The organism is Corynebacterium sp. KPL2825 (assembly GCF_037908445.1).
GTDB classification, from domain to species: domain Bacteria; phylum Actinomycetota; class Actinomycetes; order Mycobacteriales; family Mycobacteriaceae; genus Corynebacterium; species Corynebacterium kefirresidentii.
In genome coordinates, this window is the sequence record NZ_JBBMGI010000004.1 from 112,984 (window position 1) to 201,562 (window position 88,579).

The window sequence follows — 88,579 nt, forward strand, 5'->3', positions numbered from 1 at the left end:
CCATGCAAGCGGAATTTTCCAGCGTGGTCCAGGAAATCACCGACTCCGAAGGCGGCGAGGTCAATTCCAAAAACATGTGGGATATCTTTGCCACCGAGTTCCTGGACCGCGAGGATCCGCTGACCCTGGAGTCTTTCCATATGGACAATGCCCCAACAGAAGATGGGGATGCATCGGTGACCGCCACCGTGGCTTTCCACGGGGAAAAGTCCACCGTCTCAGGCAGCGGTAACGGACCCATTGCGGCTTATGCCAACGCCCTGGAATCCCTGGGCATCGACTTCGAGGTCATGGAATACTCCCAGCAGTCCCGTTCCGCCGGCGACGACGCCGAGGCCGCCTGTTATATCGCCGCCGACGTCAACCAGAACAAGGTCTGGGGAGCGGGCATCGCCGGGTCCACCACGCGGGCTTCCATCAACGCGATTAACTCCGCCGTCAACCGCGCCCTGGCCTAGGCCTGCTCGCCGGCGCCGCGGCCCGGCGTGGTAGAAGGGTGGGTATGCCTTCTTCTACCTACCTCATACCGCACCGTGGCTTGGGCGCCGTGCAGGCCCTGCCCATCTATGATGCGCAGACGAAGGAAAACCGAGAGTTCACCGTCACCTTGGCACCCCGCCCGGACGGCGGGTTGGAGGTGCGTACCGACTCCACCATCGGGCACATCACCAGCGCCGACCGCGCGGAGTATCCCGAAATAGATCTACTACTTCGCGCCGGGCTGACCCCTGCAGCCACCGCCGCGCCGCAGCCCGATGGCTCTCTCTCGCTGCTGCTGCCCCGGCCGGGCCTTTGCCTGCCGGCGAATAATCCGCCAGCGGGCCCGTGGACAATGCTGGGCTATGCCCCACCCATCGACATCGCCGATCTTCCCGCGGATCTGGACATTCCCGCCCACGCCCGCATGCACGTATTGGTTACGCTCTCGCCCAGCACCACCGGTTCCGGCACCGATGCTTATTTGGGCCCGCAGTTTGTGGGGCGGTTGGAAGGGGTGGACGTCGCCAAGCAGGGCATAACCCTGGCCCATGCCTACCATGCGCCGCGCAACACCGGCCGTGTGCTCAGCATCTACGCGGGGGCGCCGCTGCCGGATTCGAAGGAAGCCTCGCTTGCCGACGCCGCCCCTACCTCCCCCGCCGCCACCGAAACCTTCGAAACCACGAGCTTCCGCGCCATAAGCACCGATGACCCCGCACCCCGCCGCCGGTGGTGGCCCGCCGTCATGGCCCTACTGGTGATTGCAGCGCTCATCGCCGTGCTCATTTTTATTCTGTAAAACTTTCGGGCAGGGTAACACCCTTGTTCACCAGCCGGGGAAATTGGAAATGGCCCACGGCAGTGCCTAACATACAGTGTTACTATTACCCCCTATCGAAAGGCCCCAATGACTTCCCTGGATTCCGCCACCTACGTGGTCCCTGACCACGGTTTTGGCGTGATCCATAATCTGCCCATCGAGGATGTTTCGCCAGAAGTTTTCAGCGAACTGCTCGAGTCCACCGCCGCAGAAGGCGGTTACCTCTCTGCGGAGCTCGGCCCCCGCACCGCCCAGGACGGCTTCGCGGTGTGGATCGGCGATTCTCTCCTTGGCCGTCTCAGCGCCGCCGATTCCCAGGCCTACGCACTCTTTGACTGGGTTCTCAGCGCCGGCCTACGCCCACACGTGAGCATGACAGATGCCTCCGGCGAAGAGTGGCCCACGCTCAACCTGCTCCTGCCGGCACCGCACCTGTGCATCCCCGCCAATAACCCGCCGGCGCAGCGCTGGACCATGCTGCCGGGCGAGGCTGCCGCCACATTGACGGAGTTTTCCAAAGACGTCACTGGCTTTCCGCACACCGACGAGCACTACCTCGTCTCCTTGCGCACCCGTGGTTTCCTGCGGCGAAATACCGTTGATGTCTATGTCAATAGCATCTTCTTAGGCTCCCTCCCGCGCGATGCCGCCCGCGAGATTGCCCCCGCCGTGCTCGACTGCACCAAATCCGGCCGCCTCGCCATTGCCCACGGCTACTTCCACTACGACGCCGATGACCGCCCCGCGCTGACCATCTACGCGCACAACGCTGCCAATAGGCACCACGCCGGCCTAGTTCTGGGCGTTGTCGCCGGTGGCGCCGCCGTCATGTCCGCGGCCACCGCAGCCCGCGCACAGGCCGCAACCAGCGTTCCCGGCGGCCCCACTGCCGGAATCTCTGCCGCTGGCACCTCCTCCGCAAGTGGTTTTGGCATCACCTCTGCCGCCAATGCCGCCGGCGCTTCTGGGGCCGTGACCTCGAATCTGCTGGCCGCAGCCGGTGTCGCCGTGCTAGTTGGTGGCGGCACCACCGTGGCTACCCACATGCTTAGTGAGGACGAAGCTCTTTCGGACACCCACTCGCATTCCACCGCGCCTGCTCCGAAAAGCAATCATTCCACCGACGATTCTTCCCATTTCGATGGCATTGGTCCCAAGCGCCCCGCGCACCCCGCCACGCCCCGCATCCACGATGCTGGCCCCACCAGCGGTGTCGCCGCGCCATCCCGCGCGGATTCCCCGACCCAGCACCCGCTTGCCGACGCCCCCTCTGAGACACCACCGCAGCACCGCCACGCCCCCGCGCCCCAACCGTCTAAGCAGGCGCGGCCGACGCACACCCCTCAGACTGACCGTGCCACGACCCCTGCCGCCGGCCACCACGACAAGCACCGTGGCGAGCACCAGGGCCATGATTCCCAGGCAATTTCCCGCGCCGCCTCCGCCGCAGCCGCTGCCGCCGCCGCTACGGCTAATAACGTCGAATCGACCCCGGCTTCGACTCCGGCCGCGGCGCCATCTTCCAGCTCTGAGCCGGCGCCGCAGCTAGCGGCGAAGGAACCGACTGCAACCTCCACGTCTTCGTCATCGGCCGAGCCTTCCCAGACAACGCAGACCACGGAGCCCGCGCAGACCACGGCATCTACGGATTCTGCAACTTCGACGTCACCATCGAAGGCCACGACGTCGACGGAGGCTACCGCACCTGCCGAGCCGTCCGACCTACCTACTTCAAATACGCCTACTTCGGAAAAGACTTCGGCTGAAACGACCACAACTGAAGCCGGCGCCACCACCTCGACGGATAAGCAGACGCCACTGCCCGCACCAGAGTCCTCAGAGCCAACGCCTGCGGAGCCGACTGCGCCTACAACGACATCTTCGTTATTGACCTCGGAGCCCCAGGCTGAGCCGGCACCGGATACCACCGTGCCAAGCACCACTATCCCAGGTTCCGAACTCGAGCCAACGCCAGAGCCGGAAACTACTGTCCCAACGACGACCATCCCTGGCTCGGAAATCGTGCCCACCCCGGAGCCAGAACCAGAGGTCGAACCGGAACTGCCCACGGCAGACCGCGGCGCGCCGGACGGCTCGGATGACCCCCTCGTACCGCTCGAACCAGAAGAACCGACAGAGCCGAAAGAGCCGAAAGAGCCGGCTGAACCGCAGCAGCCAGAGACACCGGGGCACCCTGAAGAACCTGAGGAACAAACAACCCCGCCGAAGGTCATTGTCGTCGTTGTAGAAGATTAAGCGGCGCGCCCTGTCCCCCTGCACGAAATGCGGGATACTACACTGAGTTTAATGAACAACACACCTGGCCCCTCCCCGCAGCACCCGTCGGCGTCGGCCCCAGCGCCGTCGCCCGCGACGGTAGCTTCGCGCCACGCGGCCAGGTCCACAGCGCCCAAACCAGGCATGGAACAGCGCCGCACTAAGCCCCGCCGCGCGATCCGTGCCTCCGGAGAGCCAGACGCCCCGAAACCCAAGCCGAAACCGAAACCGCACCCACCGGCCCAGCAACAGCCACAGCAGGCCGACTCGCCCAATGAGGAAGCGGACTTTCCCTATGTGGCGCTGACCATCCAGACCACCGGCATCCATCCCAGCACCGGGCGCATCGTTACTATCGACGCCATTACGTTCAACGACGCCAGCGAGCAGGGCCAGCAATTCCACGCCGTCCTCAAGCCCGATATCGATGCCGGGCCGCGCCACCTCCACGGGCTGAGCACCACCGATATTGAGCAGGCGCCAGCTTTTGGCAAGATCCTCAAATCGCTGGACAAGCTTATTGACGGCCGCACACTCATCGTCCACGACCTCCCCTATACCTGGGGTTTTCTCGTCGCCGAGGCCCGCCGTGCCATGATGGCCGCCGCCCGCCAAAATCGCGCGCGCAACCGCGGCCGCAACAAGGGCCGCCGGCGCCGCCAGAAGGTCGGACACGTACCCACCCCCGTCCGCATCATCGATACTTTGGGCACCTCCTATGCGCAGCAGGTGCGGTCGAATGATGTGCGCTTAGGGGGTGTCGCTAAGCAGAGCGGCTTGGACGCTTCGCCACAGGCCTCGGTGGAGCGCGCCAAGCGGCCCGAACCCGAGACTTCGCGCGAACAAACCGAACTGCTCATCGCGCTCTACCGCAAGCAACGAGGTGGCACGGTGCGCAGCTATGCGCCCGAGGACGTGCGCGCCGACCGCTTCGGCCTGCAACGCTCCCACGTGCGAGTCGACGCTGCCGAAGCCCCCGCCCAACACCACAACCCCGGCAAATACGAGCCGGGCAAGGAACTGCGCCGCGGCATGGAAATCGTGGTCGCTCCGGAAATCCTCGAGGACCCGGACACCATCATCACCGCGCTCATGCGTGAGGAGCTCAATTATTCCGAAAAGCTCACCCGCGAATCCTCGCTAGTCGTGTGCAACGTGACCACTGACCTGGTGGGAAAGCCCATGCACGCCCACCGCAAGGGCATTCCGCTGATGTCCGATACCGCGTTTCTCGACGCCCTCACGCGCATCGAAGACGCCGTCCCTGAACCCGAATCCGGCAAACCCACCCCCCGGCCCCAACGCTCATCCCACAACAACAAAAAAGGCGGCGCTAAGAACCAAAAGCGCCGCCGTCGCCGGGGCGGCCGCGGTGGTCGCGGCAGGGGCCGACGAAATTCTGGCGGCTCGGCGGGGAAAAAGAACGACTAAGCCACCCGCGCGACTACCCTAGGGGACATGAGTTTTAGAGTCCCGGGTGCGCTGAGGAAGTTGCGCACCACCACCGCCACTACCGCCGCGAAGCTGGCTACCACCGCTTCCCGCGCCACCGGCCGTGGCGCCGGCGGAATGATCGGTGGTCTAATCGCCAATGCCATTGACCCTTCCATCATGACCAACCTGGGTGATGGGCGCCCGGCCGTGCTGGTGACCGGCACCAACGGCAAGTCCACCACCACCCGCATGCTGGCCGCTGCAGTCCGCGCCGAGCACACCGTAGCCACCAACGACGGCGGTGACAATATGGATGCCGGCATCATCTCCGCACTCATGGCCGGCAAGGACGCCTCCCACCTGGTACTCGAGGTGGACGAGCTCCACGTGCCCCACGTAGCCGATAACCTGAACCCGCAGGCGCTGGTTCTGCTCAACCTCACCCGCGACCAGCTCGACCGCGTGGGCGAGATTAATAAGATCGAGCGGGCTCTGCGCGGCGCTGTGGAAGCCCACCCGGACATGCTCGTCATCGCCAACTGCGATGACGTTCTGATGACCTCCGTGGCCTATGACGCCAAGAATGTCATCTGGGTTTCGGCCGGCGCCGGCTGGCTCGGCGATTCCGTTACCTGCCCGCGCACCGGCGGGCACGTCGTGCGCACCGAGGATGACTGGTACGCCGTCAAGCCGCTTGCCGACGGCCGCGAATTCCGCCGGCCGCAGCCAACGTGGGGCGTCGATAAGCATGGCATTATCACCCCCACCGCTAAACGCCCCCTGAACCTGGCGCTGCCTGGCCGTGCTAACCGGGGCAACGCGGCCCAAGCCATCGCTGCCGCCGTCGCAGGCTTCGGCGTGGACCTCGACAAAGCCATTGCGGCCGCCGAAAGCATCGATGATGTGGCCGGTCGCTACTCCACCATTCACTGGCGCGGCCGCGAGATTCGCTTGCTGCTGGCCAAGAACCCGGCCGGCTGGCAAGAAGCGCTGTCCATGGTGGACCGCAGCGCCGATGGCTTGATCATCGCCACCAACGGCCAGGTGGCCGATGGCATTGACATGTCCTGGCTGTGGGACGTGAAATTCGAAGGCTTCAATGGCCTCAGCGTGAAGGCCGCCGGCGAGCGCGGCACCGACCTGGCGGTGCGCCTGGTCTACGCCGATATCTCCCACGAGCTCATCCCGGATCCGCTCGATGCGCTCGCCGCCTGCCCGGAGGGTCGCATCGAGGTCCTCGCCAACTACACCGCCTTCCGCGATTTGAAGAAGGCGCTTTCCAAGGAGGCCACCAATGCTTAATATCGGCCTAGTGCTTCCCGACGTCCTCGGTACCTACGGCGACGACGGCAATGCCCTCGTCCTGCGTCAGCGCGCCCGCATGCGCGGCTTCGAAGCAGAGATTCACCCGATCCGCTTGGGTGAGCCCGTGCCTGAGACACTGGATATCTACACCCTCGGCGGCGGCGAAGATACCGCGCAGATCCTGGCCGCGGACCACCTGATTTCCGATGGTGGCCTGAGCCGCGCCGCCAACGCCGGCCGCCCGGTCTTTGCCATTTGTGCTGGCTTGCAGGTCCTGGGCGAGTCCTTCCGCGCCTCCGGCCGCATCATCGACGGTGTAGGCCTGCTCGATGCCACCACGGCCGGCATGCAGGACCGTGCCATCGGCGAGGTGGCTTCCGAACCCACCCACGCTGGAGTTACCGCGGGCCTCACCGAGCCGCTGACCGGTTTTGAAAACCACCTGGGCGCCACAATCCTTGGCCCCTCCGCGCAGCCCCTCGGCACGCTCACGCGTGGCAACGGCAATGCAGACCAGGCCGCCACCGCCGACCTTGCCGATGGCTCCACCCAGCGCACCTACGAAGGCGCCGTCCAAGACAGCGTCATCGCCACCTATATGCACGGCCCGGCGCTGGCCCGAAACCCGCAGCTGGCCGATCTCCTCCTCGCCCAAGCGATGGGCGTGGCCCTCGCGGATCTTGAACCGCTTGAGATCCCGGCCGTTGACCGCCTGCGTGTCGAACGTTTCAACGCCTCCGAGCCCCCGCGCTCCCAAAGATAGGCCCATAACTGTGGATAACTGCGCCCGACGGCCCTGAAACCCCGAGTTATCCACAGGCCCGGCCGCTGCCCCTTGTAGCCGCGCATCCCACGCCAATAGGCTGCGGGGTATGACGTTATTGGAGCAGCTGGGCGACATCGCTAAGCGCGGCGTGGATCTTCTCGAAGAGGCCCACGCCGCCTCCAGCCTGCCCCTGCCCGCGGACCAAGCGCGCACCCTGCGCCGGACCGCCGCGGCCTTTCTCTCGCCCACCAGCCATTCGCGCTACCAAGCCCGCGCGCTGGCCGCCGCGCGCCGCAATCACCACTGCCTAGAGACCCTCGCGCTCATCGCCCGTCGCTCGCGCAGCATTAGCGACCCCACCAAGCGCTGGCAATTCCGCGAGCAGCTCTGCGCCACCGCCGGCACCACCGCGCACGTCTCGCGCGCGGCTACCCGTCTGCTGCGCGAACTCAACCCTCCGCCCGAGCGCGAAGACGGCGGACGCCGGATAATGCACGGGGAGAAAACCACCCTGAGTTTCACCGGCCCCGCCGCACAAATGGCCGATATCTGGGCCGCCGCTAAATCCGACCCGCTAGCCTGGCTTAACGGCTCCCGCGTCACCGCGCCCGCTACCGTGACCACCAATGTCATCATCGAGCTGCCGGATTATCTGAAAATTCTCGCTGGAAACGGCGATGATATCCGCCTCGCTATGACCAACGGTGCCACCATCACCGGCGCCGAACTAGTCCGCCGCACCCTAGCCAGCGCCGGGCTCTTCACGCTCATCCATCCCGAGCGCGGCCCGGTCAACCTCTACCGCACCCGGCAGGCCTCCGCCAAGCAGCGCCGCATGCTCGAGGCCGAAGGCGCCCGCTGCGCCTGGCCCGCTTGCCGACGCCCCGCCTCCGAATGCCAAGCCCACCACCTCATCGAATACTCCCGCGGCGGCCACACCCATCCTGAGAACATGACGCTATTGTGCCCGTACCACAACTCCATCAACGGGCTGCCGGGCCGCGGCCGGATGGCGCGCATTCGGGGCCGGATCGCCTGGCTCCCGCCCGCTAGCCAGGACAGGCATACACGCATAGGGAACAGCAACGAACCCGACAACAGGCGCAGCGGGCGCAGCAGCAGATGCAGCACGACGACAAAGGAGGCGCATGGCCCGCCGGTATTTACCGGTCGCGCGCGCACCGGGCCTACGGCCGCCGTTCCCTAGCCGCTGTAGCTCCGCATTCGCCCAGTACTGGCCGGGGCGCTCAACGTGCTATATGGTCAGGCGGCCGGAAAGCGCGCGAGACAAGGTGAGCTCGTCCACAAACTCCAAATCGCCTCCGAGCGGCATGCCGGAGGCCAACCTGGTGATCTTCAAATCAGGGAAGTCGCGCAGCAAGCGCACCAGGTATGCGGCGGTCGCCTCGCCCTCCGTATTGGGGTCGGTGGCGAGGATGACTTCGTGGATGGTGGGGGTGGCGTCGTAAAGCGGGGTTTCGGGGGTGGAGTCTGCAAGCTCTCGGTCCGGCAACACGCCGCCTAGGCGCTGCAGCAGTGTGGAGATATTCAAATCACGCGGACCCACATTCGCCAGCGGGTCCAACGCGCCGCCCAAAACGTGATAGCGGCCCTCATACTCGCCGGTGCGCTCAATAACCTGGATATCCTTAGGCTCCTCGACCACGCAGATAGTAGAGGCGTCGCGCTGCGAGTTAATGCAGATGCGGCAGACATCCTCACGCGAAATATTGCAGCAAATGCGGCAGAAGGTCACGCCGTCGCGCACCGCGCCCAGCGCGTTTTGCAGCCGCTCGATGTCCTCGGGTTCCATGTGCAAAACGTGAAACGCGATGCGCTGCGCCGACTTCGGGCCGATTCCCGGCAGGCGCGAAAACTCGTCGATGAGGTCTTGCAGAGGTCCTTCAAACATCAATTACTCCCAAAATCGGCAAAAGCCGCCGCCCCACCCCGGGGCAACGGCCTTATATCGTATCGCGCGGGCTACTGGTTGCCGCCGAAGACATCCTCAAAAGACGGGCCGCCCTGGCCACCCATGCCCTGGGACAGCGGGCCAATCTTTTCCTGTGCCAGGCGTCCGGCCGCAGCGTGGGCCTCCTTGAACGCACCCATAACCAGGTCCTGCAGCGTATCGACGTCCTCTGGATCCACGATGGACTTATCAATCTGCAAGTCCACGAGCTCGGCGCCGCCAGTCATGGTCACCTTGACCAGGCCATTGCCTGCCTGGCCCTCGACGTTGGTAGCGAGGATTTCTTCTTGCGCCTTCTGCAAATCCGCCTGCACCTGCGCGGCCTGCGCGATGAGGTCGTTCATGTCATTTGCCTGCTGCATTGGGTCTTGGTCAGCCATGGTGTTTCCTTTCTAAATCAACTTTAAATTTCGCTACCGCCCGAGTGTACCGTGCTCGCCGCCTAGGCACGCCGCGCGCCTAGTTCCCGCTCCAACAATTCCATAGCTACCTCGGTAGCGCTGCGATGATCCATTTCACCGGTGGACTGCGCGGCCTCCATCATGTCGCGTTCTTCGTCATCGCGGGTATAGGCCGGCGGTTCCTCGGGCGGTACCTCATCGGGCTCCGGCTCGGGTTCGGGCGGCAGCGGCACGCCGTTGCTGAACTGCGATTCATCGCGCTGCTTGGCGGCCTGCGTCGCCCGTGCGATGCGCGAGCGCCAGCCCGGCGTGTTTTCCTGCTTACTCTCCGCCTCCTGGTCGTCGGCAGGCTCGCGCGCGGGCTGATTCGGTGTCCACGCCTCCTTGCGCTGCGCCGGCCGTGGGGCATTGAAACCGGCGGTCTTCGGGTCAGTGCCTACCACGCAGGTCACGGCCACATCGCGCTGGAACTCCTCCTTGAGTACCTCCACGATAACGGCGTTATTGGCGGGCGCATTGATTCGCTCGGCAAGGGCACCGGTGGTGTGTCCCAGCGTTAGCGTGCCATCGCGGAAGCCAAGCACGCGGGCTTCGGCAAGCATAATTTCCGCTACCTTATTCCGCTTTCCGACGCTCCCCCTCAACGCCACCCATTTCTCCCTCACGGCTTCCGCAAAGTCGCCTTCCGGCTCTTGCGTTGCCTGCGGTTGCGCCGTTTCCGACACTCTTTCCGACGCCGTCTCCGCAGCGGGCTGGCCCCCAGATCGCGCCGTTGCTTCCTGGGCGGATTCCTCCGCGCGGGCCGGTACGGGTTTCTCCAATGGCTCGCGCTGCTCCTGCCGCTCCTGCTGGGCCGGCGCCGACTGCGGTATGCGCCGTTCGCGCTGCCACGGATCCTGGGACTCTTGCGGCTCCGGCTCCGGCTCCGGCTCCGACTGCGGCTCTACCTGCGGCTGCTGTTGTTGCTGCGGGGTTTGCTGCTCGGCGGACGATTGCGCGGTCTTAGCCGGGGGCTGGGTTTGCGTTTGCGGCTGAGGGGCGGGCTCAGAGCCAGCGGAGTGCTGCTCCTGGGACTTGGCGCGACGGCGCGCGATAATGGCGGCCGCAGCGGACTGGGGGTCTTGGGCACCTGCGACAGCTGAGGTTGCCGCGGCGGCACCGCCCGGGGTCGCTGAGCCGGCAGGCACGGGCGTTCCGGGCGCGGCCGCGGGGACGGTGGCGCCGGTGGCCGCGGGGCCGGTGGACCCGATAAGCAGGTGCGCGCACATGATTTCCAGCAGCAGGCGCGGCGACGTCGCGCCGGTGAGATCGCTGATGCGGTCGTTGACCGTGGAAGCCAAGTAGGTCAGCTGCGGGCCGGAAAAACGCTGCGCCTGGGCGGTAAGCACAGAAGCGCGGTCGGTGGGCGCGGAGACGAGGCCGGCCTCGATAGCGCCGGGCACAGCCTGCAGGATCATCAGATCGCGCAGGCGGTCGAGCAAATCGATAGCGAAGCGACGCGGGTCGTGGCCGGCCTCGATGACATGGTCCACCATCGCGAAGAGGCCGGGTTTGTCTTGGTTGGCGAGGGTGTCGATGGCGTCGTCAAGCAGCGAAACATCGGTGACACCCAAAAGCGGCCGGGCGAGGTCATAGGTCAGGCCATCGGGCCCGGCACCGGCCAGCAGCTGGTCCAGCAAGGACAACGTATCGCGCGGGGAACCACCGCCCGCCTCAATGACCATGGGGTATACGGCGTCCTCGACATGCACGCCCTCGGCCGCGACGGTGCGCTGCAGCAAGCCCTTCATGGCCGGCGGGGTCAGCAAGCGGAAGGGATAGTGGTGGGTACGCGAGCGAATGGTGCCGATAATTTTCTCCGGCTCCGTGGTCGCGAAGATGAAAATGACGTGCTCCGGCGGCTCCTCCACTACCTTGAGCAGCGCGTTAGCGCCGGAGGGCGAAATCATATGCGCCTCGTCGATGATGAAGATGCGGTAGCGCGATTCGGCCGGCGCGTAGTAGGCGCGATCGCGCAGCTCCCGCATGTCTTCCACGCCATTATGCGAGGCGGCGTCAAGCTCCGTCACGTCCAAGTTTCCGGGGCCGCCGGGGGCCAGGGAGACGCAGGAATCGCACTTGCCACACGGCGTCGAGGTCGGCCCGTGCTCGCAGTTGAGCGAACGGGCCATAATTCGCGCCGAGGAGGTCTTGCCGCAGCCGCGCGGGCCGGAAAAGAGATAGGCGTGGTTGATGCGCCCCGCATCGAGGGCGGCGGATAGCGGCGTGGTGACCTGCTCTTGGCCCACGACCTCCGCAAACGTTGCTGGACGGTATTTCCGGTATAAAGCCACGGTTAGCCAGTTTACCGGCTAACCCTCGCGCGACCAGTCCAGCAGGTCAATGCCCTGCTCGGCCACTGCCCCCTGCAGCTTGCCGACGCCCTCTTCTACCCCAAACGCATATTCCGAATCTGTCAGCATGACCAGCTGCAGGATGAGGGTCAGGCGGCCCTCTTCGCGAAACTGCGGGGTCTGCCCGCCCCACAGGTACGGCGCGATGAAGAGTCCGTGGTGCACGGTAATTCCCGGCGCGTCGAGGATGGACGGCAGCATCACGCCCGGCTGCGCCGGAAGCAGACCGTCGGCCTTCTCGAAAGTATCGGCCGCGGCGTTTACGGCGGCAGCCACCTCGGGCTGCCCGGTACGCGCCACCGTCAACAGCTCGCAGCGCACATCGGTGCCGTCGTCCTGGCTCTGCAGGCCGGTGTCGGTGTTATTGAAGGTGGTGGTGAGGGCGAGCGATTGGGCGTCGGCAAGCGCGGCGAGGCCTAGCCGGCGCTCATCGACGTAGCGGAACTCCAGCGGCGCCGGGATAATCTCGCTCAGCCACAGGGCAGACTCGTCGGCGTTGATTTTAGGCCCCCAGCTTCTCCACGGCGGCAAGCAGCACACAGGTAGCGACGCCGTCCATCGCGGCCTCAACCTCTTCCTGCGGCGGCAGGGTTGGGGCGAGGCGGATATTGCGGTCATTGTCGTCCTGGCCATAAGGGAAGGCCGAGCCCGCCTGGGTAAGCAGGATGCCGGCGTCGCGCGCAAGCTCCCAGACGCGGTTGGCGGTGCCGTCGACAACGTCGAGGGAGATGAAGTAGCCACCCTTCGGGTTGGTCCACTGCGCCACCTCGTACTCGCCCAGGCGCTTTTCCAGGATGCGCAGCACCGCATCGAACTTCGGCTTAATCAGCGCGGCGTGGCGGCGCATTACCGCGCGCACCCCTTCTGCGGAGCCGAAGAACTCGTGGTGCGCGAGCTGGTTGATCTTATTCGGGCCGATGCCGCGAATGCCGGCATGCTCTAGGTACCACTCGAGGTTATCCTCCGAGGTGCCGAAGAAACCCACTCCCGCGCCCGCGAAGGTGATCTTCGAGGTGGAAGACATGGCCCAGAAGCGGTTCGGGTTGCCTTCTTCCGCGGCGATATCCAGAATCGGCAGGATTTCCGGGAATTCTTCCGTCAAGGTATGCACGGCGTAGGCGTTATCCCACACGATGCGGAAATCCGGTGCGCCGGCCTGCATGCGGGCGAGGCGGCGGGCCTTGTCCTCAGAAATCACGGCGCCGGTGGGGTTGGCGAACATCGGCACCACCCACATGCCCTTGACTGTCGGGTCCGCCACCAGCTTTTCGACGGCCTCTACATCCGGCCCGTCTTCTTCCATCGGCACCGTCACCAGCTCGAAGCCAAATTGCTCCGTGATGGCAAAGTGGCGGTCATAGCCCGGCACTGGGCAGATCCACTTGAGTTTTTCTTCCTTGCTCCACGGCTGCGCGGAATCATTGGTGCCGAAGAGGAACGCCCACGAAATCAGGTCAAACATGATGTTCAGGGAGGAAGAATCTGCGGCCACGAGCAGCTCGGGGTCCATGTTGGTCAGCTTGCCCCAGATGTCGCGCAGTTCCTTGATGCCCTTTTGGTTGCCGTAGTTACGCAGGTCGTTTCCGGCCGCGTCGGTGTAATGGCCCAGGCCTGGCAGGGCGAGGAGATCGTTGGAGAGGTCTAGCTGCGCCTTCGCTGGCTTGCCGCGGGTCAAATCCAGTTTCAGGCCCTTAGCTTTAAGGTCCTCGTAGTCCTTACGGACCTGAGCGGCGAGCTCAGTTAGTTCGGACGATTCCAAAGTAAGAAGCGACATGCGTATGTCTACCTTCCATGTATAGGGCGACTTTTAGCCCCCAATAGTAACGCACGCCATACAAAAAGGGGACCCCGCGCACCCGTCAGAGCCTCCTGACCCTTGCTGCATTCCTGCCCTGGGGGAGTTCAGAGGATGGACGCCACGCGGAATCCTGCCCCATACTTTAACGCCCGAGCGCCGGTTTAGCCAAATGGGACTCCGGCCGCGCAGCCCTCCGCCGCTCGCGGGTACCGCTCTCGATACCTAGCCACCACACAACGGTTAAAATTCCCCGAAAACACGACCTGACCTGGCGATTGGTAAAATAATTGCCACGGCTGCTAATGTTTCTTCTCGGAGGATTCGACTAGCGGCCTATGTCACACGCCTGGAACGCGTGCGGGGTTCACGCCCCTCGTGGGTTCAAATCCCACATCCTCCGCCACAGGTAATCCCGGCTCCTGCTGCATAGCAACGGAGCCGGGATTTTTGTTATACCTGCGCTCGGCCGCGCTAGCCGACGCCGCGCTAGCCGCTAATCGATGACCGGCGGTTCGTAGCCGTCTTCTTTTAGCCACGCAATATGCGGCGGGGTGTTCATGCCCCACTCAGTGCGCGCCCAGAGGAAGGCCTGGGCGACCTCGGCCTCGGGATAGCCTCCGTCGCGCAGGTACTGCCGGAAGCCGTTCGGGCCTGAGTCTTTGATCCACAGCCAGACGTAGTCGTCGAGGGAGTCGTCGGCAAGCAAGCCTTCCATCCCTTCTGGAACGTATTCACGCTCGGTGCGCACGCGGTCCGCTAGGTCCTGGTCAAGGAAGTCGTAGAGGTAATCCAGCGCGTCCTCAAGCTGCGCATAGTCGAAGGCATTCATGCCGCCCAGCCTAGTGGCGCTTGGTGCCTAGGACCATGCGGTCGATTTCTTCCAGCACCTCGTCCACGATGGCCGGGTTATAGGCGCGGTAGCCGCGCATGCGCAGCAGCTCCTCCTGTGCCGCCGTCAGAGCGGTCCGGCGGGCCTCCAGAGCTACGTGGCGGAACTGCCAGGCGCGTTGCTTGCGGGAGTCTTCGGAAACATCCTCGCCATCACCAATCCGGTCTTCCAGCCATTGGATAACGTTGGCGGAAATTTCCGGATCCACCTTTTCGGCGTCGGGCGCGATATGCCCATCCGGCCGGAAGTTCGACAGTGCCTCGATGCTGGCCGCACGCGCACGGCCAACCACGGCAGCGCGCATCTTATCGCTGGCAATCTGGGAGGCTTCCGTGAGGTCGAGTCGCTCCATCAACCACGGCAAGAGCAGGCCGGGCACCACCATCGTGGCCAGCAAGACCGTCAACGCGATGACGGCGAGCTCATGGTGGAAACTAAACACGCCCGCCGGGATGGACAAAACCAGCGCCAAAGTGACAAGTCCACGCATGCCGGACCACGTCATCAGCAGTACCTCTTGCAGGCGCAGCGGCGCAACCCGTGGGCGGCCGCGGGAGACGTTGATGCGGTAATAGGCATACATCCACACCAAACGGACAACAAAGGCCACGAGGGACAAGATGACGCCCACGACCACCGAATGCCACAGGTCCGAGCCCACTTCGCCGATGGCGGTATTGACCGTCAGGCCAATGAGTCCGAAGGCCACGCCAGTAAAGAGCAGTTCGATGGTCTCCCAGAAGGACTGACCGGATAGGCGGTCCTCGGCCTGGATATCGGCCCGGGAATTAAGTTCTACGGCCGCGATGACCACGGCGATAACGCCGGAGGCACCGAGTTCCTCCGCGATGAGGTAGACGGCAAACGGCGTCACCCAGGTCAGCGCGTTGCGCGCGGTGACGTCGTGGACGTGGGTGATAAACAGTGCCACCAGCCGGCCGACGATCCACCCCAGGCCGCCCGCGACGAATGCAGAGTAGAAGAAGTTCAGCACGCCGCCGCCAAAGGAGAGCTCATCGCCTTGGGTTACGGCCGTCAAGGCAAGATTGAAGGCGACGATAGAGGCGGCATCGTTAAACAGGCCTTCGGTCTGCAAGGTGGTGATGATGCGCCGCGGGATGCCGGCGGGCTCGGCCACGGCGTCAACGGCGACGGGGTCCGGCGGGGCGATGGCTGCACCGATGAGGATGGCCGCAGCCAGGCTGATACCGGGCAGGAAGGCATAGGCCGTGAAGCCAACGGCCAACGTGGTGGCGACCACCAAAAGCACGGATAGGCTCAAGATAGTCACCCATTGTTCACGGATAACGCCCCACGAGGTGCGCCGGGCCAGCGCCCACAGCAGCGGCGGCAGGAAAATCGGCAGGATGAGCTCGGTGGGCGGCTCAAACCTGGGTAGCCCCGGCACGAAGACGGCGCAGGCAGTAATGATCGTCAGCAACGCCGGCCACGGCAGCCCAATCTTGTCACCGATGGCGACGACGAACACGGTCAGCAGCATGAGCCCAATGAGCACCAGAAGAACGTCCATGGGCCCAGATTTTACCCGCGCCAGATATAGGGATCAGGGCTTAAGCGGTCGGGCGCGAATTGCGCGAGCAGCTCTGCGGCGCTGCCGGCTTCATACCCCAGCGAGGCCGCCAGCTGCTTGACGACGTCCCCCACGTCCCCCATTTCCCGCATGGTCACCGCACCATCGCGCTTGGCTAGGCGTTCACCGGATTCATTGAGCACGAGCGGGACGTGGATATATTCCGGCGGCTCGATACCGAGCAATGAGGCGAGGTAGGCCTGGCGCGGCGCCGAGGAGAGCAAGTCATCGCCGCGGACTACCTGGTCGATGCCCTGGAAGGCATCGTCGACGACGACGGCCAAGTTATACGCCCAACCGGTGTCCTGGCCGCCGCGGCGCAGGATGAAGTCATCGACGTCGCCGGTATAGGTGCCGTGGAGGGCGTCGTGGATGGTGAAAGTGGGGACGTCGGCAAGCAGGCGAAGGGCGGGCTGGCGATTCTGGGCCGCCAGCTCGGCGCGCTTGGCCGCGCGCTGGTCTTCGGTGAGGTTGCGGCAGGTGCCCGGGTACTGGCCGGGGATGGCGTGCGGGGCCCGGGAGGCCTCGCGAATGTCCTTACGCGAGCAATAGCATTCGTAGGTGGGCAGCTGGGCCAAGGCTTGCTCATAGGCAGCGTCGCGATCGTGCTGGTAGATGACCTCGCCGTCCCAGTCCAGTCCGAGCGCGCGCAGGTCCGCCAGCTGGCGCTCGGCCGATTCCTGGGAGGAGCGCTGCTTATCGATGTCCTCCACGCGCACCACAAAGCGCCGCCCCGTCGAGCGGGCAAAAAGCCACGCCAGAAGCGCCGTGCGGAGGTTGCCGAAGTGCAGATCCCCCGAGGGGCTCGGCGCGTAGCGGCCGGCGCCGGTGGTCGCAGAATTCATGCCCACAGTCTACGGGCTGGCACAATGGCGGGCATGGAAAAAACGAACGGCGCTGAAGTGCGCTTCATTCCCGTCCGCTCTACTCTCTACCCTTGGCTGGTCACCGTGTTTGTGGTGACCTTCCTGATTTCCAATATCAACGCCACCAAGGGCGTCCAGCTCGGCCCGCTGGTGACCGACGGTGCCTTCTTTCTATTCCCGCTGGCCTATATCGTCGGCGACGTGCTCTCCGAGTGCTATGGCTTTAAATCCACGCGCCGCGCGGTCTATATCGGCTTCGCGATGGCCATCTTGGCGGCCGTGTGCTTCTATATCGCCATTTGGCTGCCGGCGGCCGATTTCTATGAGGGCCAGGAGGCCTTCGCGGCCACGCTTGGCCTGATGCCGCAGATTCTGGCCGCCTCGCTAGCCGGCTATCTCGTGGGCCAGCTACTCAATGCCTGGACGCTGACTGCGATGAAGAAGCGCTCGGGCGAAAAGGGGCTTTTCGCGCGCCTTATCGCCTCTACCGTGGTGGGCGAATTCGGCGATACGCTGCTGTTTTGCGCCATCGCCGCGCCGGTAATCGGCGTGGATACGGTGGGTGGTTTCATCAACTACGTCATCGTGGGGTTCGTGTGGAAGACCCTGATGGAGGCCGTCATGCTGCCGGTGACGGCCATGGTTATCTCGTGGGTTAAAAAGCGCGAGGACTACTTGCCGGCGTAGTAGCGGCCGAGGAATTCATCGCGGTAGGCCTCGTAGTAGCCGCCGTCGATGGCGGCGCGGATATTATCCACCAGGCGAATCATGAACTCCACGTTGTGGATGGTGCACAGCGTGCCTGCGAGGAATTCCTTCGCCTTGAGCAAGTGGTGCAGGTAGGCGCGGGAGTAATTCTCAGATACGTAGCCGCCGAATTCCTCGTCGACCCCAGCGAAATCGCGCTTAAAGCGCGCATTGGTGAGGTTCATGCGGCCGTCGAGGGTGTAAACGCCGCCGCGACGCGCCAAGCGGGTCGGCGCCACGCAGTCGAAGGTATCGGCACCGGCCTCGACGGCGGTGAAAATATCGTCCGGCTCGGAGATGCCGAGCAGGTGGCGCGGCTTGTCCTCGGGTAGCTCATCGCAGACCCAGCCAACGATGGTGCCCAGGTTTTCCTTCTCTAGCGCACCGCCGATGCCAAAACCGCCAAAGCCGCGCTTGCCTTCCTCGCGGGCGGCGTAGTCGAGGTCGAGCAGGCCACGGGTGGCCTGGCGGCGCAGGTCCTCATACTGCGCGCCCTGAACGACGCCCCACAAGGACTGCTTCGGCCGATGGGTGCGCTCGCGAGTGAGGCGATCGTGCTCATCCAGGCAGCGCTTAGCCCAGCGGTGCGTGCGCGCGACGGATTCTTCCTGGTAGGTGCGCGTATCAACGAGCGTGGTCAGCTCATCGAAGGCGAACATGATGTCTGCGCCCAGCCCGTGCTGAATCTGCATGGACTTCTCGGGGGTGAAGCGGTGCTTGGAGCCGTCGATAACGGATTTGAAATCCACGCCGTCCTCGTCCACCTGCGCCATGCGCTCCTTCTTTGCCGCGCGGATGTCCTTATCGCTAAGTTCCGCGATATCCATCGCGAGGACCTTCTTGAAACCTACGCCCAGCGACATCACCTGGAAGCCGCCGGAGTCGGTGTAGGTCGGGCCGTGCCAGTTTTCAAACTCGGCCACTCCGCCGGCCTCGTCCACGATGTCGTGGCCTGGCTGCAGGTAAAGGTGGTACGCATTCGACAAAATGGCTTGCGCGCCGGTGGAGCGAATCTGCTCCGGAGTCAGGGTCTTTACCGTGGCTTTAGTGGCCACCGGGATGAAGGCCGGGGTCTGAATATCGCCGTGTGGGGTGTGGATGACACCGCTGCGGCCGTGCTTGCCGGGACCTTCGGGCAGGCGCTTGCCGATGTCGAAGCTCAAGTCCATTTCTATTCTTCTTCCTTGTCTGCAGGGATAGGGGCTGGGGTGGCGTGTTTAGCTTCCCATTCTTCTTCCAGGGCGGTGCCTTCGATGTCCAGGGTGGGCAGAATCTTGGCCAGCCACTTTGGCATCCACCACGTCGCGCGGCCCATAAGGAACATGGTGGCGGGGACGAGGGTCATGCGGATAAAGAAGGCGTCGAAAAGCACGCCGGCGGCCAAGGCAAAGCCGAAGATCTGGATAAATGGCAGCGGCTGGTTAATAAACGCCACGAAGACCGAAATCATAATGATGGCTGCGGCCGTTACCACGCGGGCGCCTTGGGTAAAGCCGGTGATGGTGGCCTCGTCGACGGCGCTATAACGCCCGCCGGTGCCCTCCGGGTGGCGAGAAATGTGCTCGCGCATGCGGGTGACCAGGAAGACCTGGTAGTCCATCGCGAGGCCAAAGGTCACGCCGATGAGGAAGATGGGCATGAAGGAAATCAGCGGGCCCGGCGCGGGCACCAGGTTCCACAGGCCTTCCTGCCAGACCAGGACGGTCAGGCCGAAGGCGCCGCCGACGGACAACAGGAAGCCCAAGCCCGCAACCAGCGGCACCAAGATGGAGCGGAAGACCAACAGCAGCAGCACAATGGCCAGACCCACGACGATGGCCAGGTACGGCACCATGGCTTCCTCGAGGCGCTCGGTGATATCGAGCTGCACGGCCGTTAGGCCAGTCAGGCCAATGTCGGTACCGGTGGCGTCCTCGATCTCGCCGGTGGCCGAGCGCAGCGCGTGCGCGACGTTCACCGTTGCAGCGTCCGTGGGCGCGGTTTCAGGGGTAACCATGATCTGTGCGGCGCGCTTGTCCTGGCTCAGGCCGACAATCTGCGCGTGCTTCACCCCGCCCAAGCCCTTGAGCTGATCCGCGGTGTAGAGGAAGGACGCAAGCGCGGCCTTGTCCTCTGGGGAGGCAGCGTCGGCCGCATCTGCGGAGGTGTCTACCACCTCAGCGGCCGGGGCGATCTCCGGCTCGGCTGCGGGCTGGTCCCCCTGCGGCTGCTCAGGCATCTCCTCTTCGGGGGCAGCATTCTCGGCCGCATCCTGCTCGGGAGCGGGGGCTGGTTCGGGTTGGGACTGGGCGTCGACAAGCGGGGCCAAGGCGCCGGATTCCGCGTTGACCGTGTGGGCATCGACCACGGCGAGGAAAGGACCGTTGACGCCGGGGCCAAAGCCCTCGGACATGATGTCGGCGGCCTTGCGCTGGGTGGTATCGGGGTTCGACGTGGTATCGGCCGGAAGGGCAAGCTCCATCTGGAGTACCGGCGCGGTCATAGCCCCCAAGGAGAGCACGACCAGCGCCATAGCCAGGCCGGGCACCTTCTGGACTAAACGCACCCACCGGTTGCCCATGGTGGGCCCGCGGCGGCGCTTGCCCTTGCGGGTCGGGTTGCCGGCCACGCCGGGGATTCGGCCATGGAAGGCCTTATCGCCCAGCAAGCCCAGCATCGCAGGGATGAGCGTGAGCGAGACCAAGACGGCGATCGCGACGGTGCCGGCGGCGGCCAAGCCCATGGCTGTGAGGAAGCCAATGCGCGCAATGATGAGCGCGAAGAGCGCGGTAAAGACCGTCGCGCCGGCAAAGACCACGGAGGAGCCGGCCGTACCCACCGCCATGCCTGCGGCATCGGGCCCATCCATGCGGCGGCGCTCGGCGCGGTAGCGCGAAAGAATAAACAGCGCATAGTCGATGCCCACAGCCAGGCCGATCATGATGGCCAGAACCGGGGTCATATTATTGAGCTCAATCCAGTGGGTGGCAATAAACATGCCCAGCGCGCCGAGTCCCACGCCAATGACGGCGGAAACCAATGGCATCCCCGAGGCCACCAGCGAGCCGAAGGTAAAAATGAGCACGAGGAAAGCGACGCCCAGCCCGATGATCTCGGAGGTGGAGTTGACCGCGATCTCATCGCCAAAGCCGGCGCCATTGCCTTCGACGGTAAGGCCGCGGTCGCGGGCGATATTCATCGCCTCCGTGACGGTGTCTTTATCTGCTTGCTCCACGCTATAAGGCGACTCGGCGTCAAAATTGAAGGTGGTATACGCAATGGTCTCGTCATCGTTGACCATGGCGAGGTTATCCGCATCAGCGCGGGCAGATGCTTCCGGCAGCCCCATATCCGTGAATTGGTGGATGACCTGATCTTGCAGACGGGGCGAGACCTCAAGCGGGTTGCCAAAGCGCGTGGTATCGCCCATCTTCAGGTTGTCTTCGAGGTAGGAGATGGTGGCGTCGATGGCCTCGCGGTTTGCTGGATCAGAAAGCTTCTGGCCATCTGGGGCCTTGAAGACCACGTTGACCGAGGGTGAATTGGCAGGGTTGCCGCCCTCTGGGAAGAGGTCCATGGTCTTATAGGTGGCGTCGATAGACGGGGTTCCCTTGATGGAGAACTCGCTCGTCATCGGTTTCATCAGCAAAGCGGCGGCACCGCCAACGGCGGCGAGCAGCAGCAGCCATGCCACGATGACCTTCCACTTATGGAGGAAAGACCAGCGCCCAAGACGATAAAGCAATGTAGCCACGGGTAGATGTACCTTCGCATTCACGTGGGGGACGGGGTGAACTTCGCCCTAGTGTAGTGGCCGCACCCTATAATCCCCTATCGCGAAGCCACCTGCGTCCCAGTTTTCACAGCTGGCGGCCAGCCAGTCCCCCTCCCCCGGATCCCGGATCGATCGGGCGAAAGAAATCCCGGCCTGCGCAAACAGACCGGGATCTCGGTGCGGTGGCGGCGGTGTCCGAAGTCGCGACATTGTTAACAAATGAATAGCGCCAACGGGCCTGACCCCCGGAAAGTAAACACGTCGGGGGTCAGGCCCGGTCGCTGTTAACGAGCTCATCAACACGCTGCGTTCGCATCGTTCGCTGCTGTTGGATCGCCGGATTGCGGTTCTCGAGCACGTGTACGGACGCGAGCTCAACACCAACGACTTGTGATCGCCCATTTCGCTTGACGAGTTACAAGAGGCGCTCGAGCACAAGATCGGGTTCCCGCAGTGGAACCATGTGTTCGACGTTAGGTGAGGCAACAATTTCGTACGCTCTCGTTGGCCGTCCTCCATGGAGCGGGACGTGGGCCTGGAGAAATGCGGCCTAGAAGTACTCGTTCATGTAGTCGCGAGAACCCAGGCCGATCGCGTCAAAGCACTCTGCCATCCTGACTTCTTCTTCAAAGTACTCAAGTTCGTCACCTTCGGCGCCCCCAGCTCGCGCTTCCTCGAGTTCCTCGCGAGCATCGGCAAGCGCGTACGGTTGCCATACGGTAAGCCCCAGTTTCTCGAAAGCATAAGCCTCTGGAGCTCGATCATCGTCAAGCCGAGCCCCGTCGTTGAGCCCCTTCAACAGCTCGGCGCACTCGATCGCGTTCATGTGGGAGAGGTTATGGCCTTCCCATTCCACCGTGACACCGTCTTTTTCAGGGTTGGTGGCAGTCTCAATGAATTCGACACCGTTGTCACCGAAATGAACCTGAATATTTGATTGGGAGTAGTACAAGGTGCTTTCGCTCCGGTGGTTCTCCGGTTCCCCGAGAACCGCTACCACCTGCTCAGGACTGTCACCGAAACGAATCATGCCTTCGCCATACGGTGAAGCGAACTGAGCACCTTCATGCGAGATCAACGTTATTGCAGAAGTCATCAGTACCTCCAAGAATTGCCAACTAGGCTCCACGAGCCTGAACTAATTGGTTTGCTAAGAATAAAGGCGAGTTGGGTGAAGCGCAACACATAGTTTTTGACCGCAAACAGCCGGCAAGCCAACACGTGCGGATGCACCTTCACCAGCTCCGAGTACAGAAACGCGTCGCCCGGGTCATACATGTCCACCAGCGTCGAGTACGACTTGGACATGCTTTACGCCGCCCCCGCCACCACCGTGCCCGCTGTCTGAGTTCATGACATATTTGACAGTCTGTGCCTGGGGGATTCGTCGTGATGCTTGACAGATCAGCCGCGACATATTTGGCGCTTAGGGATACCTTACCGTGTCGGGTGATGTTTGACTGGTGAGTCGGGACATGTTTGACACTACGAATAGTCCCAACCGCAATATGGCCATCGTCAAAGCTGTACGCCATCAATACTGCAGCCCGGTGGCGTCGATACAAAGCGAGGCCACGCAGCACCTAAGGCACCTTTTAGAGTCTGAGAGGGGTGGGCTCCGGCCGCCAATCGTAAGTGCTCGTTGCGGCGACTTGGCGCTGCTGCTCGGAACGATGAGTCCTTGAAAGGTTCGTCTGATCGAAGAAACCGGCACCCCAGAACAAAAAGCAACTGAGATGCCGGTTTGTCAACGATGTCGCGACTCATCTGTCAAACATGTCGCGACTCATGGCAAGTGCGGTGGCGGCGGGATTTGAACCCGCGGTTGGGGGTTACCCAACAATCGCTTTCGAGGCGATCACCTTCGGCCGCTCGGACACGCCACCGCGTTCCAGATTACGGGAGTGCGCCCGAGCGACAAAATCGCTGCGCCAGCGGGGTGCCAGCGCAGCGATATGCAGAAATACGGATGAGGATTAGTCGTCCTTCAGGCCGCCGATAACCTCGTTAGCCTTGTCCTTGATACCCTCGGCAGCGTCGGACAGCTTGTCCTTAGCCTCGGAGGTGACCTGGTCGGCCTTGCCCTCGTTAGCTACGTCCTTGTTATCGGTAGCTTCGCCGTAGGCTTCCTTTGCCTTGCCTACGAGGCCATCCTTCTTGTTTTCCAAATCGCCCATAATCACTCCTTTGAGTAGACGGATAATGTATGAGCACCAGTGTACGCACTTTCAGCGCAGGTCGCCGAAGAAGTTTCTGAGCAACATCGCGCATTCCTCTTCCAGAACGCCGCCGCGAACCTGCGGGGCAAAGGGGGCGGTGGGGGCACGCAGGACATCGATAAGCGAGCCGCACGCGCCGGTCTTGGGTTCAAAAGCGCCGAAGACTACGGAAGAAACGCGCGCAGCCTGCAAAGCACCGGCGCACATGGCGCAGGGCTCTAGGGTGACGACAAGTTCGCAGCCGGAAAGGCGCCAGCCGTCTCCATAGACGCGCACTGCTTGGCGGATGGCCTCTACCTCGGCGTGGGCAGTGGGATCGGCGCGTTGCTCGCGGCGGTTTACTCCGGTGGCGAGTTCGGCTCCGGTGGCGTCAAAAAGCACCGCACCCACCGGTACATCGCCTGCCGGGGTGCACTTGGCGACGTCCAGGGCGCGGCGCATGCGGGCCTCTGCGCGCTGGAGGGGCTCAGGCGTTATCAATGACGTCTTCCAGTTCATCGCCGAAGCCGAGCTCGCCGGCGATGCGCAGCAACATATCAGAAGGCCAGTCTTCGTCATTGTCGATGATGTAGCCCACCTGATCCTCGGATAGGCCGAGATCGGCGAAGATATCGAAATCGCCCTCGCCATAAGGGTCGGCCTCTTCAGGGTCCACATCCGGGATTTCATGGTCGTTGATATCCATGAAATCGGCCGCAAAGTCATCATCAACGCCATAGGTGGCATCCGAAATGAGCATCTTCACCCCGCCCGGCACGGGGCGCACGGCGATGAAATAGGCATCCTCCACGCACAGCAGCGCGAACGCAGCGCCCTCAGAGCGCAGGCTGCGCACCGCATTGATGGAGGTCTGCGGATCCTCGAAGTCATCGTTGAAGCTGCGCACCAGCCACTGGCCCGCAGTGCGGGCGACGGTTACCGCGAAGGAGTAATTTTCGTTGCTCATACCTCGTGAGATTAGTCGTGTTGTGCCACAATTGTCACCGTGAGTTCTCAAGATGTTCAACGCCCTATCTGCATTATTGGCCTCGGCCTCATCGGCGGCTCTCTGCTGCGCGATCTAGCCGGATATAAACACCCCGTTTTTGGATATAACCACTCCACTTCTGGCGCCCGCACTGCAGTAAAGCAGGGCTTTGACGTCACCGATGATCTTCCCGCTATTTTGACCCGCGCGGAAGCGGAAAACGCGCTCATTGTGATTGCTGTTCCCATGACCGCAGTGGGCGAGGTCCTCGATGCCATCCAGGAGCACGCGCCTAGCTGCGGCATTACAGATGTGGTTTCCGTAAAGACCGCGGTGCGCCAGCAGGTCCTCGAACGCGGCATGGAATCGCGCTACGTGGGCGGGCACCCGATGGCGGGCACCTCCAAATCCGGTTGGGATAACTCCCAGCGGGATCTCTTCCGCCGTGCGGCGTGGGGCATCACTTATGACTATGCCGCCGAGTGCGAGGCGCGTGGGGAAAAGATTCCTAAGCAGTGGATTGAGACCTTTACCGAGGTTGTACGCATGACGCAGATGGTGCACGCGGAGGCGGTTCCTATCCGCGTGGCTAACCACGATGCAGCGGTGGCGCGCATTTCCCACCTGCCGCATGTCTTCGCCGAAATTCTCGCTGTAGTGGGCGATAACGGCGGAATCTTGGCGCAGTCCCTGTCTGCCGGTTCTTTCAAGGACGCGACGCGCGTGGCCGGTACGCAGCCGGAGCTAGTGCAGCAGATGTGCGAAACCAATGCCCCGGCGTTGGTGGAGGCTTTGGACGAGGCCTTGGATCTGCTTCGCGACGCCCGCGAGAAGCTCGACTCCCCCGAGCCTTCCATCGCCGAGCTTTCCGACGCCGGTTATCGCGCCCGCACCCGTATCGATGCCCGTTCTGGCGCGCGCAAGGAATCGGTCTCCCCGGTCAAGATTTCTTCCCGCCCGGTGCTGCGCCTACACCCAGGCGGCCCGAATTGGGTGGCGCAGCTGCGCCAGTCCGAGTCCCTGGGTGGGCGCATCGAGATTTTCTAGCGCTTGCGACCCCGTAGGCCGGGAATGCGGGATACTACCGCGGCGGCAATAAGACCTAGCACTGCTATTTCGGCATAAAGCCAAGCGTGGTCGGCGCTGGTCTGCGGGGTTTTCGGCGGTTCGGGAGTGGTTTCCGCGGTGAGAATCGCTTCCTTATCGCGTCCGCTTACCACTCCCTCGATCCAGTCCTTGGTGCCGGCCAGCGTGGTAATAGCCGCGCTAGGTGAAGGCAGGTCTGGGTCCCCGTTCGCGGTGCCCGCCGTGGCGAGTCCGGCGAGTTTACCGTCGACAAAGAAGGGGCCGCCGGAGTCACCGCCTTGCATACCGGCTCGGCCGGTGGAGTGAACATCAAGGATGGCGCTTTCGATAAGCGGCATCGGGCCATCGGGCGCCCCGCTCGGCATCGCCCCACCCGGCATCGCCTCGCCGGCTGGCACGCTTTCTGTACCCTCCGGTGCTTTAAGCCCCGGCATAGCCTCGGCCGCGGGAACGCTTTCTCCGCCATCGGTATCCTCACCGGTGCTCGCGGCAGCGTCCGCGCCGGCAGGTCCGGCGGGGCTACCGCCGAGGAGCTCGGCCACCTCCATTTCCGCTTGGGGCAGCTGACCGCGGCGCGCCATAGAAGAACTACTGCTCCAGCCGTAGAGTGTGCCGCGTTTGCCCGGTTCCGGAACTTGGGTGGAAATCTCTGCGGGCTTTGTATCGGTGACAGGGGCGGTGAGGTGGAGAAGGGCGGCGTCGGAAAGCGGGGACAGTGCCCAGGAATCAGTGTCGTAGGTGGTTCCGTTAATGCGGGCCTGGGTGCCCGTGTTATTCACAGACTCGAGGCAGTGACGTGCGGTGAGCACCCATTGGACGGCCACGAGAGTACCGGTACAATCACCGAAACTACCCACGCGTCCTATCTTGAGTTGAGCGACGGTGCGGGCCTCCGGGGAGTCCGTTGCTGGATCACCGTGTTCGAGCGCAGTGGCCGGGGCGGCAGTCAGTGCAACGATGCTGGCGGCGAGCAAGGCGGGGAAAATTTTGTGCTGCATGATTAGTCCTTCTTTCCGGCAGGAACGGCGATGGCAATAGCTTTGGCGACGGCCCATTCGGCCGGCCCCTTCCCTATCAGGCGGCGCCACAGGGTTGCGATAACGAGGAAGAGGGCAATGAAGGCACAGGCCCAGGCGGTGTTGTGCAGGGCGATGTGGCTTTGCCAGTAGTAGGCGGTGAGCACGTGCAAGATGTAGATGCTCAGCGACATCGCACCCAGCGCAGCAAAGGGATAGACCAGCTTGGGCGCAGCTCGACCAGCAAGCAGGCAGAGGTGTAGGACGACTGCAGCGACGGCAATGGACAGCATGATCTCACCCACGACGCCGGTGTGGCCGGTAAAACGTAGCCAGCCAGGAATGTCCGTAGTAAAGCGGAAGTAAAAACCGATAGCGGCAACGATGCCGGCTATCGCAGTGGAAACCCACTGCGCAGCTGCGCGTTGCTTGCGAATATAGATTTCATAGAGCAGCATGCCGGCGAGGAAATATGCGATATAGGCCAGCAGTGGGTAGACCTGCGGTAGGGTCAGCGGAGCGTATTTCACGGTCGCGGCTACGGTGGCGGCAGCGAATAGGATTAGCTTCCAGGCCCAGTGCAACGGGGGAACCCAGCACAGCAACATCATGGTGATGCCAATTACTACTAGGACGACCTGAATCTCACCTCCAAGGGGCAGTAGAGCGAGGCCGATGAGTGTAATTATGCAGCTGCGGGCGAGGATGCGCAGAAGCGTCGTCACCGTGAAATTGCGGGCAATAATCATCAATGTGATGCCCGCCAAAATGGCAAAAAGCGCAGCGGGCAGGCCGTTGAGAATGACTTTGGTATGCCACACGAGGGAGGCCATGTGCAGGACTACCATGCCAATAATGGCAAGTGAACGGGCTATATCAAGCCCAACGATGCGCGAAGATGCGGACACCGAGCGTTCTCCTTCAAGACAGAGGGGAGCGCGTTGCCGCAGTCCCCTTATTAATAAAGACTTTCTTTTTCTACTAAACCTGTTTGGAAGGTTGCTGTGAACGTTTTATACGTGTCCTGCATTTTATAAAGGGGTTACTTAAGACTTTTTACTGCAGCGAAAATCCGCCTAATCGCGGAAGTTATCATCGCGATATTTGCGCGACCGAGAGGGATCAGCAGCAAGCTTGAGAAGCGGGGCGCATATTAGACTAAGCACAACTCCGCCCAGAAGGAGCCACAAGCTCCCAGAACCGAGCCATAGTGCGAGGCCAAGAACAATGCCAGCAATGAGCCCCGGCAGCAATGAGGAAGACTTCATAGATGGGCACCTGTGAAATAGATTAGATACAAGAAAAGCCGCCCGAAGGCGGCTCATTTTGTGCGCCCGGAGGGATTCGAACCCCCAACCTTCTGATCCGTAGTCAGATGCTCTATCCGTTGAGCTACGGGCGCAGACCGTTGGTAAGCAGTGCGTGTGCTCTGCTATGCAACGAGAAATAACTATACCCACGGTCTGGGAAACTACCAAATCCCCAGTTCACTTAGTGTTTACCCACGAGAAGCAGGAAGGCTTTAGGAAGGAATGAGGGCGGCAACTTCGGCGTCGGAAAGCAGGGCGTCCCGGAAAGCTTGCAGGGTGGCCTCGTGGTCGAAGTCAATGCCGATGAGAACAATTTCAGCACCAGGGGTCACGCCATTGGCCGCCCAGAGGGACGCGGGCATGATCTGGAGGTTCGGGCCGGCTTGCTGCCAGGCGTGCGCGACGCGCAGATCGGTATCGATCCAGCAATAACCCTTGGAACGCACCAGACCGGTACTGGCCCGCAGGGCGGCAAGTAAGCGCTCGCGATTAAAGGGCCGATCCGCACGAAAGACCACCGAGGAGATGCCATATTCCTCGGTCTCGGGAGTATGTGGGTTGGCCAGTTCTTCGGCGTAGCCGTGATAGGCGGCAGCGGTAGCTGTGTCATACAAGTGGGCATCGAGGACGAGTCGCGGGTCGATGACACCGTTGGTAACAATCACGACGCGGGCACGGGGGTTCATGGCGCGCACGGTAGCGATGACCCGTTCGGTTTCGGCAGCATCAACCAAATCAGTCTTGGTGATGAGGATAAGGTCAGCAAACTCAACTTGGTCCACTAGGAGGTCAGCCACGGTGCGGTCGTCGTCAGGCGTGGCTTCGATGTTCTGGGATGCGAGACTCTTGCCGCGGCGTAAGTGCGTCAGGAAGGTCGAGGCGTCAACGAGGGAAACCATGGTGTCGATAGACGCGGCTTCGGCAAGCGTCGTGCCATCCTCAAACTCCCACTCAAAGGTGGCCGCAACGGGCATGGGTTCGGAAATGCCAGTGGATTCGATGACAATCTGATCGAAGCAGCCGGAGCGGGCGAGTTTGCCCACGGATTCGATGAGATCCTCGCGCAAGGTGCAGCAGATGCAGCCATTGGATAGCTCGACAAAGCGATCCTCGCCGCGCTCAAGGTGGCCCTCGCCGGCAACGAGGGCGGCGTCAATATTGACCTCGGAGAAGTCATTGACAATGACGGCCAGCTTGCGCCCCTCGCGGTTAGCAAGCAGGTGGTTTAAAAGCGTGGTTTTTCCGCTGCCTAAAAATCCGGACAGCACGGTAACGGGTGTAGCCATTCCCTAATGATAACGTTTTTCATTAGGGAATGGCTACGTCCCTAGATGGAGAGGCCGAAGATAGGCACTGCCAGCAGATACACTGTAAGGGTAATGAGGAAGATGCCGATGATATTGAGTCCGAGACCGCCCTTGATCATCTCGCCAATCTTGACGTAGCCAGAGCCATAGGCAATGGCGTTCGGCGGGGTAGCCACGGGGAGCATAAATGCACAGGTTGCCGCGAGCGCCACCGGAATGGTGAGCAGAAGGACGTTGATATCTCCCTCCGCGGTCAGGCCAACACCCACGGCAACGCCGCCCATAATTGGAATGAAGGTGGCAGCCGTTGCGGTATTAGAGGTGATCTCAGTCAGGAAGAGCACTAGTGCGGCTACGGCGGCGACGATAAGGACAACTGGGAGGACGCTCAGCCCCTTGGCCATCTCACCAATCCACAGGGACAGTCCGGAAGAATTAAAGACCGAGGACAGCGATAGGCCACCACCGAAGAGCAAGAGAACGTCCCACGGCATCTCATTGGCAGTCTTCCAGTCGAGCAGTCGAGTGCGACGCTGATTATCCGCCGGGAGAATAAAGAGCACGATGCCGGCAGCGATACCCACGATGGCATCGTCATAGTTCTCAAATTCCTTAAGCACCAGCGGCAGGATTACCCACGCTGCGGCGGCCAGAACAAAGATGATGCCGGTCATAATCTGAGGGCGGGTCCAAGGGCCGAGGGCCTTAATTTCATCGTCGATAAGCTCGCGGCCGCCCGGAATATCCTTCATCTCTGGCTTGAAAATGGTGATAAGTAGTGCCCAAGCAATCAGCAAGAAGATCACGGCGAGCGGCACACCGACCGCCATCCATCGACCAAAGCCAAGGGTAACGCCCCAGGTATCGGCCATATACGCGTTCAGGAAGGCATTCGGCGGGGTGCCAATGAGCGTACCCAGCGAACCAATGGACGCGGAATAGGCAATGCCCAGCATGAGGGCCGTGGCAAATTTCTTTTGCTTCTCCCAGCCACCTACGGTCTCTGCGGTCAGCGCGAGCACCGAGGTACCAATAGGCAACATGACCACGGCCGTAGCCGTATTAGAAACCCACATGGACAAAAATCCGGTGGCCAGCATAAAGCCCAAGATAAGGCGCTTGGGAGAGGTACCAATCACCTTCACCACATAAAGGGCCAAGCGGCGGTGCAGGTTCCAGCGCTGCAGGGACAGCGCGATGAGGAAGCCACCCATGAACAAGAAAATGGTGGCGGAGGCATACGGGGCGCCTACTTCCTTGATTGATCCGACGCCAGCTAGAGGGAAAATAACCAACGGAAGCAGCGCGGTGGCAGCGAGCGGAATAGCTTCAGTCATCCACCACACGCCCATAAGGATCGTCACCGCTGCAACAGCGCGGATGGCACCAAGCGTGTACTCGGCTTCCGGATCTGCGCCAGAGGAGCCTTGGACTGTCTCAATGGCATTGGAGGGGAAAATAAAGAAGACAAGTACCGCCAATGCCAAGCCCGCGAAGAGGCCAATAAACTGCCGGCGCCATTCGCCGCGTGGGACTTTAGGGGCTTCGTCACCTTCGGTGTGGGCGGTGGATTCGTGAGTATGCGGGGTGGTCATACCGCGCGCTCCTTCACTAAGAGAGGACTGTGCTGAGGGATATGCTCCGTACTTCCCAGGTTATTAGCTGGCCTAGACAGCAAATAGAAAGTTATCTAATTCACTGCGAAGCATGCACTGACCATACAAAACATGTGACGCAGAAACCATATCCCGTCACAATAAACCACCCCCGCACCCCCGAATAGCACACACCACACCTGCCTAAAACCAGAAATGGTTCCACCACTCCTCCACCCCCGATCGATGAAGGATGGGTTAAATGCCCAGGACGGTCTTAGCAATGAGGAAGTAAATAATGAGGCCCGTAGCATCACAGAAGGTAGAGATAAACGGGTTAGAAAAGACCGCCGGATCGGCACCGATGGTCTTAGCCACGATGGGCATCAGCCCGCCTACGGTCGCAGAAATCGAGCAAATCAAAAACAGCGTCGAACCGATGACCAAGCCGATGCTCATGCCATAGACCAGCGTAGCCAGGCCCAGTCCCGCCAAGCCGAGCACGGCGCCTAACAACATGCCGACGCGTAGCTCGCGCCACAAAACGGCAACGAGGTCGCGGGTGCGGACATCGCCCAGCGCCAAAGCACGAGTCACAGTGGTGGCAGCCTGATTGCCGGTATTGCCACCGGTGCCGGTCAGCAGCGGGATAAATAGTGAGAGAACCACGGCCTTGGCCAGCGTGCCTTCAAAGGAGTCCAATACTTGCACAGTCAACAGCGCAGAAACTGCCAGCACGAGCAGCCATACGATGCGCGAGCGCACCAGCTTGAGCAAAGGCGTGGATAGGTACGGCTGTTGAAGGGCCTCGGTACCGCCAGCACGAGCGGAGTCCTCGCTATCTTCTTCCTCCACAATGTCCGTAGCATCGTCCCACGTCAGCAGACCAACCAAGCGGTGCGAATCATCCACGATTGGCAGCGCAAGAATGTCCAATGGGAGGAACCAACGCGCGGTTTCTTCCGCATCAGCACTAGCACGGGCAAAAATGGGGTCGTGCATAATATCGGCCATGGTCAGCGCGGCATCAGCGGTGAAGATTTCGCGCAGGCTCACCACCCCCACAAGACGCCTATCCTCGCGGGTAATGGGCACGGTGTAGATAGTTTCCAGCTCATGTGCGGTCTCCCGCAGTTTAAACAGCGCGTCCCTAACGCTCATGTCCGGGTGGATTCCAGGCACCTCGGGTGACATTCGGCGCCCCACCGAACCCTTGACATAGCCCAACACCACGCCCGTGACATCGCGCTTGGATTGAGTCAGTGAGCGCAGCAGCCGGTCCGCAATCTCCGCGGGCAGCTCATCCAGCAAAGCCACGCGGTCTTCCGGGTCAAGCTCGTCGAAGAACTCATAGACATCAGCATTGCCCAGCTCATCGATGATATCGGCCTGATGCTTTGCATCGAGGGCATCAAAGACGACGATTGATTTCTGGCGCGGCAGCAAGCGCAGGGCCAAGGCCGACCGGACGGCATTTTGCCGCTCGACGACGGCGATGAGTTCCTGCAGGGGCACCCTCTCCAGGAGTTCCTGGAGGCGCGGGGCCTTGGTGGGGTCAATGGCGTCTTCTTGTTTGAGCCATGCCTCGACAATATCGCTAGCCCGCTCGGTGGTCTCCGCCATGGCCTACCCGCCTTTCCAGCCCCAGGTTATTGACTTCAGCCTTCTTAGACTACGTCATTTGCCCAGAAAATCCGCCAGAGATCCTCCCTGGCCGCATGACGACGCCCAGAAGCCACCTCAATGACGACACCGGGATGACTACAGGAATAGACCCCACAGGGCGAAGGCTGCCAGCAAAGACACCAGACCGGCGGTACTGGCCAAAATGATTGCATGCGGAAGGGGAGCCTGGGAAGACAGGGCGACGTCGACAAGCGAGGCACGTTGCCACACCGCCAAAACCAGCGCCAGCACCCCGGCGGCAAGGAGGACGAGCGGCAAGAAGACGTGCACACTCACCGCCCGCATCACGCCTAGCAACACTAAGGAAAGCGCCAAAAGGGTGCGCTGCCAAGACAGGCGCGTGCGCTCTGGTTGCAGACCAGGATCAAAGGGCTGGTTAGACAAGGAACTCGCCTACCAAAAGCGCACCAGCCACCACCACGATTACAGCAACAAGGACCGGAAGGCCGAAACTAAATGGTAGCGATCGATTCTCTCGCATTGCGCGCTCTGATTGCTTCCAATGCCCCCACGCCACCACGGGCAAGATTATGGCGACTATCAGCATGAAGACCGATACCGCGGCACGCAGGGTGCCTGGCAGCGGAACGTCAAAGGCCTCAAGTGCTACTCCGCCAGCAATCAACGCCAGGGAAGTGCGAATCCACGCCAGGAACGTGCGCTCATTAGCGAGCGTGAAACGCGGATCAGGGTCGGCGCCAACTGCAAACACCGAACGGGGAAACCTCGAGTCACTCATGGACACCACTTTATATTCATTTGTCTCTTGCGTCGCGACAAGCCCACGCAACGCTTCGCCTTTCCGTAGCCTCATAGGCACAGGCCAGCCCCCTGAGCAAAGGAGCATCCATCCCCTATGAACCTGCGCTTGTGCAACTACGTGCCATCCTCCCCGAACGAGGACGAGTTTTTCAGCAAAGAGAACATCAAGCGCGTTAGCACCCCAAATACCCGCCCCGATGCCACCGGCTTGCGCGAGGCCGTTATTAATAACGGCCCTTGCCCCTCCAAGAACCATACGAAATTCGACTTCCTCTTCCAGCTCTTCCATATGGGTAGCATCGTAATTCTCGGACTCTTCCCCTTTGCTCTTACGGGACTCGATTTCCGCATCGCCTTGCTCATCAGCCTGCCCATCATCGCATTCGGCATTTCCAAGCCCGTTCGCTGGCTGGCCTCGACCCACAATGAGCGCACTCTGCTCCGCACAGCGTGGGCCAATAACTGGCTCGAGTTTTATCCCGTACTGGTGGGAAACTTCTACCACTTTGATACCAAGGAAGAAAAGAACCCTGTAGGCGATGACCACTATTACTTCCACCAGGCGCGCATCATGGTGTTCTTTCCTGATGGCTCCACGGAAGTACTACCAGAGCTCGCAACCGTGAAAGCTGTCGACTATCCGCCTGAATTGATGAGGTCAGATGGCACTGCCATTGCGGAAAACCCCGACGATCTGCGTGTGAGCCCCAGCGTTAATAATGGCTGGACACTACTTGCCGTGCTCGCCGGTGACCCGGTATCCACAGGCACTCCCAATATCGGCTTGAAAGAGCAACAAATAGAAGCAGCGCTTGCCCAAGTGGAGCGCGAGTGGGCACCCGGCATTCTGAATTAAGCCGTCGCGGCGAGTTATAGTCGGGCCCATGATTGAAGTTGCCGCCGTAGTTTTCCGAAATTCCTTTGGCCATGTCCTCACCGTGCGCAAAGATTCGTCCACCAAGTTCCAGTTACCTGGCGGCAAGCTTGAGGCTGGCGAAACCCCCGCACAGGCCGCAGCCCGCGAGGTCGCAGAGGAAATCGGTGTGGAGGTCCGCCTCCCGGAGCTTTCCCCGCTCGGCACCTTCGACGCGCCGGCCGCCAACGAGCCCGGCGAAACCGTGCGCGGCCACATCTTTACCTATCCGCGCCCAATCCTTACCCGCGCAGCCGCAGAGATTGCGGAAGTCGCATGGGTAGACCCCACCAACCCAAATCGCGAGCTCGCCCACCTGCTGCGCGACGAGGTCTTTCCTGCCCTAGAATTCTAAGGCCCTGCTTGATCCCTTAAGAATTTCCTATTGCAGCTCCTGGGAGGGCAACCTAGAGTTATTTTCATCAGATTTGAGTGATGAAAGGACTGACCTCCATGCCGCAGCAATCCACACCGGGACCTATCGTGACGATTACTTTCCTCGTCCTAGGAGTCATTAGCTCTGTTATCGCCATTCTCATGGTGCCTGCCCTCTTCCACGAGGTCACTTCCCTGCGCGCTGCGGCTTTTACCGGAAGCTTCATCTTCGGCGTTGGCATGCTCACGCTCTTCCGCCGCTGCGCCAAGTACCAGCGCAAATAGCAGATTTCTCCGCTTTACGGAGCCGACGAGAATAGAAAACGCGAATTAAAAAATCCCGAGCGTGCGCGCTCGGGATTAGATGGCGGAGATGAGAGGATTCGAACCTCCGGACCCCAGAAGGGTCAACTCCTTAGCAGGGAGCCCCATTCGGCCGCTCTGGCACATCTCCACGGTTCACAAGGAACCTCGTTTGAGAATACCTGCCTGCCCCGCCGCTGCCAAACTAGCCCCCTGCTTTCGCTCCCGCAACAAAGGCGCAGGCCCTACAGTGGTAGGCATGATTCGCCCCGATCTGAAAGCCATCCCTGCCTATGTCGCTGGTGCGCGCAACGATGACGTACTCAAGCTCTCCTCTAACGAGGCGGCTCACCCGCCCCTGCCAGAAGCGGCCGCGGCCATGGCGGAGGCAGCCGCACAGGCTAATCGCTACCCGGATATTGCGGCCACCGCACTGCGCGAGGACCTATCCGCGCACCTGGGCGTGGATCAGCAGCAGGTAGCGGTGGGCACCGGCTCCTCCGCATTGTGCCAACAGCTGGTAGAAATTGCCGCCACCCCTGGCGAAGAAATCCTCTTCCCATGGCGCTCCTTCGAGGCCTACCCCATCTTTGCCCAAGTGGTGGGAGCCCACCCTATCCCGGTTCCGCTCAGTACAGACCAGCGCGTGGACCTTCCTGCCATGGCGAAGAAAATCACGGATAAAACCAGGCTCATCTTCGTGTGCAATCCCAATAACCCATCGGGTACCACGATTACCAAGGCCGAGTTCGCCGCATTCATGGATGCCGTGCCTGCCGACGTCCTCGTAGCCCTCGACGAGGCCTATATCGAATACAACCGCGCCACCGACACCCCGCTGGGCACGGAGCTGGTGGGTACCTATCCCAACCTGGTGTGCCTGCGCACCTTCTCTAAGGCTTATGGGCTAGCCGGCGTGCGCATCGGTTATGCCTTCGGCCCGGAAAATATCATTGAAGCCCTCAATAAGGTGGCTATCCCCTTCTCCGCCAGCACCGTAGCCCAGGTTGGCGCCCGCGCGGCACTGGCGGCGCAGGATTCGCTGCGGGAGCGTACCGAGGAGACCGTCGTCCAGCGCGAACGCTTAGAAGCAGCCCTACAGGACTGGGGCGTGCCGCATTCCGAGGCGAATCACGTGTGGCTGCCGGCTCAGAATCTTGCCAGTCTTGGCACTCCGCAGGAGATAGCCGCCCGCCTCGCCGAACGCGGCGTGCTCGTTCGCGCCTTTAGCGAGGGAATTCGTATTACCGTTACCACCAGGGAAGAAACCGACGCCTTACTGCAGGCGTGGAACACAACCATAGGAGGCTAAATGCGATCGCTCATTAACTTCGCCCTGAATGTCTTTGCCATCGCGGTGGCGCTGTGGGCCGTGGTCACTGTCATTCCCGGAATCTCCATCACTCCGGCTGAAACCGGAAATTTCATCGCCATTGCCATCGTCTTCATCATCATTAATGCCGTAGTCACGCCGGTGCTGCGCATCCTCGGCGCACCGCTGACGTGCCTGACACTCGGGCTTTTCTCCCTCGTCATAAACGGCGCAGCGCTCATCATCGTGGAGTGGGCGCTCAATACGCTTGACCTCGGAATTGGCCACCTTGTCATCGACTCTTGGGGCGCCGCGATTATCGGCGCCATCGTGCTTTCCATTGTCAGCAGCGTCATCAATTTCTTTACCAGTCCGCTGCGCCAGCGCGATTAGCCGCCCGCAAAAGGCGGCAGGACGTCCACGCGGGTCACGCCGGCCAGGGGGGAATCCATGACGGTGTTCCCAGCGCCGTCGATAAGAAAGCTACAGCGCCCCAGCACTTCTTTCAGGCTCATGCCGGCCGCAGTGGTGCCGGTATGGTCCTTGCCCAGCTGCACTACCAAATCACCCAAGGTAGCGGGAGCGTCTACCTGCTCAGAAGCCACCCCCGCGGCGGCGCGTGCGGCAGCGAAATAGTGAACGGTCAACATGCCTTCTACTATGCCTACGCACCCCTGCCGTGTCGAGACCGTGGGTAAACTAACCGTCATGCGCACACCTGAAACCCACGCGCGCGAGGTCGCCGCGGCCCTGCCCGTACGTCACGTGACCACCGTGGCCCTCAATCAGGCACAGGATATGGTCTTAGCTGCGGATATCCGCGCTGATTTCCCTTCCCCGCGCTTTGATAATTCACAAATGGATGGCTACGCCCTTCCCCAGTGTGCGGCCGGGACTTACCAGGTAGGCCCCACCATCGCCGCCGGCACAGAGCCCGCCCAAGTGCTCCACGGCTCACTCAACGCGGCCTGCCCCATCATGACCGGCGCCAAAGTTCCGGAAGCAACTGCAGCCATCGTGCCCATTGAGCACTGCGAACCACAAGAATTCCTCGCCCCGGGTGACCGTGTCACCGTGCCGGAGACCTCACCTGGGCAATTCATCCGCCGCGCCGGCTCGGACTTAGAAGAAGGCGCCCTCCTGGCAGCCCAAGGCGATAAGCTCACACCGGTCCGCTTGGCCGCCCTTGCTTCCCAAGGCATCGCCGAGGTGGAGGTCTACCGCCCCGCCCGGATCCTCATCTGCACCGGCGGAGCAGAGATTGGCAGTGGTAGCGCCGCCATCCCTGACGCCAATGCGCCGTTATTGACGGCATTGGCCCACCGCGCCGGCATCGACGTCGCGGGCTATATCACCACCGATGATGACCCGCAGGCCCTAACCCACGCTTTCGCAGACGCCATTGCACAGCATCACCCGGACGCCATCATTACCTCGGGCGGAATCTCTGCTGGGAAGTTTGAAGTAGTACGCCAAGTGCTCGATGGCTGGTTTGGTCATGTGGATCAGCAGCCTGGCGGGCCACAGGGTATCGCTGCTTTCCACGGCACGCCGGTGATCTGTCTGCCGGGAAATCCCATTTCCACGTTGGTAAGTTTCCGCCTCTTCGTGGCCCCGGCACTGGGCTGGGCTCCGGAGCCATTCCGCGTTCCGCTCGCGGCAGGCATTGAAGGCCTCCCATGCAAGGACCAATTTCGCCGCGGGCGCGTCGATTCCCACGCCCATATCCTCGGTGGCGCTAGCTCCCATCTGCTCGCCCAAGCGGCCGATGCCACCCATCTCATCCGCATCCCTGCCGGCCAACGCCTTGCGGAAGGCCAAGAAGTCGAGGTTTACCCACTATGAGTCCGCAACGCACCGCCATCGTCATCGTCGCCTCTACTCGCGCCGCCGCGGGTATCTACGAGGACCGATCCGGCCCCATCGCGGTAGATTTCCTGCGACGCAAGGGCTTTGACTGCCCCGCTGCACGCATCGTCCCCGATGCCGATATTGCCGCCACCGTTGCTGCCGCCTTCGCCGAAGAACCCTCGGTCATCTTGACCTCTGGTGGCACCGGCCTGACCCAAGACGACAAGACGGTAGAGGCTGTCGCGCCGCATATCACCCGCGAGCTGCCTGGCATCGCAGTGGCCTTCTGGCAGAAAGGCTTGGAAAGCGTGCCCACCGCGGTGGCTTCCCGCGCGATTGCCGGTGTTAATGACTCCACCTTTGCTATGACGCTGCCTGGTTCCACCGGCGGGGTAAAAGACGGCTGTGCGGTTTTGGATAAATTAATTGTTCCGATCGTCGATATGTTAGAAGGAGTACATGAGCACTGATCCCTCCTATGTGGCCGAACAGACCGGCTGCACCATTGGCACGCTTTTGAGCGATCAGCCCCTTGAATCCCACCTTGCCGCTGCCAAGGAAGAGACCGCCACGGCCGCCATGGGTGCCGTTGTCACCTTTGAAGGCGTCGTCCGCGATCATGATGGCGGCCGGCCGAATGTCACCCTTCTTTCCTATAGCGCCCACCCTTCCGCGCCAGAGAAGCTGCAGGACATCACCGACGCCGTCTCCTCCAGCCATCCGGTGCGCCTCTGGGCCGCTCACCGCACGGGGGATCTTCAGGTCGGCGACCTGGCCTTTGCCGTAGTTGCGGCCGCCGCGCACCGCGGCGATGCCTTCCGCGCGGCCGAAGAATGCGCCGATCGCGTCAAGGCAGAAGTGCCTATCTGGAAGGAACAAAGCCACGGCGATGGCTCCACTAACTGGGTGGGTCTGGAATGAGCATCCGCTATGCCCGCCAAGAAGCGCTCTGGGGCGAGGAGGGACAGCGCAAGCTCGCTCAAGCCCACGTAGCGGTTATCGGGGCCGGCGGCTTGGGTTCCCCCGCCCTGCTTTACCTAGCTGGCGCGGGCGTAGGCCGCATTTCGCTTTTCGACGACGACGTGGTCTCCCCCTCTAACCTTCACCGCCAAGTCATCCACACCACCGCGGCCATCGGCACGCCGAAGACGGATTCTGCCGCGGCCGCTCTCCACGCGCTCAATCCTGAGGTAGAAATCAGCTGCCACGGCCGCCTCGAAACGGCCACCGCCCTCGAGCAATTGCGCGGCTGCGACGTGCTCCTCGATGGCACGGATAATTTCGACGCCCGCTACCTGTGCTCTTGGGCCGCCCGTAGCTTGGGCATTCCGCACATTTGGGCCTCTATCTTGGGATTCGATGCGCAAATGAGCGTCTTTTGGTCGGGCAAGGGCCCCGTGTACGAGGATGTCTTTCCCACTGCCCCTGCCCCAGGCGAGGTTCCTTCGTGCTCCCAGGCCGGCGTTCTGGGGCCGATCGTCGGCGTGGTGGGATCCGCGATGGCCTTGGAAGCCTTAAAAATCATTACCGGCGTCAGCACCCCGCTTATGGGCACGCTCGGCTACTACGAGGCCCTTTCTGGGACGTGGGAGTATATCCCCATCCGTTCCACCGGGGCGGAGCCTACCCAGCCGGACGATGCCCCCGAGGTCCGCGAGATCCCTGATCACGCCATGCTTATCGATGTCCGCACTGACCCCGAGCGCGCCCGGTCCACCATTCCTAATTCAGCGCATCTTCCCCTCAACCGCATCCTCGCCGGTGAAAACCCCGATATCGCACGGGACGAGGTAGCCGTTATATATTGCGCCAGCGGCATCCGCTCCGCCCAAGCCGTCCACGCTCTGCGCGAGCGCGGATACTCACAGGTGGTTTCCCTGCGTGGCGGCATTAACGCGTGGTTGGAACAACAAGGAGCGTGTTAACGCGCCCCCACTGCGAGCCGTCTAGACCCTTCTATTCTTGTCTTCTTTTCCGCGAACAAAGAGGAACCAGATCAGCGGTCCTAAGAAGGGCAGTGTGAAGGTAGCGACGATAAAGAGCACCTTCGCCGCAAGCGTGTACCCAGAAAAAATGATAGAAATTAAGGCCGCTATCCAGAACGCGACGAGCAAAAGGATGGGAAGGAACCCGAGGAACCACCACGTATCGTTAGGGTTAGTAGATTCCGCTGCTGCTAGGTAAAACTCCGAAGTGCTCATGGTGTCCTTTCGACGAGTAATTTTTATCTTCGCTACAGAGCTTGATCACAATCACATCTCACTTGCCCTGTACATTTCCAAGATTAAGTCTGCGCCGCACCAGGCGCGTCATCCCCCGGTATGAAACGCCGCAGCACCACAATAAGCAGGTTTTTACCCCAAGCCGTTTTCCGGTGCCCCGCCATGACCAAGTTCGGGTTAACACCATCCAGGGTGAGGCCTCCCGGGATAGCCGCACATAAGTAAAACGAGAAAACGGTAACTCCTAGCGTGAGCCAGAAGCTACCGAGGTATCGCCGAGCCATAAATTATGACGTTGGCGGAGACGGCGGGATTTGAACCCGCGGAGGAATAAACCTCGCCGGTTTTCAAGACCGGTGCATTCGGCCGCTCTGCCACGTCTCCATGGTGTTCTTCGAAAACACTCATCGTGTCTACGAAGCAACTTGGTCAGTGTACTAAATAGATAGCCCGGTTTCCCAAAAAGCCACCTGCAACACTGAATGTCGCAGTAGGTTACTCCGAATTTCGTGGCACAGGACACACAAGGTTCGTTAGATTGGATCCATGACTACAACACACATGAAGGCCATCGTTCAGACCGATCCGCAGGATCGCCGGTCCTTAGAGCTCCGCGAAGTCGAGGTCCCTAAGCTGCGCTCGGGAGAAGTACTCGTCAAAGTGCAGGCAGCCGGCGTTAACCGCGGCGATATCCTGCAGACGATGGGTGCCTATCCGCCGCCACCGGGGGCATCGGAAATCTTGGGCTTAGAAGCAGCAGGCACCATCGCCGATGCCGGGGATACGAACTGGGAGGTAGGCACCAAGGTGGGCTGCCTGCTCGCGGGTGGTGGCTACGCCGAATACGTCGCGGTTCCGCAGGGCCAGCTGCTTCCCGTGCCCGAGGGGTTCAGCGTTGAGGAAACTGCAGCAGTGGTTGAGGTCGCGTGCACCGTGTGGTCCAACCTAGGCATTGAGGCGGGCCTTCACGAGGGCCAACGCGTCCTCATACATGGCGGAGGCGGCGGCGTTGGCACTTTTGCCATCCAGGTAGCCAAGGCGTTGGGCGCAGAGGTAGCGGTGACGGCCGGGTCACAGGAGAAGTTGGATCGTTGCCGCGAGCTGGGCGCCGATATTCTCATCAACTATAAGGAGCACGACTTCGTAGAAGAGTTGAAGGGAAGCTGCGACGTCATTTTGGACATCATCGGCGCGAAATATCTGGAAAAGAATATGAAATGCCTGGCTAAGGACGGCAAGCTCATCATCATTGGCATGCAGGGCGGTACTAAGGCGGAAATCAACTTGGGCGCCATGCTGCCCAAGCGCCTGACCATCCAGGGTACGACGGTGCGCGCCCGCGACTTAGAAGACAAGGCACGGATTGTGGCGGGCACGGTAGAAAATGTGTGGCCCATGCTGGAAGACGGCCGCGTAAAGCACGCGCTGCACGCTACTTACCCGCTTGCCGACGCCGCCCAAGCCCACACTGCCCTAGACAGCGGCGAGGTCACCGGCACCTTGGTGCTTGCCGTTTAAGCCAGCGAGGCTACGACGCGGATGAGATGCTCGACGTCGTGATAGGTATTGAAGGGGCCAAGCGCAACCGTCACGGCACCACCGATTTCTTCCACACCCATCTCCGTAAGCAACGGGGTCTGCGGGGCAAGCGTGGTAACAAGGCCGTTATCAAAGAGGCGCTTATAAACCGTCTCGGCCGGAACACCCTTTACTGCGAAGGTGAGGCGCGGCAGGCGATCATCGGATGCGCCTGCGGCCGCCTCTCCCGTCACTCCGAGGATGTGTACGGCAGGCAGGGTGCTCAAGAAGGAATAAAGGTCCCCGCGCAGGTCCTCGAGGTAGGCGCTAAGCGCATCCATAGAGGTGCGCAGGCGCTTGCGGCGGGAGCCATTCTCCCCACCGGCGAGGGCGGCAAGATGGTCCACGAGTGGTCCGACACCGCCGGCCAGGCCAGAGGAAATTGGCGTTTCCAGCTTGCGAGCGCCCTTGCTGGCATGCACCGGATCAAGGGCATCGAGGCGGCGGAACATACGGGTATCGCGGAATACCAAGGCCGCTAGCTGCGGGCCGCCCAGCAGACCAAGGTCGAGACCCAAGATATCGGCACCGAGCTCATCGAAGTTGATGGGGCGGTAGGGGGCGATCGCAGAGACGTCGAGAAGCGTCCAGGCGCGAGAGCGTTCATGCACGGTGTCTATGATCTCAGCCGTCGGGGAGACCGTACCCAAAAGCTCGTGGGCGGCAGAGAAAGCGACAAGTCGCGTGGAGCCGTCGACAAGCTCGGCGAATTGGAACCCCGGCAACTCACCCGTACCTAAGTCCGGCTGGGCCCAGCGGGTTTCTGCTTTGACCTCAGAAAATGCTGAATACAGGGAAGGCGGGTCCAGCTTTGAGAGCACTAGTGAGGAATTGCTGCCGAGCAGCGGGCGCGCCGCATGCGCCAAGGACTGGTAAAGAACCGGCAGGGAGGGGCCGAGCACCACGCGGTCTGCTTTGGAACCGGTCAGATCCGCTACGGCCATGCGCGCAGCGGTGTAATTCCCATCTCCTTCCAAGCGCCCCGGCGCGGGTGTGGCAGAGTGGGCGCCACCCGGCCCTTCCTGGGGCGCCACCGCAGTAGACATACGGAAAGAGCGGGCCACGCCGGAGGCTACTCGCTCAGAAATCTGGGGAACCGCGTGCGCGTTAAGGTAGGTCCAACCATCAGATAGCCCGGTGTATAAACCGCGCACACTGAATACGTCATAGTGCGCCGAAGCTCCTGCTGGCATTTCGGTCCCTTCTTTTTCGCGCTAGGCATCGCCACTCAGTGGCGGTCGATTCCCTACTGTATACGCGTTTGGCCCAAGTTTCCCAAATCTGGATTTTCGCTGAATACGGTCGTTTTCGCAGGCTAGCGGCGTGTAGTTCCCGTTTGCCCAGCCCGCGCGCTAGGGTGTTGAGCGTGCAAGATAACAATCAACTGCGCGCTGATATCGCCCGCATGACCTCCCAGCCAGACGGCGAGGCCACCCCAGCGTCCCAGTCCGAGACCCTCAAGGCCGCCTTCGCGGACCTTGCGCAGGGTGCACAGCAGCGCGAGCTGTGGTTCAAACTGGGTATTCAAGATATTAAGCAGCGCTACCGCCGCTCTGTCCTGGGCCCGTTTTGGATCACCATCGCCACCGGCGTGATGGCCCTCGCCTTGGGCCTTTTGTACTCCATGCTCTTCCAGATTCCCGTCGCGGAGTTCCTCCCCCACGTCACCGTGGGCCTTATTATGTGGACCTTCATTTCGGGCTGTATCAAGGAAGGCTCCACCGTCTTCATTGATAATGAGGGCTTGATTAAACAGCTTCCCGCCCCTCTTTCGGTGCACGTCTACCGCCTGGTGTGGCGCCAAACATTATTTTTGGGCCATAACCTCATCATCTGGCTGTTGCTTATCCTCATCTTCCCGCGCAGCCTGGGTTGGGAGTTCTTCCTCTTTATCCCAGGCTTGGCGTTGTTGTTGGTCAACGGCGTGTGGGTCACGATGTTCTTTGGCATCATTGCCACCCGCTTCCGTGACGTAGCCCCGCTGCTGGAGGCTTTAACCCAGCTCTTGTTCTACGTCACCCCGATTGTGTGGATGACTAATACCCTGAAGGATCAGGGCGGTGCTGTGGCCGGGCGAGCCCGCATCGCGGAGATCAACCCGCTCTATCACTACCTAGAAATCGTCCGCGCACCCATGATCGGTGAGCCGGTAGCCGCCTACCACTGGTGGATCGTTATCGGCTGCACCGTGCTCGGCCTGCTCATCGCCGGCTTGGTCATGCGCAAGTGGCGCTTCCGCGTCAGCTACTGGGTCTAAGCCCACGCCCTGTACTTGTGGAGATTCCTCGAAAGGATACTGACTGATGGTCTCGATTGATACGTATAACGCGTGCGTGGACTTTCCCATCTTTGATGCCAAATCTCGCTCACTGAAGAAGGCCATGCTCTCTTCTGCCGGTGGCGCCATTGGCAAAAATGCCCAAAACACCGTCGTGGTGGAAGCCCTGAAGGACGTTAACCTGCACCTGCGCGAGGGCGATCGCGTGGGTTTGGTGGGCCATAACGGCGCCGGCAAATCCACCTTGCTGCGCCTGTTGTCTGGGATTTATGAGCCCACCCGCGGTTCTGCCGATGTGCGCGGCCGGGTGGCCCCCGTTTTTGATTTGGGCGTAGGCATGGACCCGGAAGTTTCTGGCTACGACAACATCATTATCCGCGGCCTGTTTTTGGGCCAGTCCATCAAGCAGATGAAAAAGAAGATGGATGAGATTGCGGAGTTTTCTGAGCTCGGCGATTATCTCTCCATGCCGCTGCGCACCTATTCCACCGGTATGCGAGTGCGCTTGGCACTCGGCGTGGTGACCTCCATTGAGCCGGAAATCCTGTTGTTGGATGAGGGCATTGGTGCGGTCGACGCCGCCTTCATGGCCAAGGCACGCGTACGCCTGCAGGAGCTGGTGAAGCGCTCCGGCATCCTGGTCTTTGCCTCCCACTCCAATGACTTTTTGGCCCAGCTATGCAATACCGCCTTGTGGATCGACCACGGTGAGATCCGCTCGGTAGGCGAGGTTTCCGAGGTCGTCGGTGAGTACGAAGGACCTGAGGTGGGCGACTACGTCCGCGACCTGCGCGAGCGTTTTGAAAATGAGGACACCAGCGGCAACTAGCTGAGCATATGCAGCAGCGGGTCCCCCACACCCGTCACGTCCACCTGCACCCCTTCCGGCCGGTGATAGTCCGCAGCGCTTAGGCGCGCGCTGACCACCGGCCGGTTAATTTTTCCTGGGCCCGCAGGCTCTTCCTTTTCCTCGGTGCTAACGCGGTAGCCCAACTTTTCACTCACCCGGGCTGAGGCGCGGTTGGGTTTTATCCAACTGGTGCACAGCGAACCCGCATCGAGGTGCAAGAAGGAAAACGCCGCCATAGCCTGACGGATAAGCGTGCCATAGCCTTGGCCTTGAAAGCGGTGCAGCACCCATGATGCAGTTTCTATTTCCCGTGCGGCCGCAAAATTTTCTGCCGACAGGTCCACCACGCCTACTAATTCTTGGGTTTCTACCTGGCGAGCGATGAAATCCAAGGTCCACTTCTGGGGACACAGCTTCGCTCGGTGCTCCCATCGGTGCTGGGCCATGGCGGCGGGGGTATTCGTCTTCTCATCAAAAAGCCAGGGAAATGCATGTTCTGGAATGTCGTCGCCATAGATATCTTCCGCACACACCTGCGCTACCTGTGCGATGTCCTCATCGCGCATGACACGCAGGTCAACCCCGCGGCCCGTATCATCGCAGGCCCGAATGGTCACCGCAAAAGGCGGCCAGAAGTTTTCCATAGGCTTCACAGTATCCGCAAAGCTGCGCCTATATCCACTTTTCGCTCCACCAATGCGGAGTGTTTCTGCGCTGGTCCCCCACCCCGGTGGCAAGATGGAACCCATGACTGCCACCCTGACTTCTACCGGTTCTACCGCCGCCGTCATTGTTACCCATCAGCGCGCCGAACTGCTGCGGGCATCGCTCGAACAGGTGGTACACCAAACCCACCCCGTGCAGTGGGTGATCGTGGTGGATAATGGTGCGGAAAATGCAGTGCGTGAACTTGTCGAGTCCATGGCGGGAGACCGCGGCGTCTACGTGCCTTCGGAGACCAACCTGGGCGGAGCTGGTGGCTTTGCGCTGGGCTTTCTCACCGCCCTTTCTTTGGGGGCGGATGCCGTGTGGTGTGCCGATGACGATGGCCGCCCCGCCGATAACACTGTCCTTGCGGAGCTGTATCGGGTGGCCGAGGCCAACCGTTTGCATGAGGTCTCGCCAGCGGTATGCAATATCAACGATCCCGACCAGCTCGCCTTCCCCCTGCGCCAAGGCCTAGTGTGGCGCCGACGAATGGATGAGCTGGAGGGCGATTTCCTGCCTGGCATCGCATCGCTATTTAACGGCGCGCTGATTTCCGCAGCGGCCATGGAAATCATTGGTGTACCGGACTATCGGCTCTTCATCCGCGGCGATGAGGTGGAATACCACCGCCGGCTGGTCAATTCCGGGCTTTCTTTCGGCACGGCGCTGACCACAAGCTACCTGCACCCAGATGGATCGGATGAGTTTAAGCCCATTTTGGGCGGCAAGATGCACACCCAGTTTCCAGAGGGTGAGTTCAAGCGGTTTTTCACTTACCGCAATCGCGGCTACCTGCTGTGGCAACGCGGCATGCGCAAGCTACTGCCACAGGAATTCGCCCGCTTTGGCTGGTTCTTCCTGATCCAGCGCCACGATCCGGCCGGCTTTATCGAATGGCTCAAGCTTCACAACCGCGGGCGCAGGGAAGATTTCCGACGCCCTAGCTAGGCCGAAGCCGAACTGCAGGGGCTGGGAAAGGGGGCATCGATAAGCGCGGCACATACCCGCCACCACCGAGAGCTTGACACCCCGCGCGCAGATTGGTCGGGCTCGATTCCCGTGGTGAGGTTATTTTTCTTTAAAAATGAAGGCCCTCTGAATGGCAAAATTGGTCACTGTGGCCACGCCCTGGGCGATGACAAAGGCGATGGTGTCTTTAAGCACGCCTTCTAAGCCAAGGGATAAAAGCGGCTCATTGAGCACCCAGTATAGGAAGTTTTGAACCGCGAAAGTGGAGGCGTACAAGATCCCGACGGTGACGGCCGTACGGCCGGAGACCTTGACCCCAAAGGTCCACCGCGCATTAGCCAGGTAGGCGGCAATGGTGCCAAAGACCCAACCGATGGCCTTGGCGGCGGAACGGTGCAGTCCCAAGTACGTCAATAAAAGCGTCAGGCCATAGTCAATGGCGGCGGCACCTACACCCACGGAAATAAATCGCACCAGTTGGGTGTGCAGCGAGGTGGACGAAGGTTTTACTTCTACGGCGTCATCAGCGGAGTTAGTCACGAGTGAGTAGCCTACCCGCGCAAGAGCGCTCGGTACATGTCCAACCGATCCACCGGCGCGGCGGATTCGGCACCATAGGCGCCTATCCCCGCCAATTGCTGCAACGACGCCGCACATAACTCCCGCACTTCAGCCCCAGTCAGCGCCGAGCCATCGTCATTGACCCAGCCGAGGGCATCCATGGTGGTCTCCACGACGGAATCGGTCAGCTCCGCGCCCCCCATGCACGATAGGGCTAGCGCCATGGACCAAAAGGCGTCTTTGCCTTCATGGGTAACCTCGCGCGGCAGGCTAGCGAGCACGCGGGCAGTTTGCGGTGACAATTCGGTACCCCTGCTCAGGTCCATCGCCTGCAGCAGCGGAACAAAGTCATAGAGCTTGGTGCGCTCAATCAAATCACGCACAGGGGACGCTACCGCGGAAAGGACCTCGTCGGTGACTTCTTGCCCGGTCAATTCCCGGTTGACGCTGGTTAATTCAAAGGGTGCAAAGAGCGAGCCCGAACCGCCTACGCATAGCGCTTCCGGGGTGCCATTATCGCGCGGATAAATTTCAGCTACCACCAGCTCGAAGTCCCATAGCCCCCAGGCGAAGTCGATTTGATCGCCTTCGCGCCAGAGGAATTCGGAGGCCTGACGTTCCGGATCGATGCGCGGGCCACGCGCCTCGGTGTGTTCATAAAAGTGCCAGGGGGATTCCTCCTCCGGCAGGCCAAAGCAAATGCGCAGCACACGGTGCAACTCGGTGAAGGTCAGGGCATCGCTAAAGCCAATCTGGCGGTGCACCTCGCCATCGGCGCGGATATTCGCAGCTTGGCAAATGATTGTTAGGGGCTCGCGTTTGAGGGATACCACGCTATTGGCGCGTTTGGCCCGCGCCTGTGCGATATCGGTGACCCCTGCGTTCATGAGCCCCACCATACGCAAGTTTTAGGCTGCTAGTTTTGCGATATCGCGCGCTTCCAACTCACTAATTAGGAACGTCAGTGCCGCACCAACGGCGCCCAACAGGGTCCAGGGCCGCTTGGCACCGCGCTTGCGCAGGAACTTTACCATTCGGCGCGAAAATGCAACGTTCATCCAGCCGCCTAGGATGAGCAGCAGCACCACTGCGGCAAAAATGGCCCAAGGTTTGAGGCCCTGATCGGATGCATCCTGCGGGGAGCGCGGCTCATCACCATCCTGTTCCGCGTGCGCGTTGGTATAGGCCACCAGGGCACCAAAACCAAAGAAAGACAAGGTATAGGCAGTAATCAAACCGCCTTTGGATGTGATCCAATCCGGATAAGAGGTCGCGATACCCACGGCAGCGGCTTGGGTAATGCGGCCCGCCAGGGTGTCATCGAGGGCGTAGTTGTCTTGGCGCTGATCTTGCGTCTCGTGGTTGTTGGTCATAGCGACCACTTTAAGCGGCGGTAAGCTAATGCGCATGTACTCGGATAAGACAGAGCACATGACGCCAGCGCAGCAGGCGGCTCAGGATGTGCGTGCGGAAGACGATAAGCGCAACGGCCACTTCGAGGCCACGGAACACACCGATGTGCCGTTGAGTCCTTTCATGACTCGCCTGATGGCAGAGGAATTGCCCATGCTGGATTCCTCCTCGCGCGCTCGTGTCTATGACCTTTTGCGGGAGTACGATGGCCCGATTATTGAATCTCAGGAAGAACTGCCGGAGGAAATCCGCGCGCTTATGGATCTATAAACGGACACATTCGGGCAGTACAAGCGTCCGTTTTGTTCTGAATATCACTCGCGTCACTCCGTCTACCCTCGTGTGAGCTAGGTAGGCTAGGGAGGCGACACAAATCCGTCGAGCAAAGAGTAAGAGATGGAATTACATACCACTGAAAAGTCCCTGCACGGCTGGGGCCGCACCGCCCCGACGACCGCCCATGTTCTCGCCACCGAAGACGTGGACGTGATCAAGAAGGCCGTGGCCCAGGTTGCAGAAGATAACTCGGATAAGCCCGCCCACCTGCGCCGTGGCGTCATTGCCCGCGGTATGGGCCGCTCCTACGGTGACCCCGCCCAAAATGGCGGCGGCCTGGTCATCGACATGCAAAAGCTCAATAAGATCCACTCCATCGACCCGGAGTCCGCTCTGGTGGACGTCGATGGTGGTGTCACCCTAGACCAGCTGATGAAGGCTGCCCTGCCTTATGGCCTGTGGGTTCCAGTTCTGCCGGGTACCCGCCAGGTCACCATCGGTGGCGCAATCGGCCCGGATATTCACGGCAAGAACCACCACTCCGCCGGCTCCTTTGGTAACCACGTGGTCTCCATGGAGCTGCTCGTGGCCGATGGCCGCGTGCTGCACCTGACCCCGGAGGGCTCCGAGGACGACCCGAACGGCGACCTCTTCTGGGCCACCGTTGGCGGCATGGGTCTGACCGGCATCATTCTGCGCGCCACCATCCGCATGACCAAGACGGAAACCGCTTATTTCATCGCAGATACGGACCGCACCGATAACTTGGATGAAACCATCGCTTTCCACTCCGATGGTTCCGAGCACAACTACACTTATTCTTCCGCCTGGTTCGATGTCATTTCGCCAGAACCAAAGCTGGGTCGCTCCACCATTTCCCGCGGTTCGCTGGCCACCTTGGCACAGCTGGAAGAGCTAGCCCCGAAGCTGGCTAAGGATCCGTTGAAGTTCAATGCGCCGCAGCTGATGACGGTGCCGGACATCTTCCCGTCCTGGACCATGAATAAGCTTTCCCTCTCCGCTGTGGGTTTGGCCTACTACACCATGGGTGCACCGGCCAAGAACCAGGTCAAGAACCTGACGCAGTTCTACCAGCCGTTGGATCTCATCGGTGAGTGGAACCGCGGCTACGGTTCCAAGGGCTTCTTGCAGTACCAGTTCGTGGTACCGACCGAGGCCGTGGAGCCGTTCAAGGAGATCATCCGCGATATGCAACGCTCCGGCCACTACTCGGCCCTCAACGTGTTCAAGCTCTTCGGTGAAGGCAACCGCGCGCCGCTGTCCTATCCAATGCCGGGTTGGAACGTCTGCGTGGACTTCCCCATCCGTCCGGGCCTGGGCAAGTTCTTGGATGACTTGGACCGCCGCGTGATGGAATTCGGCGGCCGCCTCTACTTGGCCAAGGAGTCCCGCACTTCCGCGGAGAACTTCCACAAGATGTACCCGGGCATGGAGGGCTGGCTGAAGACCCGCAATGAAATCGACCCGACCGGCGTCTTCGCCTCCGATATGTCCCGCCGCCTCGAGCTGCACTAATCACTGGAAATAACACCTTTAAGGAGATTTACTGACCATGCTTAATGCAGTAGGCCAAGCACAACACATCCTGCTTCTGGGCGGCACCTCTGAGATCGGCCTCGGCGTCGTCTCCGAATTCCTGCAGCGCGGCCCCGCCAAGGTCACCCTGGCTGCCCGCCCGGAGTCCCCGCGCATCGCCCAGGCCAAGGCAGACTTGGAATCTCGCGGCGCTGACGTAGAGGTTCTAGACTTCGACGCCACTGACTTTGACTCCCACCCAGAGGTAATCAATAAAGCCTGGGCACGTGGCGACGTAGACGTGGCCATCGTTGCCTTCGGCACCCTGGGTGACCAGGAGGAGCTGTGGCAAAACCACGACAAGGCCGTCGCCTCCGCGCAGACCAACTACACCGCCCCGGTTTCCGTGGGCGTGCTTCTGGGCGAGAAGTTCAAGCACCAGGGCCACGGCACCATCGTCGCCATGTCCTCCGTGGCTGGCATGCGCGTGCGCCGTTCCAACTTTGTCTACGGTGCTTCCAAGGCAGGCGTGGACGGCTTCTACATCAACCTGGGTGAGGCCCTGCGCGGCACCGGCGCCAACGTGCTGGTTGTCCGCCCGGGCCAGGTTCGCACCAAGATGTCCGCCGAGGCTGGCGACGCCCCGTTGACCGTCAACGTCTCCGATGTTGCCGAAGCCACCGTGAAGGCCGTGCTCGATGGCAAGCAGTCCATCTTCGTGCACCCGCTGTTTGAATACGTTTCTTTGGCATTCAAGTTCATTCCGCAGGCCATTTTCCGCAAGCTGCCGTTCTAAATCACCGCGGTTTCTGCACTGGCGCCTGCCAGCCGCCTCGCCCCCGCCCCTCCCCGCCGCGCGCCCGCGGCGGGGAGGGGCGGGGGCGGTGGTGTATAAGGGGGCGTCGGAAAGCAAGTGTTTTCCTGCCCGCGCCAAATCTGGGTTGTAGCGCTTGGGTATGCGAAACTAATGGGCATGACAAGCACAGCTATACCCACCCAGTCAACGCCCGTGAGCGAAAATCCGCGCACCGAGGCCTACCGCGCCGATGCGCTGACTCATCGGGCGACCCTGCTGGGTATTGTGTTGACCGCCCTAGCCAGTGGTGTGGTCACGCTGCTGGGCTGGTTTGCCTTCAAGACGGTATCTCTGCCTTCTTTTAATACCTCCATGGTCACCCGCGCGCTGAGCACAGTGGGTGTGGTGGTCACGCTGGCTCTAGCCGGCGGGCTGTGCGTGTGGTGGCTTTATGACCACTACAAGGATTCCTTTACACGGCCGCGCTGGCGGGTCTGGCTGACCTACGCGGTCACCTATCTCTCCCCCGCGCTATTGACCTTGGCTGCCGTGGGCCTGCCGTTGTCCGCCTCCCGTTTGTGGCTCGACGGCGTGCAGGTGGACCAGGCTTTCCGCACCCAGTTCCTCACCCGCTCGGTGGATGAGATGGGCTATGCGGATATGAACTACCAGGATATGCCATCCTTTTACCCCATTGGCTGGTTCTGGCTGGGCGGCCGCTTGGGAGCACTATTGGGCATTCCGGGATGGGAGGTCTACCAGCCCTGGGCGCTTATCTCCATCGCTGTAGCCGGCTGCATTTTGGTGCCCCTCTGGCAGCGCCTCACCAGCTCCCTACCGGTCGCCACCGCCATCGCCCTAGTCACCACCGCGATTACGCTCACCATCGCGGCCGAGGAGCCCTACTCCGCAGTCATCGCCATGGGCTTGCCCACCGTCGCGGTGCTCAGCGCCCGCGCCTTCCGCGGCTCTTGGCTCTCCACCCTGGGTGTAACACTCTACCTGGGCATTTCCGCCACCTTCTACACGCTTTTCACCGGTGCGGCCGCGCTCACCGTGGTCAGCCTCATCGCGCTCTTTACCGCGCTATATGAGCATACGTGGCGACCCATCGTGCGACTGGCGGTAATGGCGGCAGGCTCCATTGCCATCGCGCTCATCGCCTGGGGACCCTATGTATGGGCGGTCATGCACTCGCCAGTACCGCTGCAGACCACCGCGCAGCACTACCTGCCGGAGGAAGGCACCCAGATTCCAGTGCCATTTTTGTCCTTTAGCATTGTGGGCTTCCTCTGCCTCATGGGACTTATCTACATGGTCATTCGTCTCAATGACCAAGAGGTGCGCGCGCTGGGAATCTCCCTCATCGGCAGCTATCTATGGATTGTTGTGTCTATGGTGGCAACGCTGGCCGGCACCACGCTGCTGAGCTTCCGCCTCGAAATCATCGTGGTACTCCTTTTTGCTACCGCCGGTGTCCTAGCCTTAGCCGAGGTTCGCCTCTTGGGCGTACACCGCCTCTACCCGGCGCGCTTCTCCCACACCACCAATAAGCAAATCACCGCGGTCTTGGGCATTATCCTCGCCCTGGCCGGCGTCTTCTATGCGCAGCAGATTCCGGAGGCCAACGAGGACGCCATCGACCACGCTTATAGCGATACCGATGGCTATGGCGAGCGCGCCGACCGCTTCACTAGCGATTCTGCTCATTACTACCTGGATATCCACAACTTCATCCAGGACCAGGGCTATACGCCGGATGGCACGGTGGTGCTTACTGATGAAAAGATCTTCATGTCTTACTACCCTTATTGGGGTTTCAACGCCTTTACCAGCCACTATGCCAATCCACTGGGTGAGTTCAGCACCCGCAATGAGCAGATTGAAACCTGGGCCAACGATTCCTGGGACATGAAGCCGGATGAGTTCCGCAAGGCCCTGGATTCCGCTGCGTGGCGCAGCCCGGATGTCATGATCTTCCGCGGTGATTTGGAAAATAAGGACGATGGTTTCAAGCTGCATTTGGCAGAAGATATCTACCCCAATCAGCCGAATATTCGCTATCGCGCGGTCTTCTTCAACGCCGATGTCTTTGACAAGGGCTGGAAGCTAAAGCAGACCGGCCCCTTCGTAACAGCCGTTCGTACCAAGTAAGTTCACCCACACTTCCCGCCCGTGGCAGGGTGTGCCCGCGGGCGGAGAGGGGTATCTGACGTAGACTAATCGCCGTGTCAGATAGCCTCACTACGAATACCACCCAAGCGCGACCTGCTAGCTCCCGCTTCGCCGCCGCCCCCGCGGGCCTGCGGTGGACCGCGATCATTGCCGGACTGATTGGTTTCCTGTGTTTTGTAGCCACCCCGCTACTGCCGGTGACCCAAACTCAGTCCTCTTATGACTGGCCGCAGCATGATTCCGTGCAGTCCATCAACGCGCCACTCATTTCCGTGGCGCCAGAGGATCTTCAGGCCACCATCCCTATCTCCGCAGTCGATGAGCTGCGTGAGGGACAGTCCATGGTCTACGGCACCGTCCCTCCGGAGTCCAAGAAAGCCTCCAACCGCGGCCTTTTTGTCCGCGCGAATGAGGAGGGCCTTTCCGTTGTCTCCTTGGATGAGGTTCTGCTTACCCTCAACTCCAAAGAGGTAGCCAAGCTCCCCAAGGACGCCAAGATTGAGATTTCCGCTACGGGCGATGGCACCAGCGTGCGCGTGGGGGATCATGAAAAGACCACCGAGGAGGATCTGCGCCCGCAGGTCACCGGTGTCTATACCGAAATAGACGATAAAGCGGACGTGCAGGCCCTGCTTGACGACGGCCTCAATGTGCACGTCGATATCAACTCCCGCTTCACCTCCTCCCCGACGGTGCTCAAGACCATTGCCATGTGGCTGGGCACCGCCATGGTGGTCGTATCCCTGTTCTGCCTATGGCGCATCGACCGCCTCGATGGCCGCCGCTTTGGCTTCATGCCTAAGACGTGGAAGAAGGTGCGCCCGCTCGATGGCGTGGTGGCCGCCGTCTTGGGATTTTGGTATATCTTCGGCGCCAATACCTCCGATGATGGCTTCATCTTCTCCATGAGCCGCGTCTTCGATCACGCGACCTACATGGCCAACTACTACCGCTGGTACGGCGTGCCAGAGGCGCCCTTCGGCGCCCCCTATTATGACCTGGTTGCCGTTCTCTCCCAGATTTCCACCGCCTCGGTCTTCGTGCGCTTGCCCGGCCTGATTTCTGGGCTCATCATCTGGTTTATCCTCTCCCGCGAGATACTTCCGCGCTTTGGCCAGCTTGTCGACGGCCGCCGGGTCGCTCACTGGACCGCGGCGCTTATGTTCTTGGCCTTCTGGCTGCCCTATAACAACGGCACCCGCCCCGAGCCCATCGTGGCGCTTGGCGTGATGTTTACTTGGGCCTCCTTTGAGCGTGCCATTTCCACCCACCGCCTGCTTCCGGCGGCCGTGGGCACCATCGCCGCAACCATCACCCTGGCCGCCGGCCCCACCGGCCTCTTTGCCGTGGGCGTTTTCCTGGTCAGCCTGCCGCACCTCTTCCGCGCCATGGCCGAGCGCGTGCCGTCCATGGGCGGTGGCACCTTGGGCTGGCTCGCGCTCATTGCGCCATTCCTTAGCGCTGGCACCGCCATCATGGTTGCCGCCTTTGGTGACCAGACGCTATCGACCGTGCTGGAGTCCACCCGCGTGCGCTCCGAGGTTGGCCCCTCCCTGCCGTGGTACGCGGAGTACGCGCGCTACTCCACCCTCTTCCAGGAATCGGTGGATGGCTCGCTCACCCGCCGCTTCGCGGTCTTCACCATGCTCTTCTGCCTAGTGCTCATCGTGGCGGCCTTCATCAAGGACCGCCGTGTCGTCGGTGCTGCCGTTGGCCCGACCCAGCGCCTGCTCATTATCGTGGCGCTGTCCATGTTCTTCCTCATGTTCACCCCCACCAAGTGGACCCACCACTTTGGCATCTACGCCGGCGTGGCCGGTGTTATCGCCGCCCTCGGTGCCGTGGTGCTCTCCCAATTCGCGCTGCGCTCGCCGCGCGCTCGCACCTTCGCTATCGCCGCGGTGGTCTTCTTGCTAGCCATTTCCTTCGCCGGCTGGAACGCCTGGTGGTACGTTTCCTCCTTTGGCATCCCGTGGTGGGATCGCACGGTGCAATTCAAGGCCATCGAGGCCAATAAGGTGCTCCTCGCCATCGCGCTGGTCATCTTCGCCATCGGCATAGTGCAGTCCCTGCGCCATAGCTACCGCAAGTCCCAAGCAGAAGAGGCCGGCACCCTGGCGGAATTTGAGAAAAATGCCGCCGCTAAGGTTTCGCGCTCCGCCGGTATCATGTCCGCGCCCATCGCCTTGGCCTGTGCCATCGTGGTAGCGCTATCGTGTGCTTCCTTTGCCAAGGCCACCGTCTCGCAGGCGGATTCCTACTCCGTGGGCAAGGGCAACGTAGCCTCCCTGCGCGGCAATACCTGCGCTCTGGCGGATCAGACCATGGTGGAGACCAACACCAATGATTCCTTCCTGACCCCGGTTGAAGGCGACTTGGGCGATTCCCTGGTGGACCAGGACGAGACCCACAAGGGCTTCGATCCAAACTTCATCCCTGAATCCATCGAGCCGGAAAACCAGAATTCCGCCTCCGTAGGTGCCATCGCGGATGGCTCCAGCGACTCCTCCTCCGATAGCGCGGAGACCGCTACCTCGGGCGCGGATACCGAATCCGGCGGTAGCAGCGATTCCGCTGATTCCCAGGAGACAAAGAATAAGCAAGACAAAAAGGACAAAAAGTCCAAGGAAACTACCAATACCTCGGAGGGTGGAGTACGCGGCACTGAGGGTGTCAATGGCTCTACCATGCACCTGCCGTTCAACCTGGATTACACCAAGGTCCCGGTGCTCGGCTCCTATTCCGAGGCGCAAGACTCCACCTCTGAGGTGACCACCAAGTGGTACAACCTGCCAGAGGCCAAGGACAATACTCCCGTGCTCGCCGTATCTGCAGCCGGCAATATCTACCACCACGACGTCAACGGGGTAGAGCAGGAAGGCATGAAGCTTAGCCTCGAATACGGCACCATCGATGGCTCCGGAAAGGTCACCAATACTGGCGAGGAAGAACTCTCCGCCGTCGGTGCCACGCCAAAGTGGCGCAACCTGCGCCTGCCGCTGGATAAGTTGCCAAAGGATGCCAACGTGGTGCGCCTGGTAGCAACGGATGATTCCACCGATGAGGATGACTGGCTGGCCTTTACCCCGCCGCGCGTGCCGGAGCTGGACACCATCAATAACCAGTTCTCCAAGGACACCCCGGCACTATTGGACTGGGCCGTAGCCCTACAGTTCCCGTGCCAGCGCACCTTTGACCACTTCGCCGGCGTCACGGAAATCCCGGAGTATCGCATCCTGCCGGATTCCTCGGCCCAGACCTCGCTGACGGACTTCCAGTCCTTCTCTGGTGGTGGCGCCATGTCCACCGCGGAGGCGGTCAACTACTCCTATGAGATCCCGAGCTACCTCAATAATGATTGGGCACGCGACTGGGGTGCCATCGAAAAGTACGAACTGCGTACCGATTCACAGGGCAATGCCCCAGTCCCAGCCGAGATTGATTATGAGGACATTACCCGTTCCGGACTGTGGAAAGACTCCGAGATGAAGATTCGCCCCGAGGGCGAGGAGTAACCTCCCCAGCGGCCGCGCCCCGATCCTGCTTCGGGGCGCGCAGGCGCCGCACGATCCAATCACCTACGAAAAAGAGCAATAGCGAAGCGCCAAAGAGCGGCGCGATGATTGAGTAGGCCACCACCCCCGCCAGCACGGCGGGGGTAATTTTTAGCTCGGGCAGGCTGCGGCGCGGTTTCTTCCACCACATCCACAGGCCCGCAATGCTCACCACGAGCAGGCCGAGGGCGAGTACCGCCAATGCAACCTGGCTATAGATTCCAAAAAGCGTCCCCATGTGCAGCTGGATGAGCCACGAGGTTAGCTGTGCCGCAAGCGGCCAATCGGCCGAATTGATGCGGTCGATGACCTCCCCGTTCGGAGTAACCGCCATGGCGTCGCTGCGTAACTTGAAGGCCGCACGAGCCTCCCGCACGCCCCACGCATCGCCGGGCTTTTCCGGCGGAGTCATTTCCAGCACCCCGGTCAAACCCTGGCTACGGGCGGTCGATTCTGCAGTTTGGGCTCCGGCGAGTTCTGCAGCATCGTGGTGTCCCGTATGCCCGGCGTGACCCGCGTGCCCGGCGTGGTTGGCATGCTCCCCTGTCCCAGTGCTAGCCCCCGCTTCTGCAACGGAGGTGGCCACGGACGGTTCCTTCCAATTAAGTTCCTCACGCACCTTGCCAATACTTGTGCCCGCTACCAGCGACCATGTCAGGCCGGTAACCGTAAGAAAGAGGAAGCCCGGCAACAACCAGGCACCCACGCGGGCGTGCAGCGCCAGTACTTTAGAGGGCTGCTTCTTATTCCTTTGTTTACGCTTGAGCCACAGGTAGAGACCGAGGATGCTCAGCGCGCCGAGCCACGAGGCCGCAAGTTCGGCATAGAGGCGGCCAGGCTCGCCCAACCATAGGGTGCGGTGGCCATTAGAGGCCCACGTGCGGAAAGGGAGCGCCCGCGAGCCGCCATATTGTTGTAGTTCGCCAGTGATGTGCAGGTCCACCGGGTCTACAAAGACGGCGTGGGTGTAGCTGGAATTGGGGGCGGTGGGGTCGTCGAAAAGCACGCGGGTGGTCTCCTGCGGATCTTCGGAAGGCTCGACTCGAACCACGGTCCCATCCGGGTGCTGGCGCTGGGCGGTGGCAATCTGTTCATCAAGGCTGCGCGGGCTGCCTTGCGCGGTGGCTGTCACCTCATCGTGGTAAATCCACGGTTCAAAGGTGGGCGCCAAGGCATAGAGAAACCCGCTTAACGCTGCGACGATGAGAAAGGGCGCAATGATTACGCCGGCGAATTTATGCAGGCGCGATAGCGCGCCATGAGTGGATATGGTCATGCGGAACTAGTCGCGAGCCTATTGAAACTAGTTCCCTTTTAGCATGGAACCTCCAGGCAATTGTTATTTTTCTAGCTCTCCTGCCAGGAACGCGGCCGCATCCCGCACGCGCTGACGGGCAACCGCCGGGGTAGACACGCGGTGGGTAGAGACATAATCGCGCGCCACGGCGCCGGGCACAGAAACACGCGCAGCAATCTCATCCTCGGTCGCGGTCTGGACGAAAATATCCGGGCAGAGCTTAGAAAGGTCCGCCGGGATTGCATAGCCGGCACGGAGATCCTCCGGCAGATTCGCCAAGGCACCGAAATCGGGGAAGGTGAGCAGGAGGGCGTCGGCAGGCGCAAGCGCCGCCAGTGCTCCGCCGGAAGAATATCCCCAAGTGGTGACGTTGGAAGCACCCTGCTTGCGGGCATAGTCGATGGCGTGCTGCACGGCAGTGACCATCTCCGCCACGGTGTGCACGGGTGCAAGCGGATAGTCCACATCGATGATGGTGGTGCCAGATAGCTGCGCGGCGGCTGCTACCTCAGGGCGCCATTGCATCTCTAGTGCTTGGCCAGCACCGCGCCACCAGCCGCCGGAATGGAGCGACACCGCCCAGCGGCCGGTGGGCTTTGTGGGCCAAAAAATGGTTCCCACCTCAGATTCTTCCACGCTGATGCCCTCCGTATAGGCGGTTCCCGGCAGCGCATGATCCACCGCAGTGCCGAGCACCATCATTGCCGCATGCGTAATGCGATCCGGCAAGAGCGCGCAATATTGATCCGCCTCAGGAAAGCCGCCCCCAGCCCACGGTGGGCGGAAATCCGGGGTGTCATAGTGGGCGTCGATATAGGCAACGAGCTGCTCAAGCTGCTCCTTGTCGTCCATCTGACGGTCCTGGCCGCCGATGTGCCACTCCTGGCCCGGCTCCAGCGGGCGGTGCGGATCCTGGTTAGCATCTGCGTTAGTCATGCCACCGAGCCTACGCGCACCGCCTACCGGCGGAAAGGGCTACCAAATGGTGACGCGATCCTCCGGCGCAATGTACATGGAAGAATCTTCTGCCACGTCAAAGGCTTCGTAGAACTCCGCAATATTGGCCGCAATGAGGTTGCAGCGGAACTCCGCCGGCGAGTGCGGGTCAATGGCTAGGTACTGGGTGGCCATCTCCGGACGGATGGCGGTGCGCCATACGCGGGCCCAAGACAGGAAGAAACGCTGTAGGCCATTGTAGGTGTGCTCAGCCAGCTCTGGCTCGGCACCGTCTACCTCGAACCTTTCCTCCTTGCCCTGCAGGTCGATGCCCTTATCGGCGCAGTAGTTCTTAAAAGCCACCACGGCGATACCCAGGCCGCCTAGGTCACCGATATTCTCGCCCAGGGTAAAGCTGCCGTTCACCCCAGTAGATTCGATGCCGGCCTCCTTGAGTACCGTCGGTACCTGGCCATTGAACTGCTCCACCAGCTTGGCGGTGAGCTTTTCAAAGGCGGCGCGATCCTCATCGGACCACCAGGAGTTCAGGTTGCCCTGACCATCAAACTGCGAGCCCTGGTCATCAAAGCCGTGGCCAATTTCGTGGCCGATGACAGCACCGATGGCGCCGAAGTTTTCTGCGGCATCGACCTTCGGGTTATAGAACGGCGGGCGCAGGATGGCGGCCGGGAAGGTGATGTCATTGACCACTGGGTTATAAAAGGCGTTGACCGTTTGCGGGGTAGTCACCCATTCATCGCGATCGGCCGGCTTGCCAATCTTGGCCAGCTCGAAGTCGTGAGAAAAGGCAGAGCCGGCACGCGCATTAGCCAACAGGTCCGCGCCCTTGCCGGAAACCTCGAGGCCGGAGTAATCGCGCCAGGAATCTGGGAAGCCAATCTTGGCCTTGAACTGGGAAAGTTTCTCCAAGGCACGCTCGCGGGTGGTCGGGGTCATCCACCCCAGCTGAGAGATGCGCTCGCGGTAGGCAGCAATGAGGTAGGCCACCAGCTCATCCATCTCGCGCTTGGAGGAGTCCGGGAAGTGCTTATCCACGAATACCTGGCCAATCTCTTCGCCCACGAGGGACTCAGCCAGGCCTACCGCGCGCTTCCACCGGTCGCGCTGCTGGGTGGCGCCGGAGAGCTTGGTGCCGTAGAACTCAAAGTTCTTCGCGCCTACTTCCTCCGGCAGCATGGCCGCGCGGGAGCGCAGGATGTGCCAGGTGGCCCACAGCTGCCAATCGGCCATGCGCTCGGAGGTAAAGAGACTCTCGAAGTGCTCGAGGTAGGACGGCATCATATTGACTACGCGGTGCTCCGGCAGGTTGCCGCCGGAGAGCACGGCCCGCGCCATGGCGGGCAGCTCGCCAAACTCACACGGGTTATAGGTCTTGACCGCATCGCGGGTGGAGACCACATCCCAATGGCCAGCGGCAAGTTCCTTTTCCAAACCCACGATGCGCTGGGCGGCTACCTCGGCGCCCAGGCCGAAGAGGCGGGCTGGGTCGAGGAACTCCAGCATCTCTGCCACATGCTTTTCATAGGCGGCCAGCGTTTCGGCGTGGGCTTCCTCGCGGTAATAAGCCTCATCCGGCAGGCCCAGGCCGGATTGAATGACATAGGCAATGGCGTCCTCGGAACCAGAGTCCTTGGATACCCAAAAGGTCACCGGGGAGCCGACACCGGTGCGCTCGAGTTCACCCAGGCGTTGCGCTAATTCCTCTGGGTCGGCCGCGCTCAGGCGGTCCAGATCCGCATCCAATGGAGCCATGCCGGCCGCATTAACCCCTTCGGTATCCATAAAGGAGGCATAGAGCTTGCCCGGTCGGCCATTGTCCTTTTGCACGATATCGTGGACGAGTTCTTCGGCCTCGTCGCGCAGCGCGTGGAAGGTGCCGTCCACGCCGCGATCATCGGGAATGACGTGGCTTTCCAGCCAGGGTCCATTGACTAGTTGATAAAGATCTTTCATGCTTGCCACTCTAGGGCAAAGCGACAAGATAAGGTGTGGTCCATGAATTTTTATCGCTTTCCTCCAGCGCAGCCGCGGCGCCTTTTCTGCGCAGTCATTGCGTTCGTGGCGGTGGTTCTTGCCCTGCCCATGATCGTGCAGGCGGCGCTGGGGGATTCTTCCGCAGACGTCGAGCAGGTCACCCTAGCCGAGCCCAGCCAGGACTGGGAGATTGACGTTCCCGATCTTTATTGCGAGCGCGACTATGAATCCCTCGCCAGCATCGGCTGGAACTGCGGCGATGTCAGCGTACAAGCCACCCTTACCGAGGATGCCAAAGACGATGCCACCACCTTGCGCCGCATGGTCCGCGCCCTAGCCATGGCGCCTTTGCCGGCCGATGCCCCTACCTTCGACGGCACTAACGGGGCACTCCTGCTTGCCGACGCCCCCTCCTCCACCGCCGCCCTCTCCCTCGACGGCACCGGCGAGGACGAAAACAAGGATTGGGTGGTCACCGTGACCGGCAAGGGTGAGCAGGCCCGCGCCACCGCTTCTCGCATTTGGCATGCCTTCGGCCAAAAGGATCTACCCGCCGATGCCGATTCAGAATTCGCTGATTTCTCCGGGGAGTTGATGTTCTAGATGTCTAAGCTCTTTCGCACCACGCTGTGGATCTTATCCGCCATTGGACTCATCGCCTTCTTTTTCCAGACGCTAAGCACATTTTTGATTTCTCCCCTGATGGGCCTGCTCAGCCTGCTCATCGCCGCCATACTCGTGGCGCTGGTCATCTACCTTCTGCAGCGCAGCCCCATGTGGGCCCGCCCGGCGCGCCTATGGTCCACGCTGGCTTTCCTTTGGGGCGGCGGAGTAGCCGTTGCCTTGGCGCTTATCAGCGCTGGGCCGGTCATGCAGCTCGCCATTGGCTCCGGCTGGGTCGACGCCATGATGTCGTGGAGCGGTGCCTATCCGGAAGAAATTTCTAAGGCCACCGGCGTAATCTTCGTGCTCATGTCCTTCCGCCAGCTCAACCGCCCATGGCATGGCTGGATGGTGGGCGCAGTGGTGGGCCTTGGCTTCGAGGCCTGCGAAAATATCCTCTACGGCGCCATGGGCGCCACCATGCATCCTGATAGCGATATCCAGGGGCTTTTTGAAATGTGGGGCCTGCGCCTTATCGCCGGTCCTGGCCTACACGTATTGCTCACCGCGCTGGCCGGCTGGGGCATCGGCTGGGCACTCTATGCCGCCGCCAAACCCGGATGGTGGCGCATCGGAGTCTTTCTCGGCGCCCTAGCCGCCTCATTCACCCTGCATTTTTGTTGGAACTACCTGCACGATTCCGAGGTGGCCTCGATCATCCAAGCCGTTGTCGTGGCGCTTATTCTTTACCCGCTGAGCATCTGGCTGGTGCTGCGCGGTAATAAGCTTGCCAAAACCGACGAGAGCTACAGCCACAGCACCGCCGAAGACGCCCTCGCCTTCATCCGCTAAAGCCGCCTGCGCTATCCAACCCCAGCACGCTTTGTAGTTCTGTCGAGCTCTGCAAGTCCTAGTTGCACACACGCATCGGCGTTACCTGCGCCAATGCCTGGTTCGCGCTCGCGCAGGCTTGACGCTCGTAGCTCGCTGCCGTGCGGGTGGCATCGCGAACGGCCTGTCGCGCGGGGCCTTGTAGATTCAAATCGCGTTCGATGCGCGCGCCAATAGCTTGGCTAGAACCGCCCGCTGCGGGTAGTGCGCCTGGGTCACTATGTACGGCCCGGGTGACATCTGCGGTATGAGTGCCCGCGTCACCGTAGGTATTGGCGGCTACGGTAAATCCAGGGGCGGTGGATACCGAGGCATGGATGCGGCGATTATCGGACCAGCCAAACTTGGTACCGATAACGCCCGGAATTCGTGAGGTACCAAAATCTTGGCGGTAGCCATCGGCAGCCACAGGGGCGGCGTTAGCCATGCCGGTCATGATGGGTGCGGCAATGGGATCGTGCTGAATACGCGAGGTAAAACGCGCTACATCTTCAGTGGAGGTCGTGGTCGTTCCCCAATACCCGGTGTAGTGCGTTTCGCGCAGGCCAAACTCGTGGATGGTGCTGGGGATGGCTTGCGGGTAGCGGCGATCCAAGTCGGTGGCCACGTTGTCATCGCTGACGCGGATCATGTGCTCCACGCGGGCTTTGTCGGTCGGCGCACCGTATTTTAGGACCCAATAGCCCAAGTAGAGCTTGCTCAAAGACAGCGCAGGACGAGACTCATGGGCATTAGCGGTGGACACAGTCGCGCCAGAATCATGCCGGACGGTGATCTGGGTGCGCGCGGGCACAGCGTGCGGATCGAGGGTGACAGCCTGGGCGGCAGGGGCGATTGCGAGGGAGAGTGCGGTAACCAGGGAACCTACCGCCAGCTTTTTCATCATGAAAATATAGTAGCGCCCCCGCAGGTGCTACGCACCAGCTTCTACCAGCAGCACTCCTCCGACTATCAGCACCACTCCGAGGGATTTTAACCAGGTGAATGGCTCCTTGAAGAGGAGATATGAGGCGACGGCGGTAAGCGCGACACCAGTGGCAGCCCAGATGCCATAAGCCACGCCCAGGTCCATACCGGCCTTAAGCACGAGCGCCAAAAACCCATAGGCACTGACATAACACAGGGCGACGAGCACAACCCAGAAACGACGACCGGTCACCGCGGACATGCGCAGGCACAGCGTGCCGGTGACCTCAATGGCGGTAGCGAGGAAAAGCAGAAACCAGATCATTGCGGTGCCACCTCCACCGTGCGGTCTTCATCCTCGTCTGGTTTAGCGCCCATTTCCACGCAGAATACGCCGGCCATAATGAGCGCGATGCCAGCGAGTTTTACTGCTCCGAGCGGCTCGCCAAAGAGCGCGGCGGAAAGCAGCGCGGTGGAAATTACTCCGCCGGATGCCCAGAGGCCGTAGGCTACACCCACGTTGACGCCTTCTTGCATGACGCGGTGCAGGAGCACGAAGGCAAGAATGAAGCAGAGGGCTGCTACACCGTAGATCCAGAAATTGTCCACGGCGTATTTCAGCGCGATGGTACCCACGACTTCGCTCGCAATCGCGAGAAAAAGGATGAACCAGGCCCTCACTCCATCAACTCCTGTAATTCGCGGGCGTCGATTCCGTGCTCGTGCATTTTAACGCGGCCACCAGCGTGGGCGATTGCCTCCCGGTCCCAGTAGTCCTCTGCACGGACGGGATCATGAGAGGTGCCATCGGCGCGGACCACGCGCCACCAGGCAGTTCCGGCACCGTGGCGCTTTAACACGGTACCGACGTTGCGCGCGCCGCAACCGGCCACCTTAGCCACCTCACCATAGGAGGTGACGTTGCCGGGTGGAATAACGGCCACGACCGCCAATACGCGCTTGACCAGTGGCGACTCACTCATCGTGATTACTGCGGGTCAAGGCCCAACACATCATCCGCTTCGGTTGGCTCCTCTTCAGGGGCGTCTTCGACCTCGGTGAGGGTGATGGTCGCACCGGTGGAATCGGCCAATAGGCACATGCGGCCAAAGGGCGAATCCCATGGTTCGCGGATGACCTCGCCGCCTAGTTCCACGGCCTTCTTCGCAGCGGCGTCGATATCGCGCACGCCCAAGTAGGTCTGCCAGAAGCTCGGCACCTGGGGCGGGAACTGACCCTCGGCGTTCCACAGGCCAGCAAAGGGCGCACCGTCTTCTTCCGCGGTGGCGTAAATGAAGTTCTCATCCTCGGACTGCATGGCGCGAATTTCCCAATTGAAAAGCTCTCCATAAAAGTCCATTGCGCGCTGGAAACCCGAGGTTGCGGTGAGCTCGTGCCATACCGGGGTGCCGGGCTCGCCGGCAGCGACAAAGTGTTCTGGGCCGGCGGGCTGGATGAGGCCGAACATGCCGCCGGCGGCGTCGGCAAGCAAGGCCATATGACCTAGCTGCACTTGCTGCGGCTGCACCAGGATGCGCCCGCCTAGGCTCTCGGCGCGCTGGCAATCGCCCGCAATGTCCTTGGAGAGGAAGTAGGTCACCCAGGTATCCGGCATGGGTGCCTCTTCCGGCTGCGGGATAAGCCCGGCGATGGGCAGGCCCTGTAAGCGCGCCATCTGATAGGGCTTTTCCTCCGCGGACTCGGCGGAAATCTCCCACCCCAGGACTTCCTCGTAGAAGCGCACGGACTTGCGCGGATCCGAGGTGGTCAGGTCAATCCAGTAGGGCATGCCCACTTCAGCTTCGAATGCTGGCATCTACATATTCCTCCACTTTTCCGGGTCAAAGTCATCATCGGCCGTGGCCTCGTCAAAGTAATCATCGTCATCGTCCGGCTCGCCCACCCGTGCGCAGGCATCCTCGATGCACACTTCGTCACCCGGGTGGAGCGTGGCGCCCCGGCGCGTTTCGGGCTCGCCATTGACCGTAACCACGCCTTCCGCGATGAGTTCCTTGGCCTCGCCGCCGGTAGCCACCAAGCTGGCCAGCTTGATGAACTGCCCCAATTTGATGGAATCGCCGTTGATAGGAATGTCTAGCATGCCGCCCAGCTTACCCAGCCCGCGCGCTGCGCTGACTACGGGTGGGCAATATGGAAGAAATCCAGCACCGTATCGGTGGTCCATTCTGCCTTAACTAAGCCGGAATGGTCCGTGGCCCCACCGTTCCACGTGTGCGTGCCGCCGTGGATGGTGTACTGCTCGGTGCGCGCATCACATACCCGCCAGGTAAAGTGCTCCACTGCTTCTTTCCGACGCCTCTTTGGAAACGGATTGCACCCATTCTCTTTCGCAATCCCGCGCAGCGATTGTTTGACCGAGTGGTAGTGCGCTCCGTGTTGGCGCCCACCGCCATATTTCATCAGCGCGTCCTTAGTGCCGTGGATATCCAGGTAATCGGTGGGCTCGCTGGCACAGTCTTTTTCCACGCGGTCATATTTTGCCGCCGAAACCGTGGCCACCGCATCGAATAGGCCCGGCCGCTTGCAGGTCACCGCGCGGGCGAATCCGCCGCCATTGGAAAAGCCCACGCCATAGGTGGTGTCCGTGGCGGGATAATGGCGCCGGACGAAATCAATCGTGTCATCCACGTACTTGAGGTCATCTTCCAAGCTGGTTACCGCATAGGGTGCCGGTGCCCACGCCTTGCCCGCACCTTGGACAAAGACGGTAATGGCATCGCCTTGGGAAAGGTCAGTGCCTTTAAACATATTTCCGGCGTCCATCTCATAGCCGTGCATCGCCACGACCACGGGCAAGCGGTGGTGCTTATCCGCATTAAACGGCACGTGGACTACAAAACTGCGATGATTTTGTAGGTTAATGATCTGGTAGCGGCCATTGGCCGTTGTGCCCTGGTCCGGCAGCGTGGTGATATAGCCATCGGCCGCGCCTTGCGATTCATTTGGCACGCTGCCCGGCTGCGGCGGTTCTTCCTCGCACCCCGCCATGAGTCCGGCGGCCGCGCATAACCCAGCGCACAGGGCCAGTGTTTTCTTGCCGATTTTAATCACGAGCGCGCAGCTTCACCGCCGTGCCAGTGGCCGTGACCATCAACATGTCATTCGACGTTCCCATGGGCGAATAATCGAAGGCGATGCCCACCACACCATCGGCCCCGAGCTCCTGACCGCGCCGCCACAATTCATCGAGTGCCGCTTCGCGTGCTTTGATGGCCTCGCTTTCGTACCCGGCGGAGCGCCCACCGGTGATATTGCGGATGGATGCCCCGAAATCCTTCAGCATATTAATACCGATGACGGTTTCCCCGGCGATAATGCGGATATAGTCCGTAATCTCATAACCATCAACGGTATTGGTAGTGGTAAAAATCATGGCCCCAGATTACATGGCTATAAGTCCACGCACGCCCTCAAAAAGGATGATGACACCGAGCAAGAGGAAGACCACGCCGCTGACAATATCCACCCAGGCGGAGTTCTTAGCCATCCACTTCGAAACCGCGCGGGTACTTAAAGCCACGCCGACAAAAAGCACGAGGCTTTCCAGAATCAGTACGGCACCCACCATGAGATTGGCGCCGATGCCCATGCCGGGATCAATGAAATTGGCAAAGATGGCGCCAAAGAAGATGACCACCTTGGGGTTCGAAAGATCGCAGATAAATCCCATGCGGTAGGCAGTGCCCGCCTTGATAATGCCGTCCGGTGTAAACCCGCGTGGCTGCGGGGCGCGGGTTTCGGTGCCCACGACGGTTGTGGGCGCGCGACGCTCCTTGATTCCACCGGTAATGGCGGTATAGGCCATCCACAGCAGGTAACAGCCACCGAGAACCTGCAGCGCCACGAGGATCCCAGGGTGCGCGGAAATCAGCGCGGACAGCCCCGCCAAGGAGGCCACGGTCCAAATGGTAAGGCCGGTGGTACTACCCAGCGCCGCCCATACGGCTGCGCGCGTAGAACGCGCACCTAAGCGAATGATTTGCACTACGTCTGGGCCCGGCGAGGCCATCGCCGCGAACCACACGCCCATCAGGGTCACGAGGGCGCTAATAGCCACCTAACACCTCCATACTCGCATGCCATTGGATCAACGCATGCCACTATAAGGACGCTCTCACCTGCAGCGAAACAGGTAAGTCCTGTGATTTAGATAGCGCTTATATCAACTCTTTTATAGAAATCCGCCACCTGCACTAACCAAAGAGCTCGATAGCGCCCTCGACGGCCATAACGAGTCCCAGCACCGCAAAGATAAGACCCGAAACGATATCGATGGCCGCAGAATGATGCGCAATCCAGCGCGATGCCGCGCGCACAATGAGCGCAAAGGTAGAAAACCACGTCAAGGACATCGCCAAGAGGATTACCGCCACCGCAACGGTCCACGTGGGCGACATATCGGGGCGAATAAACTGCGCGAAAACCGCACCAAAGAATACCAGCGCTTTCGGATTGGACAGGTTGGTAACCACCCCGAGCTTATAGGCGAGCCAGCCAGTCAAGTCATTAATGCTGCCGGCCGCGATGGCCTGTTCCGTGTAATTCTCGGTGTCCGCCACCACGGTAGGTACGCGGCGGACTTAAAACCGGAACGAATCGAAGACACGCTCATATGGACAAAAGCCCGCCAATGAGTTGCAGCGCACCCAACACACTAGGCCGTGCAGTGATCACCGCGGAGCGCCAGCCAAGGATGCTGTCACCCAAAACTCTGTGCCGCTGCACACCCCAACGCACACATCAACCCGGCGCGGGTCGCCCGCGGGGTCACACGGATGACTTGAACCAAGTGGAGTTCCGTTTCAATAACTAGTGAGATTCGTTGATGATTCTCGTCGAGTGTTGAGTCAGGACTAGTGCCCGGCGCTTTTGCAAGGGGCCTACCCGCGTAGTTGTACATCGTCCGTCGTGCGCCGCTCCGCGGTGGGGAGGAGCCCGATGGGGCGCGGGACTATGCCCATCGAGACGTAGGTCGTGTCCGCCTCGGGGTGATGCGCCGCTAGTTCGGCTCGCTTCCACGACAGAACGAGGAGCCGGCGCGACGATCGACGTGGACGACGGCTCCGCCCAAGGGGACTGCTGTACGATCAGGCAACAACTTCAAATTCGTGCCACTAGGCGCCCCCGAACTGTATAGAGTGACGCCTACCGGGAGGGAGATTCGAGTGTCGGAAAGCGGACCAGAGAAGAGACTGAAGTTCTTCGGCCTCAGCGACTACGGAACCTTCTGGCAGGCCGACCGCCTCCTAGAGCTCGTCCGTGAATTCGATGCTACTCGTGGCGATCAAGGCATAAACGACATCGTTGAGTTGCATCATCTCGCGTTGTTCCTAGAACACAAAGTTCTCCCGAAGGACCTGGCCGAAGCAGAGCGAGACGCGCCTCTGGCGCACGTCCCCGAGATCCGGGAAGTCATCGGCAGGTTTTTCGGCAAAGTGACTGACGCCACCTTCTCAACGCTCGTTCAGGACGTTGACTTTCAGTACCGCACAGACGTCCTCGATCTCCTCGGAAAAAACAAGGTCTTCGAGCGCTGCACTGACTCGATCGTGCTTGCTGCACTTCAAGAGCAGAGTTTCCACCCGCACGATCTGCTCTCATGCCAGGCACTCGTGCGTGCCTACGACCAGGAGATTCGGGCCCTGCTACTCGATGAGCCGCGCAATGCTGAGCTGCTTGCGCGGAAGTTCCTCCAGTCCGAGGGGCGGGATCCAATCCATATTCCGAAGAGCTTCACTCCCGCGGATCAGCGTGGCCTGTTTGACCGCTACCTCGATGAGGAAGAGCCCAACCTCAACTTCGTCAAGCTGATCGCATCCGCACGAGCTGACAAGAACACCGGCGTCGATGCACGACTGAAGCTAAAGGCTCGTCGCAAGGCAGATGCGCTCACGAAGAAGATGTTCGAGTCCACGGAGGGGATCAAGACCGGCTGCGAAGTGGGCATCTCGGCCGATCAGGTCGAAGAGGTCGTCCAGTCTTTGGACGGCATGGTTGGCAAGTACTCCTACAGTCGAACCTGGCTCACGGAGAACCTCGACTACCCGACTATCCTGAATAACTTTGTTCACCTGTTCCAGTTCGCCAACGACCACATGCTCCTGGAACTCCCTTCCTACGGAGCGCAACTTGGCGTCTTCGAGCGGTTCATGGGTACGCCGGGCAAGGGCGACTACCGGACGGGGGCGGTGTTCAGGCTCAAGGATCAGGCGTCCTTGCTCCAGACCTTGATGTACGAGCGCTTCCTCAGCTCCGAAGGTATAGAGCTCGAGTCGGTCATCGCTTGGTTCTTCACGGACTACCTTGAGCAGGAGTTCGGTGCTAAGGGGCTGAAGTACCGCGCCTCCAGCCCGACCGCTACCTACCTTGAGAAGAGCCGCCATCTGTTCTCAGAGATGGAGAGCGTCCTCAAGCAGTTCACGCTGCATGTCGACTACGGCGAGGTTGACCCGGAGCTGTTGACAATCACATCGGAGCAGCTTTCCTACGGCGACATCCCGAGTCAGGTTGTGGATAAGTACGCCTACGTTGCCAACAACGCGGACATCCAAGGAATTCAGCACCTGCTCTTCTCGGACCAATCCGGATTGGTGCACATCAGCAGCGATCTGGAGGCAGAGAGCTTCCTCCACTTGGTCATCGCCAATGACATCGCCTACGACCAGTTCCACGAGTACCAACAGCGCAACATCGACTTCCTGGTCGAGAAGGGCATCCTGACCGGAGATCGTGACCGAATTGCGTTTGCAAGCGCGCCACAATTGCATGTGCTCAAGGAACTCTGGGAGTACGAGGTGACGAGCTGTCTCCATCATTCGGCGGCCGGCCAGAAAGCCATTGACGAGATGGTGAGCGCCGGATGGCTGGCGCATCGATCAACGCTGCTCAGCGCCGCGGAGGTCAGCTACTTCAACTACTTCCTTAACGATAAGGAGTTCAGCAACGGACCTAGCCTGCGCAACCGCTACCTCCATGGATCACAGGCAGACGGTGACGACGACCGCGTTCACCGCCACACGTATCTAACAGCGCTCCGCCTACTCGTTGCGCTGGTCATCAAGATCAACGATGACTTCTGCCTGACGGATAACGCCGTGCTCGCGAAGGAATAGGGGCCGACCGCTGGCATGTCGAGCCCTCTTCAGATCCCTAGTATGTGGCGTCTCAGCCGGGTTCCCTGCCGGCGTGATGGCGCGGTACCTCCTTCGTGGCGTCCTGCAGGCTGACCCACGTCGAGGGTGAGCCTGTGTCCCCTGATCAGTAGCGAGCACTGACCGTGGGGAGGGGGAGCACGTGAACCCCGTGTTCAGATGTACCTATGTGCCGGAACTCGGTGGAGTTTAGATTCAACGTGTGATCGACCGCCGATTATCGGGCACGCTGGACTTCAGTTCATCTGTGGTCGAGCGGCCCAGGCGTTGACATTGCATTGCTGCTCGGTGTGGTCGCCCGCAGCCCGAGCGAGTGTCTCGCTCCGGCTGCGATCGCTGTGATGCCGGTCCATGACTGGACATCGCACTGGCCGAACTGGTTGTCGCCCGTTCCGAAGACCCTTCCGGTCTGGCTCAGTGCGAGCGTATGGACGGAGCCGGCCGCCACTGAGGTGATGCTTCTCCACGATGACACCTCGCACTGGCCTCTGCTGTCGTCGCTGACGGCGACGACGGTGCCGTCTTCGTGTAAGCCGACGGTGTGCAGGTAGCCGGCAAAGACCCCGGACACGTGTGTCCACCGGGCGACGTCGGTCTGCCCTCGCTGATTGTTGCCAGTTGCGAGGGCTGTGCCGTCGCGTCGAACTGCGATTGTGTGCCAGTCGCCGCATCCGATCTCAGTTGACCATGATCTCGCTGTAGATTGTCCTACGTGGGGGGCATGTGGTGGAGTAAAGATTTTCGACCTGACATCTGGCCGCAAGACAGGAAGGAGCCCGGGACCGGGAGTACGATGCCTAATGATCCTCTCAACCTCGACAAGGTCGGCGAGTGGGCTGGCGTGTGGTGGCTGCCGGAAGCCCCTAGCGAGAAGGTCCCGGGTGTCCTACGGTACGACCCGGAAGATGGTCTCTCTCTGTCGCTGATCGGCACCTTCGAGGATCGGATCTTGACGACGGACTCGTCTGGATGGACTGCTGTTCACGAAGGAACCCGCACCTGGGAAGTCATGCACGGTGTGGCCGAGCTCAGGGAGATCACACTGCTTGGCTGTGTTCCTAGGAGCACCAGAAGGACCATGGGTGCGCGAGTGGCGAGCCCTGATAAGCAGACCGTGACCGCGACGGTCGCCATCATCGGCGCGCATGTCAGCGGTGACGCGGATCCGGCGTTCGCTAGGGCAGAAGTCTCAGTCGAGGATCTGAGTCTCTGGGCGGCGTCTTCTGTGTTCGAAGGATCCCTCGGGGCTCCCGACGGCAAGATCGATGGGACCGGGCGTATCTCGGTGAAGCCGGTCGAGGCGCAATCGGTCGTGGTCGACGACACTGAGTATCGCCTTCAGCACACGCACACGCTTCCATTCTTCGACCAGCGCAAGGGAGGAAGCGTCGGACGTATGCGGGACACGGTGTCCATCTGCGTCGTGCCAGCTGAACCATTCTCTCTGAATGTTGCTCTGCAGGAGGCGAGCCTGGTGCAGGACCTGATCTCCCTGGCGACGCATCGCGCGGCCGGAGTGATCTGGCTCCGACTGGAAGTTGCCGGGACCGAGTCGCACTTCCCTGATGGCCGCCCGCTGCCGCGCCGACGTGCCGATGTGCTCTACTCACCGGCCGCGCTTGGAAAACACGACGCGAAAGCCGTCGATCACCACCGAATGTTCTTCACCTGCGGCTCGATCCCATTTGAGGAGGTCATGCCCCGATGGTGCGAGGCCCATGGCCGCCTGGAGGCAGCGACAAACATGATCTTGGGCTTGCGCTACGCACCGGCCCGTTTTGTTGAGAACAATCTTCTGACGGCAGTCGGTGCTGCCGAGGTGTTGCACCGCAACCTCCGCATCGACGAGAAACCGTTCCCCAACGCGGAGTTCAGGGCGATGCGAGAGGCGATGCTGGCGCAGGTTCCCGATGAGCACCGAAACAGGTTCAAGGGGGCGATCCGCAACGACCCGACCCTCCGTGATCGGCTCCATGCCCTCGCCGCGCGACCCGATCAGGAAGCGATCGCACAGCTCTTACCGGATGTCGACCATTGGGCGAAGTGGACGACGCGCGCCCGCAATGACCTCGCGCACGAGGGCAGAACGCCCAACCATTCCATCGAGGAGCTGATCGCCGTCGTCGAGGTGACGACCGCGGTCGTAATCCTCAACGTCTTGCACGAGCTCGGGTTGCCGGCGGAGCGGCAGCGAGAGATCGTGCGGGAGCACCCGCAACTGAGGGCTACGTTCCGTACCGCTGCCGAATGGCTGGTTCCCTCACCAAACCCTTAGGTGCACTGCGATAGCCGCTACTTCGGAACCTCCGTGACGCTGCTGCCCGGTCGTTTAGTGCGAGACGCGTGTAAGCCTGCTCTATCGCTCGTTCGCTGAGTGCGTCATGGCGGGCGGGCGAGACGACCGGCTGTAAGTGGTGGCAGCGCGTCAGTGCCGCCTGGTGCGGCGGTGAGACGGGAGAATGTCGTCGGCCCTTAAGAACGCGGTGGAGTTCCGCTTCAATGTCAAAGCTCCATGTCGACGTGCTGCCGGGCCCGTTACCCCCGGAAGCATGTCTGAGACCGTCATGACGCCTGAGACGCTTGCCCTACGCGGGATTCTCGTTGCGCGTCTTGACTAGTTCCAGGCGCTCATCGATCGGTACGGCGCGACCAACCCGAAGTTGTTCGGGTCCGTCGCGCGCGGCACCGCGTCTGCAGGATCGGACATCGACATCCTCGTCGGGATGGACCCTGCGGAGGGACGTCTCCTGATGCGTGCGTCTGGTCTGCTCGAGGAGAGTCGCGCTCTGTTCGGGCGCGATGGCATCGACGTGTTTCCTGCCCAGTTGCTCAGGCACCCGGTATCCGCTTCGACGCTCGCCGAGGCGGTGCCGCTGTGAGTCGCAGTCCGGCGAAGCCGTGAACCATCTTCCCGATGAGATCACCGGCGCGCACCCTGAGATCGTCTGGCCTCAGATTCGGGATTTCCGCAACATCCTGGTGCACCAGTATTTCGGCGTCGACATCGACGTGGTCCGCGATGTCGTCGATACTCATCTGCCTCCTCTTGCCTAGGCGCTGCGGTGCCACATCTCTGCTAACTGACGGCGCGGCTCCAAAGGTTATTCGGCTACGGAACGTGGTCGAGTTCAAGTTCAACGTGTAGCTAGGCCCCGGGGTTACCCACGCAGAACTCGTTGCCTTCCGGGTCCTGCATGACGGTCCACACCAATCCCGGCGCTTCGTGGGTGGTGAGTTCGGTGGCGCCTAGGTCTTTGAGGCGTTCTATTAAAGTTTCGCGCTCCGCCCCGCCAACGTCGACGTGCATGCGGTTTTTCCCAGGTGTCGGTTCCTCAACGCGCTGAAATCCCAGCGCCGGGGTGGAATCAACCATCACGAAATCGCCGTAATCCGCGGCGATTTCGCAGCCGGTTGCGGCGGACCAAAACTTGGCGAGCTTTGAGGGATCGTGGCAGTCGAAGGTGATCTGGCGGATCGTGAAGTTGGGATCGCTCATGGTTTCCATGATGGGCGCGCGTCAGCGCGCCTGCAACAATGCGGGGTGTTTCTGGTGGGGTATCAGACCAGTTCTCTCCGGCCATGTCAGCCCCATACGTCATAATGGAGGCATGGCCGAGCTGGACCCCGAGTGGGCGATCAATGAGATAGACGCGTTCCTGCAAGTCACAGCGAAGGTAGTCCCCGACATGGGCCCGGGCATCGCCTACCTTGGAACCGTTATGAGTGGATCGCCGACTGAGGCTGCGGCACGCGCCCATGTCGTTGAAATGATCCTTGACCGAGTGCTTCCCGGGTGGAGACAAGGACGCCCGGTCCAGGACAAGGAGTATAGCTGGCTGAGGGGTCAGGCGGCCCGGGCCAAGACAGCGCTTGAACGTCGGTCTGAACTCGCTGAAAAGCTCGGAGAGAATACGCCAGACTTAGATGCAGCCAATCTGCATCCGTGGGCGTGGGAAAATGGCAAGGGTTACTGGAATCACGGACACTACCATCAAGCCGTGATGCAGGCTGCCATCCGCGTCAATGCAGAGACCCAAGCGAAACTGAACCGCCTAGACGTATCTGAAACAGCACTTTTCAACGAGGCGTTTTCACTCCATGATCCGAAGCGTAATGCGCCGCGCCTTCGGCTTATGGAAAATGATGGCAGTAAGACGTTTGAGAACCTGCATCGGGGCGCCCGCGCCTTTGCAGAGGGCTTGTACGCGGCTATCCGCAATCCCGGGATGCATGTTCCACACGACGGTGGTGAGGAGCAAATCGCGTTGGAGCAGCTCGCGGCTTTCAGTCTATTGGCTCGCTGGGTTGATAAGGCTACCGTCCTGGAGGGGTGACAACATCGGTTTACGGGATAGCAGTCCGCTTGAGCAAAGGATGTGAGGAGCACGAACGCCTGTAATGGAGGTGCCGGGTGCTCAGTCAGCAAGGCCGTCTAGGACCATCGCCGTAGTTTTGTGCAAGGTTAACGCCAGCGACTGGGCTGGGTCCAAGAATGAATCTCGCACCCGTTAAACTGCGCCGACACTCTGTGGAGTTCAAATTAAACGTGTAACGCGGGGCGTTGATGGCGCTTCGCGTTATTGGGGGTAGGTTGAAGCGCGGTCTGTTCGTTCGCCGACGCGGCCGCCGCCGGATGCTCGGCGGCGATTCCGGCCCGAACCTCGGGGACATCCCCCATCTTCGATAGCTTTAGTGAGCACGACCACGACCATCTGAACTGGTGCGCTGGTTTTCGTTCGGCTCTCGGTCTATTCCGCCACCTCATGCGCGGCCGCGAAACCACGCCGAAGAATCTGCATCTAGTCGGTTACGGCAACTGGAACGGCGAGGGCTCGTCAATGCTGATGAGGGTGGGGTCCTTTGTCAAACACACTGCCCAGATAGTCGCGGGCTGTGTCGATGAGACTCGGCAGCACTCCGAATGGATGTCCGCGGTATCAAGGCCGCTGAACTATTCAAATTGCGGGACGAAAAGAGTCTCGCAGTGACGCTTGGTCCCTGAGCAAGTTCGATCCTTCCACGATCTGCGCTGGAGACGCCGAGCGCTCGGGGGTCCTTGACCGGCTGGGGCACGTGCCGGGTGGTGGCTCGCCCACAGCCCCCGTGCCCACCCACACCGAGAAGGGACAGGTCACCGAGTACGATCCCGATTCCACGGAGACGGACCGTGAACTCGAATGACGTGCCTGGCCCAAGGTGTGTCCGCTCGGCGTGTGGTTTAACCCTTATGAGACTTGCCGGTCGCAGCCTCAGCGCTTCGCTTGCGCAGCCCGCAGGCCGTTCAAGATCACGATCACTTCGGCGACCTCGTGAACCAACACGACGGCGGCCAGGCCCAGCACGCCGCTGATCGCCAGTGGCATCAACACGATGATGATGGCCAGAGACAGCACGATGTTCTGGTTGATGATCCTGCTTCCTCGGCGGGCGTGCTGCAGCGCCTTCGGGATTAGCCGGAGGTCGTGGCCGGTGAAGGCGACGTCAGCGGACTCGATCGCGGCGTCAGAGCCGGTCGCTCCCATCGCTATGCCCACCGTCGCGCCCGCCAGTGCCGGCGCGTCGTTGATGCCGTCGCCGATCATCGCCGTCGGCGTCTTGGAGGAGAATTCGGCGACGATGCTTGCCTTGTCCTCAGGGCGCAGCTCGGCGCGCACGTCGTCGATTCCGGCGATTCCAGCCAGCGCCCGGGCGGTGCGAGTGTTGTCGCCGGTGAGCATGCTTACTTCCACGTCGTTGGCGTGCAGGGCCTGCACGGCTTCGGGCACCTCGGGCCGCAACTCGTCGCGGACCCCGATCGCCCCGGCGAGGGCGTCATCGACGGTGACCAGGACGCAGGTCTGGCCCTCGGACTCCATGCGCTCAACGTCCGCTTTCAGTGGCCCGGCGTCGATCCATCGGGGGCTGCCCACCAGCACCCGTCGGCCTTCGACGGTGCCGCCGATGCCATGCCCAGCTTCCTCGCTGATGTCCGAGGCGGTGGGCGCTTCGGGCCCCGCTGCCGCGATCGCCGCGGCGAGGGGGTGTGTCGATTGCTGCTCAACTGCCGCCGCGAAGGAAAGCACCTGCGCCCGATCGAATCCGTCTGCCGGGACCACTCCGGTAACCTCAGGCTGGTTGCGGGTAAGGGTTCCGGTTTTGTCCACTGCCAGGTGACGGATGCCGCCGAGTCGCTCGAACGCCGCGCCGGACTTGATGACCACTCCGAACTGGCTGGCCGCGCCGATCGCGGCCACGACCGTCAGCGGCACGGAGATTGCCAGCGCGCACGGCGACGCTGCGACCAGGACTACCAGCGCACGGGTGATCCACGTCTCAGGGTCGCCCAGCAGCGAGCCGATCACGCCGACCAGCACCGCCAGGATCATCACCCCGGGCACTAGGGGTTGGGCAATCCGGTCGGCGATCCGGGCGCGGTCGCCCTTTTCCGCCTGCGCTTGCTCGACTAGGTCCACGAGTGTGGTCAGCGAGTTGTCCGTTCCAGCTGCGGTCGTCTCGACCTCCAGCACCCCGGCGGAGTTGATCGCTCCCGCAGACACTTCGTCGCCGGGCGCAACCTCCTCCGGAATGGATTCTCCGGTGATCGCTGAGGTGTCAAGGCTGGAGCGCCCGGATCGAATGATGCCGTCCGTGGCGATCCGCTCTCCAGGGCGCACGAGCATTAGCTCGCCAACCTCGAGGTCCTTCGCTTCGACCTCGGCCGCTGTGCCGTCGCGCAGCACCGTCGCGGTCTGCGGTACCAGCTTCAACAGCGCCCGCAGTTCGCCTTGGGCCCGGTCCATCGCCTTGTCTTCCAGTGCCTCGGCGATCGAATACAGGAACGCTAGCGCCGCGGCCTCTCCGACGAATCCGAGGATCACCGCACCGACCGCGCTGATCGTCATTAGCAAGCCAATGCCGAGCTTGCGCTTCGTGACAAGGTTCCGGATCGCTCCAGGCGCGAACGTGTAAGCGCCCAAAAGCAGCCCAACCCAATACAGTACCGTCGCGGGCGTCTCCAAGTCGGACCAGTCCAGCGCCAGTCCTGTTATGAGGGCTACGCCGGAGAAGAACGGCAGCAGTAGCTCAGGGTCCTTCCACCATGGCCGATCGAGCTCGTCGATCTCCGTGGCGGGTTCGTGTTCGCATCCACATGCTGAACTCATACGTCCGCTCCTTTCTCGCCGCAGCCGGGCACCGAGCACTCAGTGTCGATGCAGGGGGCATTCTCGTCGACGGCCAGTGTCGCGTTGACTAGCGCTTCGAGCGCTGCCGCGAGGTGCGGATCGGCGATTTCGTAGCGGGTCTTACGGCCCTCCGGCTCAGCGACGACAATGCCACAATCGCGCAGGCAAGACAGGTGGTTCGAAACGTTCGAGCGGGTCAGATCCAAGCTTTGCGAGAGCACAGCCGGGTAGCTCGGACCGTCTAGTAGGGTTATCAGGATTCGGGAGCGCGTCGGATCAGCCATGGCCCGGCCGAGCCGGTTCATGACGTCGAGGCGCGAAGCAATAGTCAGCATGTGCTGAACTATACAGTGTGCGATGAACTATTTAAAATGGGCTGAACTAACAGTCACGCGAAAGTCCTGCGACCTGCAAGAATTAGTCGATGGGATAGCCGATGACTAGTCCTTCACGGTTCGCCTGCCAACCCAACGAGGGGCGACGTGGGCGGCGAAATTCTCCAGAATCTTCACGTGGACGTCCACACCCACCCCTGTGGGGATGGTGATGAACAGGGTGTCGGCGGACATGACGGCGGCGTAGGTGCGGCCAGCGACACTGACACCAGGTTCTCCATCAAGAGCTAGACACTCACGGACATTGCGTACGGGTCAAACCACACGTAGCGAAGCTTTCTAATAGCCAAATGACTATCTCTTTTCGCTGGTATCCGGGAATGATACTTCCTTGAAGTCGGCGGTGTTGGCTACCCCGCGTACGAAGTACTGGAACTGCTGCTTGGAAACCACTTTGGTCTACGAAGACATAGCCCTTCAAACTACATCGCAGGAAAATTCCATTTCACGGTCGGTATGGGCCTTTTGCAGTTGGTTAATTCGAAATTCGTTCACCATCTCCTTAGCCACCCGCACGATTAACGCGGTGTTTCGCCATCTTCGCGCGAGGAGAGCAGCTCCTTCAGGTGCCTATCGATGTCATCGAGCTTTCTCAGAACGGATACGGCGAAAACGATACTAATTACTAAGGCGATAATGCTGAGCATCAATGTCTTCCTTTACTCTGTCACTTCAATCCAGCGGAGCCGATTCCTTGCCCGACGATTAAACCATGGTTCTGGCCCAGCAGAGAGGTGCACGGGAAAAGGGGATGTCGGCAAGCAAAAGCGCCGCGCCCCAAGAATGGGAAACGCGGCGCTAGAGCAATCCGGCGGCAGGCTGCTTAGTGGTCAGCGCCCTGGATGGAGTGCTTGTGATCGCGGACTGCTTCGCCCTCAGCGTAGAGCGGCATATCGTGCTTAGCCTTGTACCACTCGGCGTAGTTTGGCTCCAGCGGGGTGCGGCCGGCGATGAGGTCAGCGGCCTTCTCGCCCACCATCATGGTTGGGGAGTAGATATTTCCGTTGGTCACGGATGGGAAGACGGAGGCATCCGCAATGTAGAGACCTTCGACGCCCCATACACCCATGGTGTCCGGATTAACGACGGCCATCGGATCAGACTCCGCACCCATCTTGGCGGTGCAGGATGGGTGCAGCGCGGTCTCCCCATCGTTGCGGACCCACTCCAAGATCTCCTCGTCGGTCTGGACATCCGGGCCCGGGCTGAACTCGCGGGCACCTACCTCTTCCATGGCCTTGGTATCCAGCAGGGAGCGGGCAACGCGTACGGCCTCAACCCACTCGCGGCGGTCCTGGTCGGTCTTCAGGTAGTTGAAGAGGATGGATGGCTTGTCGTGGATATCGGCGCTCTTGATGTGAACGTGGCCCTTGGTATCGGAGAACATCGGGCCAACGTGCCACTGGAAGCCGTGCTTGACGTCCGCCTTCTGGCCGTCATAACGCACGGCCATCGGCAGGAAGTGGAACATGAGGTTCGGGTAGTCCTCGTTCTCATTGGAGCGCACGAAGCCGCCTCCCTCGAAGTGGGAGGTAGCAACCGGGCCCTTGTGGGTCAGCAGCCACTGCAGACCCATGAACGGCCAGCGCCACTTATCCAGGTAAGGCTGGGAGGATGCGGTGGACTTGGTGGTCTCATACTGGATGTAGACCTCGAGGTGGTCCTGCAGGTTCTCGCCCACACCTGGCAGGTGCTTGACGACGTCGATGCCGTGCTTCTCCAGAATCTCACGGTCACCAATGCCGGAAATTTCCAGCAGCTGCGGGGTGTTAATGGCACCGGCGGACAGCACGATCTTCTCGGCGTAGACGCGGTGAACGCCGCCCTGCCACTCATACTCGACGCCGACGGCCTTCTGGCCCTCGAAGAGGATCTTGGTGGTGAAAGCGCGGGTGCGGATCTCGAGGTTCTCGCGATCCATGTTGGGGTACAGGTAGGCGCGGGCAGCGGACCAGCGCTTGCCGTTCTTAATATTGCGATCGAACGGAGCGAAGCCTTCCTGGCGGTAACCATTGACGTCATTGGTCAGGTTGTAGCCGGCTTCCTGCACAGACTTGAACAGGGCCTGGAAGAGCTCGGAGGTAGCCGGGCCGCGGGAGAGGTACAGCGGGCCATCGTGGCCACGGCGCGGATCGTTCGGCTCGGCCGCAGCGGCGGTTTCCATGCGGTTGAAGTACGGCAGGCAGTGGGCGAAGTCCCAGTTCTCCATGCCCGGGTTCTGGCCCCACTTCTCGTAGTCCATCGGGTTACCGCGCTGGTAGATCATGCCGTTGATGGAGGAAGATCCGCCAAGGACCTTGCCGCGAGCATGGTAGACACGGCGGCCGTTCATCTCTGGCTCTGGATCGGACTCATACATCCAGTCATAGTTCTTTGCGCCGATTGGGAAAGAGAAGCCGGATGGCATGTGAATGAACAGATCCCACAAGGAATCTGGGCGGCCAGCCTCAAGGACCAGCACGCGGGTGTTCTTGTCTTCGGTCAGGCGTGCGGCGATGACGGAGCCTGCGGAGCCACCGCCAACGACGACTACGTCGCTTACTTCATCGGTGACCTTTTTAGCGGAACGCTTCTTGGTCAGCTTGTCCATAAAACCCATAAATCCCCTTCTTTCTGTGAAATATTTCACACGTCAAGATTGCCCCACCGGAAGTGAAAATATTGTAATTTATACAAAAGTCTGTAATTATTCACATCGCCTTATGTGCGGGCACTGCCTCCAGAGTACACATCCCGCTAGAAGTTTGCCCATCTTAATGTATATTTACCTTGTCCGGATGGATTTCTCTGGAGATGAAATCCGCAGTCTTTGCGCATAGTTCGCCCGAATATGATTCATTTCACTCACCTATCTCTCCCTGCGATCTTGTGAGCATTTTGGGGCACTCGTGCGAAAGATTCGGCCCAAAACAACCAGCAATAGGAGAAGTAGATGGCTAACTTTGATCCTCACAATCCTGAGGAGTCTCTCACTTCACATAAAGACCCCCAAGAAGGGGGTAAAAACACCTCTCTCGCAACCCCCTCTGGAGAGCCCAAGAAGCGCAGCCCGCGCTACCAAGTCCGCGCCCTCGTCGGCAGCTACAAGGCCGAAACCGGCGATGCCGTAGGCGCGGATCAGGTCCCTGCTCCCAAGACAAACTGGCCGGTATTTATCATCTCTGGCGTCCTCATTATTGCCATGGCGCTCTATGCCGGGCTCGGCCGCGATTCCGCGGCAGAAACCCTCGCCAGTGTGACCGGCTGGATCGGCCACAACCTTGGCTGGTTCTACGTTCTCACCGCCACCATCGCCGTGGTCTTCGTGCTCTATATTGCCTTTTCCAATGCCGGCAATATCCGCCTCGGACCGGACCACTCGCGGCCGAAATTTAATACCTTCTCCTGGGCGTCCATGCTCTTTGCCGCTGGCATCGGCGTGGACCTCATGTTCTTCGCCGTGGCCGAGCCAGTCACCATGTACATGCAGCCACCGGTCGGTGACGGCGAAACCATGGAGGCCGCCAAGGAAGCCGTGGTCTATGCCATGTTCCACTATGGCCTCACCGGCTGGGCGCTTTATGCACTTATGGGCATGGCCTTTGGCTACTTTGCCTACCGCCTGAACATGCCGCTGGCTATCCGCTCCGCGCTCTACCCGCTCATCGGCAAGCGCGTGCACGGCCCTATCGGCTCCGCGGTGGACATCGCCGCCATGCTGGGCACCGTCTTCGGTGTGACCGCTTCCCTGGGCATCGGCGTGGTGCAGCTGTCCTATGGCTTCCACCTCATCTTCGGCATCGAGCAGGGCCTTGGACTGCAGTCCGCCCTCATTATTATTGCGGTGGCCATTGCCACGCTGTCGGCTGTATCCGGCGTCGATAAGGGCATTCGCTTCCTCTCCGAGCTCAACGTCTATTTGGCCATCGCACTGATGGTCTACGTCGTGGTCTTTGGCAAGACCGCCTACCTCTTCGATGCCATCGTGACCAATATCGGTGACTACGTCGCAAAATTCCCATCTTGGACCATGGAGACCTTCGCCTTCGCCGAAGACCAAGCCAACGTAGATACCTGGATGCAGTCCTGGACCCTCTTCTTCTGGGCATGGTGGATCGCCTGGGCGACCTTCGTCGGCCTCTTCCTGGCCCGCATCTCCCGCGGCCGCACCCTGCGCCAGTTCATCTTCGGCACCCTGACCTTCCCGTTCCTATTCATCCTGATGTGGATGTCCTTCTTTGGTAACACTGCCTTGGACATGGTCCGCTCCGGTGACTACCCCGAATTCGCCGAGAACGCTATTAACGTGCCAGAGCAAGGCTTCTACGACATGCTGCACGAGTTCCCAGGCTCTGGCATCGTCATTTTCTTGACCACCTTTATTGGCCTACTGCTCTATATCACCTCGGCCGACTCCGGCGCGCTGGTGATGTCCAACTTCACCTCTCGCATCACCGATAACCGCCAGGATGGCGCACGCTGGCTGCGCATCTTCTGGTCCGTAACCGTAGGTGCGCTGACCCTTGCCCTGCTACAGATCGATGGCATCGCCACCGTGCAATCCGCGACCGTCGTGATGGGCCTGCCCTTTGCCTTCGTGGTCTACCTCATCATGTTCTCCCTGTGGAAGTCCCTGCGCCTGGAAAACGTGCAGCGCGAGGCCCGCACCACCGCTATACATGGTGTGATTTCCTCCCGTACCGAGCGCGAGCCTTCGGATTCCAACCTGTGGAAGAACCGCCTCGACCGCGCCAATACCTTCCCTTCCAAGAAGGAGATGGATACTTACCTGCGCGATACCGCCACCTACGCCTTGGAGCAGGTTGCTACCCACATGCGTACCCGCGGCTACGACGCCATCTTGCTCACCAGCGAGCTTCCCGACGTCGAATTGCCCCAGCTCGACCTAGAGGTAAAGCTGCACAATGAGCGCATGTTCCGCTACCAGCTCTTCCCGGTCGCGGCCGAGCGCCCCGATTTCAGCGCGGGCGAAGGCGACGAGTACTACCGCCTCGAGGTCTATGACATGACTGGTTCGCTGGGCTATGACGTCTACGGCTATTCCGAGAATCAGATCATTAACAATGTGCTGGATCTTTATGAACGCCACTTGGCCTTCCTCTACATGCAGCAGACCCAGCCGGGCGACTCCGATGTCTCCGATGGCGCCGAGCCTGAGCGCACCTGGCGCGAAGATAGCTAAGCTGGCCACTACAACTACCTCTATGAGAGAAAGGTTGCTTTTCACTTGAGCACCCAGAACACTTTGTTCGACCCCACCCAGACCGAGCTGCTGAAGGGCGTGCATACCGATGGCGCCCCGAAGTCCCTGTTCATCAACGGTAAGTGGGAAGCCGCCCAAAGCGGCGAAACCCGCACCATCATCTGCCCGGCCGATGGTTCCACCGTCGGTTTAGTCTCCGAAGCATCCGACGAGGACACCGAGCGCGCCATCAAGGTTGCCCGTGAAACCTTCGATAACGGCGAGTGGGCCAATACCCCGTCCGCCGAGCGTGGCAAGCTGGTTATCCGCGTGGCCGATTTCATCCGTGAACACAAGGAACTTTTCGCTCAAGCCGAGTCCGCTGATACCGGCAAGCGCTACGAGGAGTCCTTGGGCGATATGGATGACATCGCCAACGCCTTTGAGTACTTCGGCACCCTGGCCCAGCACCAGGCCGGCCGCGTAGTCGACCCGCAGGATCCCAACCTGCGATCCCGCATCGACGCCGAGCCCGTCGGCGTCTGTGGCCTGATTACCCCATGGAATTACCCGCTACTGCAGGTCTCCTGGAAGGTCGGCCCGGCCCTGGCCGCCGGCAATACCTTCGTCCTTAAGCAGGCGGAGCTCACCCCACACACCGCGATGCTGCTCATGGCCGCCCTCAAGAAGTGCGGCCTGCCGGACGGCGTAGGCAACCTCATCACCGGCGCCGGCGCTAACTGCGGCAACCCGCTCTCCCAGCACCCAGATGTAGACATGGTCTCCTTCACCGGTGGCCTGGTCACCGGCAAGATCATCGCCAAGAATGCGGCGGAGACCGTCAAACGCACCGCGCTCGAACTCGGCGGCAAGAACCCGAACGTCATCTTCGCCGATGCCGATTTCGACGTAGCCGTGGACAACGCCCTCAACGGCGCCTTCTTCCACTCCGGCCAGGTCTGCTCCGCAGGCTCCCGCATCGTTGTCGAAGAGTCTCTGCACGATAAGTTCGTCGATGCCCTGGTAGAGCGCGCCAATAAGATCAAGATCGGCGGCCCGACCGATGACAAGGCCGAAACCGGCCCGCTCATCTCCGCTGAACACCGCGAGAAGGTCGCCGCCTACGTGGACAAGGCTCGCGAGCAGGGCGCCAAGATCCTCACCGGTGGCCGCGCTGCTACCAGCGAGGACACCAATGGCCAGCACGGCACCGGCACCACCGACTTGGGCGCTGGTGTCTACTACCTGCCGACCATCATTGATGGTGCTACCCGCGAGATGGACTGTGTCCACGACGAGGCCTTCGGCCCGACCGTGACCATCGAGACCTTCACCACCGAGGAGGAGGCCATCGCCATCGCGAACGACACCGAGTACGGCTTGGCAGGCGCCGTCTACACTTCCGACGCCGGCCGCGCCGAGCGCGTAGCCCGCGCCCTGCGCCACGGCACCATCTGGATTAACGACTTCCACCCGTACCTGCCGCAGGCAGAGTGGGGCGGCTTCAAGCAGTCCGGCAACGGCCGCGAGCTTGGCCCCACCGGCTTGGCCGAGTACCAGGAGCACAAGCACGTGTACCAGAACCTCTCCCCTGCCGCGTGGGATCAGTTCGGCCTGCAGTAACTAAACCGGCCACATAGCATTCAGCCCCCGCGCTCTTCGTGAGCAGCGGGGGCTGGATTTTTATATGAGGCCAACATGTGGCCACGTTATCGGTCTCGTTCGCCTAATGCGGGGCCAGAACGTGGCCGCTGTGCGAACTGATTATGCGGAAACGGCATCTTCCAGCTCGGCCAGCAAGGAATTGGTGCGTTCCACCTTGGCATCTACAGGGCGGAATTCGCCTTCGGTCCAGTCAGTAAAGAAGCCGAAGTCGAGCTGATTGCGCAGCTGCGGCATGGAGAAGTTCACCACGATGGTGCGCCATGCTTCCACACCGCGGATTGCGCCCGCTGGACCGTAACCGGCGAACGCAACCGGCTTGCCGGTCCACTCCCCGGCCAAGCAGTCGAAGGCATTCTTGAACGGACCCGGCACGGAGCGGTTGTACTCCGGGGTAACAAATACGAAACCATCGCAGGCATCCACTGCATCAGACCACGCCTGCACCTTTTCATCCGCATACTGCTTATTGGCGGTGGCAGGAATGACGTCAGTGGTTAGCAGTGGAACATCAAACTCCTTGAGGTCCAGCAGGATGTACTCCACCCTATCCTGGCGCCCCTGGGCAAGATCATAAATCCACTCACCCACTACCTTGCCGGCCGAGTTATCGCGGGTAGTGCCGATGATGCCGATACGAGACATAAGAGGACCTTCTTTCCTTCAAGCTTTATGTAACGTCCCTAGCTTACCGCCCGCGCAGATACTTGTCTGATGGTGATGTTGATACGTCCATCACTCAACCCGCACCCCTCCGGCAACGTGCCGTCATTAACGCGCACTACCCCGTGGTAGGCAAAGCGCTTTGGCCCGCCAAAGACCACCAAATCCCCAGAGCACAGCGTGATATCATCCCACGGCCGCGTGCGCGATTCGGTATGGCCCATGCGGAAAAGAGCCTCATCCCCAATGGATAGCGAAATCACCGGGGCAGGTGACTCCTCCGAATCATCCACATGCATGCCCATGGCCGAGCCCGGCGGATAGTAATTAACTAGCGCCATCTCCGGCACGAAGTTCTCCACCCACGGCTCTAGCTCGGGCGCTACCTCAGCCGCGGCGCGCAGCGCTCTCGGAGCAATCCGCCGCAGGCTCTCCGGCACCGGCGGAACCCGCGTGCCGTCCATATTGTCTACATACCGATAGCTGGGATAATGCCAATACCTGCCCAGATGCAGCTGAAAAACGCTCATTTGCCCGCCGGATTTCAACCGCGGCCGTACCATCGCCATCGGCGTATTCGCATACTCGCGCGCAATGCCACGCATCTCATCTACCAAGGCCCTCTGCTTATCGACGCCCACCCATCCCGGCACATGCCCCACCCCCGAAGCCACACGCACGCTCGGTCGCGGCAGCGAATCAAAAAGCATGACCTCACCCTAAACCCAACGACCCTATAAATCGACCAAGACCTACCATTTTCACCAAGGATCAGAATCCGTACAAGACCACCACCCACATGGCCCGTAGGAATAAAACGACCTCGACTTCCTCGCCAGCCTCGAACTAGACGAGGAGGCTCCTACCGGTTACCAGGCCGCGGATAACGACACGACAACCAGACTGAAAACGAGGAACCAGAGCTAGAAGCAGAGCACGACGGCAACCAGGACGCCGAACTCTAACCGCACCGGAGCCGGAACAGGATTAGTCCTTAGTTGGTGCTTTCCCAGACGTCATCAGGGATAGCCTCCTCCAACTCCCACTCTATGAAGTGCCCCATGAAGGGATGCGTGTACGGAAGTATCCCCCATATAAGTGAAATAGTTCCTACCCCTTCTTCGAGAGCTTTCTGCAGGTAAGAAACACGAACAAAAACATCCACAACAAAGCGATCACTCCTGAGAGAAAGAATGCCTCAGCACTAGATTCCCCCGGAGAACGAGCGAATGAAGTTGCGATGATTTGAGAAGTTGGCAAGAACTTCTCAACACCATTCGTACCCGCCAAGAGTTGATTTGCAATCGAGATTCCCATCGTGGCGATCGTTAGCCCCACTGCTGCACCCAAAACGCCAGCGAAATTATCAATATACGTTGAAAGCCAAAGGTAGAAACAACCTACAGCAAGTATTCCCAAAATGGTCCATAGAGAATAAACGGGAAGAAGCTTACTGAGCGGCTCCTCAGGATAGCCACTCATGTACTTATAGATGAGAGTGATTAAAAATTGAAGTACACCCATAGCTAGGGCGAGGGAAAAAGGATAGAAATCTTCTCAATCAGAAGTTTCTTCCTTCCATTAGGTTGGCTTTTAATCCAATTGATATTTCCCCTTTTTTGCTCCGGCCCCATTAAGGTCGCGGAAATTGCTGCCACCAAAATAGGGGAAAGGATTCCGAAGTAAAGTCCCCCCATATTTGCCCAAGCAAAACCAATGGCACTGTTGGAATCTTGACCCCATTTCTCTTCCGGAACCATTGCGATTCCGAAACAAAACGCTAAGAGAAAAAGAAGTACTACCGCGAGAGCAATCAAAATCGTAGCTGGCGACTTCCGAAACACTGTCAAATTAAAGTTCATCTTGAAACCTCCGAGGAACCACAACAATTGAAAAAGTTGCAACAACAAGGGCGACTATGATCACAATTCCCAGATCCGAAAGAGACAAGACGTGATCCAAAAGACTGTCTTCTTGTACCCCTACAGGGGATAGAGCTCCAACTAAAGTGAAAGGAATGAAAATTGCTACTGCCTGAGGGATCATGTGACCAGCTGAACCGAGAACTGAGCCTATCAGCGCGATACCAACGACCCATCCAGGGTGCTTGAGACGCAAGGCAAGATGGAGGAACAAGGGAACCAAGGCAACAGTTTCCATCAACAAAGCAAAAACTACGACTACCAATTGGTTCCCTAAGACTGGAACGTTGAAAGAACGACTAGCTTGAACTGTCGCTAGTATGACAGCTGCAATTCCGAAGAATGCTACTAAACTCACCCATACAGACTTAATGAGCATGATTTCCCTGGCGGATGTCCCCAGAGATTGCAGCCGCGTAAGCATACGATTTTTACGATCGATCGACGAGATCACCAAAGAATACGAACCAATCAAGAGAGGAAGCATCAGACTTCCCAACTGAACCATATTCAACGTCAATGACCGCGGGTCCCGTTCTGTAGGATCCAGCTGGTTAAAGGTAGTAGTAGTCAAAATGAAAGCCCAAAACCCAAAAAGAACAATCGTGCTGTCAAGGGGTGAATGCGCCACTTCGACCGGGAGGTAGTTGTGACGCGTTGGACTCCGAAGGATGTTAAGGA

The 88,579-nt window shown here is 60.8% G+C and carries 89 protein-coding genes, 5 tRNA genes and 1 other RNA gene (1 of these 95 cut by a window edge); 37 read left to right on the top strand and 58 right to left on the bottom strand.

From position 1 onward, the window contains the following. The 7 genes from leuA to WMQ00_RS04540 all read left to right on the top strand — a co-directional run. Positions 1-458, top strand: the final stretch of a protein-coding gene (gene leuA, locus WMQ00_RS04510) for a 2-isopropylmalate synthase (protein ID WP_248099251.1). 1,360 nt of this gene lie to the left of the window's left edge; 458 of the gene's 1,818 nt are visible here — the last part of the coding sequence; its start codon lies beyond the left edge, outside the window; its stop codon occupies positions 456-458. Between the two features lie 44 nt (positions 459-502). Beyond that, positions 503-1,279, top strand: a complete 777-nt coding sequence (locus WMQ00_RS04515) for a hypothetical protein (RefSeq protein WP_340440710.1) — start codon at positions 503-505, stop codon at positions 1,277-1,279. Positions 1,280-1,387: 108 nt separating this feature from the next. Continuing rightward, complete coding sequence (locus WMQ00_RS04520) at positions 1,388-3,556, top strand: hypothetical protein (RefSeq protein WP_340440711.1); 2,169 nt, start codon at positions 1,388-1,390, stop codon at positions 3,554-3,556. Between the two features lie 51 nt (positions 3,557-3,607). Next, positions 3,608-5,008 carry a DNA polymerase III subunit epsilon gene (locus tag WMQ00_RS04525; protein WP_445293059.1) on the top strand — a complete coding sequence of 467 codons (1,401 nt, stop codon included), beginning with the start codon at positions 3,608-3,610 and terminating at the stop codon, positions 5,006-5,008. Between the two features lie 27 nt (positions 5,009-5,035). After that, positions 5,036-6,313: a Mur ligase family protein gene (locus WMQ00_RS04530; RefSeq protein ID WP_284836017.1), complete on the top strand. Its 1,278-nt coding sequence runs from the start codon at positions 5,036-5,038 to the stop codon at positions 6,311-6,313. Continuing rightward, entirely contained in the window at positions 6,306-7,079 is a 774-nt protein-coding gene (locus WMQ00_RS04535; RefSeq protein WP_340440712.1) for a type 1 glutamine amidotransferase, read from the top strand. The genes WMQ00_RS04530 and WMQ00_RS04535 overlap by 8 nt, the downstream gene beginning before the upstream one ends. 109 nt (positions 7,080-7,188) lie before the next feature. Beyond that, positions 7,189-8,289: an HNH endonuclease signature motif containing protein gene (locus WMQ00_RS04540; protein ID WP_308767392.1), complete on the top strand. Its 1,101-nt coding sequence runs from the start codon at positions 7,189-7,191 to the stop codon at positions 8,287-8,289. 48 nt (positions 8,290-8,337) lie between these two features. Here the strand turns inward: WMQ00_RS04540 and recR are convergent, their stop codons facing one another. The 6 genes from recR to ffs all read right to left on the bottom strand — a co-directional run bounded on the left by recR (position 8,338) and on the right by ffs (position 13,781). Next, the gene (recR, locus tag WMQ00_RS04545) at positions 8,338-8,994 is read right to left on the bottom strand and encodes a recombination mediator RecR (RefSeq protein ID WP_023020387.1); all 657 of its coding nucleotides are present in this window, start codon (positions 8,992-8,994) and stop codon (positions 8,338-8,340) included. 71 nt (positions 8,995-9,065) lie between these two features. Then, positions 9,066-9,434, bottom strand: coding sequence for a YbaB/EbfC family nucleoid-associated protein (locus WMQ00_RS04550; RefSeq protein WP_023020386.1), 369 nt, complete (start codon positions 9,432-9,434; stop codon positions 9,066-9,068). Positions 9,435-9,496: 62 nt separating this feature from the next. Beyond that, complete coding sequence (locus WMQ00_RS04555; RefSeq protein ID WP_200288375.1) at positions 9,497-11,788, bottom strand: DNA polymerase III subunit gamma and tau; 2,292 nt, start codon at positions 11,786-11,788, stop codon at positions 9,497-9,499. An 18-nt stretch (positions 11,789-11,806) separates the two neighbouring features. Next, entirely contained in the window at positions 11,807-12,388 is a 582-nt protein-coding gene (locus WMQ00_RS04560; RefSeq protein WP_239207830.1) for a hypothetical protein, read from the bottom strand. Continuing rightward, positions 12,351-13,622, bottom strand: coding sequence for an aminotransferase class I/II-fold pyridoxal phosphate-dependent enzyme (locus WMQ00_RS04565; RefSeq protein WP_023020383.1), 1,272 nt, complete (start codon positions 13,620-13,622; stop codon positions 12,351-12,353). Before WMQ00_RS04565 ends, WMQ00_RS04560 begins: the two co-directional genes overlap by 38 nt. A gap of 60 nt (positions 13,623-13,682) precedes the next feature. After that, positions 13,683-13,781, bottom strand: an RNA gene (ffs, locus tag WMQ00_RS04570) — signal recognition particle sRNA small type. A gap of 179 nt (positions 13,782-13,960) precedes the next feature. On the opposite strand from ffs, the gene WMQ00_RS04575 reads away from it, so the two are divergent. Beyond that, a tRNA-Ser gene (locus WMQ00_RS04575) sits at positions 13,961-14,049 on the top strand. A gap of 90 nt (positions 14,050-14,139) precedes the next feature. On the opposite strand, the gene WMQ00_RS04580 is transcribed toward WMQ00_RS04575, so the two are convergent. From WMQ00_RS04580 to gluQRS, 3 genes are read right to left on the bottom strand one after another with little or no spacing between them, the layout of a single operon-like run. Further along, positions 14,140-14,475 (bottom strand): hypothetical protein, encoded by a 336-nt coding sequence (locus WMQ00_RS04580; protein ID WP_023020382.1) that lies wholly within the window; start codon positions 14,473-14,475, stop codon positions 14,140-14,142. 10 nt (positions 14,476-14,485) lie between these two features. After that, the gene (locus WMQ00_RS04585; RefSeq protein WP_023020381.1) at positions 14,486-16,066 is read right to left on the bottom strand and encodes a cation:proton antiporter; all 1,581 of its coding nucleotides are present in this window, start codon (positions 16,064-16,066) and stop codon (positions 14,486-14,488) included. 11 nt (positions 16,067-16,077) lie between these two features. Beyond that, positions 16,078-16,971 carry a tRNA glutamyl-Q(34) synthetase GluQRS gene (gluQRS, locus tag WMQ00_RS04590; protein ID WP_023020380.1) on the bottom strand — a complete coding sequence of 298 codons (894 nt, stop codon included), beginning with the start codon at positions 16,969-16,971 and terminating at the stop codon, positions 16,078-16,080. Between the two features lie 33 nt (positions 16,972-17,004). Here gluQRS and WMQ00_RS04595 point away from each other — a divergent pair, with 33 nt between their 5' ends. Then, entirely contained in the window at positions 17,005-17,679 is a 675-nt protein-coding gene (locus WMQ00_RS04595) for a queuosine precursor transporter (protein WP_369707467.1), read from the top strand. Here WMQ00_RS04595 and tgt read toward each other — a convergent pair. The 7 genes from tgt to WMQ00_RS04630 form a co-directional block, all read right to left on the bottom strand. Then, positions 17,664-18,908: a tRNA guanosine(34) transglycosylase Tgt gene (gene tgt / locus WMQ00_RS04600; RefSeq protein ID WP_023020378.1), complete on the bottom strand. Its 1,245-nt coding sequence runs from the start codon at positions 18,906-18,908 to the stop codon at positions 17,664-17,666. The genes WMQ00_RS04595 and tgt overlap by 16 nt on opposite strands. Positions 18,909-18,910: 2 nt before the next feature. Beyond that, positions 18,911-21,472 (bottom strand): MMPL family transporter, encoded by a 2,562-nt coding sequence (locus WMQ00_RS04605; protein WP_034660249.1) that lies wholly within the window; start codon positions 21,470-21,472, stop codon positions 18,911-18,913. A gap of 571 nt (positions 21,473-22,043) precedes the next feature. After that, positions 22,044-22,589, bottom strand: coding sequence for a hypothetical protein (locus tag WMQ00_RS04610; RefSeq protein ID WP_023020376.1), 546 nt, complete (start codon positions 22,587-22,589; stop codon positions 22,044-22,046). A gap of 702 nt (positions 22,590-23,291) precedes the next feature. Continuing rightward, a tRNA-Ser gene (locus WMQ00_RS04615) sits at positions 23,292-23,379 on the bottom strand. A gap of 90 nt (positions 23,380-23,469) precedes the next feature. Continuing rightward, positions 23,470-23,670: a CsbD family protein gene (locus WMQ00_RS04620; protein WP_005323174.1), complete on the bottom strand. Its 201-nt coding sequence runs from the start codon at positions 23,668-23,670 to the stop codon at positions 23,470-23,472. A 51-nt stretch (positions 23,671-23,721) separates the two neighbouring features. Then, positions 23,722-24,153, bottom strand: a complete 432-nt coding sequence (locus WMQ00_RS04625; RefSeq protein ID WP_200289076.1) for a nucleoside deaminase — start codon at positions 24,151-24,153, stop codon at positions 23,722-23,724. A gap of 25 nt (positions 24,154-24,178) precedes the next feature. Continuing rightward, positions 24,179-24,658, bottom strand: a complete 480-nt coding sequence (locus WMQ00_RS04630) for a tRNA adenosine deaminase-associated protein (protein ID WP_023020373.1) — start codon at positions 24,656-24,658, stop codon at positions 24,179-24,181. A 39-nt stretch (positions 24,659-24,697) separates the two neighbouring features. On the opposite strand from WMQ00_RS04630, the gene WMQ00_RS04635 reads away from it, so the two are divergent. After that, positions 24,698-25,726 carry a prephenate dehydrogenase gene (locus tag WMQ00_RS04635; protein WP_340440713.1) on the top strand — a complete coding sequence of 343 codons (1,029 nt, stop codon included), beginning with the start codon at positions 24,698-24,700 and terminating at the stop codon, positions 25,724-25,726. Here WMQ00_RS04635 and WMQ00_RS04640 read toward each other — a convergent pair. The 8 genes from WMQ00_RS04640 to WMQ00_RS04675 form a co-directional block, all read right to left on the bottom strand. Further along, positions 25,723-26,763, bottom strand: a complete 1,041-nt coding sequence (locus WMQ00_RS04640; protein WP_248099273.1) for a trypsin-like serine protease — start codon at positions 26,761-26,763, stop codon at positions 25,723-25,725. The two genes, WMQ00_RS04635 and WMQ00_RS04640, sit on opposite strands and share 4 nt — an antisense overlap. A 2-nt stretch (positions 26,764-26,765) precedes the next feature. Beyond that, a complete protein-coding gene (locus tag WMQ00_RS04645; protein ID WP_340440714.1) occupies positions 26,766-27,689 on the bottom strand; it encodes a DUF418 domain-containing protein in 924 nt (307 codons plus the stop codon). 421 nt (positions 27,690-28,110) lie between these two features. Further along, a tRNA-Arg gene (locus WMQ00_RS04650) sits at positions 28,111-28,183 on the bottom strand. Between the two features lie 120 nt (positions 28,184-28,303). Continuing rightward, positions 28,304-29,377 (bottom strand): GTP-binding protein, encoded by a 1,074-nt coding sequence (locus tag WMQ00_RS04655; protein ID WP_023020369.1) that lies wholly within the window; start codon positions 29,375-29,377, stop codon positions 28,304-28,306. Positions 29,378-29,418: 41 nt separating this feature from the next. Beyond that, positions 29,419-30,993, bottom strand: a complete 1,575-nt coding sequence (locus WMQ00_RS04660) for an SLC13 family permease (protein ID WP_200288385.1) — start codon at positions 30,991-30,993, stop codon at positions 29,419-29,421. 258 nt (positions 30,994-31,251) lie between these two features. Further along, entirely contained in the window at positions 31,252-32,616 is a 1,365-nt protein-coding gene (mgtE, locus tag WMQ00_RS04665; RefSeq protein WP_023020367.1) for a magnesium transporter, read from the bottom strand. A gap of 138 nt (positions 32,617-32,754) precedes the next feature. Then, on the bottom strand, positions 32,755-33,063 hold the full coding sequence (locus WMQ00_RS04670; RefSeq protein WP_200288386.1) for a DUF202 domain-containing protein: 309 nt from the start codon (positions 33,061-33,063) through the stop codon (positions 32,755-32,757). Next, positions 33,056-33,418: a YidH family protein gene (locus tag WMQ00_RS04675; RefSeq protein WP_200288387.1), complete on the bottom strand. Its 363-nt coding sequence runs from the start codon at positions 33,416-33,418 to the stop codon at positions 33,056-33,058. Before WMQ00_RS04675 ends, WMQ00_RS04670 begins: the two co-directional genes overlap by 8 nt. 117 nt (positions 33,419-33,535) lie before the next feature. On the opposite strand from WMQ00_RS04675, the gene WMQ00_RS04680 reads away from it, so the two are divergent. From WMQ00_RS04680 to WMQ00_RS04690, 3 genes are all read left to right on the top strand, one after another. After that, complete coding sequence (locus WMQ00_RS04680; RefSeq protein WP_200288388.1) at positions 33,536-34,297, top strand: hypothetical protein; 762 nt, start codon at positions 33,536-33,538, stop codon at positions 34,295-34,297. Between the two features lie 28 nt (positions 34,298-34,325). After that, positions 34,326-34,709, top strand: coding sequence for an NUDIX hydrolase (locus WMQ00_RS04685; protein ID WP_340440715.1), 384 nt, complete (start codon positions 34,326-34,328; stop codon positions 34,707-34,709). Positions 34,710-34,789: 80 nt separating this feature from the next. Further along, entirely contained in the window at positions 34,790-35,014 is a 225-nt protein-coding gene (locus WMQ00_RS04690; protein ID WP_200288390.1) for a hemolysin III family channel protein, read from the top strand. An 80-nt stretch (positions 35,015-35,094) separates the two neighbouring features. Here WMQ00_RS04690 and WMQ00_RS04695 read toward each other — a convergent pair. Beyond that, a tRNA-Ser gene (locus WMQ00_RS04695) sits at positions 35,095-35,183 on the bottom strand. A 108-nt stretch (positions 35,184-35,291) separates the two neighbouring features. Between WMQ00_RS04695 and hisC the strand changes: the two genes are divergently transcribed. Both hisC and WMQ00_RS04705 read left to right on the top strand, forming a co-directional pair. After that, positions 35,292-36,344, top strand: coding sequence for a histidinol-phosphate transaminase (gene hisC / locus WMQ00_RS04700; RefSeq protein WP_340440716.1), 1,053 nt, complete (start codon positions 35,292-35,294; stop codon positions 36,342-36,344). Next, the gene (locus WMQ00_RS04705) at positions 36,345-36,737 is read left to right on the top strand and encodes a phage holin family protein (protein WP_023020361.1); all 393 of its coding nucleotides are present in this window, start codon (positions 36,345-36,347) and stop codon (positions 36,735-36,737) included. On the opposite strand, the gene WMQ00_RS04710 is transcribed toward WMQ00_RS04705, so the two are convergent. Then, positions 36,734-36,994, bottom strand: coding sequence for a MoaD/ThiS family protein (locus WMQ00_RS04710; protein ID WP_023027795.1), 261 nt, complete (start codon positions 36,992-36,994; stop codon positions 36,734-36,736). The two genes, WMQ00_RS04705 and WMQ00_RS04710, sit on opposite strands and share 4 nt — an antisense overlap. A 58-nt stretch (positions 36,995-37,052) precedes the next feature. Here WMQ00_RS04710 and WMQ00_RS04715 point away from each other — a divergent pair, with 58 nt between their 5' ends. Genes WMQ00_RS04715 through WMQ00_RS04730 form a run of 4 tightly spaced genes read left to right on the top strand, consistent with a single transcriptional unit; the run spans position 37,053 to position 40,120 of the window. Beyond that, on the top strand, positions 37,053-38,189 hold the full coding sequence (locus WMQ00_RS04715) for a molybdopterin molybdotransferase MoeA (protein ID WP_034656162.1): 1,137 nt from the start codon (positions 37,053-37,055) through the stop codon (positions 38,187-38,189). Continuing rightward, positions 38,186-38,665: a MogA/MoaB family molybdenum cofactor biosynthesis protein gene (locus tag WMQ00_RS04720; protein ID WP_023020358.1), complete on the top strand. Its 480-nt coding sequence runs from the start codon at positions 38,186-38,188 to the stop codon at positions 38,663-38,665. The genes WMQ00_RS04715 and WMQ00_RS04720 overlap by 4 nt, the downstream gene beginning before the upstream one ends. After that, a complete protein-coding gene (locus WMQ00_RS04725) occupies positions 38,655-39,116 on the top strand; it encodes a molybdenum cofactor biosynthesis protein MoaE (RefSeq protein WP_023020357.1) in 462 nt (153 codons plus the stop codon). The genes WMQ00_RS04720 and WMQ00_RS04725 overlap by 11 nt, the downstream gene beginning before the upstream one ends. Then, a complete protein-coding gene (locus WMQ00_RS04730; RefSeq protein WP_340440717.1) occupies positions 39,113-40,120 on the top strand; it encodes a ThiF family adenylyltransferase in 1,008 nt (335 codons plus the stop codon). Before WMQ00_RS04725 ends, WMQ00_RS04730 begins: the two co-directional genes overlap by 4 nt. Before the next feature lie 21 nt (positions 40,121-40,141). Here WMQ00_RS04730 and WMQ00_RS04735 read toward each other — a convergent pair whose 3' ends face one another. Next, a complete protein-coding gene (locus WMQ00_RS04735) occupies positions 40,142-40,396 on the bottom strand; it encodes a PLD nuclease N-terminal domain-containing protein (protein ID WP_023020355.1) in 255 nt (84 codons plus the stop codon). Positions 40,397-40,713: 317 nt separating this feature from the next. Continuing rightward, positions 40,714-40,801, bottom strand: a tRNA-Ser gene (locus WMQ00_RS04740). 177 nt (positions 40,802-40,978) lie between these two features. Between WMQ00_RS04740 and WMQ00_RS04745 the strand changes: the two genes are divergently transcribed. Beyond that, positions 40,979-41,935, top strand: coding sequence for an NAD(P)H-quinone oxidoreductase (locus WMQ00_RS04745; protein WP_023020354.1), 957 nt, complete (start codon positions 40,979-40,981; stop codon positions 41,933-41,935). On the opposite strand, the gene WMQ00_RS04750 is transcribed toward WMQ00_RS04745, so the two are convergent. Next, positions 41,932-43,188, bottom strand: a complete 1,257-nt coding sequence (locus tag WMQ00_RS04750; protein ID WP_023020353.1) for an aminotransferase class V-fold PLP-dependent enzyme — start codon at positions 43,186-43,188, stop codon at positions 41,932-41,934. The genes WMQ00_RS04745 and WMQ00_RS04750 overlap by 4 nt on opposite strands. Positions 43,189-43,400: 212 nt before the next feature. On the opposite strand from WMQ00_RS04750, the gene wzm reads away from it, so the two are divergent. Both wzm and wzt read left to right on the top strand, forming a co-directional pair. Then, complete coding sequence (gene wzm / locus WMQ00_RS04755) at positions 43,401-44,252, top strand: galactan export ABC transporter permease subunit Wzm/RfbD (RefSeq protein WP_051138321.1); 852 nt, start codon at positions 43,401-43,403, stop codon at positions 44,250-44,252. Between the two features lie 46 nt (positions 44,253-44,298). Next, the gene (gene wzt, locus WMQ00_RS04760; protein ID WP_023020351.1) at positions 44,299-45,102 is read left to right on the top strand and encodes a galactan export ABC transporter ATP-binding subunit Wzt/RfbE; all 804 of its coding nucleotides are present in this window, start codon (positions 44,299-44,301) and stop codon (positions 45,100-45,102) included. On the opposite strand, the gene WMQ00_RS04765 is transcribed toward wzt, so the two are convergent. Next, entirely contained in the window at positions 45,099-45,767 is a 669-nt protein-coding gene (locus WMQ00_RS04765) for a GNAT family N-acetyltransferase (RefSeq protein ID WP_023020350.1), read from the bottom strand. The two genes, wzt and WMQ00_RS04765, sit on opposite strands and share 4 nt — an antisense overlap. A 94-nt stretch (positions 45,768-45,861) precedes the next feature. Between WMQ00_RS04765 and glfT1 the strand changes: the two genes are divergently transcribed. Then, a complete protein-coding gene (gene glfT1 / locus WMQ00_RS04770) occupies positions 45,862-46,779 on the top strand; it encodes a galactofuranosyltransferase GlfT1 (RefSeq protein WP_198010451.1) in 918 nt (305 codons plus the stop codon). Between the two features lie 120 nt (positions 46,780-46,899). On the opposite strand, the gene WMQ00_RS04775 is transcribed toward glfT1, so the two are convergent. The 3 genes from WMQ00_RS04775 to WMQ00_RS04785 are packed head-to-tail and all read right to left on the bottom strand — an operon-like array spanning position 46,900 to position 48,734. Then, entirely contained in the window at positions 46,900-47,340 is a 441-nt protein-coding gene (locus WMQ00_RS04775; RefSeq protein ID WP_023020348.1) for a GtrA family protein, read from the bottom strand. An 11-nt stretch (positions 47,341-47,351) separates the two neighbouring features. Next, a complete protein-coding gene (locus WMQ00_RS04780) occupies positions 47,352-48,260 on the bottom strand; it encodes a plasmid pRiA4b ORF-3 family protein (protein WP_239206303.1) in 909 nt (302 codons plus the stop codon). Positions 48,261-48,269: 9 nt separating this feature from the next. Then, positions 48,270-48,734: a hypothetical protein gene (locus WMQ00_RS04785; RefSeq protein WP_023020346.1), complete on the bottom strand. Its 465-nt coding sequence runs from the start codon at positions 48,732-48,734 to the stop codon at positions 48,270-48,272. Between the two features lie 34 nt (positions 48,735-48,768). Here WMQ00_RS04785 and WMQ00_RS04790 point away from each other — a divergent pair, with 34 nt between their 5' ends. The 5 genes from WMQ00_RS04790 (at position 48,769) to WMQ00_RS04810 (ending at position 57,072) form a co-directional block, all read left to right on the top strand. Beyond that, a complete protein-coding gene (locus WMQ00_RS04790; RefSeq protein ID WP_034656156.1) occupies positions 48,769-49,044 on the top strand; it encodes a hypothetical protein in 276 nt (91 codons plus the stop codon). Between the two features lie 126 nt (positions 49,045-49,170). Beyond that, the gene (locus WMQ00_RS04795; protein ID WP_023020344.1) at positions 49,171-50,586 is read left to right on the top strand and encodes an FAD-binding oxidoreductase; all 1,416 of its coding nucleotides are present in this window, start codon (positions 49,171-49,173) and stop codon (positions 50,584-50,586) included. A gap of 37 nt (positions 50,587-50,623) precedes the next feature. Further along, positions 50,624-51,382: a decaprenylphospho-beta-D-erythro-pentofuranosid-2-ulose 2-reductase gene (locus WMQ00_RS04800; RefSeq protein WP_023020343.1), complete on the top strand. Its 759-nt coding sequence runs from the start codon at positions 50,624-50,626 to the stop codon at positions 51,380-51,382. A 177-nt stretch (positions 51,383-51,559) separates the two neighbouring features. Continuing rightward, positions 51,560-53,536, top strand: a complete 1,977-nt coding sequence (locus WMQ00_RS04805; protein WP_034656153.1) for a galactan 5-O-arabinofuranosyltransferase — start codon at positions 51,560-51,562, stop codon at positions 53,534-53,536. A 74-nt stretch (positions 53,537-53,610) separates the two neighbouring features. Next, a complete protein-coding gene (locus WMQ00_RS04810) occupies positions 53,611-57,072 on the top strand; it encodes an arabinosyltransferase domain-containing protein (RefSeq protein WP_308767148.1) in 3,462 nt (1,153 codons plus the stop codon). Here WMQ00_RS04810 and WMQ00_RS04815 read toward each other — a convergent pair. The 3 genes from WMQ00_RS04815 to WMQ00_RS04825 all read right to left on the bottom strand — a co-directional run bounded on the left by WMQ00_RS04815 (position 57,011) and on the right by WMQ00_RS04825 (position 61,318). Continuing rightward, positions 57,011-58,387 (bottom strand): PepSY-associated TM helix domain-containing protein, encoded by a 1,377-nt coding sequence (locus WMQ00_RS04815; RefSeq protein ID WP_340440718.1) that lies wholly within the window; start codon positions 58,385-58,387, stop codon positions 57,011-57,013. The two genes, WMQ00_RS04810 and WMQ00_RS04815, sit on opposite strands and share 62 nt — an antisense overlap. Positions 58,388-58,450: 63 nt before the next feature. Then, positions 58,451-59,344 (bottom strand): alpha/beta hydrolase fold domain-containing protein, encoded by an 894-nt coding sequence (locus tag WMQ00_RS04820; protein ID WP_340440719.1) that lies wholly within the window; start codon positions 59,342-59,344, stop codon positions 58,451-58,453. 39 nt (positions 59,345-59,383) lie between these two features. Then, positions 59,384-61,318 (bottom strand): M13 family metallopeptidase, encoded by a 1,935-nt coding sequence (locus tag WMQ00_RS04825; RefSeq protein WP_340440721.1) that lies wholly within the window; start codon positions 61,316-61,318, stop codon positions 59,384-59,386. A gap of 42 nt (positions 61,319-61,360) precedes the next feature. On the opposite strand from WMQ00_RS04825, the gene WMQ00_RS04830 reads away from it, so the two are divergent. Then, the gene (locus tag WMQ00_RS04830) at positions 61,361-61,942 is read left to right on the top strand and encodes a hypothetical protein (RefSeq protein ID WP_239207801.1); all 582 of its coding nucleotides are present in this window, start codon (positions 61,361-61,363) and stop codon (positions 61,940-61,942) included. Then, on the top strand, positions 61,943-62,794 hold the full coding sequence (locus tag WMQ00_RS04835; RefSeq protein WP_340440722.1) for a PrsW family intramembrane metalloprotease: 852 nt from the start codon (positions 61,943-61,945) through the stop codon (positions 62,792-62,794). A gap of 58 nt (positions 62,795-62,852) precedes the next feature. Here the strand turns inward: WMQ00_RS04835 and WMQ00_RS04840 are convergent, their stop codons facing one another. The 10 genes from WMQ00_RS04840 to WMQ00_RS04885 form a co-directional block, all read right to left on the bottom strand. Then, a complete protein-coding gene (locus WMQ00_RS04840; protein WP_308767144.1) occupies positions 62,853-63,719 on the bottom strand; it encodes a hypothetical protein in 867 nt (288 codons plus the stop codon). A gap of 27 nt (positions 63,720-63,746) precedes the next feature. Next, positions 63,747-64,064, bottom strand: coding sequence for a DMT family transporter (locus WMQ00_RS04845; protein WP_023027792.1), 318 nt, complete (start codon positions 64,062-64,064; stop codon positions 63,747-63,749). Then, a complete protein-coding gene (locus tag WMQ00_RS04850) occupies positions 64,061-64,420 on the bottom strand; it encodes a DMT family transporter (protein WP_308767143.1) in 360 nt (119 codons plus the stop codon). Before WMQ00_RS04850 ends, WMQ00_RS04845 begins: the two co-directional genes overlap by 4 nt. Then, positions 64,417-64,722 (bottom strand): MGMT family protein, encoded by a 306-nt coding sequence (locus WMQ00_RS04855; protein WP_239207791.1) that lies wholly within the window; start codon positions 64,720-64,722, stop codon positions 64,417-64,419. The genes WMQ00_RS04850 and WMQ00_RS04855 overlap by 4 nt, the downstream gene beginning before the upstream one ends. Positions 64,723-64,727: 5 nt before the next feature. Beyond that, positions 64,728-65,555 (bottom strand): VOC family protein, encoded by an 828-nt coding sequence (locus WMQ00_RS04860; protein ID WP_340440723.1) that lies wholly within the window; start codon positions 65,553-65,555, stop codon positions 64,728-64,730. Next, positions 65,556-65,840: an RNA-binding S4 domain-containing protein gene (locus tag WMQ00_RS04865; RefSeq protein WP_150851437.1), complete on the bottom strand. Its 285-nt coding sequence runs from the start codon at positions 65,838-65,840 to the stop codon at positions 65,556-65,558. It abuts the gene before it with no gap. Positions 65,841-65,875: 35 nt separating this feature from the next. After that, positions 65,876-66,811: an alpha/beta hydrolase family esterase gene (locus tag WMQ00_RS04870; protein WP_248099298.1), complete on the bottom strand. Its 936-nt coding sequence runs from the start codon at positions 66,809-66,811 to the stop codon at positions 65,876-65,878. After that, the gene (locus WMQ00_RS04875) at positions 66,804-67,133 is read right to left on the bottom strand and encodes a YbjQ family protein (protein WP_049358954.1); all 330 of its coding nucleotides are present in this window, start codon (positions 67,131-67,133) and stop codon (positions 66,804-66,806) included. The genes WMQ00_RS04870 and WMQ00_RS04875 overlap by 8 nt, the downstream gene beginning before the upstream one ends. Positions 67,134-67,142: 9 nt before the next feature. Then, positions 67,143-67,817 carry a LysE family translocator gene (locus WMQ00_RS04880; RefSeq protein WP_308767141.1) on the bottom strand — a complete coding sequence of 225 codons (675 nt, stop codon included), beginning with the start codon at positions 67,815-67,817 and terminating at the stop codon, positions 67,143-67,145. A gap of 136 nt (positions 67,818-67,953) precedes the next feature. Next, a complete protein-coding gene (locus WMQ00_RS04885) occupies positions 67,954-68,322 on the bottom strand; it encodes a LysE family translocator (RefSeq protein ID WP_239229370.1) in 369 nt (122 codons plus the stop codon). Between the two features lie 603 nt (positions 68,323-68,925). On the opposite strand from WMQ00_RS04885, the gene WMQ00_RS04890 reads away from it, so the two are divergent. Further along, entirely contained in the window at positions 68,926-70,872 is a 1,947-nt protein-coding gene (locus WMQ00_RS04890; RefSeq protein WP_308767140.1) for a hypothetical protein, read from the top strand. A gap of 280 nt (positions 70,873-71,152) precedes the next feature. Here the strand turns inward: WMQ00_RS04890 and WMQ00_RS12000 are convergent, their stop codons facing one another. After that, complete coding sequence (locus WMQ00_RS12000) at positions 71,153-71,674, bottom strand: hypothetical protein (RefSeq protein WP_369075360.1); 522 nt, start codon at positions 71,672-71,674, stop codon at positions 71,153-71,155. A gap of 30 nt (positions 71,675-71,704) precedes the next feature. Between WMQ00_RS12000 and WMQ00_RS04895 the strand changes: the two genes are divergently transcribed. The 3 genes from WMQ00_RS04895 to WMQ00_RS04905 all read left to right on the top strand — a co-directional run bounded on the left by WMQ00_RS04895 (position 71,705) and on the right by WMQ00_RS04905 (position 73,965). Further along, positions 71,705-73,186, top strand: coding sequence for an ApeA N-terminal domain 1-containing protein (locus tag WMQ00_RS04895; RefSeq protein WP_308767139.1), 1,482 nt, complete (start codon positions 71,705-71,707; stop codon positions 73,184-73,186). Positions 73,187-73,571: 385 nt separating this feature from the next. Continuing rightward, on the top strand, positions 73,572-73,790 hold the full coding sequence (locus WMQ00_RS04900; protein WP_255712281.1) for a nucleotidyltransferase family protein: 219 nt from the start codon (positions 73,572-73,574) through the stop codon (positions 73,788-73,790). Beyond that, positions 73,711-73,965 carry a HepT-like ribonuclease domain-containing protein gene (locus tag WMQ00_RS04905; protein ID WP_083298937.1) on the top strand — a complete coding sequence of 85 codons (255 nt, stop codon included), beginning with the start codon at positions 73,711-73,713 and terminating at the stop codon, positions 73,963-73,965. Before WMQ00_RS04900 ends, WMQ00_RS04905 begins: the two co-directional genes overlap by 80 nt. A 91-nt stretch (positions 73,966-74,056) precedes the next feature. Here the strand turns inward: WMQ00_RS04905 and WMQ00_RS04910 are convergent, their stop codons facing one another. Beyond that, entirely contained in the window at positions 74,057-74,407 is a 351-nt protein-coding gene (locus WMQ00_RS04910) for a VOC family protein (RefSeq protein ID WP_034656146.1), read from the bottom strand. Between the two features lie 112 nt (positions 74,408-74,519). Here WMQ00_RS04910 and WMQ00_RS04915 point away from each other — a divergent pair, with 112 nt between their 5' ends. Next, a complete protein-coding gene (locus WMQ00_RS04915; RefSeq protein ID WP_023020317.1) occupies positions 74,520-75,245 on the top strand; it encodes a TIGR02391 family protein in 726 nt (241 codons plus the stop codon). 915 nt (positions 75,246-76,160) lie between these two features. Here the strand turns inward: WMQ00_RS04915 and WMQ00_RS04920 are convergent. The 5 genes from WMQ00_RS04920 to betA form a co-directional block, all read right to left on the bottom strand. Then, complete coding sequence (locus tag WMQ00_RS04920) at positions 76,161-78,053, bottom strand: heavy metal translocating P-type ATPase (RefSeq protein ID WP_340440724.1); 1,893 nt, start codon at positions 78,051-78,053, stop codon at positions 76,161-76,163. Beyond that, the gene (cmtR, locus tag WMQ00_RS04925) at positions 78,050-78,409 is read right to left on the bottom strand and encodes a Cd(II)/Pb(II)-sensing metalloregulatory transcriptional regulator CmtR (RefSeq protein ID WP_023016478.1); all 360 of its coding nucleotides are present in this window, start codon (positions 78,407-78,409) and stop codon (positions 78,050-78,052) included. Before cmtR ends, WMQ00_RS04920 begins: the two co-directional genes overlap by 4 nt. Before the next feature lie 105 nt (positions 78,410-78,514). After that, a complete protein-coding gene (locus WMQ00_RS04930; protein WP_023020314.1) occupies positions 78,515-78,643 on the bottom strand; it encodes a hypothetical protein in 129 nt (42 codons plus the stop codon). 344 nt (positions 78,644-78,987) lie between these two features. Then, on the bottom strand, positions 78,988-79,116 hold the full coding sequence (locus tag WMQ00_RS04935) for a hypothetical protein (protein WP_023020313.1): 129 nt from the start codon (positions 79,114-79,116) through the stop codon (positions 78,988-78,990). Between the two features lie 176 nt (positions 79,117-79,292). Continuing rightward, on the bottom strand, positions 79,293-81,068 hold the full coding sequence (gene betA, locus WMQ00_RS04940) for a choline dehydrogenase (protein WP_259824800.1): 1,776 nt from the start codon (positions 81,066-81,068) through the stop codon (positions 79,293-79,295). A 333-nt stretch (positions 81,069-81,401) separates the two neighbouring features. Here betA and betT point away from each other — a divergent pair, with 333 nt between their 5' ends. Continuing rightward, the gene (gene betT / locus WMQ00_RS04945) at positions 81,402-83,651 is read left to right on the top strand and encodes a choline BCCT transporter BetT (RefSeq protein ID WP_023020311.1); all 2,250 of its coding nucleotides are present in this window, start codon (positions 81,402-81,404) and stop codon (positions 83,649-83,651) included. 45 nt (positions 83,652-83,696) lie between these two features. Then, positions 83,697-85,274, top strand: coding sequence for an aldehyde dehydrogenase family protein (locus WMQ00_RS04950; RefSeq protein WP_340440725.1), 1,578 nt, complete (start codon positions 83,697-83,699; stop codon positions 85,272-85,274). 141 nt (positions 85,275-85,415) lie between these two features. Here the strand turns inward: WMQ00_RS04950 and WMQ00_RS04955 are convergent, their stop codons facing one another. From WMQ00_RS04955 to WMQ00_RS04975, 5 genes are all read right to left on the bottom strand, one after another. Next, a complete protein-coding gene (locus WMQ00_RS04955; RefSeq protein ID WP_340440726.1) occupies positions 85,416-85,958 on the bottom strand; it encodes an NADPH-dependent FMN reductase in 543 nt (180 codons plus the stop codon). 38 nt (positions 85,959-85,996) lie between these two features. Then, entirely contained in the window at positions 85,997-86,686 is a 690-nt protein-coding gene (locus WMQ00_RS04960) for an alpha-ketoglutarate-dependent dioxygenase AlkB (protein WP_340440727.1), read from the bottom strand. A 400-nt stretch (positions 86,687-87,086) separates the two neighbouring features. Further along, positions 87,087-87,458, bottom strand: coding sequence for a hypothetical protein (locus tag WMQ00_RS04965; protein ID WP_340440728.1), 372 nt, complete (start codon positions 87,456-87,458; stop codon positions 87,087-87,089). Between the two features lie 44 nt (positions 87,459-87,502). Further along, positions 87,503-87,838 carry a hypothetical protein gene (locus tag WMQ00_RS04970; protein ID WP_340440729.1) on the bottom strand — a complete coding sequence of 112 codons (336 nt, stop codon included), beginning with the start codon at positions 87,836-87,838 and terminating at the stop codon, positions 87,503-87,505. Next, positions 87,828-88,579: hypothetical protein (locus WMQ00_RS04975; RefSeq protein ID WP_340440730.1), on the bottom strand; the 752-nt coding region annotated here is incomplete at its 5' end. The genes WMQ00_RS04970 and WMQ00_RS04975, both read right to left, overlap by 11 nt.

What these genes read in the sequence shown, in the direction of transcription:
- WMQ00_RS04515 (WP_340440710.1), top strand. Translation starts at nt 503, where the DNA reads ATGCCTTCTTCTACCTACCTCATACCGCACCGTGGCTTGGGCGCCGTG.
- WMQ00_RS04520 (WP_340440711.1), top strand. Translation starts at nt 1,388, where the DNA reads ATGACTTCCCTGGATTCCGCCACCTACGTGGTCCCTGACCACGGTTTT.
- WMQ00_RS04525 (WP_445293059.1), top strand. Translation starts at nt 3,608, where the DNA reads ATGAACAACACACCTGGCCCCTCCCCGCAGCACCCGTCGGCGTCGGCC.
- WMQ00_RS04530 (WP_284836017.1), top strand. Translation starts at nt 5,036, where the DNA reads ATGAGTTTTAGAGTCCCGGGTGCGCTGAGGAAGTTGCGCACCACCACC.
- WMQ00_RS04535 (WP_340440712.1), top strand. Translation starts at nt 6,306, where the DNA reads ATGCTTAATATCGGCCTAGTGCTTCCCGACGTCCTCGGTACCTACGGC.
- WMQ00_RS04540 (WP_308767392.1), top strand. Translation starts at nt 7,189, where the DNA reads ATGACGTTATTGGAGCAGCTGGGCGACATCGCTAAGCGCGGCGTGGAT.
- recR (WP_023020387.1), bottom strand. Translation starts at nt 8,994, where the DNA reads ATGTTTGAAGGACCTCTGCAAGACCTCATCGACGAGTTTTCGCGCCTG.
- WMQ00_RS04550 (WP_023020386.1), bottom strand. Translation starts at nt 9,434, where the DNA reads ATGGCTGACCAAGACCCAATGCAGCAGGCAAATGACATGAACGACCTC.
- WMQ00_RS04565 (WP_023020383.1), bottom strand. Translation starts at nt 13,622, where the DNA reads ATGTCGCTTCTTACTTTGGAATCGTCCGAACTAACTGAGCTCGCCGCT.
- WMQ00_RS04580 (WP_023020382.1), bottom strand. Translation starts at nt 14,475, where the DNA reads ATGAATGCCTTCGACTATGCGCAGCTTGAGGACGCGCTGGATTACCTC.
- WMQ00_RS04585 (WP_023020381.1), bottom strand. Translation starts at nt 16,066, where the DNA reads ATGGACGTTCTTCTGGTGCTCATTGGGCTCATGCTGCTGACCGTGTTC.
- gluQRS (WP_023020380.1), bottom strand. Translation starts at nt 16,971, where the DNA reads ATGAATTCTGCGACCACCGGCGCCGGCCGCTACGCGCCGAGCCCCTCG.
- WMQ00_RS04595 (WP_369707467.1), top strand. Translation starts at nt 17,005, where the DNA reads ATGGAAAAAACGAACGGCGCTGAAGTGCGCTTCATTCCCGTCCGCTCT.
- tgt (WP_023020378.1), bottom strand. Translation starts at nt 18,908, where the DNA reads ATGGACTTGAGCTTCGACATCGGCAAGCGCCTGCCCGAAGGTCCCGGC.
- WMQ00_RS04610 (WP_023020376.1), bottom strand. Translation starts at nt 22,589, where the DNA reads ATGACTTCTGCAATAACGTTGATCTCGCATGAAGGTGCTCAGTTCGCT.
- WMQ00_RS04620 (WP_005323174.1), bottom strand. Translation starts at nt 23,670, where the DNA reads ATGGGCGATTTGGAAAACAAGAAGGATGGCCTCGTAGGCAAGGCAAAG.
- WMQ00_RS04625 (WP_200289076.1), bottom strand. Translation starts at nt 24,153, where the DNA reads ATGCGCCGCGCCCTGGACGTCGCCAAGTGCACCCCGGCAGGCGATGTA.
- WMQ00_RS04630 (WP_023020373.1), bottom strand. Translation starts at nt 24,658, where the DNA reads ATGAGCAACGAAAATTACTCCTTCGCGGTAACCGTCGCCCGCACTGCG.
- WMQ00_RS04640 (WP_248099273.1), bottom strand. Translation starts at nt 26,763, where the DNA reads ATGCAGCACAAAATTTTCCCCGCCTTGCTCGCCGCCAGCATCGTTGCA.
- WMQ00_RS04655 (WP_023020369.1), bottom strand. Translation starts at nt 29,377, where the DNA reads ATGGCTACACCCGTTACCGTGCTGTCCGGATTTTTAGGCAGCGGAAAA.
- WMQ00_RS04660 (WP_200288385.1), bottom strand. Translation starts at nt 30,993, where the DNA reads ATGACCACCCCGCATACTCACGAATCCACCGCCCACACCGAAGGTGAC.
- mgtE (WP_023020367.1), bottom strand. Translation starts at nt 32,616, where the DNA reads ATGGCGGAGACCACCGAGCGGGCTAGCGATATTGTCGAGGCATGGCTC.
- WMQ00_RS04675 (WP_200288387.1), bottom strand. Translation starts at nt 33,418, where the DNA reads ATGAGTGACTCGAGGTTTCCCCGTTCGGTGTTTGCAGTTGGCGCCGAC.
- WMQ00_RS04680 (WP_200288388.1), top strand. Translation starts at nt 33,536, where the DNA reads ATGAACCTGCGCTTGTGCAACTACGTGCCATCCTCCCCGAACGAGGAC.
- WMQ00_RS04685 (WP_340440715.1), top strand. Translation starts at nt 34,326, where the DNA reads ATGATTGAAGTTGCCGCCGTAGTTTTCCGAAATTCCTTTGGCCATGTC.
- WMQ00_RS04690 (WP_200288390.1), top strand. Translation starts at nt 34,790, where the DNA reads ATGAAAGGACTGACCTCCATGCCGCAGCAATCCACACCGGGACCTATC.
- hisC (WP_340440716.1), top strand. Translation starts at nt 35,292, where the DNA reads ATGATTCGCCCCGATCTGAAAGCCATCCCTGCCTATGTCGCTGGTGCG.
- WMQ00_RS04705 (WP_023020361.1), top strand. Translation starts at nt 36,345, where the DNA reads ATGCGATCGCTCATTAACTTCGCCCTGAATGTCTTTGCCATCGCGGTG.
- WMQ00_RS04710 (WP_023027795.1), bottom strand. Translation starts at nt 36,994, where the DNA reads ATGTTGACCGTTCACTATTTCGCTGCCGCACGCGCCGCCGCGGGGGTG.
- WMQ00_RS04715 (WP_034656162.1), top strand. Translation starts at nt 37,053, where the DNA reads ATGCGCACACCTGAAACCCACGCGCGCGAGGTCGCCGCGGCCCTGCCC.
- WMQ00_RS04720 (WP_023020358.1), top strand. Translation starts at nt 38,186, where the DNA reads ATGAGTCCGCAACGCACCGCCATCGTCATCGTCGCCTCTACTCGCGCC.
- WMQ00_RS04725 (WP_023020357.1), top strand. Translation starts at nt 38,655, where the DNA reads ATGAGCACTGATCCCTCCTATGTGGCCGAACAGACCGGCTGCACCATT.
- WMQ00_RS04730 (WP_340440717.1), top strand. Translation starts at nt 39,113, where the DNA reads ATGAGCATCCGCTATGCCCGCCAAGAAGCGCTCTGGGGCGAGGAGGGA.
- WMQ00_RS04735 (WP_023020355.1), bottom strand. Translation starts at nt 40,396, where the DNA reads ATGAGCACTTCGGAGTTTTACCTAGCAGCAGCGGAATCTACTAACCCT.
- WMQ00_RS04745 (WP_023020354.1), top strand. Translation starts at nt 40,979, where the DNA reads ATGAAGGCCATCGTTCAGACCGATCCGCAGGATCGCCGGTCCTTAGAG.
- WMQ00_RS04750 (WP_023020353.1), bottom strand. Translation starts at nt 43,188, where the DNA reads ATGCCAGCAGGAGCTTCGGCGCACTATGACGTATTCAGTGTGCGCGGT.
- wzm (WP_051138321.1), top strand. Translation starts at nt 43,401, where the DNA reads ATGACCTCCCAGCCAGACGGCGAGGCCACCCCAGCGTCCCAGTCCGAG.
- wzt (WP_023020351.1), top strand. Translation starts at nt 44,299, where the DNA reads ATGGTCTCGATTGATACGTATAACGCGTGCGTGGACTTTCCCATCTTT.
- WMQ00_RS04765 (WP_023020350.1), bottom strand. Translation starts at nt 45,767, where the DNA reads ATGGAAAACTTCTGGCCGCCTTTTGCGGTGACCATTCGGGCCTGCGAT.
- glfT1 (WP_198010451.1), top strand. Translation starts at nt 45,862, where the DNA reads ATGGAACCCATGACTGCCACCCTGACTTCTACCGGTTCTACCGCCGCC.
- WMQ00_RS04780 (WP_239206303.1), bottom strand. Translation starts at nt 48,260, where the DNA reads ATGGTGGGGCTCATGAACGCAGGGGTCACCGATATCGCACAGGCGCGG.
- WMQ00_RS04785 (WP_023020346.1), bottom strand. Translation starts at nt 48,734, where the DNA reads ATGACCAACAACCACGAGACGCAAGATCAGCGCCAAGACAACTACGCC.
- WMQ00_RS04790 (WP_034656156.1), top strand. Translation starts at nt 48,769, where the DNA reads ATGTACTCGGATAAGACAGAGCACATGACGCCAGCGCAGCAGGCGGCT.
- WMQ00_RS04795 (WP_023020344.1), top strand. Translation starts at nt 49,171, where the DNA reads ATGGAATTACATACCACTGAAAAGTCCCTGCACGGCTGGGGCCGCACC.
- WMQ00_RS04800 (WP_023020343.1), top strand. Translation starts at nt 50,624, where the DNA reads ATGCTTAATGCAGTAGGCCAAGCACAACACATCCTGCTTCTGGGCGGC.
- WMQ00_RS04805 (WP_034656153.1), top strand. Translation starts at nt 51,560, where the DNA reads ATGACAAGCACAGCTATACCCACCCAGTCAACGCCCGTGAGCGAAAAT.
- WMQ00_RS04815 (WP_340440718.1), bottom strand. Translation starts at nt 58,387, where the DNA reads ATGACCATATCCACTCATGGCGCGCTATCGCGCCTGCATAAATTCGCC.
- WMQ00_RS04820 (WP_340440719.1), bottom strand. Translation starts at nt 59,344, where the DNA reads ATGACTAACGCAGATGCTAACCAGGATCCGCACCGCCCGCTGGAGCCG.
- WMQ00_RS04825 (WP_340440721.1), bottom strand. Translation starts at nt 61,318, where the DNA reads ATGAAAGATCTTTATCAACTAGTCAATGGACCCTGGCTGGAAAGCCAC.
- WMQ00_RS04830 (WP_239207801.1), top strand. Translation starts at nt 61,361, where the DNA reads ATGAATTTTTATCGCTTTCCTCCAGCGCAGCCGCGGCGCCTTTTCTGC.
- WMQ00_RS04835 (WP_340440722.1), top strand. Translation starts at nt 61,943, where the DNA reads ATGTCTAAGCTCTTTCGCACCACGCTGTGGATCTTATCCGCCATTGGA.
- WMQ00_RS04840 (WP_308767144.1), bottom strand. Translation starts at nt 63,719, where the DNA reads ATGATGAAAAAGCTGGCGGTAGGTTCCCTGGTTACCGCACTCTCCCTC.
- WMQ00_RS04845 (WP_023027792.1), bottom strand. Translation starts at nt 64,064, where the DNA reads ATGATCTGGTTTCTGCTTTTCCTCGCTACCGCCATTGAGGTCACCGGC.
- WMQ00_RS04855 (WP_239207791.1), bottom strand. Translation starts at nt 64,722, where the DNA reads ATGAGTGAGTCGCCACTGGTCAAGCGCGTATTGGCGGTCGTGGCCGTT.
- WMQ00_RS04860 (WP_340440723.1), bottom strand. Translation starts at nt 65,555, where the DNA reads ATGCCAGCATTCGAAGCTGAAGTGGGCATGCCCTACTGGATTGACCTG.
- WMQ00_RS04865 (WP_150851437.1), bottom strand. Translation starts at nt 65,840, where the DNA reads ATGCTAGACATTCCTATCAACGGCGATTCCATCAAATTGGGGCAGTTC.
- WMQ00_RS04875 (WP_049358954.1), bottom strand. Translation starts at nt 67,133, where the DNA reads ATGATTTTTACCACTACCAATACCGTTGATGGTTATGAGATTACGGAC.
- WMQ00_RS04895 (WP_308767139.1), top strand. Translation starts at nt 71,705, where the DNA reads ATGCCTAATGATCCTCTCAACCTCGACAAGGTCGGCGAGTGGGCTGGC.
- WMQ00_RS04905 (WP_083298937.1), top strand. Translation starts at nt 73,711, where the DNA reads ATGGCATCGACGTGTTTCCTGCCCAGTTGCTCAGGCACCCGGTATCCG.
- WMQ00_RS04910 (WP_034656146.1), bottom strand. Translation starts at nt 74,407, where the DNA reads ATGAGCGATCCCAACTTCACGATCCGCCAGATCACCTTCGACTGCCAC.
- WMQ00_RS04915 (WP_023020317.1), top strand. Translation starts at nt 74,520, where the DNA reads ATGGCCGAGCTGGACCCCGAGTGGGCGATCAATGAGATAGACGCGTTC.
- WMQ00_RS04920 (WP_340440724.1), bottom strand. Translation starts at nt 78,053, where the DNA reads ATGAGTTCAGCATGTGGATGCGAACACGAACCCGCCACGGAGATCGAC.
- cmtR (WP_023016478.1), bottom strand. Translation starts at nt 78,409, where the DNA reads ATGCTGACTATTGCTTCGCGCCTCGACGTCATGAACCGGCTCGGCCGG.
- WMQ00_RS04930 (WP_023020314.1), bottom strand. Translation starts at nt 78,643, where the DNA reads ATGTCCGCCGACACCCTGTTCATCACCATCCCCACAGGGGTGGGTGTG.
- WMQ00_RS04935 (WP_023020313.1), bottom strand. Translation starts at nt 79,116, where the DNA reads ATGCTCAGCATTATCGCCTTAGTAATTAGTATCGTTTTCGCCGTATCC.
- betA (WP_259824800.1), bottom strand. Translation starts at nt 81,068, where the DNA reads ATGGGTTTTATGGACAAGCTGACCAAGAAGCGTTCCGCTAAAAAGGTC.
- betT (WP_023020311.1), top strand. Translation starts at nt 81,402, where the DNA reads ATGGCTAACTTTGATCCTCACAATCCTGAGGAGTCTCTCACTTCACAT.
- WMQ00_RS04955 (WP_340440726.1), bottom strand. Translation starts at nt 85,958, where the DNA reads ATGTCTCGTATCGGCATCATCGGCACTACCCGCGATAACTCGGCCGGC.
- WMQ00_RS04960 (WP_340440727.1), bottom strand. Translation starts at nt 86,686, where the DNA reads ATGCTTTTTGATTCGCTGCCGCGACCGAGCGTGCGTGTGGCTTCGGGG.
- WMQ00_RS04965 (WP_340440728.1), bottom strand. Translation starts at nt 87,458, where the DNA reads ATGAGTGGCTATCCTGAGGAGCCGCTCAGTAAGCTTCTTCCCGTTTAT.
- WMQ00_RS04970 (WP_340440729.1), bottom strand. Translation starts at nt 87,838, where the DNA reads ATGAACTTTAATTTGACAGTGTTTCGGAAGTCGCCAGCTACGATTTTG.